Here is a 113,028-nt window from a genome sequence, read left to right on the forward strand (position 1 = left end):
GGCGAGTTGGCGAGGTCCGCGCGGCTATCCGGCGTCACCTTGCCCTTGGTGGTGAGATCGCTGAGTGCGTAGCCCACCATGATGAGGACATCGGCAGGTTCGCCGCGCTCGAGGCGAACGGGAATCGCATTCGTGGTTGTTCCCATCGACGGGCCGTAGGCAATCGTGACCTTGTGACCCGAGCGCCGCTCGAATTCCGGCACCAGGGATTTGAACGCAGCGGTCATGCCGCCGGAGATCATGACGTGGACTTCTGCGGCTTGGGCCGCGGTGGTCAGGAGGAACGCGGCCGAAGCGGCGAGACCGATGGTGCGGAGATGGGTCGAGAGGATCATGGCAGGCTCCGAGGCGAACGGCTGGAGGCCGGGGCGCCTTGGATAGCCCGACTGTGTCGGGAAGGCCAGCGCTCCACAGGGCCGGCCATCCCTCTGCAATGCGTCGCGCTTGCGGCGTCACTGTGTCTGCAGCGCGGCGAGACTGTTCGCCGCCACCTCAGCCGGCCTGATAGGCCGGCGCGGATGCGAGGAAGTCGTTATACGCGTCCGCATCGGGCGGCGTGAACATCTCGGCGAATGGATTGCGCCGTCGGCGCTGAGCGCCGATGTCGGCAAGCAGTTCATCGAAATGCTTGAAGTGGTAGGGCGCGACGCAAAGTCCGCCATACACGCCCGCGGCAGGGCGCTCGATCCGCTTGAAATGCAGCATCATCTCGATGTTGTCGCGCATCTCGCGCTCGCTCGGTTGATGCGCCAGCTGTTTGTCGGCATACCGCACCAGCCAGTTGGCGGCCATGTCCGCACAGAGCACGGTGCAGAAGCTCGAATTGAAGCCGACGAATCCCATGTCGGGAAGATCGGGATTGGCGATCAGCCGATAGAGCCGGTACTGCCCGTCCGGATCGACCAGTCTGGCGCGGTCGGCATCCGACAGAAACGGGACCCCGAGCTTGTAGCCGATGGCGAGGATCGCGACGTCGGCCGGAATTCGTTCGCCGCCGCTGGTCACGATGGTGTTCGGCTCGTAATGGCCGAAGGTGCCGTAGACGGCCTTGATCCGGCCGTCTGCGACCATCGGGAAGAAGTCGGGCGTCGCGATCGGGACTGAGCAGTTCACGCCGTCCTCGATCCTGCCCTTCGGCACCATGTTGCATTTGGCGAGCTTCAACTGCATCTTGAGCAGGCTTTCCAGGCCGCGCCAATTGGCCCAGACGAGCGGCTTGGCCAGCAGATGGGCAAGGCGCGAGAGCGGGCCCATGCCCCAGCTTGGGAACATCTGCTCCTGGGCGCGGATATAGAGGATGCGCTTGAAGTTGATCAGACCGCCGATGAAGTAGGGAATGCGCCACACCGCTTCACGAAGCACGATCGTGACCGAGCGCGCGCCGGAGCGCACGGCGTTGACCGCGATGTCGGTTGCCGATTTCGAGCCGCCGAGGACCACCACGTCGCGCCCCTTCGTGAGCGCGGCATCGTTGTATTTCGAGGAATGCAGGATCAAGCCGCCGGCGGCCGCGAATTGATCTTCGCCGCCAAGCGACAACGTCTGCGGCTCGTTGAACTGACCGGTGCAGACGGCGACGAAATCGAAATCCTCCCGGCGCGTCCGGTCTCCTGTTTTGAGGTCGAGGCTCCATCCAGGCTTGCCGTCACTGCGGCGCTGCATCGCAAGCACGGTCGTGTTCAACCGCATCAGGCGGATGAGGTCGTGGGATTTCGCGTAGTCGGCAAGATAGGCATGGACCTGCGGTCCCTTCGGCCATTCGGGGTAGTGATCCGGCATCGCCTTGTCGGTGTAGCGATAGAGCTCCTTGGGGCTCTGCGTCTGCACGTCGGGATAGGACCGCGCGGGCTCCCAGACGCCGCCGAGATCGACGCTCCGCTCGACGATGGTGACGTCGTGCCCGCGGGCGGTGAATGCTTTGGCTGCAGCCAGGCCGGAGACGCCGGCGCCGATCACACAGACATTCTTTCGGCTGATCATGGGACCTCCTTGTTGTCGAGCGCGCAGCCGCGTTCGGGCGGCATTCGCCCGCCGCGCTGCAGAAGCCCGCGAGAGTTTGATGGTGACGAAGGTCGCCCGGCGCGACCGAGGCGTGCGATGCCGACGGATGGGGCAGCATCGAAATCAGGGCGAGAAGGATCTCGCCGATCGCATCTCGTTCGAGCGCAGCCGCTGCTCATGCCGCAGGCGCACGGAGCCGATAGCGATGATCGCGCGCCGTTCGTACCGCAACAAAAGGGCGGGGGCGCCCGCTGGGGCCCGCGCTGCCGCCTAGTCGTTGGCCTCCGGGGGCAGGAAGTCGACCTCGTGTTCCGCCGAGATCCGCACCACTTCGGCTGGGTCGGCGAGATTGTCGAGCATGTTGAACAGCGCTTCCAGCTTCTGCATCGGGGAGACCCAGAACAGCGCGCGCGCCGGCTTGTCGGATTTGTTGAAGTAGCCATGCGGAATGCCGCGCGGCATGCGCACGAGGTCGCCGGCATTCGCCTTGACCCAGACGCCGTCGAGCTTGAGGTCGAGGACGCCTTCCTGCACCAGGATGAACTCGTCCTGGGTGGGATGAACGTGAACCGGCACGAACTGCCCGGGCTCGCTGTTGGTCTCGAAGGCGAACGTGGAGTCGGTGACGGCTTTCGGATAATAGAGCTGACCCAGGATATTCCAGGTCTTGCCGGCATAGCCGGTACCTGCGCGCGTGATGCCTTTTTCGAGTGTGATCATGGCGGATCTCCTTGCTGCACGCGTGGGAGGATCAAGCCGGGGCGACGCCGAGTCTATCCAGAAAACGAATCCCTCGACGTCAGTTGCTAATTATTATAGGTTTCAAACGATCTCGACGGGCGACGTAGGCCATGACTGCAGATGCAGCCGCTGATCGTAGTTGGAAGTCTCCGGCTGTGCCGCGGCTTACAGCCTATGGCCGTGTTGCAACGCACGATGTCGATGAGGCGGCTGAACAAATAGGCCGCATCTTCTGTCCGCATGGGCTGCAACCGGAGGCGGATACTGCGCGCGATTTCCTCGCTCTGCATAATTGCGCGGCATTCGATGGCTTTTCCATCAACTACGTCGCCTATGGCGGTGCGGTAACCATCGATCCGGGCTGTCTCGACCGCTTCTTTCTGCTGCAGCTCCCGCTGGCGGGGACCGCGCGGGTCTTTGCCGGGGCCGGCGAGGTCGCGACGGCGCCAGACCATGCGGCATCACTGCTGTCGCCGACATTGCCCACGCGGATGGTCTGGGACGCTTGCGCTCAGTTGATCCTGTTGCTCGACCGCCGTCTCGTGGAACAGCGCGCAGCAGCGCTGTCCGGGCGCGCGGTGCAACCGATCGAATTCGATCCCGCAATCGCGTTGTCGGGATGTCCTGGCTCGCGGCTCCGGGCTCACATGCTCGGGCTCGCGGACCTCGCCGAGCGTCTCGGCGGTGGGCGCGGCCTGCCACCGGTTGCGGCAGCCAATTGGCGCGAGACGCTGCTGGACATTCTGTTCGAGCAGCCCGGCAATGGCCTGGCGGAAGCGATCAGGCTGCATTCCGGCCGGGTCGAGACATTGCCGCAGGCCGTCCGCCGGGCGCGTGATCTTCTGGCAGCGCACGCAGCCGAACCGCTCGATCTGGCGCAACTTGCGGCGTCGTCAGGCGTGGGGATCCGGGCGCTGCAGGGCGGCTTTCGCCGCCATTTCGGGATGTCGATCTCCGACATGCTGCTCGACATCCGGCTGGCGCGGCTCAATGCGCAATTGATGGCGGCTCCACCGGAGGCGCGGATCATCGACATCGCCTTCGACCTTGGCTTCACCCATCTCGGGCGGATGGCGGGGGCCTATCGCAACAAGTTCGGGGAGGCGCCGTCGGCCACGCTGCAACGCGTGCAGCGCGGTCGCTTCACGAATTGACGTGCACGAAATCCCGCAGCAGCGGATAGATCTCGTTATTCCACTTCTTGCCGCTGAACACGCCGTAATGGCCGACGCCGGCCTGCATGTGATGGACGCGGCGATAGGCGCGCACATTGGTGCAGATGTCCTGCGCCGAGAGCGTCTGGCCGATCGAGCAGATGTCGTCACGCTCGCCCTCGACCGTCATCAGGCCGATGCGCCGGACTGCCTTCGGGTCGACGGGACGGCCGCGATGCATCAGTCTGCCTTGCGGCAGCAGATGCTCTTGGAAAACGTCGCGCACCGTCTCGATGTAGAACTCCGCCGGCAGATCCATCACCGCGAAGTACTCGTCGTAGAAGGTCTTGATCGTTTCGGCCTTCTCGACCTCGCCTTTGGCGAGATGGTTGGCGAGATCCATGTGCTGCTTGACGTGGCGCTCGAGATTCATCGAGACGAAGGCCGTGAGCTGCACGAAGCCCGGATAGACCTTTCGGAAGGCGCCCCTGCATTGAAAGGGCACGTAGTGGATCAGGTTGTCCTCGAACCAGTCGATCGGCTTGCTCTTGGCGAACTCGTTGACCTTGGTCGGCTGGATCCGCGTGTCGATCGGTCCGGCCATCAAGGTCAAGGTGGCGGGGCGCGACGGATGGTCGTCCTCGCACATCACGGCGGTGGCCGCGAGTGCCGACACCGACGGTTGGCAGATCGCGACCATGTGCGGCCGCGGACCGAGCTGGCTGAGAAAACTGATGAGATGATCGGTGTAATCTTCCAGACCGAAGCGGCCGTGATCGCGCGGGATGTCTCGCGGATTGTGCCAGTCTGTGATATAGACGTCGTGATCCTGCAGTAGCGTCTTCACGGTGCCGCGCAGCAGGGTGGCGAAATGGCCGGACATTGGCGCGACAAGCAGCACCTTGGGCTGCTCCGGCGCAGCGTCCTTCTTGAAGTGCAGGAGCGAGCCGAACGGCGTCTTGAACGTGACCTCTTCGGTGACGGCGAGTTCGCGGTTGCCGACCATTACGCTATCGATGCCATACGCCGGGCGGGCGTAGGTCAAGGCTGAGCGGGAGATCAGCTCGAGCGCGGCGGACAGACGCCGCATGGCGCGGCTGGATAGCCCTGATGGGATCAGGTTGAGATAGCGCATGGCGGCTGCCGCGCTCTGGCGCCACGGCTCGGTCAGGTCCATGTGGTTCTGATAGGCTTGGTACAGCAGCGCCATCGCGTCCGATCCATTACATGCATTGCTGTATGCAATATCGGAGCCAGAACGGCCGAGTCTTGCCTGAAAAACTGGCATGTCGCTTGCTCGATGATATCTCCGACGTATCCGGCTCCGCGCATGATGCCGGTCGCACGAGCGGCACGATGGGCGAACGACAAACGACAATGCGGCAAGAGGGTAGGGCGACATGGCCAAAGCGACGTTGACCATCAGCAGCAAGAATTACTCGTCGTGGTCGCTGCGCGGCTGGCTGCTCGCCAGGTTTGCCGGACTGGATTTTGACGAGGTGATCGTCGGTCCGGACGACGCATCGGCTCGCGCCGAGATCCTGCTGCTGTCGTCCTCGATCCTGGTGCCGTGCCTGCGCCACGATGGTGCGACGATCTGGGATACGCTGGCGATCGGCGAGTACCTCAACGAGACCTTTCCGGAGGCGGGCCTGCTGCCAGCCGACCGCATCCAGCGCGCGCATTGCCGCTCGATTTCGGGCGAGATCCATTCTGGCTTCACGACCCTGCGGGCGTCGCTGCCGGTCAATCTCAAGGGCCACTTTCCGGGCTTCACGGTCTGGACGCGGGCGCAGGCCGACATCGATCGCATCTGGGCGATCTGGCGCGACTGCCTGGACATATCCGGCGGCCCATTTCTGTTCGGCCAGCGTGGCATGGCGGATGCGATGTATGCGCCGGTGGTGACGCGCTTCGTGACTTATGACGTGAAGCTCGAGCCGCGGCTCAGGGCCTATGCCGACCTGATCATGGCGATGCCGGAGATGCAGCAATGGATCGAGGCCGCCAAGGCCGAGCCCGAGGAGATCGAGGAGCTGGAGGTCGAGTACTAGGTGTTCTGCCGTCAGCGGCGCGTGCCCGCGGCCCTTTGCAGCCGCGGCTCCAGCGAGAACGGCTCACGCCGCGGGCAGCGGCTGCTCAATTTGAAGCCGGATTTGCGTCTTCTCGGCGCGTGGCGCGAGCTGTCAGCACGTCACCATTGCCGTGTGGCGTCGGCCAAAACCCGGTTGTTGGCAATCAGTTCGCCTCGCGATGCCGCCCTGGCCTACCGATCTCTGCGTTGCAGACAGAGCGTGGCGTGGTTTTCGCATGGCACAATCCGCTTTCGGACGTGGTGGCCGCTGTGGCCGATCGATGGGCCGCAACGGTCGCCGATGTCGCGATCAACCGGTGGAGGCCGTCATGAACCAGCATGCAGTGGTGACCAAGTTCTCGCACGTGAAGCCCGAGGACACCGACTACAAGGGCGGTGGGTTGCGCGACTTCTTCCTGTACCGCGATCTCGGCATCGCCGACGCCACCGGCGGCCAGGTGATCTGCCACCTCGTCAAGGCCAATCCGGATTGTCCGCCGGTGGATGGCACAGGTTGGCATCGCCATGATTGCGATTTCCAGATCGTCATCATGATGAAGGGCTGGGCCCGCTTCATGTACGAGGACAAGCCGACCCTGGTGAAGGCCGGCGACGTCGTGCACCAGCGTCCCGGCATCGTGCACTACCTCTACGATTATTCCCCTGACATGGAATATATGGAGATCGTCAGCCCGGCCGACTTCAAGACGGTCGAGATGCCGCCGGCGACCGACAACGTGCCGCCGGTCACGCCCTGGACCTGAGCGCCAGATCTCCTTCTCCGTTAGTCTTTGGCATCCGGTTGCGGCAAGCGGCCGGAGGCTTCCCCTCACGATGTGGTGGGTCGTCTCCGATGTGTCCGACATCTAGCGTGAACAGATCGCGCACCAGATGCGGCATCCGATTCGGACGCGATTCGTTCCAGCAGCGTTCCAAGGATTAAGACTGCAAGGAAGCGCCGTCGCATTTTGAAACACGGCACGCGCGCTGCCTTTTTCGCGCCTGGGTGCTCTACATTGCCCCTTGCGACCGGTCTGGCGCCGGTCCATCACCCGCGAGGGGAGCATCGATCATGACATTGACCACATTGGCTTGGCTCGCGCTCGCGGCCTACGGCGCGCATATTCTCGAGGAATACACGTTCGATTGGCGCAATTGGGCGCGGACGGTGATGAAGCTGCCGGTCGAGTGGAGCGACTTCTACGTGACGAACGCGCTGGTGGTCGTGCTCGGCGCGGTGCAGGCAGAGCTTGCCGAGACGTGGCCGCCGGCCGCGCTCACCTACGCGGCGCTGATGATCATCAACGCCGTCTTCTTCCACATCCTGCCGTTCCTGCGCAGCGGAGGCAGATTCTCGCCGGGGCTGGCGACGGCGCTGATTCTGTTCTTTCCGATTGCAATTGCGATGTGGCGGCGAGCGTGGGGTGACGGTGTGCTCGACGTTGGAACGGCTGCCCTCGCGATCGTCGCCGGCTCGCTGCTGATGGCCTATCCGGTCGTGATGCTCAATCTGCGTTCAAAACCATATTTTCGGCAAGACCGGCCCTGAGCAGAACTCAGGGCCCGGCATGATCAATAAGACGAAGCGCGATCGGCAACGAAGCTCGGCTGCGGACGGCGTCCATTGCGCTCGTCAAATCGCGCGCGCGGGAACCGCCAGCCGATGACGGTGGCTTCGAGCGCGCCGCCGGATTCCTTGTTGTGCCATTTGCCATCAATGTAGAAGCAGGGGAACGGCAGTTGATAGGTGCCGCTGTGATCCTCGCACAGCACCTCGACCGTCTGTCCGGGCGGCGGCTCACCGCTGCCGTCGAATTGCGCCAGCCGTTTTTCGCGCGTAGCCATTCTGTCCATCTCCCTAAAAACGGGTCCCAGCCGGAACTTCAATGCGCGATTGAGGTCTCAGTATGGTATCAATCAGGAAACTCCGTCAGTTCCACGCAAAATCATGTGTTGGGCAAGCCAATGAGAAAATTGTGATGCGAAAATTCATTGCCGCGCGAATGATCTTTGCCGCGAGCGCGCTCGCGACAGGTGTGAGTTCTGCCGGACATGCGCAGGATATTCCGGGCATCGAAATCTGCACTGCAGAAAAGGCGATGGATCGACGGACATCATGTCTGCAGAGCAATATCGATTTCCTGCAGAAGACGATGACCAAGCAATCGCTCGATCAGCAGCAGAAGCTCGATGCGGCGAATCGGCAGATCCAGGCGCTGAAGGCTGCGCTGATCTCGCAGCAGGGCCTGATCGACGAACTCAAGGCGTCGCAGGCGAAACTTGCGGACGAGCTGAGGAAGAAGGCCGATGCGCCGGCCGCCAAGGACGCGGCGCCGGCGAAGCCGGCCGGCAAATAGCACGGCCCGCAGCGCAACAACGATCAAGCGCATGTGGATCTCCGCGCGCAGGATCGGGCGCTTCGATAGGAGAGAGGCGTGTCCACCAACCCGGCCCAGAAAGCGCTCTGGTTCATCGAGAGCCATCTGTCGGCGCCATTGACGCTGGATGAGGTCGCGGCCATCGCCGGCGTGTCGCGCTTCCACATCGTGCGCGCGTTCGCGGCGGCGACCGGCGTCTCGGTGATGCGCTATGTCAGGCTGCGCCGTCTCAGCGAGGCGGCACGGGCTCTGGCCTCTGGCGCACCCGACATTCTCAGTCTCGCGCTCGAGGCTGACTACGGCTCCCACGAAGCGTTCACGCGCGCGTTCCGCGACCAGTTCGGCGTCACGCCGGAAGCGGTGCGCGCCCGTGCGCGCCTCGATGGCCTCGCACTGCAGGAGCCGATCCTGATGGACCAGACCCCGCTCGATGATCTCGCCGCCCCACGCTTCGTCACCGCGCAGCCGCTGCTCGTCGCCGGCCTCGGCGACCGCGTCAGCGTCGACAATGGCGCCGGCATCCCGGCCTTGTGGCGTCGCTTCAACGAGATCGTGGACGAGGTTCCGGCGCGCCGCGGCGTGGTGGCTTATGGCGTGTGCTGCAACGGCGACGATGCCGGCAATTTCGACTATATCGCGGGCGTCGAGGTGGCCGATTTTTCCGACCTGCCTCGGACCTTCAGCCGCGTGCGGGTTCCGGCGGCGACGTTCGCCGTGTTCACGCATTCCGGCCACGTCTCGTCGATCCGCCGCACTGTACACACGATCTGGAATCGCTGGTTGCCGCAGTCGGGCTATGAGGTCGCCGATGCGCCGAACTTCGAGCGCTATGATCGGCGTTTCGACCCGCTCACCGGCAATGGCGGCCTGGAAATCTGGCTGCCGGTGATCCGCTAAACATCGCGCGCGGTACCAACTTGCGTCGACACGCTGCAAGCGTCTCCCTCAGCAGGGCTGCTCTGCGGTCTCGCGCTCAGCCGCTTGCTTGGCAAGCCGTGCCGGCTTTGCGATAACTCACGCCTAACAACCATGCGCCGCAGCGCGGCGACGAAAGCGGGAGGTCGTCCGATGTCCGACATGCGCGTGCTCGCCACAGATCTGGAATTTCCGGAAGGGCCCGTGGTGATGCCCGACGGCTCGGTGGTGCTGGTCGAGATCCGCGGCAAGCGCCTGACGCGGGTGTTTCCCGACGGCCGCAAGGAGATCGTGGCGCAGATTCCGGGCGGGCCGAACGGCGCAGCCCTCGGGCCCGACGGCAAGATCTACATCTGCAACAATGGCGGCTTTTCCTGGATTCCGACCGGCAAGATGATCATGCCGGGCCCACAGCCCGAGGACTATCTCGGCGGCTCGATCCAGCGCGTCGATCTGCAGAGCGGCACGATCGAGACCGTCGTCAGCCGCTGCGGCGAGCACGCGCTGCGCGGGCCGAACGATCTGGTGTTCGACCGTCACGGCGGCCTGTGGTTCTCGGACCTCGGCAAACGCCGCGCCCGCGACATGGACGTCGGCGCGTTCTATTACCTCAAGCCCGGCATGAGCGAGATCGTCGAGGCCGTCCACGGCATTCTGCCGGCCAACGGCATCGGGCTATCGCCGGACGAGAAGACGGTCTACATCGCGGAGACGCCGACCGCGCGTCTCTGGGCCTACGATCTCGCCGAGCCCGGCACGGTGAAGCCGCGCGAGGTGATCTATCGCGGCGAGCGCGGCCGCCCGATCGCGGGGCTCGGAGGCTACCAGATGTTCGATTCGCTCGCGGTCGAGGCGAACGGCAATGTCTGCGTCGCCACGCTGGTGACCGGCTGCATCAGCGTGATCGCGCCCGACGGCACGCTGGTCGAGCAGGTGCCGACCGGTGACCGCGTCACGACGAACATCGCCTTCGGTGGTCCCGAGCTGAAGACGGCCTACATCACGCTGTCGGGCAGGGGTGAGCTGGTGGCGATGGACTGGCCACGACCGGGCCTGGCGCTGAATTTTCTGAACAAGTGACGCTCTACGTGATAGTTCCGTCATCGCGAGCGTCAGCGAAGCCATCGGGAGCGGCACATGCGACTCTGGATTGCTTCGTCGCTTGCTCTCCTCGCAATGACGGACACTGCTGATGCCCTTTCTTGAACCAGTCACCCTTCGCGGCCCGCATGCGAGCCTTGTGCCGCTGTCGGCGGACCATCACGACGCGCTGGTCGAGGCCGTCAGTGACGGCGAATTGTGGAAGCTGTGGTACACCGCAGTTCCGAAACCCGAGACCATGGCCAAGGAGATCGAGCGGAGGCTCGGCCTGTTCGCCACAGGAAGCATGCTTCCGTTCACGGTGCTCGATGCCGACGGCCGTGTCGCCGGCATGACCACCTACATGAACGTCGATGCCGCCAACCGCCGCGTCGAGATCGGCTCGACCTGGTATGCGAAACGGGTGCAGCGCAGCGCGCTCAACACGCAGTGCAAGCGGCTGCTGCTGGCGCACGCCTTCGAGGCGATGGACTGTATCGCCGTCGAGTTCCGCACCCATTTCTTCAACCACCAGAGCCGGCGCGCCATCGAGCGGCTCGGCGCCAAGCAGGACGGCATTTTGCGCAGCCACCAGATCGCGCCGAACGGCACGCTGCGGGATACCGTCGTCTACAGCATCACCGCGGCCGAATGGCCGACCGTGAAGGCGCATCTCGACTACCAATTGAATGACAAGCCGCGCTGACCGCGCTATGGCCGCTTGCCGCCTCGCGCGGCTGATGATGACGAGACCGGGACGAACGACCAGATGGATACCTTCGACTATGTGATCGTGGGCGCCGGCTCCGCCGGCTGTGTGCTGGCGAGCCGCCTCAGCGAGGACCCTGAGGTCACGGTGTGCGTGCTGGAGGCGGGGCCGCGCGACTGGCATCCCTACATCCATCTGCCCGCCGGCTTCATCAAGACCTTCTACATGAAGAGCATCAACTGGGGCTATCAGCAGGAGCCGGGGCCGTACACGGCGGGGCGCAGCATCTACGCGCCGCGCGGCAAGACGCTCGGCGGCTCCTCCTCGATCAACGGCCATGTCTACAATCGCGGCCAGCGCCAGGATTTCGACACCTGGGCGCAGATGGGCAATCGCGGCTGGAGCTATTCCGACGTGCTGCCGAATTTCAAGCGCATGGAGAAGCGCATCGGCGCCGGCGAGGACCAGTATCGCGGCCGCGACGGCAACCTCATCGTGACCACCATGGAGTGGAAGGACACGCTGTGCGAGGCTTTCATGGATGGCGCTGTCTCGCTCGGTATCCCGCGCAACCCGGACTACAACGGTGCCATCCAGGAAGGCGTCTCATACGTCCAGCGCACCATCCAGAACGGCCGCCGCGTGTCGTCGGCGACCGCTTTCCTGCGTCCGGCCAGCAAGCGGCCGAACGTCGAGGTTCGCACCCACGCCCATGCCACCGGCGTTGTGCTGGAAGGCAAACGCGCGGTCGGCGTGCGTTACAGCCGCGGCGGGCGCGGCGGGGCGCCGGTCGAGGTGCGCGCGCGAAAAGAGGTGATCCTGTCCGGTGGTGCCTACAACTCGCCGCAGCTCTTGCAGCTCTCCGGCATCGGCGCGCCCGCGCTGCTGCAGGAGCATGGCATCGAGGTGCGCCATGCGCTCAACAGCGTCGGCGAGGGCCTGCAGGACCATTACGCGCCGCGCACGGTGGCGCGTGTCAAGAACATCAAGACCGTCAACGAGCTCGCGCGCGGCCTCAATCTATGGGGCGAGGCGCTGAAATGGGCGGTGACGCGGCGCGGCATCCTGTCGCTGTCGCCGACCATGGTCTACTGCTTCTGGCATTCCGGCGAGACCGCCGAGCGCTCCGACCTGCAGCTCACCTTCACGCCGGCGAGCTACAAGGAGGGCGTGCAGGGCCAGCTCGAGGACGAGCCCGGCATGACGGTCGCTTCCTGGCAGCAGCGCCCGGAGAGCCGCGGCTACGTCCGCATCCGCTCCGCCGACCCGTTCGCGCCGCCGCTGATCCAGACCAACTATCTCACCGCCGAGCTCGACCGCCGCGTGGTCGTCGCCGGCATGAAGCTGGCGCGTCGGCTGCTGGCCTCGGCCCCGCTCGCGCCGTACTACGCCTATGAGGATTTCCCGGGACCGAAGGTGAACAGCGACGATGAGTTCCTGGCCGCGGCGACGCAGCGCGCCACCACCACCTTCCATCCCGGCTGCTCCTGCCGGATGGGCCCAGCGGACTCGACCTGGGCAACGGTCGACGACCAACTCCGCGTCCATGGTCTCGAGGGCCTGCGCGTCGCCGACGCCTCGATCATGCCGCGCATGATCTCCGCCAACCTCAACGCCGCGACCTTGATGATCGGCGACAAGGCGGCGGACCTGATTTTGGGCAAGGCGCCGGTGGCGGAGAGTTTGTCGGCGTAGTTGGGGCCGTCGCCGCTTATCGTTCGAGCCCGTGTCGTGCCGCACGACCAGTGCGCCCCCCTCCCCCTTGCGGGGAGGGGAGTGCACCGCCTGCGCGGCAGACTATGCTTCCGATCACGAGCTTGACTACTTCACCAGCCTGAATCTCCCGCCCTCGACCTTGATCAGGAACGCCGAGCGCTCGTCGTAGCCGTTGTGGTCGGTCGGGCTCATGTTGGAGAGGCCGTTGTTGAGATAGACGTCCTTGCCGCGCTCCAGTTCGTCGCGCAGTGCGGCGCGAAACTCTGCGGTGCCCGGCTTGGCCGCCTTCAATGCGCCCGGGATGGCCCGCTTGAGCAGCGTGGCGGTGTCCCACAGATGTGCGGCGAAGATGTTCGGCTTGTCACCATTGGCGGCCCGATAGGCTGAAACGAATTCGTCATTGGCGCGGCGGAACGGATCCTCCGCGGGGAGGTCGTCGGCGATCGAGAACGCTTCGCCGGCGAACGCCGCGCCCTCGACATTCTCCCTGCCGAGCTTGATGAACTCCTGTGTCGCGACGCCATGGGTCTGGAAGATCCTCCCCGCATAGCCGCGCTCGCGCAGCGCCTGTTGGGGCAGCACCGCCGGCGTGCCGGCGGAGGCGATGAACACCGCATCCGGATTGGTGGCGATCACCTTGAGCGCCTGGCCGGTGACGCTGGTGTCGCCGCGCGCATAGACCTCGTGCGTCGTCACCGTGAGCCCGAGCTTCGGCGCCAGCTTCGTCACCTCCTGATAATAGCCCTCGCCATAGCCGTCGGACACGCCGATGAAGCCGAGCGTCTTCACCCCGGTCTTGGCGATGTATTTCAGCATCGCCGCGGCCATGATGTCGTCATTGGGCACGACCTTGAATGCCCATTTGCGCTTGTCGTCCATCGGCTGCACGATCGCGGTCGAGGCCGCCAGCGACAGCAGCGGCGTCCTGCTTTCGAGCGCGACGTCGAGCATCGGCATGGTGACCGGCGTCAGCGAGGAGCCGATGATGACGTCGACACCGTCCTGGATCACCAGGCGGCGCGCGTTCTGCAGTCCCTTCACGCTGTCGGATTCGTCGTCGAGCGCGATGTAGACGATCTTCTCGCCGTCGATCTCCTTCGGCAGCGCGGCCACTGCCTTGATCTGCGGCTGCCCGAGCGCCGAGCCGGGCCCGGTTGCGGACACCACGATACCGACCTTGATGTCGGCGCGCGCGGGCGAGCCGAAAGCCATCGTTGCAGCAATTCCGATCGCCGTGAGCGCGGCCCTCATCGCATATCCTCCCCGTTGAGCGTGCTCGGCGCGTTGACTGGCCGAGACTTTGGCCGATGAGCGTAGCCGGACCGGCGGCCTCGTGTCTGTCCCCGTGGTTGGTGACGCGGGGCGGCGCTTCCAGCCAGGGCGGGTTGCTGCTAGGTTTCGGCGAACAAAGAGATCCGGGAGGAACGCATGGAGGCTCAGGAGCCTGGCATCGAGGCGGCCGGTGCCGTCGGCGCGATGGTGCTCGCGATCGGACAGCCCGAATTTCCGCAAGTCCTGATCGAGACGTTGCGCATCCTTGCCGATGTCGGCCACTGCATGGTGTTCGCCTTCGAGGACCAGCGCTCGGCGCGCTGCCTGCTCAGTACGGGGAACATCGCGATCGGGCCCGACCTCGGCGCGGCCTATTCGGAGCACTTCCACACCGCCGATCCGAACCGGGATACGATCTTTCGCGAACGCGCGGAAGCGCGCCACATCCTGCTGCCGAACTTCGCGCGCCGCATGTACCCGAAGGGCTACCGCAAGCTGTTCTTCGAGGACTCCGAGATCGTCGACAAGGCCGCAACCGCGATCTGGGTCGGCGAGCACTGCACCTACGTGAACTTCTATCGCACTGCTGCCCAAGGCGGTTTTGCGCCCCACGAGCGCCAGCGCATCGCCGCGGTCGCCCCGATCGTGGGGGCCATCGTCGCGCGTCATTGCCAGGATCGCGCTGCCGCGATGGATCCGGCCGACAGATTTGCTTCGTTGTTCGCCGCCGGCGGACCGCTGTCGGTCCTGACCGCGCGGGAGAAGGACGTCTGCCGTCGCATCCTCGAAGGCTTCACCTCCGAGGCGATCGCTGGGGCTCTCGGCATCGCCCTCAACTCCGTCTTCACCTATCGCAAGCGCGCCTATGAGAAGCTCGGCATCGCCTCGCAGAACGAGCTGTTCGCGATCGCCCTCCGCCTGATGACGACACCGCGGCCGCTGAACTGAGCGAGGGGCTCGCCTGCTGTCACCCATCGCCGGGACAGACGTTGCCGGAGCGTGCGGCTAGCCTGCGCCGTCAGAACCGGAGACCGAGAGTGAGCACAGCACCGCATTTCGACATCGATACCGCCGCGTTCTGGGCCGATCCCTATCCGGCGCTGGCTCGCATGCGCCAGGAGACGCCGATCGCCTTCGTGCCGCAGCTCGGCAGCACGCTGTTGTGCCGTCGCGACGACATCTTTGTCTCCGAGAAGCAGATCGACGTCTTCAGCTCACATCAGCCGCAGGGCCTGATGAACCGGCTGATGGGCCACAACATGATGCGCAAGGACGGCGCGGCGCATATGGCCGAGCGCCAGGCGATCGCGCCGGCGGTGTCGCCGCGCGCGGTGCGGGTGCACTGGCTGGCGCAGTTCCAGGCCCACGCCGACCGGCTGATCGACGCGCTCGATCCTGCGACGGACGTGGATCTCGTTCGCGATTTCGCGCTGCCGTTCTCGGCCGAGTGCCTGAAGCTGATCACCGGCCTCACCAACATGCGCTTCCAGGACATGAATGCGTGGTCGCAGGCCATGATCGACGGCATCGCCAACTACACCGGGGATCCCGCGGTCGAGGCGCGTTGCAACGCCGCGACATCAGGCATCGACGCTGCCATCGACGACATGCTGCCGGTGCTGGAGAAGACCCCGAACCAGAGCCTGCTTGGCGTGATGCTCGCCACGCAAATGCCGATGGAGAGCATCCGCGCCAACATCAAGCTCGCCATCTCGGGCGGCCAGAACGAACCGCGCGATGCGATCGCCGGCACGGTGTGGGCGCTGCTGACGCATCCCGAGCAGCTCGCGCTGGCCATCCATGGCGAGGTGCGCTGGCTCCAGGTGTTCGAGGAATACGCCCGCTGGATCTCGCCGATCGGCATGTCGCCCCGGCGCATCGCCAAGCCCTGGACGATTCGCGACGTCGCCTTCGAACCGGAGGAGCGCGTGTTCCTGATGTTCGGCTCGGCCAATCGCGACGAGGCGCATTTCACCGAACCCGATCGCTTCGACATCCGCCGCGACGTCTCCAAGAGCATCGCCTTTGGTGCTGGCCCGCATTTCTGTGCGGGCGCCTGGGCCTCGCGCGCGATGATCGCCGACGTCGCGCTCCCGACGCTGTTCGCGCGGCTCAAGAACCTGCGCCTGCGTGACACCGAGCCGGTGCGCATCGGCGGCTGGGCCTTTCGCGGCCTGCTCAATCTGCCGGTGACCTGGGACGCGACGCAGGATTGATCCTCGCCGCGGCCCTTGCGGGGGAGCGCCGTACTCAGGCGGCCTCTACGCCCTGCCTGCTGCGATCGCCTGCGCCTCTGCGGCTGCGCGCTGCATGCTGGACGACATCTCGCCGGTCACCGTGCTCTGCTCCTCGACGGCGGCGGCGGTCGAGGTGACGTATTCGCTGACGTTCTGGATCTCGACCTTGATCGCGTTCAGCGCATTGACGACCTCGCTGGAGATCCCGTTCAGTCCGGCGATCTCCGCGCCGATCTTGTCGGTGGCGGCCTTGGCCTGCGTGGCGAGATTCTTGACCTCCGACGCGACCACGGCAAAGCCGCGGCCGGCATCGCCGGCGCGCGCCGATTCGATCGTGGCATTGAGTGCCAGCAGGTTGATCTGCCCGGTGATGTTGCCGATCAGCTCGACGATGCCGCTCATCGCCTGCGTCGCCTCGCTCAGGCGCTTGGCCTGCGAATCGGCGGAGGCGACCCGGTCAGCCGCCCCCATCGCGGTCTCGCGGGACTTCGTCATGGCCTCGGAAATCTCGCGCACCGAGGCGTTCAATTCCTCGGCACCCGCGGCGACGGACTCCATCATGCCGCGGACGCGCTCGTTGCCCATCCGCACCAGCACCTGCTTGGTGACGTCGGTCGCGTATTTCACGACCTTGAAGGGCTTGCCGTTGAGGTCGAGGATTGGATTGTAGGAGGCCTGAATCCAGACCTCGCGACCGCCCTTTCCGATCCGCTTGTATTCCGCGGCCTGATATTCGCCGCGGTTCAGGGCGGCCCAGAAGTTGCGGTAGGCCGCACCGTCGCGCTCTGACGGATCGACGAACATCGAATGATGGCGGCCCTTGATCTCGGACAGCGTATAGCCGAGCGCCTGCAGGAAATTGTCGTTGGCGTTGATGATCGTGCCGTCCAGTTCGAACTCGATCACGGCCTGCGATTTGCTGATGGCGGCGATCTGTCCGGCGAGATCGGCATTCCGAAGCTTCTGGGCGGTCACGTCGGTGGCGAACTTGACGACCTTGAAGGGCTTTCCGTTCTGATCGAACACCGGATTATAGGACGCCTGAATCCATACCTCCTTGCCGCCCTTTCCGATCCGCTTGTATTCCGCGGCCTGATATTCGCCGCGGTTCAGGGCGGCCCAGAACTCGCGATAGGCGGCACTGTTGCGCTCCTCCGGCGAAACGAACATGCTGTGATGTTTGCCCTGGATCTCCGGAAGGCTGTAGCCCAGCGCATTCAGAAAATTGTCGTTGGCGGTGACGATGGTGCCGTCCAGGTTGAATTCGATCACGGCCTGTGATCGGCCGATGGCCGCGACCTGAGCGCTGTAGTCGAGGTTCTGCAGCCGCACGCTGGCGTCGGACCACTCGACGACCGTTCCGGCGCGGCTTCCGTCCGGGTGCTTCAAGGGCTGCGCGATCAGATCGAACGTCCACTTGCCGATCTTGATGGTGGCCCGGTGCTCGGAGGCGAGGGCCTGCAGCATGCGGCGCTGGTGGGTCGGGTCCTTGTGGAAGACGTCGATGTTGGTGCCGATGAGGCCGTCGACGCGGAAGTTCGGCAACTGCGTCTTGAGATCGGCCTCCGCCTCACGCATCAGCGCCCGTACCGCCTCGTTCATGTAGACGATGTTGAGCTTGTCGTCAGCGACCATCACCTTCGCGGTGATCGCGTTTGCGGCCAGGGCGGCCAGGGATGCGGCGTTGTTCTTGCGGCCAAACATGATGGTCTCCTGTGCAAACGATCACGCCAGCGATGTGCACATCCTCGTGATCACGCGGTAGTTGCTGTGATCCGGAGACGGCGCTGACTGCGATCATTCCTGAACTCGATGATCCCCGTAAATTCCCGGGGGGCTTTATTCAATCTAACAGCTCGTCAGTAAGATTCGGTTAGGCAGCAATCTGCAGAGATGTTCTGATTGTGCAGGAATGGCCGTGAATCTGCGGGGCGTGTTCAGGTGTCGCAGGGCCGGGATTGCCTTAGATCAAGATCGACATGATCCTCGGCGCTAGGCTCCATTCGGATTGGATGGTATCGGCTTCGACATGCCAGAGAAGGACATTGCCGAAGTCATCGCGGTGCCGAGGGTGTTTCTCGACAGCCTCGGCATCGGCATCTCGATCATCGACAGTGCAACGGGACATATCCGGTTTGCGAACGCCGAATGCTGCCGGATCGTCGGATACACGCTGGAGCAGCTCAAGACCGGTGGGCTGACCTTTGTCGATCTGACGCATCCAGAGGACCGGGAGCGCAATCGGCTGCAGCACGACAAGCTGCTTGCAGGCGAGATCGCGACCTATCAGCTCGACAAGCGCTATCTTCGGCCGGACGGAAGCGTCGTGTGGGGACGCGTGACCGTCAATCCCGTCAGGGACGCCAGGGGCCGCCTGAAGTGGTTCTGCGCCGTGGTCGAGGACATCACGACAACCAGGATCCTGGAAGAACAGCTTGCGGCCGCGGAGAAGCTCGCTGGGCTGTCGACGTTCAACCTGATCGTCGATGCAGACGATTCCAAGGGAGATTTTCCGCCGGCGTCGCCATCGTCGCTGCGCGACATGTTGTGCCACGTGCATCCCGAGGATCGGAACGGGCTCGCGCAGGTCATCCGTCGTGCGATCATGAAGCGAACCGGCTACACGCGCGACTACCGGGTGCTTGGCAAAGCCGGTGCGGTGCGCTGGGTCCGTGGCATGGCGACCTCCGTCTACAGCCCGTCCGACGGACGAACCCATCTCGTCGGCGCGACGATCGACGTCACCGCGGATCATCTCGATCGCGATCGCCAGGTGCCGGAGCCCATTCGCAGGATCCTGGAACACATTGAGACGAACTGGGATCAGAAGATATCGATCCAGCAACTCGCGGTTCGCTACGGCGTCAGCCCCCGCACGGTCTATCAGTACTTCGCGAAGAGTGGCGTGTCCTTGGCCGAGAAGATCAAGCTGACGCGAATCCAACATGCGCACCGCATGCTGTATGATGCGAAAGCGGGTGACACGGTGACGTCGATCGCCCTGCGATGTGGCTTCAGCAATCCGGGGCATTTCGCCAGGGAGTATCGAAAGATCTATGGTGAGACGCCGTCGGAAAGTCTGAGGCAGGCGTCATTGCCGCTGGCGGCGCGGGGTGAAGCCGCCGCTGCTCCGTCCGTCCGCTGATCGTCAGCCGACCTTCACGGCATCACGTCTGGATGGAGCACCGGCCAGATGTGCCCGACGAGCAATCTCCGCATGCTTCGTATGCGCGAAATGCCCGTCGAGTTAGTTTGCCGCAGCCGCGCCGGCTTGCGTCGTCGGGCAAATCAGACCGATGGTCTTGCCCATCCCGCCTCGAGCAGAGGGGCGTACGCGTCGTCACGAACGTGGAGGCGGGCTGCGATGGACGTGACGGCTGCGCTGGACGAGCGTAGTCGGCGCGGACGGCGAAGTCGTGTGGTCCTGACCTCTCGACGCTGAGGTCAAGCTCGCGAGCGTTGCTTGACGGCACGCGCGGGCGATGGGGGCAAGAGAGCCGATCCCCAGGGAGAGCACGAAGGACACCGTTAACACCGTCGCGCGGGGAAGGCCGGGTCTGTCCGGCTGTACCTGTGGTACCTGCCGCCTGCATTCTTTTGAGCAGGCGGGCCACGGGCCTCAGCCGAGGTCCGGCCTTCCTCGCGCCCTCTCGATTTTCAGGAGGGGCATGATTGCCGCATCACCTGCGCCTCATGGGCGGCGGGAAGGCGGTGTCGTGTCTTATGGGAGGCACAGTGTGATGGAAGGCGCCAACCGCAACCTCAGCCGTCGTCCCGGCCTTGCGCCGGGACCCATAACCCCAGGAAGATGTGTGAGGCACGCTGGTGGATCGATTTCGCTGCGCCACCATGGCCGGTGGCCATGGGTCCCGGCGCAAGGCCGGGACGACACCGGTCGTGACGCGCGAGTTCTGGCAAACGAGACATCGACCGGCGCCACCATCGCGGTTCGCCTTACGCTTCCAGCGCCGTCCTGATCATGCGCGCGAGGTCGGCGCTGACATACGGCTTCGCCAGCAGCAGCACGTCGGCATCGAGCCGGCCATGATGCACGATCGCGTTCTCGGTGTAGCCAGATGTGTAGAGCACCTTCAGCCCGGGGCGGCGCTTCTCGGCCTCGATGGCGAGCTGCCGGCCGTTCATGCCGCCGGGAATGATGACGTCGGTGAACAGCAGGTCGATGCGTTCCTGGCTGTCGATGATTGTCAGCCCATCGGCGGCATTGCTGGCCGACAGGGTGCGATAGCCGAGACGGCGCACCTGAGCCACGACGTAGTCGCGCACCAGCGCATCGTCCTCGACGATCAGGATGGTCTCGTCGCCGCGCGCGACCGCCGGCCGGCCGGGCTCTGCGGCCGGCGTCTCCGGCAGTCCGGCGGCGCGCGGCAGATAGAGCTTGACCGTCGTGCCGTGGCCTTCCTCGCTGTAGATCTTGACGTGGCCGTTCGATTGTTTGACGAAGCCGTAGACCATGCTCAGCCCGAGGCCCGATCCCTTGCCGACGTCCTTGGTGGTGAAGAACGGCTCGAACACCTTGTCGAGCAGTGGAGCCGGAATGCCCTGGCCGGTGTCGCTGACCGCGATCATGACGTAGCTTCCGGGCTTGGCGTCGCGGTTCAGTTGCGCGTAGTGCTCGTCGAGCGTGACGTTCTTGGTCTCCAGGGTCAGCTTGCCGCCGTCCGGCATCGCGTCGCGCGCATTGAGCGCGAGGTTGAGGATCGCGGTCGACAATTGGCTCGGATCGATCAGCGCCGGCGCGCTGTCATGGGCCAGCATCGATTCGATCTCGATCTGCTCGCCGAGCGTCGGCCGCAGCAGACGGCCGGCCTCGACGATGAGCGCATTGATGTCGGTGGCGCGCGGCTGCAGCGGCTGGCGGCGCGAGAAGGCGAGCAGGTGCCGGGTCAGATCGGCGCCGCGCTCGGCGGCGGCGCTGATCATGCCGGCGATGCCTGCGAGCTGGGGCTTGTCCTTGACCGCATCGGCAAGGATCTCGATCGTCCCGGTGATGACGGTCAGGATGTTGTTGAAGTCGTGCGCGACGCCGCCGGTGAGCTGGCCGATCGCCTCCATCTTCTGCGCCTGACGGACCTGGGCCTCGTTGGCCTCGATTTCCTGGAATCGCCGCACCATCGCTTCCGCGGCGCGGCGCTGCCGGATCTCCTCCTCGAGCTGCGCATAGGCCTTCTGCAAGGTGATGCGCGTCGGCAGCACCAGAAGCTGCGGCAGCATCTTGATCATGATGACGATGATTCCGATCGAGGTGACGCCGAGAAAGACGTTGATGACGTCCGTGATGGTCGAGGTCGGTACCCAGAGATCGACGATCGCAAGCAGGCGGGTGACCCCGACGACGGCCACGAAGGTCGCAAGCGCCCCGACGATGCCGCGGAACATGACGTCGCGCCAGCGCCGCCGCAGGAACGTGCCGACGACGAAGGCGATGGTGAAGAAGGCGCTGGCGATCAGTCCGTTGGATACGACCTGCAGCCATGCCCATACCGGCGCTCCCTGCAGACCCGCCGCTTGCACCGTCAACGTCGGCATATGCAAATCATCCTCAACAACGCAACGCGCCAAAATCCGGGGGCGGCCCGGCCTGTCGTCGTCGCAACCCGAACGGATCATTCAGCTTTTCGTCTCCGGCGCAAGGGCAATGGCGGCTTCGACGCGCATCGCGGCAGGGCGCTCTCGCCGCGAATGCCGCTCCGCCGCGCGGCGTCAAAAGCCTGCCACACATCCTTTACCGCCCGGTCACGCGGTTGTTAACGCGCCGACCTAAGCCGCTCGACACCGTCATCACCATGGGGAATGAACGAGATGTCGAACACGATCGCGCACAACCGGCGCGAGTTCCTGCGGCTGCTCGGAGCGTCGGCTGCGACCGCCGCCCTCGGCCAGAGCATCGAGCGCGCGCATGCCATTCCGGCGTTCAACCGCCACGGCAGCATCGAGGACGTCAAGCACATCGTGGTGCTGATGCAGGAGAACCGCGCCTTCGATCATTATTTCGGCGCGATGCGCGGCGTCCGCGGCTTCAACGATCCGCGCGCCGTGAAGCTGCCGAATGGCAATCCGGTGTGGCAGCAGCCGAACGGCGCGGGGGCAGTGATGCCGTTCCGCGTCGACAATGCCGGCCAGGTCTATGTCGAGGACGTCGCCCATGGCTGGAACGACGGCCAGAAGGCCTGGAACAACGGCAACTACGACAAGTGGATCGCCAACAAGGGCACCACGACCATGACCTGCTTGAACCGGCAGGATCTGCCCTGGCACTATGCGCTGGCCGACGCCTTCACGGTGTGCGATTCCTATTTCTGCTCGGTGATGGGCCCGACCGATCCGAATCGCTACTACTTGTGGACCGGTTGGGACGGCAACGACGGCAAGGGCGGCGGCCCAGTCATCACCAATGCGGAAGCCGGCTACGACTGGACCACGTTTCCGGAGCGGTTGGAGAAGGCCGGCATCTCCTGGAAGGTCTACCAGGACATCGGTCTCGGCCTGACGGCGGAAGGCTCCTGGGGCTGGACCCAGAATCCCTGGATCGGCAATTACGGCGACAACTCGCTGCTGTATTTCCACCAGTACCAGAATTCGCAAGCAGGCAGCCCGCTGTACGAGAAGGCGCTGCGCGGCAGCAACATCGCCAATGGCGGCACGTTCGAGAATCTGTTCGACGGGCTGCGCAACGACGTCCGCAACGGCACCCTGCCGCAGGTGTCGTGGATCGCAGCTCCGGAGGCGTTCAGCGAGCATCCGAACTGGCTGCCCGGGCCGGGCGCCTGGTACATCTCCAAGGTGCTCGACATCCTGACGTCGAACCCCGAGCTGTGGAGCAAGACCGCGCTGCTCATCAACTACGACGAGGGCGGCGGATTCTTCGACCATGTCGTCGGCCCGTATCCGGCGATGTCGCAGGCCTGGGGCCAGTCGACCGTCGATGTGAGCACGGACCTCTTCGCTGGCGACGGAAGCCACGTTGCCGGCCCCTACGGACTAGGCGTCCGCGTGCCGATGCTGGTGGTGTCGCCGTGGTCGCGCGGCGGCTTCGTGTGCTCGGAAGTGTTCGACCACACGTCTGTGATCCGCTTCATCGAGCGCCGCTTCCATCACAAGGCGCCCGATCTGTTCGAGAGCAACATCCCGGCGTGGCGGCGCGCGGTGTGCGGCGATCTCACCTCGGCGTTCAACTTCACTTCGCCCAACGAAGGCATGGCGCCGCTGCCGAGCACGGCCGGCTACAAGCCGCCGGCCGCCGACATCACCTCCGGTGCCCGCTTCGACGACTATCATCCGGTGCCGCCGGCCAAGCAGGCGTTGCCGCAGCAGGAGCCGGGCATTCGCCCGGCGCGCCCGCTGCCCTACGATCTCAGGGTCGATGGCGACGCCGATGCTGCGCACAAGACGTTCGCGATCCGCTTCGCCAATCCGGGGCAGGCGGGCGCCTGCTTCCACGTCCGCTCCGGCAACACCGCGACCGGCCCGTGGAGCTACACGGTCGAGGCCGGCAAGTCGCTGCACGGCGTGTGGGACCTCGCCGCCAGCGCCGGCCAGTATGATCTGTCGGTGTACGGCCCGAACGGCTTCTTCCGCCACTTCAAGGGCGGCATCGCCACCACGGCCGCGCTGGTCGACGTCGATACGGTCCATCTCTGTGATTGGGATGATGACGACGATTCGCGCAGCCTTGCGATCGCGCTCACCAACAAGGGGGCGAACTGCCTCGTGACACTGGCCGACAACTATACGGGACGCAGCGAGCGGCACCGCCTGCAGCGTGGCCAGCGGCTGGAGACGCGGGTTCGCCTGCAGCAGACCCATGGCTGGTACGACCTGACGGTCACGACGGACAGCGATGCCAACTTCAACTGGCAGCTCGCGGGTCACGTCGAGAACGGCCGGCCCAGCATCAGCGACCCGGCGATGGGCAGGATCGCCGCGACCTGATCGCGAACGATATCGGGATGCGCCCGGAGCGATTTGGGCGCATCCTCAAGATGACGAGGTGACGAGACCTTCGGGGGCTGCGTCGTCGGCATTGGGATCGCCGGGCGCCGTCGCCCAGGCAAGTTCGACCAGGGTGACGATGCGGCGGCCGGCGCCGTCGAGCTGGCACACGATGAGGCCCTGGTCCTCGATATAGGTCAGCAGGCGCTGCGCCCGGCGCAGCGAATGCGAGCCATAGGCGCGGGCGATCGCCGCATCGCTCGGGCAGGGGCGGCCGTCCTTGGCGGCGCGGGCGATCATCATGAACACGCCCTGCATGTCCTCAGGCAGCAGCGAGGCGCGCAGCGTGACGTCCTGCCAGCCGGCATCGTCGGCCGTCTCGTCGCCGCCGAGCCCGGCGCGGGCGCGGGTCAGCATGCGGCGGAACTCGTTGAGGTCGGGCACGGCCGTGCCCAGCCCCTCGATGCGGCAGCGGACGACGAATTCCTGGTAGAGCACGCCGACGGCGCGGAAGCCGGCGTCGGGCTCGGCCAAGACCGCGCGCAGCACGCGCTCGACGCGGGCTTTGCGTTCGGCGAGCTCCTCCTCGCTGACGGCGGGTGCTGGCGGTTCGGGGCGCAGCTCGAGCGCGGCGGACTTCGCCGCCATGAGCTGGTCGAGCAACTCCGGTTGCGGCTTGCGCTGCGGCCGCGCGTTGGTCTCGGGCGGCGGTGCGGCGAGAATCACCGCGCGGGCGTCCTCGAGCGAAGCCTCCGGCAGCGGCATCAGCCGCGGCGTTGCGTTGCGCGGCTTGGTATCGGTCGGGCCGATGCGCAGGCCGAGTGGACGGCGCGACAGCGCGGGCCCCAAGGCCATGAACTGGCCGCGCTCGAGGTCGCGGAACGCCTCCGCCTGGCGCCGCTCCATGCCGAGCAGGTCGGCGGCGCGGGCCATGTCGATGTCGAGGAAGGTGCGGCCCATCAGGAAGTTCGAGGCCTCGGCCGCGACATTCTTGGCGAGCTTCGCCAGTCGTTGCGTCGCGATCACGCCCGCCAGCCCGCGCTTGCGGCCGCGGCACATCAGGTTGGTCATCGCGCCGAGAGAGGCCTTGCGGGCCTCGTCGGAGACTTCGCCCGCGACGGCCGGGGCGAACAGCTGGGCTTCGTCGACCACGACCAGCATCGGGTACCAGTGGTCGCGGGAGATCTCGAACAGGCCGTTGAGAAAGGCGGCCGCGCGCCGCATCTGATTCTCGGCGTCGAGGCCTTCGAGGTTGAGCACCGTCGAGACGCGATGCATCCGCGCCCGTTCGCCGGCGACCTGCAGCGCGCGCTCGGTGTGGTCCTCGGCCGCGATCACGAGATGGCCGAATCGCTCAGCCAGCGTGACGAAGTCGCCCTCCGGATCGATGATCGTCTGCTGCACCCAGGGCGCGCTCTGCTCCAGCAGGCGACGCAGGAGATGCGACTTGCCGGAGCCGGAATTGCCCTGCACCAGGAGCCGGGTCGCCAGCAGTTCCTCGAGGTCCAGGGCCGCAGGCGATCCCGCCGCCGTCTGCCCCATCTCGATTGCAACCGTCATGTGCCCCGACTCAAGCCCGCTTCACGCAGAGGCTGGCGCTTAACAAGCGCGGGCGCGCACGTCGAGCGTTTGCAATGGACTGTCCCAGATTGCGGGATGGGCTGTGGATGGTTCGCAGATGGAACCCGATCGCGGGCTGCCCAGTTCCCTGTCGACGCGCCTCTTGCCGTGAGGGCCGGTGCTTGGCGCCCGCGCGCATTTGACGGTACTGTGCGGCGAAAAAGGGGCCAGAAGTGAACGAGCATTCGGATGCCGGTCACGCGACGTTCAAGGCGTTCGCGCGCGGAGCCGACTTCCTGCAGGGGGGCGGGGAGATGGGGGCGCTCATGCGCATCCATGATTGGTCGCGGACGCCGTTGGGGCCGCCCGAGAGCTGGCCTCAGTCCTTGCGCACTTCGATCAGCACCTGCCTGGACTGCGCGTTCCCGATCCTGATCTGGTGGGGCCCGGAGCTCGTCATGCTCTACAATGACGAGTATCGCCTGATCCTCGGCTCGCAGAAGCATCCCGCGGCGCTGGGGGCGCCAGGGCGCGCGGTATGGTCCGAGATCTGGGAGGTCATCGGCCCGATGCTGCGGCACGTCGTTGGGCTTGGCGAAGCGACCCGCTCACGCGATATGCGGCTGTTCATCGACCGCCACGGCTACTTGGAGGAGACCTATTTTTCGTTCTCCTATTCGCCGATTCGCGATGAGACCGGCGGCGTCGGCGGCGTCTTCACCCCCGTCATCGAGACGACGGCCCGGGTCGTGGGCGAGCGCCGCATGCGGACCTTGCGCGATCTCGCCGCGCGCGGCCGTGCCGACGGTCTGGCGCATGCTTGTCGCGAAGCCACCGACGTCCTCGCCGAGAATCCGCATGATGTCCCGTTTGCGCTGATCTACCAACTCAGCGAGGATCAGCGATCGGCACGGTTGTTGAGCGCCGCGGGGGGGCACCCGGACAGTGCAATCGCGCCGGCGCAGATTGCCCTCGACTGTGACGGGCTGTGGCCGATCCGGGCGGCGGCGCGCGCGGTGGCGCCGATTCGCGTCGTGCTGGATCGTGGGAAATTTGCCGGCGTGCCGACCGGCGCATGGCCCGAGCCGCCACAGCTGGCGCTGGTGCTGCCGGTTGCGACGGGCCGGGAGCAGGCGACGGCGATCCTGATCTGTGGCGTCAATCCGCGCCGCGCCCTCGATGCCGAGCACCAGGGCTTCTTCGATCTGATGGCCGCTCAGCTCGGCAGCTCCTTTGCGGAGACGCTGGCCTATGAACAGGAGCGGCGCCGCGCAGAGGCGCTCGCCGAGATCGATCGGGCCAAGACCGCGTTCTTCACCAATGTCAGCCACGAATTCCGTACGCCGCTGACGCTGATGCTCGGTCCGCTCGAAGATGTCCTGCTGCGGTCGCAGGCCTTGCCGCCTGCGGATCGCGACCGGTTGGAGATCGCCGAGCGCAATGCCTTGCGGCTGCTCAAGCTGGTCAACACGCTGCTGGATTTCTCGCGGATCGAGGCCGGCAGGATGCAGGCGGTCTACGCGCCGGTCGACCTCGCGAGCCTGACCGCGGAGATCGCCAGCACCTTCCGCTCGGCGATCGAGGCCGCCGGCCTCAGGCTGATGGTGGATTGCCCGCCGCTGCCGGAGCCGGCCTATGTCGATCCCGAAATGTGGGAGAAGATCGTCCTCAACCTGCTGTCCAACGCGTTCAAATTCACCTTTGCGGGCGACATCGAGGTCCGGCTCGTCACCTGCGATCGTCATTTCGAACTGAGCGTGAAGGACACCGGGACCGGCATCCCGCAGCACGAGCTGCCGCGGCTGTTCGAGCGTTTCCATCGCGTCGCCGGCGCGTTCGGCCGCACCCATGAAGGCTCGGGCATCGGGCTCGCGCTGGTGCATGAGCTCGCCAAGCTGCACGGCGGATCCGTCGCAGCGACCAGCGAAGCCGGGCAGGGCAGCACGTTCGCGGTCAGGATTCCCAGGGGACGAAGTCATCTGCCGTTCGACCAGGTCGACGCGGCGCCAGCGCAGGAACCGATCCTTCGCGGTGCGCGGCCCTTCATCGAGGAGGCGTTGCGCTGGCTGCCGGATCCGCCGCCGCTCGACGCGCATGCCGTTCCGGACATCGACATCACCACCCTGTCAGCCGACAGGGCCGGGCCGCGCCCCCGTATCCTGCTGGCCGACGACAATGCCGATATGCGCGACTATGTCCGCCGCCTGCTCGCCACGCGCTACGATGTCGAGACCGTCGCCGATGGTGAAGCCGCGCTCGCGGCCATCGCCCGCGACAAGCCCGACCTCGTTCTGTCTGATGTGATGATGCCGCGCATCGACGGCATGCAGTTGCTTGCGCGGCTGCGCGCCGATGAACGGGTCGGCACTATCCCGCTGATCCTGGTGTCGGCCCGGGCCGGAGAAGAGAGCCGCGTCGAAGGCATGGAGGCCGGTGCGGATGACTATCTCATCAAGCCGTTCAGTGCGCGTGAACTGCTGGCGCGCGTCGAGGCGCATCTCAAGATGGCCCGTCTGCGTGCCGAAGCGACGGAGCGGCTGCGCGCCAGCGAGGAGCGCTATCGCGCTTTCGTAACCGCGAGTTCCGACGTCATCTATCGCATGAGCCCCGACTGGCGGGAGATGCGCCAGTTGCAGGGCAAGGACTTCATCGCCGATACAATGAACCCGAGCCAAGGCTGGCTCGCGAAATACATTCATCCGGACGATCAGGCGCAGGTGACTGCGGCGATCAGCAGGGCGGTCGCGACGAAAAGCATGTTCGAGCTGGAGCACCGTGTCATCCGGATCGATGGCAGCCTCGGTTGGATCCATTCGCGCGCCATCCCCATTCTCGGGCGTGACGGCGAGATCATCGAGTGGTTCGGGACGGCGCGCGACATCTCCGAGCAGAACAAGGCCGAACGGGAGTTGCGCAAGAGCGAGGAGCGCCTGCGCAGCGCGGTCGAGGTCGGTCGGCTCGGCCTGTGGGACTGGAACGTCGCGACCGGCGAGGTCTACTGGTCGGACGAGCACTTCCGCATGGAAGGCTATGGCGTTGGCGAACTGACTCCGAGCTACGAGGCCTGGGCGGCACGCATCCATCCCGACGATCGTCCCGCAGCCGAAGCCGCGCTTCACCGCGCGATGGAGGCGCACCAAGAGTATGTCAGCGAGTTTCGCGTGGTGCATCCGGGCGGCGCAATTCGCTACCTCTACGGCCGTGGGCGCTTCTTCTATGACGACGCGGGACGACCGATCCGCATGACCGGCGCCATGGTCGACGTGACCGAGCGGCGTGAATGGGAGGAGCGGCAGAAGGTGCTGGTGGCCGAACTGCAGCATCGCACCCGCAACCTGCTGGGCGTGGTCCGCTCGATGGCCGACAAGACGGCGCGCGCCAGCACCGATCTCGGCGATTTTCGAGCTCGCTTCCGTGATCGGCTGGATACGCTGTCACGCGCCCAGGGCCTGCTGTCCCGCCTCAAGGAGCATGATCGCGTCACCTTCGACGATCTGATCCGTAGCGAGCTGTGGGCTGTCGCCGGCGGTTCGGAGCGCATCGGGCTGTCGGGGCCGTCCGGCGTAAGGCTGCGGTCGTCGACCGTTCAGACCCTTGCCATGGCGCTGCACGAGCTCGCCACCAACGCGGTCAAGTATGGCGCGCTGGCGCAGCCGTCGGGCCGGCTCTGCGTGGTCTGGTCGCTCGAGCGCGAAGGCGCGGAGGGACAGCCCTGGCTGCATATCGAGTGGCGCGAAAGCGGCGTCGACATGCCGCCGCCAGCCACGATGCCCAGCGGCACGGGGCAAGGGCGCGAGCTGATCGAACAGGCCTTGCCCTATCAGCTCAGCGCGAGGACCTCGTACGCCTTCGAATCCGACGGTGTCCGTTGCACGATATCGATTCCCGTTTCGCTCACCACACTGGAGCTCGAGGATCATGCCTGAACGCTCGCTTCGCGACCGTCATATCCTCATCGTCGAGGACGAGTACATGCTTGCCGACGAGCTGCGCTGCGCCTTCGGCGACGCCGGCGGCACGATCCTGGGCCCGGTCGGAACCGTCCCCGACGCGCTCGCCTTGATCAAACGCGAGGGGCGGATCGAAGGCGCCGTTCTCGACGTGAATCTGCGCGGCGACATGGCGTTTCCGGTTGCCGATCTGCTGGTCGAACGCGGCGTGCCCTTCGTCTTCACCACCGGCTATGACGAATCGGTTATTCCGGACCGCTTCTCGAAGATCCTCCGCTGCGAGAAGCCGATTGCCGTCGATGGGATCATGCGCGCGCTCGGACGCCTGATCAAGAAGACGGCGCCGCAATGACGCGCCGGTCGGATGGAGCTGGGCGCCTCACACCTCGCGCCGGCTGAGGAAGGCGAGCCGCTCGAACAGGTGGACGTCCTGCTCGTTCTTGAGCAGCGCACCGTGCAGCGGCGGGATCAGCTTCCGCGGGTCGCGCTCGCGCAGCTGCTCAGGACCGATGTCCTCGTTGAGCAGCAGCTTGAGCCAGTCGAGCAGCTCGGAGGTCGACGGCTTCTTCTTCAGGCCGGGCACGTCGCGGACCTCGAAGAAGATGCGCAGGGCCTCCTCGACCAGTCGCTTCTTGATGTTCGGGAAGTGCACGTCGACGATGCGGCCCATCGTATCCGGATCGGGGAACTTGATGTAGTGGAAGAAGCAGCGGCGCAGGAACGCATCCGGCAACTCCTTCTCGTTGTTGGACGTGATGATGACGATCGGGCGCAGCTTCGCCTTGATGGTCTCGTTGGTCTCGTAGACGTGGAATTCCATCCGGTCGAGCTCGAGCAGCAGGTCGTTCGGAAACTCGATGTCGGCCTTGTCGATCTCGTCGATCAAGAGCACCGGTCGCTGCTCGGCCGTGAAGGCCTCCCACAGCTTGCCGCGCTTGATGTAGTTCTTGATGTCGGACACCCTGGAGTCGCCGAGCTGGCTGTCGCGTAGCCGCGAGACGGCGTCGTATTCGTAAAGGCCCTGCTGCGCCTTGGTGGTCGACTTGATGTGCCAGGTGAGCAGCGGCGCGTTGACGGCCTTGGCGACTTCCTCGGCCAGCACGGTCTTGCCCGTCCCCGGCTCGCCCTTCACCAGCAGCGGGCGCTCGAGCACGATCGCCGCATTGACGGCCACTTTGAGGTCGTCGGTGGCGACGTAGTCCTGGGTGCCGGTAAATTTCATTGCGTCTCGCTCATCGTTCGAACTTGTGTTGAGTGGCTACAGAGCGGCAGCGCCGCTGCGGCCTTAAGATGATGGCTGCCATCGGAAGCAGAAATAATCAAGCGCGCCTGATCAATGAGAGGATCACGAGCACGATGACGGCGCCGATCGTGGCGTCCAGGATCGCCCCCAGCGTGCCGCTGGCGAGCGCAATGTGCAGCGCCGGCAGCACGTAGCTTGCGACCAGCGCGCCGATGATGCCGATGACCATGTTGCCGATCAGGCCGAAACCTGCGCCGCGCACGATCAGCCCCGCCAGCCAGCCCGCGACGGCGCCGATGATCAGTGCTGCAATAATACCCATCAAAGCCCCCATTCCACCTGTTGTTCCAGGGATTGTAGAGCAAAATGCCGGCGGGTCCAGCGTGGGGCGTGGAGCGGCCCTTGACGCGCCCTCCCAGCCGCGCGATCTAATGGGCATGTTCCTGCAATTCTTCACAGCACTGCGCGATGCGCAGGTCCCGGTCTCCTTGCGTGAATATCTCACGCTGATGGAGGCGGTCGACGCCGACCTCGCCGAGCATTCGGTCGAGAACTTCTACTATCTCTCGCGCACCGCGCTGGTGAAGGACGAGCGCAATCTCGACAAGTTCGATCGCGTATTCGGCACCGTGTTCAAGGGGCTGGAGAACCTGCTCGACGCGATGGAGAAGGCCGAGATTCCCGAGGAATGGCTGAGGAAGCTGGCCGAGAAATACCTCACCGAGGAGGAGAAGAAAGAGATCGAGGCCATGGGCTGGGACAAGCTCATGGAGACCTTGAAGAAGCGCCTGGAGGAGCAGAAGGGCCGTCATCAGGGCGGCAACAAGTGGATCGGCACCGCCGGCACCTCGCCGTTCGGCGCCTATGGCTACAACCCCGAAGGCGTCCGCATCGGCCAGGAGAAGAACCGCAACAACCGCGCCGTGAAGGTGTGGGACCGGCGCGAGTTCAAGGATCTCGACGGCAATGTCGAGCTGGGCATCCGCAACATCAAGGTGGCGCTGCGCCGGCTGCGCAAGTTCGCCCGCACCGGTGCGCCCGACGAGCTCGATCTGGACACCACGATCCGCGAAACCGCCAACCACGGCTATCTCGACGTGCACATGCGTCCCGAGCGGCGCAATGCGGTGAAGGTGCTGGTGTTCTTCGACATCGGCGGCTCGATGGATTCCCACGTCGCGCAGGTCGAGGAGCTGTTCTCGGCCGCCAAGAGCGAATTCAAGCACATGGAATATTTCTACTTCCACAACTGCCTCTACGAGGGCGTGTGGAAGCAGAACAAGCGGCGTTTCACCGACCGCACGCCGACCTGGGACGTGCTGCACAAGTACCCGCACGACTACAAGGTCGTATTCGTCGGCGACGCCTCGATGTCGCCTTATGAGATCATGGTGCCCGGCGGTTCGGTCGAGCACGTCAACGAAGAGCCGGGGTCGGTGTGGCTCGACCGCGTCATCCGCACCTATCCACACGCGGTGTGGCTCAATCCGGTGGCGCAGAAGCACTGGGACTATTCTGAGTCCACCACCATCATTCGCCGCATCTTCTCCGAGCGCATGTATCCGATCACGATTGAGGGATTGGAAGCGGCGATGAAGGAGCTGGTCCGGTAGGCAGTCCCGTCATTCCGGGCGGTTCGGTCCTGACCGACCACCCCGAATGACGAGGTCGAAACGGCGCCGCGCGACGGCTGGACACGACGAAGGAAGAAGGCATGCCCCAGACCATCACGCGCGGCATCAAGGCGCTGCTCGATGAAGCCAACGCCGAGATCGAGACGCTCTCGGCGGCTGAGGCGATCGCGGCGGCGAAGCGCGACGATGTCGTGATCGTCGATATCAGGGATCCCCGGGAGATCGAGCGCGAGGGCAGGATTCCCGGCGCGTTCTCGTGCACCCGCGGCATGCTGGAGTTCTGGATCGACCCGCAGAGCCCCTACGCCAAGCCGATCTTTCAGCAGGACAAGACGTTCATCTTTCATTGCGCCGGCGGCCTGCGCTCGGCGCTCGCGGCCAAGACCGCACAGGACATGGGTCTGACGCCGGTCGCCCATATCGGCGGCGGCTTCGCGGCGTGGCGCGACGCCGGCGGGCCGGTCGAGGCCTGGGCGCCGAAGAAGAAGGATTGATCGCTGCCCATCCCGCGCGGACTTGACCCGCGTGTCCATCGCTTCGACAAGGTGGATCGCCGGATCTCAAGTCCGGCGATGACGACTGAATGTGAAGTCCGGAGCTCTTGCGCATGACCGCCCACGACGACCCTCTCGTCTCCACCGACTGGCTCGCTGCGCATCTGGGCGATCCCAAGGTGAAGGTGCTCGACGCGACCTTCAAGATGCCGGGTGTGCTGCCGCTGCCGAAGGACGATTATCTGAAGGCGCACATCCCCGGCGCCGTGTTCTTCGACGTCGACGAGGTCTCCGACCATTCGAATCCGCTGCCGCACATGTATCCGAGCGCCGAGCAGTTCGGCCGCGACGCGGGCCGGCTCGGCGTCAGCAATGGCGATACGGTCGTGGTCTATGATTCCGGCGGCTGGGTCGCCGCGCCGCGCGCCTGGTGGATGTTCCTGTCATTCGGCCACACGGATGTGCGCGTGCTCGACGGCGGGCTGAAGAAGTGGATGGCGGAGGGGCGCCCGGTCGAGAGCGGACAGGTCACGCCGGCGCTCGGCACGTTCAGCGCGAAGTTCGATGCCGCGCGCGTGCGCCGGATCGAGCAGATGGTTGCCAATCTCGCCGGCAATGCCGAGCAGGTGATCGATGCACGGCAGGCGCCGCGCTTCGCGGGCGAGGTCGCCGAGCCGCGGCCCGGCCTCCGATCCGGCCATATCCCCGGCAGCCGAAATCTGCCTTATGCGGAGCTGTTTGACGCGGCGACCGGCGTGATGAAGCCGCTCGACCGGTTGCGCGAGGCATTCGGCGCCGCTGGCGTCGATCTCGCCAAGCCGATCGTCACCTCCTGCGGCTCCGGAGTGTCGGCGGCCGTGCTGACGCTGGCGCTCTATCGTCTCGGCATCCGCGACACCGCGCTCTACGACGGCTCGTGGTCGGAGTGGGGCATCGAGAACGGTCCGCCGGTTGCGACGGGGCCGGCCTGATCGGCTGGCTCCGCCTATCGCGTGCGCGGCCCGGCAGCCTGCTGGCCGACCGCCTGCGGTTGACCAAACGGCTGCTGTCCGAATGGATCGGGGAAGGCAGTCTGTTGCTGCTGGGCGGCAGCGGCTTGCCGAGCCGACCGGAGCCGCTGGGCGATGCGCCGCTGCTTGGCGCGGCGCGCAGCGATCTGCTTCTCCCGGGCCTGGCGCTTCTTGAGGATGCTCCGGCGCAACTGAACGCTCGCGACCTTCACCGAGGCACGATGCTCGCTGGCGGCAGGCCGCTCCTGATGAGCCGGCTGTTCGGCCAGCGCGGCGAGCTTGGCCGCGATCGGATCGAGCACCGCCGGAACGGGCGCGAGCGCGGTTGAAGCGACGGCTGCGGTCGTCATCATCGGATCGGCGCTGGCGATGACCTGAGGAACTGGCGGCGGTGGTGCGACCACGGCGGCCGCCGTTTCGCTCGACGCCCGCGGCGGGGCCGGCGCTGCAGTCTCGGGCGAGCTGTCCATGCTCGGCCTGTCGGACGCTTTTTCGACCGGAGCGACGATCGAAGCGGTCGTGTCCGGAATGGGGCGCTCCGGCTTGGTGCTCTCGATCCGGTCGTTCGTCGCGGACGCGGTCGCGACAATGGCGGAGGTGCGGGACGTGTCGACCGTTTCCGCGGGCAGCGAGGGCGTCGGCACGTCGGTAGCCACCGCAACGGGTGTCACTTCGGGCGCTTCTGTGAGCGGCGCCGCCGTCGACGGCGCGCTCGGCTGTTCGGACGTTGCCGGGGCAGCATCGGCCACGACCGGCGGCGGCGTCACCGGCGGTGTCGGAATCGAATCCACCCGCAGCACTGCGAGCACCGGCGTGGGCTCGGCCGGCGGTAGGAACGTCGTGAAGCCCGACGCCTGAGTCGTGCGCCAGGACGCGTTGCTGGCGAACTGCTCGTGGGCGGCGCGCAACAGGGCCGCGGCGCCCATGCCGAAGATGGTGAGAGAGATGGAACAGACGATCGCGGCGACCAGAAAACGAAAGCCGGGAAGCATTGACGGTAACTCTCGCCACGGCAGCGGGGACTGCCGAGACATTCGAGCCAGTAGGGAACGCGGTGATCACAGGGAATAGCCGCGTTCGCGACGAGGCCGGCTTCTGCCGTGCATCGCGAATCAGGCTCAGGTCAGAATACCGGAAGTGTTCCCGCCCGCTCGGCAAATCACGGCATCGATAGGGCCTGCGGGGGCTTCGCCGCACTTTTTCGGCGGCGTGAGACTTCCGTGCAACGACGGAGACATGATCACAAATTGCCGAAGTCGGGCCGCTCTGGCCGGAATTGTCTTGAATGCGCCGCTATCTTCGGCCATCTGGCACAGCAAAGGTCCCAATCGGCGGCTTGGGGATACTGCAAGGGCGATGATGATCAGACAAATCCTGACGGTTTGCGCGGTCGCGGCAGCGGGCGTGACGGCAACTTCGTTTGCCGAGGCACAGCAGGTCTATCAGACCGCGCCTGGAGCGTATTCACCGGCGCCGACGCCCTACCCGGCCGACGCGCGCGGGCAGGGGCAGGATTTTGACGCGCTCGACGATGAGGATGCGCCCGGCAATTCCGCGGCGTTGCCGCCACCCGGCCCGGTGATCTCGCCGGACGATCCGCGCTACGGTCGTCCAGCCAATGCGCCGGTTTATGGTGCTGCGGCTCCGACCGGTCCCATCCTTTCTCCCGACGATCCCCGATATGGACGTCCGGCCGGTGCGACGGTCTATGGGGCCGCTCCGACCGGCCCGGTGATGTCCCCGGATGATCCGCGGTATGGCCGCCCGGCTGGTCCGCCCCCGGTGATCTACGGTGATCGTCCCGCCTCCAGCCAACAGGCCTATGGTGGCGCCTATGGCAACAGCGCGCCCGGTGGCGACGCAGGCGCGCCGCGGCCGCCCGGCGCCGTCGGTGGCGCTCCCGCCGTCGCGGGCGCGGCGCAGGCCCCGTCCGCCGGAGATCGTCCGATGACGGTAGCAGCTCTGCCGCCTGAGGAACAACCCGACGCGGCGCCAGCGCCGCTGCCGGCGAACCTGCGCCGCCAGGAGGTCGACTTCGTCACCAAGGAGCCGCCGGGAACGATCGTCGTCGATACGCCCAACACCTACCTCTATCTGGTGCTCGGCAACGGCCGGGCGATGCGCTACGGCGTCCGCGTCGGCCGCGAAGGCTTCACCTGGACCGGCGTGCAGAAGATCACCAAGAAGACCGAGTGGCCGGACTGGTATCCGCCGAGCGAGATGATCGAGCGGCAGCCCTATCTGCCGCGCTTCATGGCCGGCGGGCCGGGCAATCCGCTCGGTGCCCGCGCGATGTATCTCGGCTCGACCGTGTACCGCATCCACGGCACCAACCAGCCGTCGACGATCGGCAAGTTCGTGTCCTCCGGCTGCATCGGCATGCTGAACGACGACGTCGCCGACCTGTTCGACCGGGTCAAGGTCGGCACCCGCGTGGTCGTGATGCCGGGCGGTGCGCCTCCGGGTTCCGGCAAGAACATGGCTGCTGCCGCGGCCTCTCCGGCTCCGGCGCCCGTCCAGGCCCAGGCGACTGTGCCGGCGGCTGGCCAGCCCGCCAACATGCAGCCGCTGCCGCCGCCGGTGACGATCCGCTGAGGCGGGCGTGGTGCGCGCTGATTACGTTGAAAACACCCTCCTCGCGGAGGGTGTTTTGCTGTGAGGGCCGCGCTCGCCTGCTTCAAGCCAGCCGGCGCGGCGGCTCGGCTCCTGCGAGCCAGGTGGCGATACAATCGACCATCTGGCCGTAATGGGCGCGAAAACTCTCCTCGGTGACGTAGCCGAGATGCGGCGTGAGCACGACATTGCCGAGCTGGCGCAGCGGATGGGCGACGGGCAGCGGTTCCACCGAGAACACGTCAAGGCCGGCGCCGGCGATGCGCTTGTCGCGCAGCGCCTGCAGCAGTGCGGCCTCGTCGACGATCGGCGCGCGCGAGGTGTTGACGAGATAGGCGGTGGCCTTCATGCGCGCGATGTCGGCCGCGCCCACCAGCCCGCGTGAGCGGTCGCTGAGCACGACGTGGACGGTGATGACGTCGGCGGCGGTGAACAGCTCCTCCTTGGTCGCGTAGCCTACTCCTGCCGCCTTGCAGCGTTCGGGGGTCAGGTTGGGGCTCCAGGCGATCACGTTCATGCCGAACGCCTTGCCGAGCTCTGCGACCTTGGTGCCGAGCTTGCCCAGCCCGATCACGCCCAGCGTCTTGCCCTCGATCTCCACGCCGCCCAGCGTCTGCCAGGGCTGCCCGGCATGCATGAGAGCATTCTCCTGGCCGATCCTGCGGGTCAGCTCCAGGATCAGGCCCATGGTGAGCGCTGCGGTGGGGTCACGGCCATATTGCGTGCCGCAGACCATGATGCCGCGCGCCTTGGCGGCCTCCAGGTCGATGGCGGCGTTGCGCATGCCGGAGGTGATCAGGAGCTTCAGCTTCGGCAACCGCTCGATCAGGGAGCGCGGCAATGGCGTCCGCTCGCGCATCGCACAGATGATGTCGGCATCGGTGAGCGCGCCGGCGGCCGCTTCCTCGTTGCCGAACGGCTGTGTGAAAGCCGTCACATCCACTCTGTCGGCCAGCCGGGGCCAGTCGGCCAATGAGAGGGCCGTATCGTAATAGTCGTCGAGGATCGCACAGCGCAGCCGTGTCATCGGCAGGGTCCATTCATCGGGGGACGGCGGCAATGGTGAATGCCGTCAGGAATGGAGCCATGCTTGCGCGCAACGCGGTGGTTGCGCAAGGCATCGTCACGCTCTCACGCGGAACCAGGAGACATCAGTCGAGGCGGGTCTTCAGCCTGAACGCGGCGTCATGGCCGTACTTGGCGCGCCAGGCGGGGCCGGGGCCGCGCATGTAGTGCAATTCTGGCCGGTACGGGTTGAAGGCGCGCGCGACGAATTCGCGCCAGAAGCCGCGGATGTCGTCCGCGATCCCAGATCGGTCTTTGCGGTGTGCCGCCGGAGCGGGCAGGGAGGCTGAGGTGAAGGCTGCCATGACGGGCTCTCGCTGTTGTCGGTCGCGGCTTTTGCCGCTTGGGCGCGCGGGGTCTTGCGGGCCGAGACCGAGTGTCCCGCCGAATTAATTAAAAGATGGTTGCAATTGTCGTGATCCGCCACACACAAGGTGATGGACCCGTATTCGTCCGTGGGCGGCAGGCCGGGCCGGCGCAGGAACGACCGTGATTCTCCCGGCATTTGTTCCCGCCGAGACCGGCTCGCCGGTTGCCCTTTGGGGACCGCGCGGTTACATCAGCGGCAACCATTTTCCGAAAATTCCGGCAGGCTTCAAGGGACACGCGATGGCGCGCCAGTTCGTCTATTTCATGCAGGGTCTGTCCAAGACCTACCCGACCCGCAAGGTGCTCGATAACATTCACCTGTCGTTCTATCCGGACGCCAAGATCGGCGTGCTCGGTGTCAACGGCTCGGGCAAGTCGACCCTGCTCAAGATCATGGCCGGTATCGACAAGGACTATACCGGCGAGGCCTGGGTGGCCGAGGGTGCCCGCGTCGGCTATCTCGAGCAGGAGCCGCAGCTCGATCCGAAGCTCACAGTGCGCGAGAACGTCATGCTCGGCGTCGGCAAGCAGAAGGCGATCCTCGATCGCTACAACGAGCTGGCGATGAACTACTCGGAAGAGACCGCCGACGAGATGACCAAGCTGCAGGACGAGATCGAGGCGCAGGGCCTTTGGGATCTCGACAGCAAGGTCGACCAGGCGATGGATGCGCTGCGCTGTCCGCCCGACGATGCCGACGTCACCAAGCTGTCCGGTGGTGAGCGCCGCCGCGTCGCGTTGTGCAAGCTGCTGCTCGACCAGCCCGAGCTGTTGCTGCTGGACGAGCCGACCAACCATCTCGACGCCGAATCGGTGTCCTGGCTCGAAGGTCACCTGCGCAATTATCCGGGCGCGATCCTGATCGTGACCCACGATCGCTACTTCCTCGACAACGTCACCAGCTGGATCCTGGAGCTCGATCGCGGCAAGGGCATCCCCTACGAGGGCAATTATTCCTCCTGGCTGCAGCAGAAGCAGAAGCGGCTGGAGCAGGAGGGCCGCGAGGATGCCGCGCATCAGCGCACTTTGGCGCGCGAGCAGGAGTGGATCGCGGCCTCGCCGAAGGCCCGCCAGGCCAAGTCCAAGGCGCGCTACCAGCGCTATGAGGAGCTGCTCAAGAAGGCCAGCGAGAAGCAGACCCAGACCGCCCAGATCATCATTCCGGTCGCCGAGCGGCTCGGCCAGAACGTCGTCGATTTCGACGGATTGTCCAAGAGCTTCGGCGACCGCCTGCTGATCGACAATCTCACCTTCAAGTTGCCGCCGGGCGGCATCGTCGGCGTGATCGGTCCGAACGGCGCCGGCAAGACCACACTGTTCCGCATGATCACCGGGCAGGAAAAGCCGGACGCTGGCACCATCACCATCGGTGAGACCGTGCATCTCGGCTATGTCGACCAGTCGCGCGACGCGCTCGATGGCAACAAGACCGTGTGGGAGGAGATCTCCGGCGGCAACGAGCTGATCCTGCTCGGCAAGAAGGAAGTGAACTCGCGCGGCTATTGCTCGGCGTTCAACTTCAAGGGCGCCGACCAGCAGAAGAAGGTCGGGGCGCTGTCCGGCGGCGAGCGCAATCGCGTGCATCTCGCCAAGATGTTGAAGTCGGGCGCCAACGTGCTGCTGCTCGACGAGCCGACCAACGATCTCGACGTCGACACCCTGCGTGCGCTCGAAGAGGCGCTGGAGGATTTCGCCGGCTGCGCCGTCATCATCAGCCACGATCGCTGGTTCCTCGACCGCATCGCGACCCACATGCTGGCCTTCGAGGGCGACAGCCATGTCGAATGGTTCGAAGGAAACTTCCAGGACTACGAGAAGGACAAGATGCGCCGGCTCGGCCAGGACAGCGTGATTCCGCACCGGGTCAAGTACAAGAAGCTGACGCGCTGATCCCTGATCTCGCGAGGCGCGACGCGGTCTCTGTTCCGAGACAAAGCGTCGCGCCCCGGCTGCGGCCAGTTGTCGCTTTTCCGCGTGCTGCGATTGCGTAGATACATGATCCGCAATCCCTCCCAGCCGCGAGATTCTTCACATGTCTTCCTCCGACGCGACCCTGTCCTCCAAGGGCGGAGCGCTGCGCCCCATTCCCATGCTGATCTTCGGCTCGCGCTGGCTGCAGCTGCCGCTCTATGTCGGGCTGATCATCGCGCAGGGCGTCTATGTCGTGCTGTTCCTGAAGGAGCTCTGGCACCTGTTCGCGCACGCGTTCGATTTCTCCGAGCAGCAGATCATGCTCGCCGTGCTCGGACTGATCGACGTGGTCATGATCTCGAACCTGCTCGTGATGGTGATCGTCGGCGGCTACGAAACATTCGTGTCGCGGCTCAATCTGCAGGGCCATCCCGACGAGCCGGAATGGCTCAGCCACGTCAATGCCAGCGTGCTGAAGATCAAGCTGGCGATGGCCATCATCGGCATCTCGTCGATCCACCTGCTGCGCACCTTCATCGAGGCCGGCGCGCTTTCGTCGGGCAAGTCGAACTACACCGAGACCGGCGTGATGTGGCAGACGATCATCCACACGGTCTTCATCCTCTCCGCGATCGGCATCGCCGTGGTCGACAAATTGTCGAATGCCGCGATCGAAGAGGCGAAGCAGGCGGGGCATTGAGCGGCAGCCTCGGGTTCCGTCGGTGGCCTGCTGACGTTCACAAGTGCCGCGGGCTATGGTAGCCCTGAGGCATGGTTCGGCAGCTGCTACTCCGTTTGCGCAGGCTCGTTCTCGTCGGTCTGGCGCTCTGCATGTTCGGCGATGGCCAAGCGAGCGCGGCTGACGCCGCCTTCACGCAGTTCATCAACTCGCTCTGGCCCGAAGCCAAGGAGCAGGGCGTCTCCCGCGCGACGTTCGAGGCGGAGACGCGCGGGTTGGAGCCTGACTACAAGCTTCCCGATCTGCTGCTGCCCGGCCGGCCCGTGACGGGGGCGCCGGCGCAGGCCGAGTTCGTGCAGGTGCCAGCCGACTACATCAAGGAAGCGTCGATCGCGCGGCTGGCCGCGCACGGCGAGAAGCTGATCCAGCAATATCGTCCGGCGCTCGCCGAGATCGAGCGCCGCTTCGGCGTGCCGGGGCCGGTCGTGCTTGCGATCTGGGGCCGGGAGACCGATTTCGGCCGCTATGCGCTGCCCTACGATGCGCTGCGCGTGCTGGCGACGCAGGCCTATGTCGGCCGCCGCAAGGACCAGTACCGCACCGAGTTCATCATGGCGCTGAAGATGCTGAGCGACGGCGTGGTGTCGCGCCGCGATCTCAGGGCGTCATGGGGCGGGGCGGTCGGGCTCACCCAGTTCCTGCCGTCGGAGTACTACAAGCACGGTGTCGATCTCGATGGCGACGGCAAGGTCGATCTCTGGCATTCGGTGCCGGACGCGCTGGGCTCGGCGGCGCTGCAGCTTGCCAACAAGGGGTGGCAGCGCGGCCTGCGCTGGGCCTACGAGGTCAAGCCGCCGGCGACTGTCGACTGCGCGATCGGCGTGCCGGAGGTGAAGAAGCCGATCGGCGAATGGCTGCGCGCCGGCTTTGTCCCGGTACGCGGCCAGCGGCTCAGCGCAGCCGAGCAGCAGCAGCCCGCGTCGCTGCTGCAGCCTGAGGGCATCTATGGTCCGGCGTTCCTGACGACGGCGAACTACTTCGTCATCAAGGAATACAATTTTTCCGATCTCTATGTGCTGTTCGTCGGTCACCTCGCGGACCGTATGACGAGCCCGGCTCCGTTCGCGACACCATGGTCGGCGTCAAAGCAGCTTCGGAGCAAGGACGTCGAGGCGATGCAGAAGGGCCTGACGCGGCTCGGTCTCTACGGCGACAAGCTCGACGGCAAGGCCGGCATGCAGACCCGCGCCGCGCTCGGCGCATTTCAGAAGAAGGCGGGCCTGAAGGTCGACTGCTGGCCGAGCGAATCGGTGCTGCAGGCGATCAACGCCGCGCGCTGAGCGGCCGATTCGGTGCGAAGGCCGGAGCCGGCAGTAAAAAGCCCGGCCGCAAGGCCGGGCTTTTCGCATCGAGATGTATCGTCAGGATCAGTAGCAGACGCGAACCGGGCGGGACACCCAGCCATAGCCGTCCCAATAGCGCTCACGGCGCCACACGCACGGCGGCGGGCCCGGCGGAGGGGCTTCGACGTAGACCGGACCGCCATAGGCCGGACGGCTGGACGCGATCGCGCCGCCGAGCAGGGCGCCGCCGATCAGGCCGGCTGCCACGCCGGCACCCACGTCGCCAGCCTTTGCGGCCGGTGCCGTCACGCTCAGCGAACCGGCGATGGTCGCAACCGCAAGCACTGCGGTCAGGATCTTCTTCATGTTCCGAGATCTCCTGGAAGGCGCCCTCGCAGGCGCCGGGTTGGTGATTCACGCACGATCTGGGCCGTCAGCATCGTGAGAAAACACGACAATCCGTCAACCCTTCGTAAACTCTGTTCGACCTGATGCGACGGAAAAACGGTTTTTTCTGGCCGTGCCGGCCACCGCTCTCGAAATTCCGGTGCAAGGTCATGGAATTAATGAAGGTGAACGATCACTCGCAAACCCGGACGCGGCGAATCCGCCAGCCGTAGCCGTCCCAGAAGCGCTGGCGCTGCCAATAGCAGGCGTAGCCAGGATCGGCGACGTAGGCAGGCCCGCCGTAATAGGAGTAGCCCGGTTCGTAAGAATATCCGGGCCCATAATAATAGGGATTGCTGCCCGCAGCGATGGCGCCACCGATGAGGGCACCCCCGAGCAGGCCGGCAGCGACACCGGCGGCGACACGACCATTGCGCGCTTCAGCAGGAGCAGGGGCCAGCGCTGCAGTCGACAGCGTTGCGACGGCGGCCAGGGCCGCAATAGTCTTCTTCATGACCTTAACCTCTCTCACTCCAGGTCGGCGGATCGCGTATCAAGCGATACGGCAGGTTCACACATCCCGCTTGAATGATCAATGAACGGGGGCGTCCCATTGGACGACCCAAGTCCAGGATACGTTCAATGCTGCATTGCACAAAATTCACTACCGCATTGGAGCTGGCATGACCCCCACAATGGCGATGGTCGTGGCGATCGGATTGACGTCGGCCGTCTGCTACGCGCTGTTGGTTCGTGCCGACCGCAGGCCCAACCGCCGTCGTTCGTCCGCGGACAGTACCAGCGTCGACTCCGACGGGGGGTCCAGCTCCAGTCAGGGCGGCGGTCTCGCAAGTTGGTTTTCCAATACCTCGCCGGACGTCATGGGAAACCCGATCGACGGCGGAGGTGACAGTGGCGACGGTGGTGGAGGGGACGGTGGTGGTGGCGACTGAGTTGCGCCTGCTCGATCGCCGCCCACCATTGTTATTCGGCGGTAACTTTGATCTGCGGCAAGCTCGTACAGTTGGAGGCATTCTAGATTGATCGGGAAATTGGAATAGCTTCAAAAGCGCCGTTTTCCCTTTGCGCGGGTAGCTGCGGATGACTATCGATACCTGACCAAGGACGATTGGCCGGTTTCTCATGATTGTTTGTTCCTGCAACGTCATCAGCGATCACGATATCCGCAACGCGGTGAAGTCCGCGGACGAACTGCCGCGGAACCCCAAGCAGGTCTACGGTTGCCTGGGGTGCAGCGCGGAATGCGGCCGCTGTGCGCGCACGATCAAGACGATCATCGACGAGGCGCTGGGTCCCTGTGCTCGCGCCTGCCAGGCCGGCTGTCAGCACGGCCACCACCATGGGACGACACCGGTGAAGGCGATCGATGACGACCTTCAGAGCCGTTTCGCGCTCGCTGCCTGCTGACAGGCATTGCCGTCAGTCGCATCGTTCTCCGCCCGAAAAATGCACATGAACGGGGGTCGTCTCCGCACTTCGAACCTGTTATTGAGCGCCTGCGGCCTCTAACTTTTTCGGAGCTTATCCATGCAGGGCGACCCCAAGGTCATCGAATATCTCAACAAGGGATTGCGCAGCGAGCTGACTGCCATCAACCAATATTGGCTGCACTATCGTCTGTTGAACAATTGGGGCCTTCTCGACATGGCGAAGGTCTGGCGCAAGGAATCCATCGAGGAGATGGAGCACGCCGACAAGTTCACCGACCGCATTCTCTTCCTCGACGGCTTCCCCAACATGCAGGTGCTCGATCCCCTGCGCATCGGCCAGAACGTCAAGGAGATCATCGAATGCGATCTCGCCGCCGAGATCGGTGCGCGGACGCTGTATCAGGAAGCCGCAACCTATTGTCATGGCGTCAAGGACTATGTGTCGCGCGACCTGTTCGAGCAGCTGATGAAGGACGAGGAGCATCACATCGACTTCCTCGAGACCCAGCTCGACCTCATCAACCGCATCGGTCTCGAACTCTACACGCAGAAGCACGTCGGCGGCCTCGAGAGCGAGCACTGACGGCGTCGGCGAGGCGGCAGTCCGCTTCGGAACGGGTGGCGATTCAGGGCTGGTGTTTCAAGCCTTGAATCGACCGCCCCTGACGTCGAACCCGCTCACGCGATGATGCCGAAGGCAGTGACGGGTACGACCCAATAGACGAGTTGCGTTCCCGCAAACGCGCTTCTGAGCCGCTCGAGAAGCCGCTCGAGATCCTCTTCCGCCAACACGATCCGCACGACGACCTCGTCGGCATGTCCTTTCACCCGCTCTGCAGCGCTCCGCAGCCGGACGCGCGCACCGTGTCCGGCTGCTTCCGAGGCGGTGAAGCCCGTCACGAGATCGGTCTGCTCGCTCAGATGGTCGAGCACCTCGCTGTGAAGCGCATCCGGCACGATCAGGGTCAGGCAGACGGCTTGGCTGCTCATGTGGCTTCCTTCGCAGTAGCGCCGTAGCGGCGATACAGGATCGGCAACAGGATCAGCGTCAGCAGCGTGGACGACAGCAGGCCGCCGATCACGACGATCGCGAGCGGACGCTGGACCTCCGATCCGGGCCCCGATGCAAACAGCAGCGGGATCAAACCCAGCGCCGTGATGCTCGCCGTCATCAGCACAGGCCGCAGCCTGCGCTTGGCGCCTTCGACCACGATGCGCTGCTCGGGGACCCCGTGAGCGCGCAACTGGTTGAAATAAGACACCAGCACGACACCATTGAGCACGGCGATTCCGAGCAGTGCGATGAAGCCGACGGAGGCTGGAACGGAGAGGTATTCACCGCTCGAGACCAGCGCGAACACGCCGCCGATCAGCGCAAACGGAATGTTGACGAGGACGAGCAGGGCCTGGCGCACCGAGCCGAACGTGGTGAAGAGCAGCACGAAGATCAAGCCGATCGCGACCGGCACCACGACCGATAGACGCGCGGCCGCACGTTGCTGGTTCTCGAACTGCCCGCCCCATGTCAGCCGATAGCCGGACGGCAGCGGCAGCTCGGCTGCGACCCTTTGCTGAGCCGCCTGGACGAAACCGACCATGTCGCGGCCGCGGACATTGCTGCGAACCACGCTCATGCGGTTGCCGTCCTCACGATCGATCTTCACCGGGCCATCGACCCGCTGGATGCGTGCGACCTGCGAGAGCGCAACATGCTGGCCGGACGCAAGCGTCAGCGGCAGCGCCGCCAGCATCGTCGGCGCCTGCCGCGTGGCCTCGCCGCCGCGGACCAGGATCGGCGTCCGGCGTCCCTCCTCGAGCGCGGTGCCGATCGTTCGGCCTTCGATCTGCGTGCGCAGGGAGGCCGAGATCGAGTCCACCGTGAGCCCGAGCCTGCCCGCCTCCATCCGGTTGACGACGATCGTGTAGTACTGCGCGCCTTCGTTAAGGGTCGTGTAGACGTCCTGGGCTCCATCGATATCGGATAGAATCGCCGACAGTTTCGCTGCGATCTCGTTGAGCTTGGTGATGTCCGGGCCGAAGATCTTGACCGCGACGTCGCCGCGGACGCCGCTGATCATCTCCTGCACGCGCATGTCGATGGGCTGCGTGAAGCTGAGCGAGACACCGGGGAAGCCGGTCAGAACCTCGCGAAGCGTCTCGAGCAGGACATCCCGGTCGCTGGTCTGCCGCTGGTCTGCCGGCTTGAGCACCAAGAACGTGTCGGTCTGATTGGGTCCCATCGGATCGAGCCCGAGCTCGTCCGAGCCGGTGCGCGCGATGATGCCGGCGACGTCTGGCACCTTCATCAACGCCATCTGCAGCCGGGCATTGATGGCGAGGGACTCGTCGAGATTGACGGACGGCAGCGTCTCCACGCTGACGATGACGTCGCCTTCGTCCATCGTCGGCATGAAGGTCTTGCCCAGCCGGGTGTAGCCATATCCCGCGGCAACGAGGCAGACCAGCGCCGCGATGATCACCTTGCGCTCGTTGCCGAGCGCCCAGTCGAGCGCGGGCGCATAGACGCGCTGTGCTGCGCGGATCAGCAATGGATCGTCATGCGACGCGGATGTGAGCACGAAGGATGTTGCGACCGGAAGCACCGTCAGCGCCAGCAGCAGCGACGCGGCCAGGGCGAAGATGATCGCCAGCGCGACCGGAATGAAGAGCTTGCCCTCCAGCCCCTGCAAGGTCAGCAGCGGAACGAACACGATGATGATGATCAGGACGCCCGAGGCGACCGGCTGCAGAACCTCGCAGACCGAGCGGTAGACGATGTGGATCAGCGGCGTGGTGCTTGCGTGATCGTGCTTTGCGAGATTGCCGACGATGTTCTCGACCACCACGACCAGCGCGTCGATCAGCATGCCGATGGCGATCGCAAGGCCGCCGAGACTCATCAGGTTGGCGGACATGCCGACAGCCCGCATCACGATCAGCGCCATCACGATCGCGAGCGGCAGGCTGAGCGCAATCACCAGCGAGGCGCGCCAATTGCCGAGGAACAGCAGCAGCAGCACCACGACGAGCACCGTGGCTTCGCCAAGCGCCCGCACCACCGTGCCGACGGCGCGGTTGACCAGCCGGCTGCGGTCGTAGAACACGTTGATGGTGACGCTGCTCGGTAGCGACGGCTTCAGCTCATCCAGCCGCGCCCGAACGTCGCGCACCAATTGTCCGGCGTTGGCCCCGCGCAAGCCGAGCACGAGCCCCTCGACCGTCTCGCCCTTGCCGTCTTTCGTGACGGCGCCATAGCGGGTGAGGGCGCCGATCTTGACCCGGGCGACGTCGCTGACCCGGATCGGGATTCCGTCGCGGGTGTCGACGATGATCGCGCGGATGTCGTCGATGCCGCGGATGCTGCCCTCGATGCGGACCAGCGCGCTGTCCTCGCCCTGGTTGACCCGCCCGGCACCGTCGTTGCGGCTGTTGGCCTCGATGGCTTTGCGAAACAGCTCGGACGAGATGCCGCGCGCCGCCAGCGCATCGTTCCGCGGCACGATTTCGAAGGCGCGAACATAGCCGCCGAGCGCGTTGACGTCGGCAACCCCGGGCACGGTGCGCAGGGCCGGGCGGATGACCCAGTCGAGCAAGGTCCGGCGCTCGGCCAGCGACAGATCGGGACTGTCGATCGTGAACATGAACATCTCGCCGAGCGGACTCGTGATCGGCGCAAGGCCGCCGCTCACGCCCTCGGGGAAGTCGCGCGAAATGTTGGAGAGCCGCTCCGAGACCTGATTGCGGGCCCAGTAGATGTCGGTGCCGTCCTCGAAGTCGACGGTGATGTCGGCCAGCGCATATTTCGTCGCCGAGCGCAGGATCTTCTTGTTCGGCAATCCGAGCAGCTCCAGCTCGATCGGGACCGTGATGCGCTGCTCGACCTCTTCCGGCGTCAGACCGGGGGCCTTCATGATGATCTTCACCTGGACCGGCGAGACGTCCGGAAAGGCATCGATCGGCAGGCTCGGCAGGACGACGGCGCCAGCGCCGATCACCAGCAGTGTGCTCAGGATGACGAAGAGCCGCTGCGACAGCGCGAATGCGACAAGCCGCTGTAGCATCTACTGCCCCAGTCGCGAGAGGATGCCGCGCAGCGCCGAGATGCCGCCGATGGCGATCTCGTCCTTGTCCGTGAGGGGGCCGGCGATGACGACGTGATCCTGATCCTCCGCGAGCAGCGTCACGGGGACGAGCCGGAAACCGCCTTCCGTGGCGACGAACACCGAGGTCTGCTCGCCGCGACGGACGAGGCCGCTATAGGGAATCTCCCATGCGCTTTCGCCTGCCGAGATGAAGCCGATGCGAGCGGCCGCCATCTGTCCGGAATGCAGCTCACCGTTGTTTGGAATCTCGGCGCGGACGAGAATGGTCTGCGTGGCGGCATCTGTCGTCTCGGACACCAGGATGACCTGGCCCGGTGTCGCATAGCCTTCGATGTCGACCTTGGCGCCGGTCTTGATGGCGCCGATGTTGGTCGCGGGGATCGCGATCTCGGCCCATAGCGGCGACAGCCGCGCAAGCTTTACCAGGGACGCGGCCTGCTCAAGGCGCTGGCCCGGCGATACCGCGATCTCGACCACGGACGCGGCGCGTGGCGCCGTCACGGTGAGTGTCGCGCTGATCGCCGCCTCATTGCTGAGCCGGGCGATGGCTTCGTCCGACAGCCCGCTGATGTGCAGCATCTGCCGTCGTTCGGCGACGACGATGCTGGCCTGGCGCGCTTCGGCCTGGCTCGACTCCAGCACGCGTTGCGGGATGGCTTTGCCTTCGAACAGGTCGGCGTTGCGCTTCAACTGCTGAGCCGCGAGTCCCTCCTGTGCCAGCGCGTGCAGGTAATCGCGCTGGAGCGAGACGAAGCTCGGACTCTCCAGCGTGAGCAGCGGCTGTCCGACGGTCACGCGATCGCCGCGGGCAACAGCGAGGTTGGTGATCATCCCCGCGACCGGCGCGCTGACGACCCATAGTTGAGGCGTGGGAATGACGATCTGCGCGGGATAAGGCAGCGTCCTGTCCATCCGGCTGGAGATCGGATGCGTCACGCGCACGCCGAGGTTCTGCGCCTGGCTTGGCGTGAGCTTCAGCTCATCATCGGCCAACGCAGCGCAGGACGCGACGACGAGAGCCAGCGCGAGAGACGCGCGGGCCAGACGGCCTGCGGACCGGAAAAACAATCGCTTGAGCATTTCGATCAGGAATCTTCGCGTTCATGCATGACGCATTCTGCACACTATTTCGGCCAATTTCCGTATTTGTTGACCTGCGTCAACAGGGTCCGGTCACGAGCCCGCGAGCCGAGCTGAAAATCTCGCTTGAGACCTGTCTTGTCGCTAACGACTCGCAGCAGTCGCAGTCAGATGGCGCACATCATACCGCATCGGCGGGAACGAAACAGCTGATGATGATGTCGCCGCGGTGATGGACGTACCACACCACGGCTTCGCCGATCGGGTTGCCGCGGTCGCGGATGATGGCGCGTTCCGGCACTGGCATCCACCGGCCTTCGATCGGTACCCAATAGGTGCCGTCACGGACGTCATAGGTGGTGCGGTGGCCGTCGGAGACATCGCAGCATGGCACGCCGTTCGGCGCGATCACGCTCTTGAACCACGCGCGGATGTCGGGCGGGACGTTGTCGAACTGCCCGTTGTCGAAGGCGGCCGCGACGGTCGCGCAGGCGAACGAGCCGATCGTGACAGCGGCCAGCATCGTCCTGCGCATTCGTTTGCTCCCTCCGCCGATCTACATGCCGCGCTGCGGCGCCGTCGCCAGCAAGTCGCGCAGCGGCTCGGCGTAGAACTTCGCATTTCCGGTGGTCAGGTGGCCGCGCGTTTCGGCCGAGGTCGGGATGAGGAAGAGCTTGCCGTTGGCGACGCGCTTCATCGCGTCGACCGTGACGCCGGTCTCCGGCGGATTGCGCTCGTCGTCGGCCGAGTTGATCAGCATCACGGTTGCCTTGATCTTGTCGAGATCGGCGGACGGATTGTAGTCGTGCGAGGAGTCCCACTGATAGATGAAGTCGTTGGCGTCGGTGGGGATCGGCGTGGCGAGCCGCTCCTCGACCAGCTTGTCGGCCTTGGCGGCGGTCGGTGCCGTGAGCTGGTAGGCGATGGTGCCGCCGGCCGAGGCGGTGGCGTAGGCCGTGACGGCGTATTTCATCATGCGCGGCTGCGCGGTGTAGTTGCCGCCGTTGTAGTCGGGATCGTTGCGGATCGTCTCCAGCATCAGCCGGCGCAGCATCCAGTTGCGGGCCGCCATTTCGGTCGGCTGCGAGGCCATCGGCACCGCGACGTCCATGAAGTCCGGATAGCGCGTGGCCCACACCCAGCTGTGCATGCCGCCCATCGAATTGCCGATCACGAGCCGCAGGTGCTTGATGCCGAGCCCCTCGGTCAGCAGGCGGTGCTGCGCGTCGACCATGTCGGCATAGTCATAGGCGGGAAATTTCGTCTTCAGCCCGTCGGAGGGTTTGGACGATTTGCCGTGGCCGATGCTGTCGGGGATGATGATGTAGTATTTGCTCGCATCGAGCGGCTGCTCCTTGCCGAACAATTCGCCGGCGAAGGTCGGCACCAGCATGCTTCCGCCTGAGCCGCCGGTGCCATGCAGCACCAGCACCGGCTGCCCGGTCGGCTCGCCGACGGTCGTATAGTGCAGCCTCAGCTCCGGCAGCGTCTCGCCGGTGTGAAACTTGAAATCCTTGACGACGAAGTCGCCCTGCTTCGGGGCGGGATAGTCGGCGGCGCGGGCCGGCGCGCAAACAACGACGACGGCGGCAAGAACGGCGGCAAGCGGTCGAAACATGGACTCCCCCTGATCATGCGCGACTCTTCCGGCCGCGTCGGAGGCATGATAGCACGGTCTGCGACCTGGTTCAGTACCGGATTGATGGGACTCATCATGTGCCGCAACATCAAGACGCTGTTCAATTTCGAGCCGCCGGCGACGGAGGCTGAAATTCAGGCCTCGGCCCTGCAATTCGTGCGCAAGCTGTCCGGCTTCAACGCGCCCTCGCAGGCCAACGAGGCCGCCTTCGCCCGCGCGGTCGAGGAGGTGGCCGACGCCGCGCGACGGCTCCTGACCTCGCTGCAGACCCAGGCGCCGCCGCGCGACCGCGAGATCGAGGCGGCCAAGGCGCGGGAACGCTCGGCGGCCCGGTTCGGCCCGCGCTGACTCTGACGGAGGGCGAAGCTCAGAACCCCTCGTCGTCGTGGTCGCCGCGCCCCTGGGCGTGCTTGTCGTGCTTCTTCTTTTTCTTGCCCTTCTTCTTTTTCTTCTTCTTCGGGAGGTCGATGTCGTGCGGATCGTCGTCCTCGAAGGCCTCGTCCAGTGCATCGTCATGCGTGGTGGCGGCGAAGATGTCGCGCACCGCGACCAGCTCGGCCTCGCGCTCATGCGCCTCGCGATCGCGGTTGCGCTTGTAGTCGTCATAGGCGGCGAAGATCTGCTCCAGCCAGGGCATCAGCTGATCGATCGTCGGCAGAGTGCCTGGCGCTCCCGGCTCGCCCTGCGGACCTTGCGGTCCGGCAGGTCCCGGCTTGCCTGGCGGACCGGCCTCGCCGCGGGGCCCCTGCGGACCGGGCCTGCCTTGCGGACCCGCCTTGCCGTCGGGACCGGGCTTGCCGCGCTGACCATCCGGTCCGCGCCGCCCGGGCTGCCCTTGCGGGCCACGTGGACCCACCGGGCCCTGCAGGCCGCGTCCGGCCGGATTCCTTGCCACTACCGCAACTCCGCTACACGTCTTTGATTCGCAGCGAAGCCTAACAGAGCCGCGACGACGGCAGCAATTGCAGCAGGGCTGCGAGGCCGATTGATCAACATCAATCGGCGCCGCATCCTGATGAGTTCCACGCGATGGGATATCGCGTGGCCGCCGTCGGATCAGGCCGAATAGGCCGGCACCGCGATGCCGTCGGCCGTGTAGATGCGGATCTTGTTGCGCAAGGTACGCACGGGCATGCCGAGCAGCCTTGCGGCGTGGGTACGATTGCCGTTGCAGCGCGCCAGGGTCTGCACGATCAGCTCGCGCTCGATCTCGGACAAGGGCGTGCCGATCAACAGCGGCAGGACCTCCGCCGCGGAGCGCGACGGTGGCATGGCAAGCGGCACGAGTGACGGACTTGCGGCTTCGGATGACAACTCTTGCGACATAACTCCTCCCGATCAACGCCCGCGCCGCCACTGAAACGACGCGTAAACATCGAGACCAACTAAACATCCAGCCCGTAAATCACCGTGGTCGGACAAGGTTAATGGGGCCTTAACGCCGGCGTCCGGCCGCCTCCAGCGCGCCAAATACCCCGAAATCGCCTTGGTTCTGCGCGGGTCTCGACCCATTTCGCCGGCGGCCGGCGGCACATCACGGCCCGCCCGGTCGGCATGCCCTCCGACAGCCATCGTCAATGTCGGCGGCGGGCCGTTTGCATTGCCAAATTCCTGCGGTGAGAGCGCGTCATTTCGAACACACCGGCGGCGGCGCATGCGTGGTGCCGCGCAAAGGGCTAAATTCGGCCCGATCGATTCGCTTGGTGGGGCACGATCGTCACACACGGCCATCGAATGACCTCAAGCCCAAATTCACTTCGCTGGAGACTTCATCCATGACAATTGCATCCTCGCTTCGCGGTCTGCTGGTGGCACTGACGGCTGCTTGCGGCGCCGTCATTCCGGCCACGGCGCACGCGGATGGCGGCTTCATCACGCTGACCATCTACAAGGCGGGGTGGATCATCGGCGGCTCCGGCGGCAGCGGCGTGTTGAACTTCCACGGCCGCGCCTATCCGCTGTCGACCGGCGGCCTCGACTGGGGCCTGGTGTTCGGCGGCTCGCGCACGGTGCTGCGCGGCCGCGTCAGCAACATCTGGCGTCCGTCCGACGTCGAGGGCGTCTACGGCGCCGCCGGCGCGGGCCTCGCCGTCGGCCGCGGCGTGCGCGGCATCGTGCTGACCAACCAGAAGGGCGCGGTGCTGGAACTCGCGGGTGAACAGATCGGCCTCTTGGCGAACGTCGATCTGTCCGGGCTCGCGATCACGATCAGGTAGTTGCGTCATCGTCGTCGTCATCGTGGCTGCGTAGCAACTCACAACAGGTGTCATCGCCCGCCTGCGCGGGCGAGGACCGTCGTTGCGTGCTGAGCACTGCCAACACCATCTCCCTCCCTCGCTCCTGCTCATAAGTCCGCGTTCTCGCCGCACCGCGTGCGCGAGGGATGCATCGTGCGAGCCCCATCGAAAATTGAGAGGGGCAGGGAAGGCCGGGAGCTCGCCGCTCCCATGGTCCGCGTGCAACAGATAAGCACGCGGCAGAACCACAGGTTCGGCGGAGACATCCCGGCCTTCCCTGCGCGCATGGTCTGACGGCTTATACGTGGTCTCCCTGGCGCGCCGGCTTGTTGGCCGCCATTGCACGCGTCACGCTTCCGCATGAGCACGCACGTGATACCAGCTTCGGGGTATCAGGACATCACGACTTCACCGTACGTGACAGCCGCGCTCGTCGGGCGCAGCGATCACGTCCACCGCGGCCCACCTCCACGTATCGTGACGACGCGTACGTCCCTCTGCATGAGGCGGGTTGAGCGGAAACATCGTCCTGATTTGCCCGACATGGCAAGCGCGCGGACGTGCGACAAACTAACACGACGGGCAGTTGGTGCATGGCGGGGATGCGGAGATTGCCCGTCGGGTAAGGGTCGAAAATGATAGGGCCGTTCTGAGATCGGGGCACATCAGTCGTTTGCGCTCGAGCGTTGCGCTGTACAACACAGCGCCATCGCCCCTTGTGGGAGAGGGTATCGCCGGCCCACCAACGTAATCGGTTGGGTGAGGGGGGCTCCTCCGCAAGTTGAACTCGTCGAGGTAAACCCCTCACCCAAGCGAGTTTGCCGCTCTGTCCTACATGCCCTCTCCCACAAGGGGCGAGGGCGCAGTCATTGGCACTGCGCGGAGGTCGCCAGTAGTTTGCTCGCAGTGATGATGATGTTACTCATCATCATGGGATCTGAGGTCATCATGGGATCTGAGGCAAAATCGCTTGCCTCAGATCTTTGCCACATGCGCCGCCAGCTCCAGCCACGGCTGCTCCGTCCACGCACCCGACGCCGCGCCGGACGGTGAGGCGAGGACGAACACGGTCGGGAAATCATCCTGCTCCCGCTCCGGCTGCCGCCCCAGCGCAATCGTGCCGGTCGGCTTGCCATAAAACAGGCTCGCGGCCTTCTTGCTGGTGAAGGCGACGGTTGCCGGGCGATGGTGTCGGATCTTTGCGGCGAAACCGGCGACGTCGACGCCGGCCTTCAGCGCGACATGGTCCATGCCCGCGCCCAGCTTGCACAGATCGGTGAAGCCGATGCCGAGCGACAGCAGCGCCGGAAATTCCTGCGGCTGGTACAGCCGCGGTGTCAGGCCGACCGCGAACAGCGTGCGCCAGAAACGGTTGCCGGGATGGGCGTAGTAGTGCCCGGTCGCCGCCGAGCGTTCGCTCGCGGCGGTGCCGACGAAGACGAGGCGCAGGCCGGGCTGGAGCTGGTCGGGCAGGCGGTCCATGGCTGGCGTTGTCGCATTGTTGCAGCCGCTGCAACAGCCTGTTGCAGGGAGGCCGCATTGTTGCTGCGGCGTCCCTGGTCTAGGTGACGCGGAGCCACGGGAGCACCTGATGTCGCAACGTCGTCTGTACCATTTCGCCCTCTCCGGCCACGCGCATCGCGCGCGGCTGATGCTGAGCCTGCTCGGCCTGCCTTGCGAGCTCGTCGAGGTCGACCTCAAGGGCGGCGCGCACAAGCGGCCGGACTTCCTCGCGCTCAATCCGTTCGGCCAGGTGCCGGTGCTGGTCGACGGCGATGCCGTGATCCCCGATTCCAATGCGATCCTGGTCTATCTCGCCGGCCGCTATGACGGCTCCGGCACGTGGCTGTCGCGCGATCCGCTCGGCCAGGCCCAGGTCCAGCGCTGGCTGTCGGCCGCGGCCGGTCCGCTCGCGTTCGGCCCGGCGGCGGCGCGGGTTGCGACCTTGTTCGGCGTGCCGCTGGACATGGCGCGAGCGCACCAGCTCGCCAACAGCCTGTTCGGGGTGATGGAATGCGAACTTGCCGCGCGACCCTATCTGACCGGCGCGACGCCGACCATCGCCGACGTCGCGCTCTATAGTTACACCGCGCATGCGCCCGAAGGCGGCGTATCGCTGACGCCGTACCCCAACGTGCAAGCATGGCTGGCGCGGATCGCCGATCTGCCCGGCTTCGTGCCGATGCAGGCGAGCGCAGTCAGCGCAGCTTGACCGCCGCCATGTACGACTGCGTGCGAACGCCGCTTACAGGAAGCAGCGGCGCTCGTCGCGCAGCTTGAGCTGGATGTTGGTCGCCTCGACGAAGGTCGGCACCGGCTTGGACACGATCTTGTAGGTCGACGGCCACTCCACCGGCTTCGACTGCAGCTCGGTGTTCCAGATCTGGCAGATGCCGGTGTTGTCCCAGCGGATCACGTAGTAGCCGGACTTGGGCGCAGGCGCGGCGAAGGCGGTGGGCACGATCGAGGCGGCTGCAATGGCCGCGGCGGCGGCGAGCGTGGTCAGGCGACGCATCATCAATCTCCTCAAACAAAACAACGACAATCGCCCGCCCGCGCGGGCCACCGGCCTTGCGGCCGGACCAAGGCCAAAGTGGTGCGACAAAAGCGCGCGCAACGCAAGCCGCGCGTGCCGTCATTCACAGCGATGTCCGGGATGTGAAACGACGACTTGCCGCCGTCACGTGATGCCATAAGGCGCGCGCGGGCTCACAGCGTGCAGCGGCCCTGCTGGCGCAGCCTGATCTGCCGGGTCACGGCGTCGTTAAACGTCGGCACCGGCCGGCTGATGACCTGATAGCTCGACGGCCATGCGACCGGCTTGAAGGCGAAGGCCTCGCTCCAGACCTGGCAGATGCCGGTGTTGTCCCAGCGGATGATGTAGTAGCCGGCCTGGGCGGGCGCGGCGGCGAGCAGCGCGGCCGCGAGAGATGCAGCAAAAAAGATTGTGGTGAAACGAGGCATCGTCAACTCCGGCAACGAACTGGCCCGGCCAGCGGGTGGCCCTATGTCGGAGCGGTCTCGTTCATTTTGAAGGCAAGTCTGCAGAACGTGTGCGTCAAAAGCGCGCGATCGTGGTCACCTGATCACTCCTGATGATCCCGGCGGAAGGGGAGGCGGGTTTGCAGGCTCGGCGCGTCGACTTGATTGCGGGGCAGGCGCGGTCGTTTCGGCGACCTCGGCGCACGGCTCAGGGGCGGACGCCTTCGGTGCTCGCATGCGACGAGAAGCGGAGATCCGCGCCAAAGCTCGCTGCCGGAACCAGCACCGGAGACGCGCCCGTGACGATCGGCGGCGAGGTGACCGGCTGCGCGCGCCGGCGCAGGAAGTGGCGCTCGAGATAGGCGTAGGACAGCGTCGCCGCCACGATCGACAGCGGCAGCCCGATCGCGAGCCGCAGCGGCCACCAGACGCCGTAGCTGTCGAGGAAGTTCAGGATCGGCAGATGCCAGAGATAGATGCCGTAGAAGATCCGGCCGAGGAAGATCGCCACCGGCCATTCGAAGATGCGATGGCAGATCGTGCCGTGGCTCCGCCCCAGCATGGTCAGCGCGAGGGTGCCCGGAAGCACGCCGCACACCATGCTGCCGAACAGATAGTAGTTCATGCTCGGCCCGTCCGCCGGCCAGAACAGGAAGGTGACCGTGATCCAGTAGATCAACAGCGGCCATGCGAGCTTCGGCCACAGACGATCGAGCGCGGGATAGGCGCCTTGCGGCACCAGCCTGAGCACGACGGCCATGGCGCAGCCTGCCATCAGCGCATCGGCGCGGGTATCGAACGCGGTGTAGAGCCGACGCCACTCCGCGCCATCCATCACCAGCGCCACGCGCCAGGCCCAGATTGCGGCCGCGATGGCGCAGATGGCGCCGACCAGCCGCCAGGTCACGCCGAACCGCTTCACCAGGAACGCGAAGGTCAGCGGCCACAGCAGATAGAACTGCTCCTCGGTCGACAGGGTCCAGGTGTGGCCGATGTCCTCGATCGTCTTCGGATCGAGCACGTACCAGTAGTTGGCAATGTAGGAGAGCGCGATCGCCGCGCGCTCGACCGCCGGCAGCAATGGCGGCCGCAGCAGCCAGGTGAACAGCAGATAGGCCGCGAGCATCAGGAGCAGCGGCGGCACGATCCGGGCGAAGCGCCGGGCGTAGAACTGACGGAACCTGACGGTGCCGTGCTTGTCGATGTCCCGCAGCAGCAGGCCGGTGATGTAATAGGCGCTGGCGACGAAGAACAGGTCGATATAGAGCACCGCGCCCGGCACGAGGCTGTGGGAGACATGCGCCGTGACGACGCCCAGCGTCATCAGCCCGCGCATGCCGTCATGCGAGGGAACGTAGCCGAGCGGATAGACCTGGGCCTGGAAGGCCTCCCGGATCGCCTCCCGCAACGGCGCCGTGGCGGTGCCTGCGAGGCGCAACAGGGCATGGATCGGCAATGAATAAAACATCTATCGTGAAATTTTCGGAGATAATGTTTCGGACTATTAAATCTTATTTAAAATTTAAATCGACCGCAAGAGACGAAATAGCAGGACGGGGGCCATCACGACGCAGGGTTGCGGCGGAATGAGGCAGGCCGCCGCGGTGGCGGCAAACGGCGGCGTCAGTGCAGGTGATGCGAAGGGAAACTCGCGGTGCTGCTGCGGAGCGCAACGGCGTGTTGCTCGACCGGCATCTTCCGCTCCTCGAGGTCGCGTGAACGGCAGAGCGGCGTCCGCTGATCGGCAGCACGATCGCTGGACGACGATCATAGTCATTGACCGTCGCCTCATCGGCAAAACCGTAGGGTGGGCGAAGCGACGTCTCGCTGCATCGCCGCGCGTCGGCTGACGCGTGCCCACCATGCCCTCCGCGGTGGGCGCGCCTCCGCCGCCGCTCTGCGAGCGCCGACGGCGGCTTTGCCCACCCTGCGGTGTCGCGGCCGCCGCGACGCCCTCGATCAGCATCTTCTGGAGTGGGGGCGCTAGACGGGTGAATGCGCGTCCACGACGGTGTCGGTGTCACCAACACGGAGTGACAATCATTGGTTGTAAATCGCGGAATTGAAGTCTAAAATCCGCGATTGTTTGAGCGCGGCCAATTTTTGAGTTTCATTTCAACGGAGCTTGTCATGGAAGAAGCGCATATCAAGTCATTCGAGGCTCTGCCTCAGTCCACCTCATGCAGGATCATCACGTTCGACAGCGCGACCGTGGTGCCTGGCATCGTTCCGAACACCTACTTCCTGATCGTCACCGGCACCAAGCCCTGGGTCACGATGAAGGTCGAATTGCATCCGCTGATCTATATCCGGCAACCCGAATATTGGGGCATCGAGGTGGTCGGCTGCCAAAGCGGCATCGGCTTGCCGCAGACCGCGCCGTATCACGTTGTCCTCGACATCACACACGTGCGCGGCAAGAAGGGGATCGAAGTGATCGGCGCCACGAGCAGGAAGCAGATCAACGTGCCGTAGGTCGGTCGACGGTCGGGTGGGGGGCATTCGCGCGCGCCGAAGCGGATCGCGCAACGCCCTCGGCCTGACCAGCTCACGTTACGACGAGCGCCGCGACACCCTCGATCTCGATCAGCATCTTCGGATCGGGCAGAACGTAGGGCGGGTTAGCGCCCGCGGGACGATTTCACCGCGGAGGGAATGTTTGCCAGGGCGCGTAACCCGCCGCCTGGAATGGTGGGTTACGCGAACGGCGTTCAGCCATGTGCGAGCGTGGAGAGATCGTCGGTTGCCGTCCGCTAACCCACCCTACCGTTTCACGACCGCCGCGACGCCCTCGATCTCGATCAGCATCTTCGAATCAGGCAGCGCTGCGACCACGCAGGTGGTGCGGCGGGGTAGGGTGCCGGCCCGAACGCCTCGGCATAGAGCCGGTTCATGGTCGCGACGTCAGCGGCTCGCGTCAGCAGCACGTTGACCTTGACCAACTCGCGGATGGTCGCGCCGCCTTCGGTCAGGACGCGGGTGAAGTTGGTCACGACATTGGCGAACTGCGCGTCGAACTCGGCGGGCAGGTTGCCGTGGGCATCGAAGCCGGGAATGCCGGAGATGAAGAGGAGGTCGCCGATCCGGGTGCCAAACGACAGCGGCGGGGCTTTGATGTGGGGTGGGGCGAGGATGTGGTGGATGGGCATGGGACGTCCATTTCGATCTCGTAACTATTCACAAGAGGCGCAAAGCACGCGCTAGGACCTGGGCAGTGGATTTCGGCAGGCTACCGAAAATTCCTACTAGTGCAAAGGCGACCGGCCACAGGCAGGCGGCTAGACCGAACAACCAGTGCTGCTTTGGCTCGCGGGAAGACCGTCCGGACATCAGATTCTCCTGCTTCTTTCGCCGCGAAGGTGATGTCCTTTCCTACAAAGTACAATGATGAAATAACTTAGTTGGCGGTCGGTTTAACGGGCCACTAAACCGAAATTGACCTAATCCCTTGGATTTACTTACTCGCGTTCCTTGCGGATAGTTGTGGATTGGGAACGTGAAGGAGGCTGTTTCTGCATTCGTCGACCGTTCCTTGTCGCTGAAATTGAGAAGGCGGACATCAGCGAGCTTCCGTCATTGTCGCAACAAGCGGCAACCAACGCATCAATTGCGAAATCGAAGGACCGAGCAGATCTCAAACAAGAAAGCCGGGCTTGCGCCCGGCTTCGATGGGTGGCCGGGTCAAGCCCGGCCATGACGACGGAGAGAGTGGAACTGAGCGGGCTTCAGGACAACGCCTTGTTGCTCTCCTTCACCTTCTCCGCATCCAGATACACGCTGCCGCCCATTTCCTTGAACTTGGCGCTCATCTGGGCCATGCCGTCCTCGATGGTGCCGCTGATGGTCATGCCGACGGTGGCTGGATCATTCAGCGTCGCGGCGTAGTCGCGGACGTCCTGGGTGATCTTCATCGAGCAGAATTTCGGGCCGCACATCGAGCAGAAATGCGCGACCTTGTGGGCTTCCTTCGGCAAGGTCTCGTCGTGGAAGCTCTTGGCCGTGTCCGGGTCGAGGCCGAGGTTGAACTGGTCGGTCCAGCGGAACTCGAAGCGGGCGCGGGAGAGGGCGTCGTCGCGCAGTTGCGCTGCGGGATGGCCCTTGGCGAGATCGGCGGCGTGGGCGGCGATCTTGTAGGTGATGACGCCGGTCTTGACGTCGTTGCGATCGGGCAGGCCGAGATGCTCCTTCGGCGTCACGTAGCACAGCATGGCGCAGCCGAACCAGCCGATCATGGCTGCACCGATGCCTGACGTGATGTGGTCGTAGCCCGGCGCGATGTCGGTGGTCAGCGGCCCCAGCGTATAGAACGGCGCCTCGCCGCACTCCTTGAGCTGCTTGTCCATGTTGATCTTGATCTTGTGCATCGGCACGTGGCCGGGGCCCTCGATCATGACCTGGCAGCCCTTGTCCCAGGCGATCTTGGTCAGCTCGCCGAGGGTTTCCAATTCGGCGAACTGGGCGCGGTCGTTGGCATCCGCGATCGAGCCGGGACGCAGGCCGTCGCCGAGCGAGAACGAGACGTCATACTTGCGCATGATGTCGCAGATCTCCTCGAAATGCGTATAGAGGAAGCTCTCCTTGTGATGCGCGAGGCACCACTTCGCCATGATCGAGCCGCCGCGCGAGACGATGCCAGTGACGCGGCTCGCGGTGAGGTGGATGTAGGCGAGACGCACGCCGGCGTGGATGGTGAAGTAGTCGACGCCCTGCTCGCACTGCTCGATCAGGGTGTCCTTGTAGAGCTCCCAGGTCAGCGCGACCGGATCGCCGTTGCACTTCTCCAGCGCCTGGTAGATCGGCACGGTGCCGATCGGCACCGGCGAGTTGCGCAGGATCCATTCGCGGGTGGTGTGGATGTTGCGGCCCGTCGAGAGGTCCATCACGGTGTCGGCGCCCCAGCGGATCGCCCACACCATCTTGTCCACTTCCTCTTCAACGGAAGATGTCACCGCCGAGTTGCCGATATTGGCGTTGATCTTGGTCAGGAAGTTGCGGCCGATGATCATCGGCTCCAACTCGGCATGGTTGATGTTGCAGGGAATGATGGCGCGGCCACGCGCGATCTCGTCGCGCACGAACTCCGGGGTGATGAAGGCGGGCACGGATGCGCCAAAACTCTCGCCGTCGGCAAGCGCAGCTTCGGCGCGCTCGAGCTGGGTCTTGCGGCCGAGATTCTCGCGCTCGGCGACGTAGATCATCTCCTTGGTGACGATGCCGGCGCGGGCGAATTCGAGCTGGGTGATCTTGTGGCCGTCGAGGCCGCGCAGCGGCTTGTGATGCGCGGTGAACGACTTTGCGGCCTTGTCGGCGCCGACATTGCCGTTGTCCTCGGGCTTGATGTCGCGGCCTTCGTACTCCTCGACGCCGCCACGCTCGCGCACCCAGGCGGTGCGGGCGCGCGACAGGCCGGCGTTGACGTCGATCGTCACGGTCGGATCGGTGTAGGGACCGGAGGTGTCGTAGACCGGCAGGTTCGGCTCGGAGGCCGCTTCCGAGAGGATGATCTCGCGCAGCGGCACGCGCAGGTCGGGCGCGGAGTCCGGCGTTGCGTAGATCTTGCGCGAGGACGGCAGCGGGCCGGTGGTGACGGCGGGCAGGGTGGTGTCGGGATTGGAGCGGATGTTCATGGGATCCTCCTTCTCAATTGTTGTTATTCCGGCCAAAGCGCCCGGCGTTCAGAGGCGATGTGTTGGCGGGAGGTCTTGCGGCGAGTGCAGTGCGCCCCCCTCCCCCTTGCGGGGAGGGGTTGGGGGTGGGGGTGCCCGGAATGCGATGCTGATGAGTGGGCGATTCCTTAGAGCTGCAGCGTGCCGGACGTGACGTCACATGGAGAGCTGTGCGCGTGGACCCCCACCCCCGACCCCTCCCCGCAAGGGGGAGGGGGGCACACCGCGTTCGCGGAGGTGATCTCCTGCAACAATTCTCAGACGCATTCGCAAAATCCGCGCGCATCATGCCGGCTCCTTGGTCGCATCGAGCCACGCGCGGACGCGGGCGTCGGGGTCGGGGTTCTGCGTCACGTCGCTGACGACGGCGATGGAGTCGGCGCCGGCGGCGAAGATCTCCGCGGCCTGCTCCAGCTTGATGCCGCCGATCGCGACCAGCGGGATGGTGCCGACACGCTTCTTCCACTCGCCGATCTTCGCGATGCCCTGCGGGGCGAAGCGCATCGCCTTCAGCGTCGTCGGGAAGATCGGCCCCAACGCGACATAGTCGGGCTTGGCGGCGAGCGCGGTCTCCAGCTCGGCATCGTCATGCGTCGAGAGGCCGAGCGTCAGGCCGGCCTCCTTGATCGCGGCGACGTCGGCGTCGGCGAGGTCCTCCTGGCCGAGATGGAGGTGCTGCGCGCCGGCAACGATCGCGGCGCGCCAGTAGTCGTTGACGATCAGCTTCGTCGCCGTGCCCTTGGTGATCGCCAGCGCGTCGGTGACGATCTGCAGCGCCTCGCCGTCGTTGAGGTCCTTCGCGCGCAGCTGCACGGTGCCGACGCCGAGCCTGGTCAGGCGCTCGACCCAGGCGAGGCTGTCGACGACGGGATAGAAGCGATCAGGATACGGCATGCCAGAACGGTGTCCCAACGACAGGGGTGGAGGGCGAGGCGAAATCGCGGGCGTCCATCAGCCCGGCCTCGTAGGCGGTGCGGCCGGCTTCGACCCCGAGCCGGAAGGCGCGCGCCATCGCCACCGGGTCGGCAGCCTTGGCAATCGCCGTGTTGAGCAGCACGGCGTCGTAGCCGAGCTCGAGTGCTTCCGCCGCGTGGCTCGGCGCGCCCAGGCCGGCGTCGACCACCAGGGTGATATCGGGCAGGCGGTCGCGCAGCAGCTTCAGCGCGTCGCGGTTGATGATGCCCTTGGCCGAGCCGATCGGCGCCGCCCAGGGCATCACGACCTTGCAGCCGGCATCGACCAGCCGCATCGCGACCGTGAGATCCTCGGTGCAGTAGGGGAACACCTCGAAACCGTCCTTGATCAGGATATCAGCGGCTTCGACGAGACCAACCACGTCGGGCTGCAGGGTGTCGTTGTCGCCGATCACTTCGAGCTTGATCCAGCTCGTGCCGAACAATTCGCGCGCGAGCTTCGCCGTCGTCACCGCCTCGCGCACGCTGCGGCAGCCGGCGGTGTTCGGCAGCACGGTGACATCGAGCGCGTTGATCAGCTTCCAGAACGCATCGCCGGTCTTGCCGCCGGCCGACTCGCGCCGCAGCGACACGGTGACGATCTGCGCGCCCGAGGCGCGGATCGCATCCTGCATGATCGCAGGCGATGGGTAGAGCGCGGTGCCGATCAGCAGGCGGGAGGCGAAAGTCTTGTCGTAGAAGGTGGGCATCAATGGTCTCCGTCATGTCGGACGGTGGTCGCCGCAACGAAGCCTGTCATCCCCGCGAAAGCGGGCGATGACAGTGGTGGTTGTGGCGCGAGCTCCATGAGCATCACCCTCCCTGCCGGGGGGTGATGATCTCGATCTCGTCGCCGGTCTTGAGCTGCGTCTCGGCCCAGCGGCTCTTCGGCACCACGTCGTAGTTCAGCGCGATCGCGAAATGGGTGCCTTCGTAGTCGAGCTCGGAGAGCAGCGCGGCGACGCTGGTCGCGCTGATGTCGCGGGCCTCGCCGTTGACGGTCACGCGCATCGCATCACCTCGTTGTCGATCTGGCCGTGCGCGAGATAGTTCAAGGTCGCCTGCGCCAGCGCCGGCGCGATCAGGAAGCCGTGGCGGTAGAGGCCGTTGACGCGGATCTCGCGCTCGCCCTTGATGGTGATGCGCGGCAGATTGTCGGGATAGGCCGGCCTGAGCCCCGAGCCGAATTCGAGGATGCGCGCCTCGCCGAACGCCGGATGCACCGAGTAGGCGGCACCGAGCAATTCCAGCGCCGAGCGCAGGCTGACGCCGGTGTCCTCGGCCTCGAGCGAAGTCGCCCCCAGCATGAACAGGTTGTCCTCGCGCGGGATCAGATAGAGCGGGAAGCGCGGATGCATCAGCCGCACGGGCCGCGCGAGCTGCACCTCGGCGGTCTCGATCAGGATCATCTCGCCCTTGACGCCGCGCAGCTCGGGCTCGGCGTCGCGCGCCTCCAGCCCGCGGCAGTCGATCACGAGGCCGTCGAGATCATCAGCCGTGACGTCGCTGTTGAACAGCACGCGGCCGCCAGCCTCGACGATGCGCTGATGCAGCTTCGGCAGCACGCGGCGTGGCTCGACATGGCCCTCGGTCGGATAGAACAGGCCCTCGCGGAAGCGGCCCTCCAGCGACGGCTCCAACGCCGCAAGCTGCTGCGCGTCGAGCCGCTGATAGCCGGAGGTGCGGCGGGCGAAGCGGTCGTAGTCGGCGCGGTCGCGGGCATGCGCGATCACCAGCGAACCGTTGAACGGCGTGTCCGGCAGCTCGCGCCGCCAGATGTCGAGCGAGGCGAGCCCGAGCCGGCTGATGATCGGCTCGGCGACCTCGCTCTCGCAATAAGGCGCCAGCATGCCGCCGGCCCAATGGCTGGTGGAGAGCATCAGATCGGCGTCGCTGCGCTCGTGCAGCGTGACCTCGCGGCCCGCGCGCGCGAGCAGCAAGGCTTGCCAGGCACCCGCGATGCCCGCACCGATGATGGAAACGGGGACATCCCCGCGCGTGGTTGTCTGCTGCATCCCTGTCCCTTCGCCGGCATGACCCGGATCAGGTTCAAAGGGTCACCGCATCACGCTGCGGTATCTCAGCTCCCCTCGGAGCTCCCCTCGGAACGCACTTAAAATAGACCGATATCCCCCCGTGTCAACGGAGTGTCACGGAAAGACAAAGCCGGTGTCCCTTGGAACCAATGGCGATCAGTGCGCCCGCGCGTGGCGGCCGGTTGCAATCTTCGGGGTGATGTCGAGCGGGCCGCTCGTCCGCTCGGAGCGGCCGGCGGGCCGCGCGTCGGCCAGGCGCTGCCGCTTGGCCTCCTCGTAGTAGCCCCTGGCGAAGTAGAGCACGGCGCGGTCGTGATCGCCGCGGGCGGCACGATAGGCGCCGGCGAGATAGCGCACGCCATAGGTGAGATTGGTGTTCGGATCGTGCAGGCCCTGTGCGTCGCCGGTGTAGCCCAGGCCGCGCGCGGTGCCGAGCTTGATCTGCATCAGGCCGATGCAGCCGCAGCGGCCGACCAGGTCCTTCTGGTATTTGCTCTCGCGCACGATGACGCGGTGGATCAGCGATTCCGGAATGTTGTTGGCGGCGGCGTGCACCGCCACCAGCGCGTCGATGTGCGGATGGCCGGTGTCGATGTGGCGCGGCTTGGCCTCGGCCGCCCTGCGCTCGGCCTCGCGGGGCTCGGCCGCAGCGGCCGGGATGGCGTCGGTGTCGGCGGACGCTGAGGCATTGGCGTCCATCGGCGGCGACGTGTCGGCGCTGCTGACGGCCTCGATCGCCTCGACCTCGCGCGCGGCCTTCGTCACCGCGCTGCGTGCCGCCAGCTCCCTGGTGCCGTCAGAGCGGACATGGGCGAGCTTGACCTTGCCGGCCTTCGGTTTGGCTGCACTGTCCGATGCGGTGCTCGCATCATCGGCAGCCATTGCGAACGGCACGGGACCAGCCATTGCGAAGCCTGCGATGCAGGCCGTCAGCACAAGACGTCTCATGTGTCAGGATCCCCCGGGAACCACACGCATGCCGAGTAGCCCCCCAGCACGCGCTTTACACTTTGCACACCGTAATTGGCGCGAACGCCGGGCGATAATGTGGCAACAATGGGGCGAAGACGCCGGGTCGGGTCCGGATGCGCCGGCGGTTTACCGCGAATTATGCCGTGCATGCTTGGCTGGGCGGAGCAATTCCGCCAACGGGGCCATGCCGCGATGACGCTGTCCGTTACCCACACCGAAGCGACCGCCGGGCGCGCGCAGGCGCTGCTGCCACTATGGGTCGGCGCCGGCGTCTATGCGCTGCTGCTGATCTCCGGCAACCGGCTGCTCAACGATCCCGACACGCTGTGGCAGATCACGGTGGGGCAGTGGATCATCGATCATCGCGCGGTCCCGGAGGTCGATGTCTATTCCTTCACCCTGCGCGGCGCGCCCTGGATCTCCACGCAGTGGCTGGCGCAGGTCGCCTATGCCGCCGCTTACACGTTCGCCGGCTGGACCGGGCCGGTGGTGCTGGCGGCCTCGGCGACCGCGCTGTCCTTCGCGCTGTTCGCGCGCGCCCTCGGTCGGCATCTGCGCGACGCCACGACATTGGTGTTCGTGGTCGCGGCGTTCCTGCTCTGCCTGCCGCATCTGCTGGCGCGGCCGCATGTGCTGGCGTTTCCGATCCTGGTCGCCTGGATCGCCGGACTTGTCGATGCGGCCGATCGCAGGGCTGCGCCGCCATGGCAGCTGGTGCCGCTGATCGCGCTGTGGGCCAATCTGCATGGCGGATTCGTGTTCGGCCTGTTCTTCATCGCGCCCGCCGCGCTCGACGCGCTGGTGAATGCCGATCGCTCGGTCCGCTCCGGCCTGGCGCTGCGCTGGGCCGGGTTTGCGGCGCTCGCGCTGGCGGCGAGCTGCTGCACGCCCTATGGCTGGAATGCGCTGCTGGCGTCGCAGAAGATCCTCTCGCTGGGCCAGGCGCTGCCGCTGATCGTGGAATGGAAGGCGACCGACTTCCAGGGGCTCGGTCCGTTCGAGATTTGCCTGCTGATCGCCATCGGGGTCGCGCTGTTCCATGGTCTCAGGCTGCCTCCGGTGCGGATCCTGATGCTGCTCGGCCTGCTGCACATGGCGCTGGCGCAGGCGCGCGCGGCGGAGATCCTGGCGTTGGTCGGCCCGCTGGTGCTCGCCGCACCGCTGGCGCGGCAGGCGGGTGCGTCGCCCGTGCTGCCGCGGGGGCGCGCGTCGGGAGCGGCGCTGACGGCGGCAGTGATGCTCGCGCTCGGCGCCGGCACGGTCGCCTCGGCTTCGATCCTGAACTACACGCCAAACATGCGCGGCACCCCGGTCGCGGCCGTGACCGAGCTGAAGAAGCTCAACCTCACGCGGGTTCTCAATGACTATGATTTCGGCGGCTACCTGATCTCAGCCGGTGTCGCGCCGTTCATCGACGGCCGCACCGAGCTCTATGGCGAAAAGTTCTTCGTCGATCACAACGCCGCGTCCGGCCTGATGGAGCCGAACAATCTGTTCCGTCTGCTCAAGGACTACGACATCGAGGCGACCCTGCTGCGGACGCAGAGTGCTGCGACCAAGCTGCTCGATCACGTCGACGGCTGGCAGAAGGTTTATGCCGACGACATCGCCACCATCCATCTGCGCAAGGCGGGTGCCCGTCATGTCGCGGAACCGGCGGTCTCTCCGGCGGCAATTGAATCAAACGCGTTGATCCCATCTCCGTGAGGTCGGATGTCGCGCGGCATCCCGGCGCGTGCAAAACAACCGCCGCGCGGCTAAGATCAGGGCCGTCAGTTCGACAGCATGCCTGACTCATTCAAGAAGACTGAACAGAGAGGGAGCGCGTCATGGCCGTGAAGGCAGCCGACGATCATTCACCCAGCATCGACCATTCATTCGATATCGACGCGATGCCATCCACGGTTCGCGTCGTGGATCTGCCGCGCAACAATCCCTGCGCCCAATGTGGCGAGGCGATCGCATTGCCGTCCTGGGTCGAAAAGGATGGCCGCCGCACCGCCTATCTCTGGCACTGCCGCCTCTGCGACTATCGCTACGAAACCATCGCCTTCTATGCCGAGTCCGTCGACGAGAACGGCGCGATGGCGGCGTAGGCTCGATTGACTATTGCGGGTCGTTGCAGCGCTGACGGTCGGCTCCCTCTCCCCGTTCTTACGGGGGCGCGACGAGCTTCGCTCGCGCTGAGAGGGTTGGGGGGAGGGCAGACCCACGGGAAGCCCGATGGGGAGATCTGTACCCTCTTACCCGGATCGCAACTGGCGATGCAATCCGATCTCACCCCGCAGGCGGGGGAGAGGTGAAACCGAGCTAGCAGCAATAGGCTTACACCAGCTCCAGCCAATGTAGACCTGTTAGTCGGGCTCCCGTGCTAGGCGCGGCGGTGCGGCTTGGCGATGTGAGCGACGTCACCCGGATCCCCCGAACGTCACAAAGTGACACTGCCGCGGCGCACTGAGGCTGCTTGTCGCGCAGCATGACGAAATCGTGGTTCCCGCGGAACGCCGACTGTCCATTGCCGTTCTCTCGTCACCATCCACCTAGAGGAGACACCACATGATGATGAAGACTGTTGCGGCCGGCCTCGCCGGTTCCCTGCTGCTCGCGACCGCCGCCTTTGCTGCGGAGAGCACCACCACCACAACCAACACCACGATCAAGAGCGACACCACCGTCGCGTCCTATCAGGGCGACTGGCGCAGCTCCAAGCTCGTCGGCGTGAAGGTCTACAACAACAACAACGAGAATGTCGGCTCGATCGACGATCTGCTGATCGACAAGAGCGGCGCAGTCAAGGGCGTCGTGATCGGCGTCGGCGGCTTCCTCGGCATGGGTGAGCACCTCGTCGCTGTCTCGTTCGATCAGGTCAAGTTCTCGGACCAGCCGGTTCAGGCCAACACCGCCTCCAACGCTCCGGCCTCGGGCAAGGCGACCACGCCGCCGGCCACGACGACCGGCGCCGCCACCGGCACTTCGTCATCCTCGTCGATGAGCTCCTCGAAGAATCGCTGGTATCCCGACCATGCGATGATCAACGCCACCAAGGACCAGCTGAAGTCGATGCCCGAGTTCAAGTACTCGGAGTAAACGGCGTCACTGACGTCTAGCTGACTGCCCAAGCGGCGCGCCCGGATCCGTCCGGGCGCGTTCGCGCGTCATGCTGCGGGGCGCAAGGTGGTCTGGCCGAGCGGCAGCTCGATGCGGGCGATCAGTCCGCTTGGCTTGCGATCGTGCAATGACAGCTCGCCGCCATGCGCCTGGACGATCGCCTTCGCGATCGAGAGGCCCAGGCCGAACCCGGTGGCCTCGTCCATGTTGCGGGCATCGTCGCCGCGCACGAAGGGCTCCAGCATGTCGGGCTTGCGCGCATCGGCGATCCCGGGTCCATCATCCTCCACGTCGATCGTCAGGCACTTCCCCGACGCCACCAGTCTGATGACGGTTTCCTTGCCGTACTTCACGGCGTTCTCGACCAGGTTGGTGACCGAACGCATCAGGTCGTCGGGACGCACCGTCGCCATCGCGTGCGCCGGGCCGATATAGGTGACGCTGTGGCCGACATCGGCGAATTGGTCGGCGACGAGCTGCAGGATGCTCGCGATATCGACCAGCGTCATCGGCTCGAGCTTGCGGCCGTTGCGCAGGAATGACAGCACCGAGCCCAGCATCGCATGCATCTGATCGAGATCGGCCAGCATGCGATTGCGCTGCAGCTCGTCCTCGACGAACTCACAGCGCAGCCGCATGCGGGTCAGCGGTGTCCGCAGATCGTGGCTGATGGCCGCCAGCATCTTGGTCCGGTCGTTCATCAGCGCCGTGATGCGTTGGCGCATACGGTTCAGGGCGCGCGCGAGCGACCGGATCTCTTCCGGTCCGCGCTCGGGCAGGGCAGTGGCATCGCCGTCGAGGCTGAAGCTCTCGGCAGCCTTGGCGAAGCTCGACAGCGGTGAGGTCAGCGCGCGGGCCGCCCACAGGCCGAGCAGTGTCGTGCTGATCAGCGCGAACATGATCGTCGTCAGCCATGGGGCGCCCCAGAACGGTGGCCGGTGCGGCCGGTCGGCCATTCGAGCCGAAACCATGTTGCCATCGGGCAGAGCGAAGATGACGGTGCGCGTCTGGGAGCCGGGCGGCGGCATGAAGACGCGATAGCCTGGGCCAAGGCCACGAAAGCCGCCTGGACCGTGAGGCCGTCCGTCGGCGAGCTCCGGAGGGGCCGGGCGGCGCTCGTCGCCACCGGTCCCGGCCTCGACGTCGGGGCCGGCCGGCTCGCGCCGGCGGCCGGAATCACCCGGCAGAGGCCCCACGTGAGGCTTGAGCTCGAACTCAGGATAGGCGCGGGCAATGTCGGAGATCAGTCGAGGCCGTTCGGCAGCGGGCGCGCGTCCAAGAATGCGGATGGCGGTCGCGAGCTGAAGTGGCCCGACTTCGTTTTCGGGGTCGGGCTGCTCGGCGCGATAGATCAGGAACGTCGCCGTGATGATGGCATGGAGCGCCACGATCGAAATGGCGACCAGCGCCGTGATCTGGCCGCGGATTCCCTTGAGGTTGAGAAAGCCGAACGACATCATGACATCGCCATTCGATCGGGCCGGTCAATGGCTTTGCGGGCCAGTCACCACCTCGACGACGGGTGTGAACATGTAGCCACCGGAGCGCACGGTCTTGATCATGGTGGCCTCCTGCGGGTCCGGCTCGATCTTGCGGCGGATGCGGCTGACCAGCACGTCGATCGAGCGCTCGAACGAGCCGGCGCTGCGGCCCTGCGTCAGGTCGAGCAGGCTGTCGCGCGACAGCACGCGGCCCGGCCGCTCGCAGAAGGTGCGGAGCAGATCGAACTCGGCGCTCGTCATCGCAACGCGCGCGCCTTCGGGATTGCGTAGTTCGCGCAGCCGGAAGTCGATCGTCCAGCCGAGGAAGCTCAGCGCCGTCGCGCCTTCGGTTGCGCTCGCCGTCATCGCGGCCGCCTGCCGGCGCAGCACCGCGTTGATGCGGGCGAGCAGCTCGCGCGGATTGAACGGCTTTGGCAGATAGTCGTCGGCGCCCATCTCCAGTCCGAGGATGCGGTCGACGTCCTCGCCGCGCGCGGTGAGCATGATGATCGGCACCTGCGATTCCGCGCGCAGCTTGCGGCACAAGGTCAGGCCGTCCTCGCCGGGCAGCATGACGTCGAGGATCAGGAGATCGACACGGTGGTCGCCCATGATGCGGGTCATCTCGCGGCCGTCGGTCGCGGTGGTCACGTTGCAGGCATTGTTGCGCAGATATTTCGCGATCAGCGTCCGCGTCTCGCGGTCGTCCTCGACGACAAGAATGTGTGGTTGTGTCTGGGCCATACCGACAAGTGACCTAGAATCGCGGCGTTTTGCGAAGAATTTTGTTACGGAATGTTTCCTGCGACGGGCGCGCGGAAAGGGCCCGACAACGTCTCTCTGCGCCGTGTTGCGGAATTCGTGAGGGCGCGTCAAGCCTCGCGAAACGTATGGCCTCGGGGCCGCCGCACGCTCGCGCGATGCGGCTGCATCCGGCTACCGGAAACGGCGCGGACATTCGTGAGTGTCGCCAGACCAGGTCAGGCCCGATTGAATCATTGCCGGTCGTTGCACGGTCCGCAAACGCGTGCAGCGACGGGATGCGACGTTCCGAAACGGGCCGTCACAGTCCTGGCAATGTATTGACTCGAACCGACATCGTGCCCTCCGCCGAGGCGATCACGCGCAGCACGGTGGCGTCGAAGGCGATGTCGGTCAAAGCGAGGTTGTTGATGTCGGTGTCGACGCGGATGCCGTTCTCGTTCTTCTGCAGTTCGGCGACCGCGGTCGCGATCTTGTCGCGGACATTGTCGGCGAACGGCTTGAGATCGACCACCGACCGCTCCAGCAGCGCGCGTTGCAGATGTGGCACCACGGCGCGCGCGGCGGCGCCGAGCAGGCCGAACGCCGCGTCGGATTCGACGGCGAGCTGCAGGTCGGACAGCCGCAGGATCTGCTGCGCCTGATCGACCATCGGCCGTCCCCAGATGTGCACCGTCGCGTCGGCGCCGAGGCCGAAGAAGCTCTCCTTCTCTTTTCCCTTCACCTGCAGCGAGATCAGCAGCCGGTTGCCGGAGGGCACGACGGTCGCATGCTTCACCGTCACCGCGACCGGGCCGGAGCCGTCCTCGGGGAACGTCCGCCCGGCGAGCTGCGAGTCGACGAGCTTGCTGAGCTCGGTGAATGGGACATCGATCGGAACCGCGACGTTGACGGTGCCCGCGGTGGGCGGAACGATCGTGATCTTGTCCGGGAACGGGCACTCCGGCTTGGTCTCGGCTGCCGTGACCCGGGTCTCCGCCTCGATCCCCATGGTGACGCTGACGACGTTCGCATCGATCGCGGGCTGCGCGGCCAGCGCCCGTGTCGGCTTGATCTCGAGCCAGACGGCGGGCAGTCCCGGCGTGGTGCCCTGAAGCGGCACCGAGCGGCAGGCGCGGGCCCACTGCGCCTGCGCCACGCGCCGCATGGTCGGGTCCTTGCGCAGCCTGTCGCTGAGCGCGCTGAGCTGGTCGTTGACGGTCTTGTCTATGACCGGCTTCATCTGCGCGGGCACGTTGACGCGGGCGCCGGCGACGGTCAGCGCGGTGTCGCCGAGATTGACCTGGGCGGTGAAGTTCGGCTCGACATACCAGGAGGCGGCCAGCCGTGGCCGCATCGCGATCAGGACGTTGCCCTTGATGTCGGCGGTGGCGTTCAGGTTCTTGATGTTGATGCCGCCAATCTGCTTGGCGGCATCCGCACCGAGCAGGCCGCCGATGGCGTCGCCGAGCGCGCCGGTCGCTTTGGCGGACAGCGATCCGGTGACGTTCAGCCGGCCCGAGAGCGGCGTCGCCAGCGACAAAGTGTCCTGGGTGCCGGTGGCGGCGATGGCGCCGCGGGTGACCGTCCAGCCGATGTCGGCATTCTGCAGGATCTGGTTGACGGGGTTGTCGGCCTTGCCGGAGAAATTGCGCGGCGTGGCCTTTTCGGCGGCGTCACGAATCGCGCCGAGCGAGATCGAGACCGGCGTCATGATGATCGAGTTGCGCGTGGCCGGCGGCAGCGGCGGCAGTTGGGTCAGCTGCGGCGCCGGCGTGCTGCCCGAGAACAGAAACACCTCCACGATGATGATGCCGATCAGCACGACGGCGGCAAGGCCGGCGGCGCCGATCAGGATCAGCCGCAGCCGGGGCGGCGAGCGCCGCGGCGGCCGCTGCGTTTTCGGGGCGAGCGGATGCGGCCTGCTCTGCCAATCCGGTCGCGGTGTCGGAAGGTTCATGTCGGATCCACGGACTCCAACTGCCGCGCCGGCCCATGCCGGAAGCGGCGAGATCGCGGTTAATACAAGATTGCCGAGCTTACAGGGCCGGACGGAGGCGCGCCAGGGCAGCCCGTGACGCGGACCATCATCAATCGGCCGTGATGGTGAACGGCGGCATGCGCGCAAAGAAATGACCGCCGCGGCTTTCGGGCCTCGGCGGTCCAGTCAGGGAGGATCCGGGAGAAGGAACGAGCGGTGCGGCCCGCGCAGGTCAGCGGGTCATGCGGCCGAGATCGGCGCGGCGCTCCATCGGCAGCACGATCACCTTGGCGCCGACGCTGACGCGGGCATAGAGGTCGATCACGTCCTGATTGGTCAGGCGGATGCAGCCCGACGACACATGCGTGCCGATCGTCTCGGGCGCGTTGGTGCCGTGAATGCGGTAGACGGTGCCGCCGAGATACATCGCGCGGGCGCCGAGCGGATTGCCGGGACCGCCGGCCATATGACGCGGCAGATAAGGCTGGCGCGCGATCATCTCCGGCGGCGGCGTCCAGTCCGGCCATTCCGCCTTCCTGGTCACCGACTGCACGCCGGACCAGGTAAAGCCGTCGCGGCCCACGCCGATGCCGTAGCGCATCGCCTGGCCGCTGCCGAGCACGTAGTACAAATACTTGTTTGGTGTGTCGATGATGATCGTGCCGGGTGCCTCGCGGGTGGCGTAGCTCACGACCTGGCGGCGCAGGCGCGCGGGCATCTCATAAGCGGTCGCCTCGTCCTCGCGCGGCGTGATCAGTTGCGGCGTCGTTGCCGGCGGCTCGTAGGTCGCCATCGGCGGCGGCAGCAGGAAAGGGAACGGGAGCGGGGCCGGAGGCGCGGCTTGCGTCGGCGTTGCCGCAGCGAACGTACCGACGATCAGCGCAGCGAACAGGATGCGGGATCGCGAACCGACTGTGCCTGACGTGAACATATGGACGTCCCCTCGTTTGATCGCTTGGTGCGCGCCGTGCTTGTCTCGACCGGCGTCGTCAAAATCAGTTGCCTGTCATCATTCTCTGCGGCGCATTGACCCGCGCCCGATGCTGCAACTCATAGGGGAGAAAAGTTTCGTTGCGTTTGCGCGCTGCGCGCAAAAAGGTTTCGTCGGCTTAACCGTTTGTTTCATGACGGTTTCACGACAGCAGCCGCGCGGGACAGCCACAGATCGCGGGGAAAACAGCAGTTGGCGGGCAAAAAGACCCTTCGACAGTTCGATGACGTCACACGCCTGAAATAACAATGTCGGAATTTGCGGCTGTTCAGAATCGCTGCAACTTTCCGGATCGCCTTATGCGGATCTTAATCGCAACCGACGCCTGGCACCCGCAGGTCAACGGCGTGGTGCGCACGCTCACCTCGCTGGCTCGCGCGGCCGCCGGCCTCGGCGCCGACATCACCTTCCTCACGCCGGAAGGCTTTCCGTCGTTCGGCGTGCCGACCTATCCGGGCCTGCGGCTCGCCGTGACCAACGGCCGCGAGATCGCCCGGCGCATCGAGGCGGCGGCGCCGGATGCGATCCATATTGCCACCGAAGGCACGATCGGCTGGGCGGTGCGCCGCTACTGCCTGCGCCATGGCCTGCCGTTCACGACGTCCTACACGACGCGCTTTCCGGAGTACGTCGCTGTGCGCACCGGCATTCCCGATGCCGTCGGCTATTGGGTGATGCGCCGCTTCCACGACGCCGCCGCGATGACCATGGTCGCGACAAATTCGCTGAAGCAGGACCTCGCGTCGCGCGGCTTCAAGCGGCTCGGCTTCTGGACCCGGGGCGTCGATACGAAGCTGTTCAATCCGGACGCGCCGGTCGCGCTGGATCTGCCGCGTCCGGTGTTCATGACCGTCGGCCGCGTCGCGGTCGAGAAGAACCTGGAAGCCTTCCTGTCGCTCGACCTGCCGGGCTCGAAGGTGGTGATCGGTAACGGCCCGCAGAAGGCGGAGCTCGAGCGTCGCTTCCCGGCGGCGCATTTCCTCGGCGAGAAGACCGGCAACGATCTGACCGCGCACATGGCGGCCGCCGACGTCTTCGTGTTTCCGAGCCTGACCGATACGTTCGGCGTCGTGCAGCTGGAGTCGCTGGCCTGCGGCACGCCGGTCGCGGCCTTCCCCGTCACCGGTCCGCTCGACGTCATCGCCGATCATCCGATCGGGGCGATCGACTGGGACCTGCGCGCCGCCTGCCTGAAGGCGCTGACCATGTCGCGCGAGACCTGCCGGGCATTTGCGCTCGACCGCTCCTGGGAGAACAGCGCGCGCCAGTTCATCGGCAATCTCGCCGTGCTGCAGCCGTCCCGCGTCGTGCGTCCGACCCCGGTGCTGGCCGGTCAGAGCGCCGTCCGCGGCTGACGGCGAACTTTGCGTCACTCCATCAATTCCAAACCCAAGTGAGATGTAACGATGGCAGAAACCATGAAGCTCGGCGGCGCGCGGGAGCTCGACTTCGATCGCGAGCAGGTCGAGCAGGCCTATGACCGCTGGGCACCGATCTACGACCTCGTGTTCGGCGGCGTGTTCGAGAAGGGCCGCAAGGCCGCGATATCAGCCACGAACAAGCTCGGCGGGCGCGTGCTCGAGGTCGGCGTCGGCACCGGCATCTCGCTGCCGCTCTATGCGCCGCATGTCCGCGTCTTCGGCACCGACATCTCCGAGGCGATGCTCGGCAAGGCGATGCGGCGCGTCGCCGACCAGCGGCTGAAGAACGTCGAGGGTCTCGCGGTGATGGACGCCGAGCAGCTCGACTTTGCCGACGATTCGTTCGATGTCGTGATGGCGCAATATGTCGTCACCGCCGTGCCGAACCCGGAAGTCGCGCTCGACGAGTTCGCGCGCGTGCTGCGCCCGGGCGGCGAACTGATCATCCTGACCCGCGTCAGCGCCGATGACGGCCTGCGCCGGGTGATCGAGCAGGCGCTGCAGCCGGTGGTGCGCCGGCTCGGTTTCCGTACCGCCGAGTTCGGCTGGTCGCGCTACCTGCGCTGGCTCGCCGGCGCCGAGCGCATGGAGCTGGTCGAGCGCCGCCTGATCCCGCCGCTCGGCCATTTCTCGCTGGTCCGCTTCCGCAAGCTGGAGCGTGCCGCCGCGGCCTGAAGCCGCGGCCGCCCTCTATCGCCCTGCGACGTTCTACGTCGTCCGAAACGTTTCGCTGCGTCCGATCGCATGACATCTTGATGATGTCATGCGATCTACACCGAATCCCTGTAAACGACCTGCAACTCATTCTTCGGAGCAACCATGATCAAGCATTTCCTGGAACAGCTGCGGATCCAGCGCTGGGACGACCATCGCTACTATCATCACAGCCGTATCAACCAGAGCCTCCACTTCGTCAGCGCGCTCAGCTTCATGATCGCCTACGTGATGATGGTGTTCGATCCGCTGGTCTCGGCGCTGATCGGCTGGCTGGTGTCGATGACCTCGCGCCAGGCGGGCCACTTCTTCTTCGAGCCGAAGGGCTACGACCACGTCAACCAGGCGACCCACGAGCACAAGGAAGAGATCAAGGTCGGCTACAACCTGCAGCGCAAGGTCGTGCTGATGTCGATCTGGGCCGCGGCCCCCGTGGTGCTCTATCTGCAGCCGACCCTGTTCGGCCTGCTGCCGCCCTGGACCTCGGCGATGGACTTCGTGCGCGAGACTGCCAAGCTCTGGCTCGTGATCGGCATCGGCGGCTTGCTGTTCCGCACCATCCATTTGTTCTTCATCCGCGACGTCGAGACCGGTCTCGTCTGGATGACCAAGATCATCACCGACCCGTTCAACGATTTCATGCAGTACCGCTCGGCTCCGCTGGCGCTGCTGCGCGGCGAGCTGATCGACCCCGGCCTGCACCTGATGAACGAAGGCCTCGAAGAGCAGCACGCCTGAGCCGGCCGCTGCGTCAGAGTTGCGCGATGCCCGGGCCGGTCCCGGGCATCGGTATTTGTGGGGGGCTGTGAGGTGAAATCGAGCGAGCTTGCAGCCATGCGGCACGTGCCACCCTCCCCTGGAGGGGGAGGGTCGACGCGTGCGAAGCGCGCGTCGGGGTGGGGTGATGCCTCCACCGGCACTGAACTGTGTGGAGGGATCACCCCACCCCGCCTCACGCGCCGCTGCGCGTCCCGTGAGGCGACCCTCCCCCTCCAGGGGAGGGTGGCAGCGAGCTCAGCGCTTGACCACGGCGCCGAGCATCTCTTTCAGAATCTGCCGCTTGATCGCCTTGTTGGTGAGCGTGCCGTCGTTCCACCACCAGCCGTCCTGCTTCATCTTCTCGGCCGCCGAGACGAAGCGCTTCGTCACCTCGGCAAAATCGGCGTCGGTGTAGTTCAGGCTGAAGATCAAGCGACCGGTGCCGACCCAGCTCAGCGCCAGGCCCTCGGCACGCAGGTAGTATTGCAGCATCCAATTGTAGCGCGACGGCACGGTGTATTCGACCAGCCAGATCGAATGCATATTGGAGACGCGCACCGGCATGTCGTGCTCGGCCAGCGCGGTGTTGAGCTGCGCGGCGCGGCCGTTCCAGGTTTCATCCAGGCCGTCGTAGATGGCGCGGAAGTTCGGGCTGTCGAGCCGGCTCAGGAATTCGTCCATCGCCGCCATCACATAAGGATGGGAGTTGAAGGTGCCACGGGCGAAGCAGATGTCGGCCGGGCGGTCGTCGCGGAAGCGGCGCATCAGCTCGCGCTTGCCGCAGACAACGCCGATCGGCAGGCCGCCGCCGAGGCTCTTGCCGTAGGTCACCATGTCGGCCTTGACGCCGAAATACTCCTGGGCGCCGCCCGGCGCGAGCCGGAAGCCGAGGAACACCTCGTCGAACAGCAGCACGATGCCGCGTTCCGTGCAGACCTCGCGCAGTTGCTTCAGCCAGGCGGTGTAGGCTTCGCGGTCGTAGCGACCCTTGCGCGAGGAATCGACCAGCGCCGAGTCGCCGGGCGCATTGCCGTTCGGATGCAGCGCCTGCAGCGGATTGACCAGCACGCAGGCGATGTCGCGCCGCGTGCGCAGGACGTGCAGCGTGCGCTCGGACATCTCGGCCAAGGTGTAGGTCTCGTGCGGCGCGATCGGGTTGCCGACGCCGGGCTGTACGTCGCCCCACCAGCCGTGATAGGCGCCGGCGAACCGGACCAGATGCGTGCGGCCGGTGTGGTAGCGGGCGAGCCGCACCGCCTGCATCACCGCCTCGGTGCCGGACATGTGGAACGAGACCTCGTCCATGCCGGACAGCTCGGTCAGGCGCTTCACGTTGTCAGCGACGACCGGGTGATAGAGCCCGAGCACCGGGCCGAGCGCGCTCGCGCGCCGCTCGGCAGCCGCGATGCACTCCTTGTAGAAGTCATAGCCGAAGATGTTGACGCCGTAGGAGCCGGTGAGATCGTAGAACCGGTTGCCGTCGAGATCGGTCAGGGTCACGCCGGAGGAAACCTGCATGAACGAGCCGGCGCCGAGCTGCTCCTTGACCAGACGGCTGTACTGGAACGGGACCCGGTAGCTCTGGGTGAACTGCAGGTCGGAGATGCGGCTTGCGGCTTCCGCCGTCAGCGCGCGGCTCTTGGCGAACTTCTCCTGGAACAGCGCGCCGAGCCGGAAGAAGCCGTCCTGCCGCTGGGTCGCGACATCCGGCGGTGCGCCGTCGGAGCGGAAGAAGTCGTCGATCTCGAACTCATAGCGCGGGATCAGCCTGGAGATCCGGCGCGACATCTTGGAATGGCCGGCCAGCGAGCGGTGCTTGGCGCGCGACAGTTCGATGCGGGCCTTGACCTTCGGGGCCATGGCGGCCGTCACGGCAGCGCCAACGGCGAGCGATACATAAGGAATCGAGTTTTCCATCATGTCCAAAAGCGCTAACCCCTCCTGCTGACAGATTCATGACAGTCAAAAGCCTGATCGCCTCCGTCACCCAACAGGAAGACCTCAACTTCCTGCTCACCAACCGCGTGCCGCGCGCCGCGCTGACCCGCTTCATGGGCTGGTTCTCCAAGATCGAGAACCCGCTCGTCCGGGACGCGTCGATCGCGCTGTGGAAGCTGTTCTCCGACCTCGATCTCTCCGAGGCCAAGGAGAGCCGCTTCAAGAGCCTGCACGCCTGCTTCACGCGCGAGCTGAAGCCCGGCCTGCGGCCGTTCGATCCCGATCCCGCCATCGTCACCAGCCCGTCCGACGGCATCATCGGCGCCCACGGCCTGATCCGCGACGGCGAGCTCTACCAGATCAAGGGCGCGCCCTATTCGCTGCGCGAGCTCGTCGCGGATCCGGCCGTGGTCGAGACCCATCGCAACGGCAGCTTCGTCACCTTGCGTCTGACCTCGAGCATGTATCACCGCTTCCACGCGCCGGCCGACATGACGATCGAGCATGTCAGCCTGATCCATGGCGACGTCTGGAACGTCAATCCGATCGCGCTGAAGCGGGTCGAGCGGCTGTTCTGCAAGAACGAGCGCGCGGTGATCCGCACGCATCTTACCTCCGGCGAGCCGTTCACGATCGTGCCGGTGGCGGCGATCCTGGTGGCGAGTATCCGCCTGCATGCGCTCGACCGCGTATTGAACGCGCAGACCGAGCGACCGCTCGCCTATGCCTGTAACAACAATGTGCGCAAGGGGGACGAGCTCGGCTGGTTCGAGCACGGCTCCACCATCATCCTGCTCGCGCCCGGCGACTTCACATTCTGCCCCGATGTGGCGGAAGGCGCCCGCATCCGGGCCGGACAGCCACTGTGGCGCAGGCGCGTCGCCGCCGGATGAATGTCAGGTCCACGCTTGCGGAATCTCGATTTCGGCGTTGCGCAGTCCTATATCGGAGCGTTCAACTGACGAATCAGACCGCGGGAGTTGCGGTCGTTGCGGCTCGGGAGAGGCGATGGCGAGAGCGCCGATCATGGCGGCAGGGGGCATCGTGCTGCGGCGGGAACAGCCGCCGCGCATCGCGGTCGTGCGCCTGCGCAAGCGCGACGAATGGGTGCTGCCGAAGGGCAAGCTCGACGACGGCGAGACGCCGCGCGACGCCGCCAGGCGCGAGGTGCTGGAGGAGACCGGCCACAAGGTCACCGTGCATGAATTCCTCGGCACCCTGGTCTACGATACCGGCACGCGTGCCAAGGTCGTGCACTACTGGCGCATGGAAGCGGCCGACGAGCCGTCGCAGCCGCTGATGGACGATGTCCGCGCCGTCGACTGGCTGCCGCTCGATGCGGCGGTGGGGCGGCTGTCGCGCGATCATGAGAAGACGTTCCTGGAGACCGTCGGGCCGTACGCGCTCGCAGGCCTGATCCGCAAGACCAAGGCGAAGTCCGCGCCCGAGGTGGTGGCGAAGACCGCCGCTGACAAGAAGCCGGTCGAGAAGGTCGCAGCGGAGACGGCGGCGGTCGCGGCAAAGCCTGCAACCGCCAGGAAGCGCCGCAGCCGGGTCGTGGAGCCCGCCCCAGCGCCGGCTCCGGAGATCGCCGACTTCGCGATCGCAGTGCCGGGCGAGCAGCCCGCCGAAGCCGTGCTTGCGGCTGCGGCGCCCGACCTCGGTCAATCCGAACCGACTGCTTCGGATCCGGCAGCAGTGCCGGCGGAGGCCCACCCGGTCCCGATGGCGGCCGAACCCGCTGCAAGCGCGCGTGAGCCGGCGGACCTCGAGCGTATCGAGGCCGTGGCCGCAGCGATCAAGTCGCTCGTGCCGAGCAAGGCCGCGCCGGATGCCGAAAGCAGCCCGAGTAAGGACAGGCCGTCGGACGTGCCGAATGCCGGCGCAGAAGCCGCCGCGCCGCGCGAAGACGTGGCCGCCGCGGATGCGGAGGCGCTGGATGGTGCGCCACGCCGCAGCCTGGCCCAGAAGATGCGGGCGTGGCTCGGCCGCGCCGCCTGAGTCTGGTTGACGAAACGATTGATCGGCAAGCGGTTCTGCCGTGCACATTCTGCGCGTGCCGGCTGAGCAATTCCTGCTGTCCGCTGCTCGAAGATTGCCAAGAACCATTCGCGCCATCGCGGGTTGATGCGGGTCCGTCAACGGAGACCCCGCATGAGCCCGTCGCCACCGCGCCAGAGCGCCGCGTCCACCGCAAAGCCTGCCCCTCTGTCCGTCACGCTTCAGATCAATGGCCAGTCGCACACGCTGTCGGTGGCACCCTGGACCACGCTGCTCGATCTCCTGCGCAATCATCTCGACCTCACCGGCACCAAGAAGGGCTGCGATCACGGCCAATGCGGCGCTTGCACCGTGCTGATCGACGGCCGCCGCGTGCTCTCCTGCCTGACGCTCGCGGTCATGAAAGACGGCGCCGAGATCACGACCATCGAGGGACTCGCCAAGGGTGATGAGCTGCACCCGCTGCAGCAGGCCTTCATCGATCACGATGCCTTCCAATGCGGCTATTGCACGCCGGGCCAGATCTGCTCGGCCGCCGGCCTGATCGCCGAGGGCAGGGCGAAGACGAAGGACGAGATCCGCGAGCTGATGAGCGGCAACATCTGTCGTTGCGGCGCCTATCCGAACATCGTCGGCGCCATCGAGCAGGCGATGGGAGGCAGCCGATGAACAATTTCGACTACGCGCGCGCCAGCGATGTCGCCGAGGCCGTCAGGCTGAAGGCGGCGACGCCGGAGGCCAAGTTCATCGCCGGCGGCACCAACCTGATCGACCTGATGAAGTATCACGTCGAGCAGCCGCGTCAGCTGATCGACATCAGCCACCTGCCGCTGACGAATGTGGAGGAGACGAGCGCCGGCGGCGTCAGGATCGGCGCGCTGGTCCCGAACAACACGCTCGCCTATCACCCCCTCATCGAGAGCCGCTATCCGCTGCTGGCGAGCGCGATCCTCGCCGGCGCCTCGGCGCAGCTGCGCAACATGGCCTCGACCGGCGGCAATCTGCTGCAGCGGACGCGCTGCGCCTACTTCTACGACGTCGCCACGCCCTGCAACAAGCGCACGCCCGGCGCCGGCTGCTCGGCGGTCGACGGTCTCAACCGCGGCCATGCCATCCTCGGCGCCAGCGCCGATTGCATCGCGACCCACCCCTCCGACATGTGCGTGGCGCTCGCCGCGCTCGACGCCAAGGTGCAGGTCGCGGGCTCCTCGGGCGAGCGCGTCATCGCCCTTGCGGACTTCCATCGGCTGCCCGGCGACCGGCCGGATCTCGACAACACGCTGCGCGTCGACGAGATCATCACCGCGATCGAGCTGCCCCCGCAGGGCTTCGCCGCGAATCACAGCTATCTGAAGATCCGCGATCGCCTGTCCTACGCATTCGCGCTGGTCTCGGTCGCCGCTGCGCTCGAGCTCGACGGCGGCCGCATCGGCGAGGCGCGCCTGGCGCTCGGCGGCGTCGCCCACAAGCCGTGGCGCAATGAGGCGGCCGAAGCCGCGCTGCGCGGGCAGGCGCCGGATCCCCAGGCGTTCGGCCGCGCTGCGAACATCCTGCTGAGCGATGCGAAAGCCGCCACGCACAACGCCTTCAAGATCCCGTTGGCGCGCCGCGCCATCGTGCGCACCCTGACCCAGGCCGCGAACGCAACGCCCCAGATTCAAGCCATCAAGACCATCCGGTGATGTCATGACAGCTCGCATCGGCACAGCCACCTCCCGCATCGACGGCCGCGCCAAGGTCACCGGTGTCGCCAAATATGCCGCCGAGTTCACCGCGCCCGATCTCGCCTTCGGCGTCGTGGTCAATTCCACCATTCCGAAGGGGCGGGTCGTGCGCATCGATACCGGCCGCGCCCTGGCCGTCGACGGCGTCCTCGACGTGCTGACCCACGCCAACCGGGTCAGGATGGCGGACAACGATGACGCATTTCGCGACGAGGTCGCGCCGGAGGACGGCTCGCCCTATCGTCCGCTCTATGACGACCGGGTGCATTTCAACTACCAGCCGGTGGCGCTGGTCGTCGCCGAGGACGAGGACACCGCGCGTTTCGCGGCGACGCTGGTCGCGGTAGAGTATCTGGCCGAGAGCTTCGCGACCGACCTCCATGCGCGGCGCGAGCAGGCTTTCAAGGTCGACAAGCCGCTCAAGCCGCGCGGCGACGCGACAAAGGCGCTTGCCGGCGCAGCCGTGCGTCACGATGCCGACTATGGCGTCCCGATCGAATATCACAACCCGATGGAGCTCTACGCGTCGACGGTGCTCTGGCGCGAGGGCGGCAAGCTCGTGGTCTACGACAAGACCCAGGGCGTGCAGAATGTGCAGCGCTACGTCTGCAGCGTGTTCCAGCTGACGGAGGACGACGTCCAGGTGATGTCGCCGTTCGTCGGCGGCGCGTTCGGCTCCGGGCTGCGGCCGCAATACCAAGTGGTGCTCGCCGCCATGGCCGCGCTGAAGCTGAAGCGCGCGGTGCGCGTCGTGCTCAGCCGCGCCCAGATGTATGGCCTGTGCTATCGCCCTGCGACGATCGAGCGGCTGGCGCTCGGCGCCCGTGAGGACGGTACGCTGGCGGCGCTGACGCACGAGGCCGTGGCGATGACCTCGCAGCACGAGACATTCTCGCGCAACGACATCGGCTGGGGCGATGTGCTCTACACCTCCGCCACTTCGCGCGCGACGCACCGCCTCGCCAAGCTCGACGTGCCGACGCCCGGCGACATGCGCGCGCCCGGCGCCGCCAGTGGCGTCTACGGACTGGAATGCGCGATGGACGAGCTCGCCGTCGCGCTGAAGATGGATCCTCTCGAATTGCGCCTGCGCTGCTATTCCGATCGGGATCAGGACAAGGATCTGCCGTTCTCCAGCAAGCGGCTGAAGGAGTGCTATCAGCAGGGCGCTGAGGCGTTCGGCTGGTTGAAGCGCAATCCCGAGCCACGGTCGATGCGTGACGGCCGAGAACTCGTCGGCTGGGGCATGGCGAGCGGCGCCTGGGAGGCACTGCAGATGCCGTTCGCGACGCGGATCGTGATGACGGCGAATGGACATGTCGAGGTGGCGAGCGCGACCTCCGATATCGGCACCGGCACCTACACGATCATGGCGCAGGTCGCCGCCGACATGCTCGGCGTGCCGCTCGACAGCATCAATGTGAAGCTGGGCGACTCCACGCTGCCCAAGGCGCCGGTGGAGGGAGGTTCGTGGACCGCAGCCTCGATCTCGCATGCGATCGTCAACGCCGCCGATGATATCCGGGCGGAGCTGCTGAAGATCGCGCACACCATCCCGGGCTCGCCGTTGCAGGGGCTCACCGCCGACGAAGTGACGCTCGCCGATGGCGCCATCGTCGCCATTTCCGATCGCAGCCGGTCGTTGGCGATGTCGGACGTGATGCGTCACGGTGGCAAGGACCGCATCGAGAAGGAGCGCGGCTCGGAGTTCGAGGACGACGACAAGCACGCCCACAACACCCACTCGGCGGTTTTCGCCGAAGCGAAGGTTGATGAGGAGCTCGGCGTCGTCAGGGTGACGCGTATCGTCAATGCCGTCGCCGCCGGGCGCATCCTCAACACCAAGACGGCTTCGAGCCAGATCATGGGCGGGGTCGTCATGGGCATCGGCATGGCGTTGCACGAAGAAGCCCAGATCGACCAGCGGTTCGGGCGCATCATGAACGCCAACATCGCCGAGTATCACATGCCGGTGAATGCTGACGTTCACGATATCAAGGTGATCTTCGTCGACGAAGAGGATCGCATCATCAACAAGATGGGCATCAAGGGCGTCGGCGAGATCGGCATCGTCGGCGTCGCCGCGGCGATCGCCAACGCGGTCTATCACGCCACCGGAAGGCGCATACGGGATTTGCCGATCACATTGGACAAGCTGGTGGGGTGAACCGTCTTCTCTCGGCCATAATGGCGCCGGAGCGAGCCGCGCTCGCCACACCGTCTCCCTTGTTGGTGCCGTTTCGAAACATCTCTCCATGCTTCCGCCCCACGCCGTCCGAAATCTCGGAGAAGGATGCGCCGCCCGCGAGAGGGCGATCATCGTGGGCGTGAGGCGGGAGAAGCATGGTCGAGATCGACGTCGCGGCTTTCGTGAGATCCTGTACCCCCGCCATCCGCCTGATGATGCTGTGCGCGGCGCTCGGCCTGTCGGGCTGCGCCACGGCGCAGATGACGCAGAGCGGCGCGCTCGCATCCTATCAGTCGCTGGCGGAATCGAACGGTCTGCTCGCCAAGTCGCAGCTCAACGTCGACAAGGACAATGTGCTCGCGGCCCAGACCGTGCGTATCATGCCGACATCCTTCTCGGGCCAGGCCGGCGCGGTGCTGACGGACCAGCAGCGGCAGCTCGTCGCCAATGCCGTCGACCGCGCGCTGTGTCTCAACCTGAGCGAACGCTTCACGGTCGTGGCGCCCAATCAGAGGGCCGATCTGACGACGCGCACCTTCATCACCCAGGCGACGCCGACCGATCCGGTCGCCGCCGGTGCGTCGAAGGTCGTGTCGGCCGTGCCGGGCGCGCTCGGCGTTCCCGTTCCGGTGCCGCGGCTGCCGATCGGGCTCGGCAGTCTCACGATCGAGGCTGAGGCACTCGACCGCAAGGGCCGGCAGCAGGCCGCAATGGTATGGGCGCGCGGCGCCAATTCGTTCACCAACTCGCCGGTGCTGTCGCAGGCCGGCGATGCCTATGATTTGGCAGGTTCGTTCAGCGCCGATTTCGGCCAGATGCTGGTGACCGGCGAGACGCCGTTCGGCAAGGTGCCGAAGCTGCCGTCGATCGAACGGATCGGCGCGGCGCTTGGCGGCAAGCCGAAGAACGCGGCGTGCGAGGCGTTCGGCAGGGATCCCGGGGTCATCGGCATGGTCGCCAACCGTCTGGGCGCACCGCCGGAATGGGTCGACAAGGGCGCTGTGCCAAGAGACGCACAGGCGAGCACGCAGATCGCGAAACAGTAGCGGCCGTATGTATCCACATGCCGCCATGGGAATGCGAGACGCGGCCGCGTCGGAAAGCATAAACGCGCTGCGGGTGCTGGCACACCTCGGAGCGGGGCGGCGGCCGGTGTGCGCTACTCCGCCGCCTCGCTCTTGCCCTCGATCAGCAGCACGTCGAGGCTCTCGATCTCCTGCATCGCGCGGCCGGCGATGCCCTGCAGGTCGCCATACAGGCCCGCCGTCGAATCCAGCACGCTGCGCAGTTGCTCCTCGCGCTTGGCCCACAGCCGCATCATGGTCTTGCGCTCGCGGTCGAGATCCGACTGCATCTCGGTGAAGCGCTCGACGATGGCGTCGATGCGGTGGCGGAAGCGGGGCCCCGTGAGATAGGCGTAGACCATCTCCATCTTGGTCTGCTGGCCCTCCTGCGCGAGCTTGCTGCAGGCGACGTCGATCAGCGACTGCCGCAGTGCCAGCGACAGTGGCAGCGCGAAGCGCGGCTCGGCGACCCAGACGCCGTCGATCAGGTCGAAGCCGTCGACGCCCTTGGGCAGCGCGCTCGAGACAATCAGCGCGATGTCGGCCTTGGCGGCGCGCAGGTCGTCGCGCAGCTTGACCAGCCAGCCATCGCTCCAGTTCTTGGTGCGCTTGGATTCCCACAGGATCGCGCCGCAGACCTGGCCGCTGGGGGCCACGACGCGATGGATCACGTCGCCGCCGAACTCGCCCTTCGGAACCGGCTCGACCAGGTCGCGGGGAAAGCGCGCACGCAACTGCGATTCCAGCTCGATCTCCAGTGCCTCGCCCTGCAGCTGCTGCGAGCCCTGCTCGGCCTTGCGGCGGAGTTCCTCGATCTGGCGCTGCATGCCGGCGATCTGGGTTTCCTTCTCGGCGACCTTGGCCTTCAGCGACTCCTCGGCCTCCAGCCGCGCCTTGTCGCGCACGGCAACAAGGCTCTCCTGCACCTTGGTCTCGATGGTGAGATCGAGCTCGCGGCGGGCCTCGTCGAGTTCGCGCTGCTTGCGCATCATCTCGGCCTGCGCCTTCTGGGCGTCGGCGAGCTTGGCGTCCTTGTTGAGGATGGTCTCGTGCAACTCGGCGAGCTGGCGATCGCGATTGCCCATCTCATCCGCGACGGCCTGGCGCGCCTTCTCGGCTTCGGCTTGCGCGATCGCAGCGCGCTCGGCCTTCAGCTTGGCGGCGACCTGCTGATCGATCGCGGCCCTGGCCTGCGCGATCTGCTCCTGCGCGGCCTTGAGCTGCGCCTCGCGGCGGCCGAAATCGGCTTCTTTCGCCTGGAGCTGCCTCTCGAACTGCCGGCGCGTCTCCGCGATCAGGGGCGCTGCGAGCTGCTCGGTCAGCTTGATCTCGGTGCGGCAGGAGGGGCAGACGATCTGAGGATCGGTCATGATTCGCTTCCTTCCATGAAAGCCGAATCTAACCGGCCACCGCGTGGCGTTTAACCCACGCGAACGGCTTATCCCACGCAATTATCCGCGATTCACGCCCCGTGCGGCGTGGCCTCGGACGCCGCCGTCGTGTTCGGCGCCTTGATGCGGAACCAGGCGACGTAGAGCGCCGGCAGGAACAGCAAGGTCAGCACCGTGCCGACGATGATGCCGCCCATCATCGCATAGGCCATCGGACCCCAGAACACTTCGCGCGCGATCGGGATCAGCGCCAGCGAGGCCGCGGCCGCCGTCAGCATGATCGGCCGCATGCGGTGCTCGGTCGCCTCCATCACGGCCTCCCACGGCGGCCGTCCTTCTTCGCGCAGATGCTCGATCTGCACGATCAGGATCACCGAGTTTCTGATCAGGATGCCGATCAGCGCGAGCACGCCGAGGATGGCGACGAAGCCCAGCGGCGCGCCGCTCGGCAGCAGTGCTGCGACGACGCCGATCAAGGCCAGCGGGGCCACCGCGAACACCAGGAACAGCCGCTGGAAGCTCTGCAGTTGCAGCATCAGGATGGTGGCCATGGTGAACAGCATGATCGGGACGACCGCGATGATCGGCGCTTGGCTCTTGGCGCTCTCCTCGACGCTGCCGCCGGTGACGACCTTGTAGCCGGCCGGAAGCTTGGCGTCGAAGGCCGTGATCGCCGGCTTGAGCTGATCGACCACCGTGTTCGGCTGCACCTGATCGATCACGCTGGCCTTCAAGGTCAGCGTCGGCTGGCGCGAGCGGCGCCAGATCTCCGGCTGCTCGATCTGGTAGCGCAGGGTCGCGAGCGCCGCGAGCGGGATCGACTGGCCGTTGGATCCGGAGAGCTGCAGGTCGCGCAAGGTCTCCAGCGACTGCCGTTCCTTGGCCTGGGCGCGGCCGCGTACGTCGATCAGATAGATGTCGTCGCGCACCTGGGTGATCGAGGTGCCGTCGAGCACGCTGTTCAGCGCATTCGCGATGTCCTCCGAGGTGACGCCGAGCTGGCGCGCCTTGTCCTGCAGCACGTCGACCTTCACGACGCGCGCCGGCTCCATCCAGTCGAAGATGACCGCCCCGAGATGGCTGTTGCCGCGCAGGACGCCGGCCAATTCCTGCGCGATCTCGCGCACCTTGGCGACATCGGGCCCGCTGACGCGATACTGCACCGGGCGGCCGACCGGCGGGCCGATGTCGAGCAGATGCACATAGGCGTCGGTGCCGGGGAACGTCTTGGTCAGATAGGCCTGCAGTTTGGCGCGGGCGCGGTCGCGCGCCTCGAGGCTCCTGGTGACGATGATGATCTGGCCGAACGACACGTCGGCCGGCTGCACGTCGAACGACAGCACGAAGCGCTGGGCGCCGGAGCCGACATAGGTCGACCAATGGTCGATGTCGGGATTGCCCTTCAGCGCCTCCTGCTCGAACTGCGCCATCTGCGCGTTGGTCTCGGCGATCGAGGAGTTCTGCGGCAGGTTGAAGTCGATCACCAACTCGGTACGGTCGGAGGAGGGGAAGAACTGCTGCTGCACGAAGCGCATGCCGAACACCGACAGCCCGAAGATCAGGACCGTGGCGACGATCGTGGTCCAGCGGTTCCGCATGCAGGCATTGAGCATGGCGCGGAAGATCCGCGTCAGCCGGCCGCCCTCGGCATGGTGACTCGGCAAGGTCGCGGGCAGGATGGTGACGCCGAGCAGCGGCGCGAACAGCACGGCGACGATCCAGGACACGACCAGCGACACCGCGATCACGACGAACAGCGTGAAGGTGAACTCGCCGGCGGCGCTGTTGTTGAGGCCAATCGGAATGAAGCCCGCGACCGTCACCAGCGTTCCCGTCAGCATGGGGAAGGCGGTCGAGGTGTAGACGTAGGTTGCAGCCTTGCGCAAGGAGTCGCCGACCTCGAGCCGCGCCACCATCATCTCGACCGCGATCATGGCGTCGTCGACCAAAAGGCCGAGCGCGATGATCAGCGCGCCCAGCGAGATGCGCTGCAGCGAAATGCCGGTATAGGCCATGAACAGGAAGGTGATGGCGAGCACCAGCGGGATCGAGATCGCGACCACGAGGCCGGCGCGCACGCCAAGGCTGACGAAGCTGATCGCGAGCACGATGATCACGGCCTCATACAGCGCCTTGGTGAAGCCGCCGACGGCTTCCTCGACGATCTTGGGCTGGTCCGAGACGAGATGCACGCCGACGCCGACCGGCAGGTCGGCGACGACCTTCGCCATCTCCTCCTTCAGCGCCTCGCCGAAATCGAGCAGATTGGCGCCGGCCTTCATGCCGATGGCAAGTCCGATCGCCGGCTGGCCGTTGAAGCGGAACAGCGACGTCGGCGGGTCCTCATAGCCGCGGGTGATGGTGGCGACGTCGGTGAGCGGGAAGAAGCGGTCGTTGATGCGCAGGTTGATGGCCTTGAGGCTCTCCTCGGAGGTGAACTGGCCGGAGACGCGTACGGCGACGCGCTCGGGGCCGGCCTGCAGCACGCCGGACGGCGACACCGCGTTCTGCGCCTGCAACGCGTTGAGGATGGTGCGCTGGTCGATGCCGAGCGCGGCCACCTTGCGCGGCGAGAATTCGAGATAGATCACCTCGTTCTGCGCGCCGACGATGTCGACGCGGCCGACATTGGGCACGGTCAGCACCTTGGCGCGGACCTCCTCGACGCGGTCGCGCAGCTGGCGCTGGCTGAGGCCGTCGCTGGTGAAGGCGTAGATGTTGCCGAACACGTCACCGAAGCGGTCATTGAATCCCGGCCCGACGACGCCGGACGGGAAGTCGCCCCTGATGTCGTTGATCAGGTTGCGCACCTGCAGCCAGGTCGGGACGACGTCTCGTGCCTTGGTGGTGTCGCGCAGATTGACGAACACGGTGGTCTGGCCGGGCACCGTCAGGCTCTTGGTGTAGTCGAGCGCCGGCAGTTCCTCCAGCTTCTTCTCGATGCGGTCGGTGACTTGCCGCGTCATCTCCTCGGCGGAGGCGCCGGGCCATTTGGCCTGGATCAGCATCGTCTTGATCGTGAAGGACGGATCCTCCTCGCGGCCGAGATGCACGTAGGAGAAGAGGCCCGCAGCCATGAAGGCGATCATGAAATACCAGACGAGCGAGCGGTGCTCGAGCGCCCAGTCGGAGAGGTTGAAGGACTTCACGGCTGAGATTCCTGATCGATGCGGACGGACTGGCCATCCTTGAGACTGTGCACGCCGGCGGTGACGACGCGCTGCCCGGCTTCGAGGCCGCCGGTGACGCGGACGCTGCCGTCCTCGTTGCGGGCGATCGTGATTTCCTGTCGCTTCACCGTCTTGCTGGTAGCGTCGACCAGCCAGACGAAGCTCTTGTCGTTCTGCTCGAGCACAGCCGAGCGCGGCAGCCGGATGACGGTCTTCTGCTCGATATCGAGCGAGGCGGTCACCGTGGTGCCGAGCCGCATGATCTCGGGCGGATTGTCGAGCGTGATGCGGATGCGGCGCGTGCGCGTGGTGGCGTCGGCGCGCGGCGCGATCTCGCGCACCTTGCCGGCGGCGCTGACGCTGGGATCGACCTGTAGCCGCACGGTGAACGGCGTGCCGGCCTGCAAGGCCCCGGCAATGTCGTCGCCGACATCGATCACGGCCTCGCGGATGTCGGGCCGCGCCACCGTGACGACGCTCTGTCCCGGCGAGACGACCTGGCCGACCTCCGCGCCGACGGCGGTGACGATGCCGGCGAAATCCGCCTTGAGCTGGGCGTAGCCGAGCTGCTCACGCGCCTTGGCGAGATTGGACTGCGCCTTGACGACGGAGGCCTGGGCGGCCGCGCGCGACTGCTCGGCGCTCTCCAAGGTCGCCTTGGTGGTGGCGTCGGTTTCCAGCAGGGTGCGCTGCCGGCCCTCGGTGCCGGTCGCATTGGTCAGTTGTGCCTGGCTGCGCGAGACCTCGGCGGCCGAGGCACGCACGGCGAGCTCGAGCGCGGCGGGATCGATCGCCGCGACGACCTGGTCCTGCTTGACCATGTCGCCGACATAGACGGGCCGGGCGATCAGCCGTCCGAGCACGCGGAAACTGAGATCGGCCTTGTAGCGCGGCTCGATCGTGCCGGTGACGGCCGAGCCGTTGGCCGCCTGCGGCTCGATCTTCATCGACAGCACCGGCCGGACCGGCTCGGGAGCGGCGGCCTTTTCGTTGCAGCCGGCGAGCAGAGCGAGCGCGCCGAGCGGAAGAACACAACGCATGGGCGTCATCACGACCGCTTCTCCTCGTTGAATACGATCTGTTGGCCGACGCTGAGCAGCTTGCCGCCATCGGTTACGACGCGGTCACCCGGTTGCAGCCCGGCCGACACCACGATCGCGCCGGTCTCGTAGTCCTCGATCGTGATCGGCTTCAGCGACACGGTCTTGTCGGCGGCATCGACCAGCCACACCGCCGGCGTCTTGCCGGCCGCGGTGAGCGCGCTCCAGGGCAGCACAATGCGTTGCTCCGGCTTGATGAAGCCGGTGACGCTGACAGCGCTGCCGAGGATCATCTCGGGCGGCGGATTTTCGATTGCCATCTTGACACGGACGGTCCCGGATTTGGGATCGATGGTCGGCGAGACTTCGCGCACTTGACCCTTGGCCGTCACCGAGGGATCCGAGAGCAGCGCAATCGCGGCCTTGGTGCCGTCGAACTTCAACGACAGCGCCGCCTCGTAGACGTCGACCACGGCATCGCGATCGCCGTCACGCGCGAGCGTGAACACGGACTGCGCCGCCTGCGCCACCTGGCCGACCTCGATATTGCGCGCGGTGATCGTGCCGTCGGCGTCGGCGCGCAACTCGGTGAAGGTCAGCGCGTCCTTGGCGGTGTCGCGCTGGGCCTTGGCGGATTCCAGCGAGCCTTCCGCCGTCCGCAGAGTCTCCTGGGCCTGGTCGAAGGTCGCGCGCGTCGTGAAGCCGCTGGAGAGCAGCGTCTGCTGCCGATTGAAGTTGGAGGTCGCGACCTTCACCTGCGACTCCGCGGCGGTCACGGCGGCCTCGGCGGAATCCAGGTCGGCCTGCTGCTCGGCCGGATCGATCCTGGCGAGCAACTGTCCGGCCTTGACGTGCGCGCCGACCTCGACGAGCCGCTCCGTGACGCGGCCGCTGACCCTGAACGACAGGTCGGCGAGCACGCGCGCCTGGACGTCGCCGGTCAGCGTGATCGATTGCCGGCGCTCCGACAGCTTGACCACCTCGGTTCGCACCAGCCGGGACGGCGGTGCGGTTGCGGCCGTTTTCTGCTCGCAGCCGGCCAGCAGCAGGCCGACGGCAGCACAGCCGGCCGCGGTCAGCAGGCGTGAGCCCGGCGCCCGAAGGAAGGGGAATCCTGTGATTGGAGACATGGTCGTATCTTCGGCCCGGTTGGGTGGTGGCGATCATTCCCGTCCTGCCGCGCAAGCACGCAAGGACCGGAAAGCGCCTGTTGGTCGTCAGCAGCGCGCAGAACCCGCGCAGCCGCCCGCCGTTGCAGGCAAGGTTCACGCGAAAGTTGAACACCATCCTCTTGACAGTGCGTGAATTAGACAATCAAATCTAGAATAATTCGTCTAGTAACATTCTCGTGGCGGTTTCGAATTCCCCCTGTGCGGGTTGCCGGGCGCTCCCGTTGGGACATCGGCCATCGCTGCCGCCGCGGTGAGCCAAGGCATGACGCGAACGTGCGACGCAAAGCTGCGACTGACCTGAATGACCCCGCGCGCACGACATCACGTGCGCCGCGCCAGGCGCGGGGCCGTGAGCGGCGCGAGCAGCTGCTCGACGCCGCAGCCGCCATCATCGCCGAGTCCGGGATTGGTGCCGTCAGCATGCATGCCGCGGCCCAGCGCGCCGGCGCCTCGATTGGCTCGGTCTATCATTTCTTCCGTGACAAGGATCAGATGCTGGATGCGCTCGCCGAACGTCACGATGCCGAGCTGCAGCCGGCATTCGATCGCGTGCTGCAGCGGAGCGATGCGGAATGGGCAGCGTTGGCGCCCGCCGAGGTCATCGAGCAACTGATCGGCTGGGCGATCCGCTACTTCGTCCGCAATCCCGATGCGCTGGCGACGCTCGATCTGCACGACCAGACCGTGCATGCCGAGTTCAGGGCCGTCATCGACCGCGTCATGCGCGCCAGGCTTGGCGACGAACTGGGCAAACAGGCGGCCACTACGCTCGATGCCGTCGTGCTCGGCACCCTGCTGTTCACGCGCGAGCAGGATCCGCGCAGTCGCGACATCGTGGTCGCCGCGTTGCCGGAGATGATGGCTACCTATCTGAACGCTCTCGAGGCGAAGCGGAAGCGGACGAAGGCATGAGGTACAGGCGGCGTATCGATGCGATCAGGGCAGCTATTTGAACGGCCACGCGCTGCTCTTCCGATGCATCGCCACTGTGCGCGGCGTCGCCGTGTCCGCGATCGGCTGGGCCGGAAGGACGATCTGGTCGTCGACGTTCCAACGATCGAGCTCGTAGCGCCATTTGCCATTCTCCGATGTGCGATAATCGCAGTCCTTCAGCGCGCGATCGCGAGACGGTGGATCGATGACCGTAGACGTCGTTCGGCGCTGGCGACGATGCTGACGATCAGGCGGAACGACGAGGCCGGCGCGGACGTACGCATCCCGCTCATCGCACGGGGCCCGCCGGCGACGGCGTGTCGACATGATCCATCGTCGTCATCGACACCGGCTGCGGCTCGTCGATGAGAGCGGAGCGATCGCGACGACGTGCCAGACGCCGCTCGCTGCTCCGGTCGCGCCTGATGGCGATCCCTTCGACCAGCCGGGCCACGACGCCGACCACGGCAAAGCTCAAGAGCAGCGAGATGCACAGCAGCCCCAGATAGAGCTTCAGCACCGAGCTTGCGAAGCAGGCAAGCGCGATGAGCGCGACAATGGCCAGCCGGCCTTTGACGGAGATCGACATGATGGGGCGTTTCGCTGGTAGCTGATTGTGGGCGCCACTCTAACGCCATGTTTTCTGCCGCCAAGCCGCGTCCCAATGGGTGGTAAATTTTGCCGCAAGGTCATGACGACAATCGGATGTGCTCCAGCTCAATCGTCGTCGCACGCGTCGCAGTTCAACTCCGCGTTGCGAAGATCCGGTTGTCCTTGTGCCGGCTTCTCGCATTCGTCGTGGGGAACCGAAGCGAGCATCCATCGTCGCCGGGGTCCGGTCTTCCCTGCGCCCTCTCGTTACGATGAGGGCCGAGATATCGCACGATCCGGGCGCATCGCGTCGCGGCAACGCGAAGCCGCGTCATCTCTCCGAGTAACGGATCAAATGCGTTTCTGCGCATCAGTACCCGACGAGACCGGCTGTTTGAGATGGCCAGCAAGACGATCGGCAGACGTGCTGCTACTGCGCGCTGGCCCACGCCGCAAGCACGGCGCGCTCCTCGCCGGTGATCTCGGTGATGTTGCCGGGCGGCATCGCGTTGGACCAGGCGGCGTTGCGCGCGATCAGCCGCGCATTGCGCTGGATGTGCTCGGCGGTGTCGAGCCGCACGCCCCGGGGCGCGCTGACGATGCCGTCCCACACCGGCTCGGCGGCATGGCACATGCTGCAGCGGGAGGTCACGATCTCCTCGACCTGCGCGAAACTCGGCTGTGCCGTTGCGGCGACCTTGGCGTCGCGTGGGCCGGCCGCGGACAGCAGCAGGATGCCGATCATGCCGGCGGCGGCCACGCCCCACACCCACCATGGCGACGGGTTGCCCTTGTGACGCTCGTTGAAGAAATGCCGGATGACCGGCCCGAGCGCGAGCACGATGGCGACGATCACCCAATTGTAGCGGGTGCCGAACAAGAGCGGATAGTGATTGCTGATCATCAGCACCACCACCGGCAGGGTCAGATAGTTGTTGTGGACCGAGCGCTCCTTGCCGGCCTTGCCAAGCTTGGGATCCGGCGCCTCGCCGGCGAGCAGCGCGGCGACGATCTTCTTCTGGTTGGGGATGATCACCGCGAACACGTTGGCGACCATGATGGTGCCGATGATGGCGCCGATCTGGTTGAAGGCGCCGCGGCCGCTCAGCACGTGGGTGAAGGCGTAGGTGAGCGCGACGAGGAAGATGTAGCCGCCGATCGCGAATGGCAGTTCGTGCCGGGCAAGGCCGCTGCGGCAGGCGGCCTCGTAGAGCAGCCACGCCAGCGCCAGCGAGCCGAAGCTGAACAGGCCGGCCTGAAGGGGCGTGAGATCGAGGATCGACTTGTCCACCAGGAACAGGTCGGCGTTGAGATAGTACACCACGATCATCAGCACGAAGCCGGACAGCCAGGTGGTGTAGGCCTCCCATTTGAACCAGGTCAGCTCGCTCGGCATCTGCGCCGGCGCCACCAGATATTTGACGATGTGGTAGAAGCCGCCGCCATGCACCTGCCAGGCCTCGCCCATCACGCCGGTCGGCAGGCCCTCGCGCGGTCTCAGGCCGAGGTCGAGCGCGATGAAGTAGAACGAGCTGCCGATCCAGGCGACGGCGGCGATCACGTGCAGCCAGCGGAAGATCAGGCTCAGCCATTCCGATATGATCGAAGCCCACATCGTGCGCTCATCTCCTTCGACAGGGCAAGTCCAGAGCCGAGTGCCGGCGTCTCATCTGTGGCATCGATCGCATCTGATTTCCAGCGCGTCGCTGTGGCAGTCAGTGCACAACAGATTAGCTGTCATGCGCGCGTGATGCGGTGGACTCCGGCGGCGCGATTGCGTTCAATGTTCCGGTCTGACAAGCGGGACGGGCGGAATGACGAGACTGGTTCTGATCATGCTGGTGCTGGGACAGTTCGCTAGTGTGCCTCTGGCGGCGGCGCAGACCGCACCCAAGCAGAGCACGGCCAAGCGCGCCGATGCCTGCGCGCCGATCGGACGAACCGAGGACGGCAAGCTGGTCTATGCGATGAAATGCGAGAGCATCCCCAAGCCGGTCGCTCCCGCCGCCCCGCCACAGGCGGCCGCCCAGCCGTCGGAGCCGGCTGCGGAACCGGAGCCCGAGACCCAGCGGAGCGGCGTGTTCGGTTGGTCGTACGATCGCCGACCCAAGCGATAGCGCAGCCGTTTCCCCAGACCGGCTCATTCGCCGAATTTCTCCTGCAACTGCGGAAGCAGCCGGTCCGGCTTGAACGGCACGGCCGCGAAGCGGATGCCGGTCGCAGCGCGCAGCGCGTTGCCGAGCGCGGCGGCGACCGGATTATAGGGGCTCTCGCTCATCGACTTCGCCCCCAATGGGCCGATCGTGTCGTGGGTGTCGGCAAACAGCACCTCGGTGCGCGGCACGTCGGCATAGGACGGCACATGGTAGTCGCGGAAGCGCGGATTGATCAGGCGGCCCGTGTCGTCGATCACGATCTCCTCGTACAGCGCGGCGCCGAGCGCTTGGGCCACGCCGCCCTCGACCTGGCCGCGGCACTGCATCGGATTGGCGACCCGGCCGGCATCCGCGGCCTGCACGCTCTTGAGGATCCTGATCTCGCCGGTCCCCTTGTTCACAGCGACGCGAAAGCCCTGGACGTTGAACGCGACCGAGCGCGGCGTGCCCTGCGAACTGCCGCTCGCGGTGAGCGGCGATCCGCTGGCGTTCGCGAGCTCGGCGAAAGCGAGACGGTGCGCGCCGCAGGTGATTGCATCATCGGCGATCACGCAGGCGCCGGGAGCGACGTTCCACCTGTCGGCAGCGAACCGCTTGATCGTCTCGGCCAGCGCCTCGGCCGCAGCCTGGGTCGCGCGTCCCGCGACGAAGGTGCCTGTCGAGCCATAGGCGCCGGTGTCGTGGCCGCCATGCGCCGTGTCGGACTGCTTCAGCGTGATGCGATCGACGGTGGTGCCGAGCACGGTCGCGGCGATCTGGCGATGGACGGTGCTGGTGCCGTTGCCGAATTCGGCGGTGCCGACGGTGAGCACGAAGCCGCCGTCGTCGCGCAGGCTGACGGTGGCATCGGCGATATGTCCATCGGGCGGCACGGTGTCGATCATCGTCAGCGCGATGCCATCGCCCTTCAGCCACTCGGCCGCCAGCTCCGGCGTCGGCGTGGCCTCGGCCATCGCGCGCTCGACCAGATCAAGGCACTGGTCGAGCCCGTAGGAGCCGTACAGCACGTCGCTGGGCTCCGATGCCGGCGGCGCCAGCATGGCATCGCCCGGCCTGACGATGTTGCGGCGTCGCATCTCGAAAGCGTCGATGCCGAGCTGCCGCGCGAGCTCGTCGATCGCGGCTTCGACCGCGAAGGTGGTTTGCGGCAGGCCGTAGCCCCGATAGGCGCCGGCCGGCACCGTGTTGGTGTAGACGGCGAGGCCGTCGACCTTCTTGTTGGGACAATTGTAGACCGAGATCGACTCGGCGCAGGCATGGAACAGCACGGGCCCGGCATGATTGCCGTAGGCGCCGGTGTTGGAAAGAACATCGAGCTGCAGCGCGGTCAGCTTGCCATCCTTGTCGGCGCCGGCCTTGACCGTGACGCGCATCGGATGCCGCGTCGAGGTCGCGATGAACTGCTCCTCTCTGGTGAATTCGAGCTTCACGGGGCGCTTTGTCTTCAGCGCGGCGAGCGCGAGGATGTCCTCGACGAACATCTCCTGCTTGCCGCCGAAGCCGCCGCCGACGCGCTCGCAGAACACGCGGACATTATCGGGCGCGAGGTCGAAGATCTCGCACAGCGCCCGTTTCGTCAGGAACGGCACCTGCGTGCTGGAACGGACGGTGAGCACGCCCTTCTCGTCGAGCCAAGCGAGACCGCCGTGCGTTTCCAGCGCCGCATGCTGCACGCGCTGGGTGGTGAAGGTGCCTTCATAGGTCGCGGCGGCGGACGCGAGCGCGGCGGCGACGTCGCCGAACTCGCCATGGGTCTCGGCGACGATGTTGCGGGCGACGTCCGCGATGCGATGCGCGCTGCCACGGCCGGCGTGAATGACCGGCGCGCCGGGCTCGATCGCGTCAGCGGGATCGACCACGGCAGGCAGGATCTCGTAGTCGACGACGAGACACCGACAGGCCTTTTCGGCCGCTGCCTCGGTCTCGGCGACGACGGCCGCGACCTTCTGGCCGATGAAGCGCACGAGATCGTCGAGCACGCGGGTGTCGGCCGGATCCATCCACGCCTGCTCATGGCGCGCGGTGGAGAACAGCGCCGCCGGCGCATCCTCGTGCGTCAGCACCGCATGCACGCCGGGCACGGCCAGCGCAGCCCTCTTGTCGATGCCGACGATGCGCGCATGCGCGTGCGGCGAGCGCGCGAGCTTGACGTGCAGCAGGCCTTCGACCGTCGTGTCGAAGGTATAGCGCGCCCGGCCGCGTACGACGTCGGGGCCGGCGGGGGCGGGCAGGCTGCGTCCGAAGGCTTCGCCGGCTGTGACCTGCTCGACATGAACGTGGCCGAGCAGCGCGTCCTCGATGGCGCGATAGCCGGTGCAGCGGCATAGATTGCCCTTCAGCGCCGCGCCGAGATCCTTCTTCTGCGCCTGGTTCAACGAGGCGCAGGTGACGATCATGCCGGCGGTGCAGAAGCCGCATTGGAACGCCTGCGCATCGAGGAAGGCCTGCTGCATCGGATGCAGGCCGTCATCGGTCGCGAGGCCTTCGACAGTCGTGACCGCCTTGCCATCGGCACGAAAGGCAGGGATCAGGCAGCTATGCACCGGTTCGCCGTCGAGCAGCACAGTGCAGGCACCGCAATCGCCGGCGTCGCAGCCCTTCTTGACGCCGAAATGGCCGGTGTCGCGCAGAAAGGTCCGCAGGCATTGCCCGGGGCGCGGGGCAGCATCGACCTCCTTGCCATCCACGATCACGCTCATGGCCTGAAGCCCGCGAACTCGGCGCGGATCTCCTCGGCGAGGCGCAGAGTCATCGCCTTGCGCCAGGCGGGCTTGCCATGAACATCATCATGATACGACGCGTCTGGGATGCTGCCGAGAATGCCGGCGCGCAATTCGGTTGGGTCGGGCATCGTGGCGAAGCGCAGCTGCTGCGGCTTGATCGTCGATCCGGTTACCGTGAGCAGCAGGTCGCCGCTGCGGCCCGAGGTGCCGATCAGCAGCGCGCCGGAGCGTCCGACCGGTGTGAGGGCGATCTGGCGGAAGGCAGTGCGGCGCTTGAGCGCGGCCAGCGGAACGTCGATCTGGCGCAGCAGATCTCCAGGCGCGAGCACGTTGCTGTTGTTTCCGGTGACGAAGTCGGTGACCTGGATGCGCTGCTCGCTGCCGTCGTTCTTCCAGATCGTGCAGACGCCCTCGAGCGCGGCGAGCAGCGAGATCATCGGCCCGGCCGGCAGCGACATGCAGAGATTGCCGCCCACGGTCGCCGTCTTCCAGATCTTGAACGAAGCGAGGAACGCGCGGCAGCATCGATCGATCAGCGGCGCCGCGATCCACTCGGCCGGGCAGGGCAGCGCGTCCAGATCGGCGACGCTGCAGGTCGCGGCGATGCACAGGCCCTGATCGCTGATGCTGAGAGACGGCCAGGCGAGATCGCTGAGATCGATCAGCCGCGACAGGCGCGGCTGCGGTTCCGAGAAAAGCCACGTGCCGCCGGCCAGCCAGGCATCGCCTGCCTGCCAGCTGGGCAGTTCGGCCCGCGTCCTCGGGCGCACGACCGCCGTGATGGTGTTCAGATCCATGGTGAAGCCAGCTCGTGGGCGCAGCCTATCGCGGGTGGAATCCTTGCAAGACCAGCGCCAACTGGCAATAGGATGACGCTGGCCTTCCGCTTGCAAGTTACCGGCACATGCAAACGCCCAATCACCGAGACGAGGCAGCCATGAGCACGACGCCGATCTGGATCAAGGACCCGCTCGCCATTCTCGCCGAGGGTGCTGCGCGCGGTGTCGTCGTCAAGGACGGCCGCATCGCCGAGCTGGTGCCTGCCGGGGCCGAGCCGGCCACCGCTGATGCGGCGATCTATGATGCCAGCGGGCATGTCGTGATCCCCGGGCTGATCAACACCCATCATCACTTCTACCAGACGCTGACGCGCGCGCTGCCGGCTGCGATGGACCGCGAGCTGTTCCCCTGGCTGAAGGCGCTCTATCCGATCTGGGCGAAGCTGACGCCGGAGGCACTGGATGCGGCGGTCACGGTTGCGATGGCCGAGCTGATGCTGTCCGGCTGCACGACGACGACCGATCATCACTACGTGTTTCCGGCCGGCCTCGAGGACGCGGTCGGCATCGAGGTGGCGGCTGCGAAGCGGCTGGGCATTCGAGTGCTATTGACCCGCGGCTCGATGAACCTGTCCGAGCGCGACGGCGGACTGCCGCCGGACAGTGTGGTGCAGGACGAGGATACGATCCTCGCCGACAGCGAGCGCGTGGTCGCGACCTATCACGAGCGCGGGCCGGATGCGATGGTGCAGATCGCGCTGGCGCCATGCTCGCCGTTTTCGGTCACGGGATCGCTGATGCAGAAGACGGCCGATCTCGCCGACAAGCTCGACGTGCGGCTGCATACCCATCTCGCGGAGACCGAGGACGAGAACCGCTTCTGCGAGGCGATGTTCGGCTGCCGTCCGCTCGACTATCTGGAGAAGCATGGCTGGCTCGGACCGCGAACCTGGCTGGCGCACGGCATCTTCTTCAATGCCGAGGAGATGAAACGGCTCGGCAAGGCCAAGACCGCGATCACTCACTGCGCCTGCTCGAACCAGTTGCTCGCATCCGGCTGCTGCCCGGTGTGCGAGATGGAGGAGGCGGGCGTCGGGATCGGCCTCGGCGTCGACGGCTCGGCGTCGAACGACGGCTCAAACCTGATGCAGGAGGTGCGTGCCGCGTTCCTGCTGCAGCGGGCGCGCTACGGCGTTGGCCGGATCAGCCACAAGGATGCGCTGCGCTGGGCGACGAAGGGCTCGGCCGCCTGCGTCGGCCGGCCGGAGCTCGGCGAGATCGCGGTCGGCAAGGCCGCCGACCTCGCGCTGTTCAAGCTCGACGAGCTGCGCTTCTCGGGTTCAGGGGATCCGATCGCGGCGCTGGTGCTGTGCGGTGCGCATCGCGCCGATCGCGTGATGGTCGGCGGAAGATGGACCGTGATCGACGGTGCCATTCCGGGGCTGGACGTCGGCGGGCTGATCGATCGGCACAGCGCGGCCGCCAAGGCCATGCGGGGAGGGTGAAGCGCGCAGCGTTGGAAAATATCCGCTTGAGAACTCCCCCCGACGTGTGGGGGGAGTTCTTGCCGGGTGCTGCGTCTACTTGCCCGGCACCTTGTCGTCGACGCCCTTGACGTAGAAGTTCATGCCGAGGATCTGGCCGTCGGCGAGATGGTCGCCGCCCTTGCACTCGATCTCCTTGCCGTCCTGGCCGAGCACCGGGCACTTGAACGGGTGCAGCTTGCCGGCGGTGATCGCGGCCTGGGTCTCCTCGGCCAGCTTCTTCACGTCATCGGGCATGTTGGTATAGGGCGCCATCTCGAACATCTTGGAATCGAGGCCGCCCCAGGTGTCCTCCGACTTCCAGGTGCCGTCGAGCTCGGCCTTGACGCGCGCGATGTAGTAGGGGCCCCAGGTGTCGAGGATCGAGGTGAGCTGCGCCTTGGGGCCGAACTTGATCATTTCGGAGTCCTGGCCGAAGGCGAGCTTGCCGCGCTCGGCTGCGATCTGCATGGCAGCCGGGCTGTCGGTGTGCTGCATGATGATGTCGGCGCCCTGGTCGATCAGTGCCTTGGCGGCGTCGGCTTCCTTGCCCGGGTCGAACCAGGTGTTGGCCCAGATGATCTTGACCTTGATGTTCGGATTGACCGTCTGCGCGCCGATGATGGTGGCGTTGATGCCCGAAATGACCTCCGGGATCGGGAACGAGCCGATATAGCCGAGCACGCCGGCCTTCGACATCTTGCCGGCGATGATGCCCTGGATGTAGCGGCCCTGATACCAGCGCGCCGAATAGGTCGACATGTTCTTGTCGCGCTTGTAGCCCGTGGCGTGCTCGAAATGCACGTTGGGATACTTCTTGGCGACCTTCAGGGTCGGATCCATGTAGCCGAACGAGGTCGTGAAGATCAGCTTGTTGCCGGCGCGGACCAACTGCTCGATGGCGCGCTCGGCGTCCGGGCCTTCCGGTACGTTCTCCAGATAGGTCGTCTCGATCTTGTCACCGAGCTCCTTCACCAACGCCTGGCGCGCGAGCTCATGCTGATAGGTCCAGCCGAGGTCACCGATCGGCCCGAGATAGATGAAGCCGACCTTCAGCTTGTCGGCGGCGTGCGCCACGCCGGCGACGCTTCCCGCCAGCACCAGCGCGGCGGCAGCCCCCAGAAGCCTTTTCATCATCGTCCATGCCTCCAAACAATCCGGGGAAAACCTCGTGAGCCAGAGCGCAGCGCCCCATCGCTGGCGCTCCGGATGATTGGTTCAGCGATCCGGCACGAACACCGTCCCCAGCGCTGCCGGCGCGGTGGAGCCGCCGGTGCGGGCGCGCGACAGCAGCACCAGGACGATCACGGTGGCGAGGTACGGCAGCGCCGACATGAACTGCGAGGGGATGCCGACGCCGGCGCCCTGCGCATGCAGCTGCAGGATCGTCACCGCACCGAACAGGTAGGCGCCGATGACAAGGCGGCCCGGTCGCCAGGATGCGAACACGACCAGCGCCAGCGCGATCCAGCCGCGCCCCGCGGTCATGCCGGGGATGAAGAACGGCGTATAAGCCAGCGGCAGATAGGCGCCGGCGAGCCCGGCGCAGCCGCCGCCGAATAGCACCGCGAGCAAACGGATGCGCAGCACGGGATAGCCGAGCGCGTGGGCGGAGACATGGTTGTCGCCGCAGGCGCGCAGCACCAGGCCGGCACGGGTGCGGTACAGGAACCACCAGACGGCGATGATCAAGACGAGCGACAGATAGACGAACGCATCCTCGCCGAACGCGATACGGCCGACCAGCGGGATGTCGCTGAGGCCGGGAATGGAAAGGTGCGGCGCGGTGCTGATGCGTTCGCCGACAAAGCGCGCGCCGATCAGGCCGGACAGACCGGTGCCGAGAATGGTCAGCGCGAGGCCCGTCGCCACCTGGTTCACGGCGAGGCCGAGGGTCATGAACGCGAAGATCAGCGACATCAGCATGCCGGCGACGATGCCGCACAGCGCGCCGACGATGATCGAGCCGGACAGCCAGGCCCCGCCGAAGCCGCAGGCCGCGCCGACGATCATCATGCCCTCGACGCCGAGGTTGAGGACGCCCGAGCGCTCGGTGACCAGCTCGCCGGTGGCCGCCAGCAGCAGCGGCGTCGATGCTGCGAGCACCGACAGGATGATTGCTTCAACCAGCACCACTTTGCACCTGCCGCGCGGCGAAGACGAGCTTGAAACGGTAGAGGATGAGCGAATCGCAGGCGAGCACGTAGAACAGCAGGATGCCCTGGAACACCTTGGTCACATCGAGCGGAATCTTCATCGTGATCTGGGCCTGCTCGCCGCCAATGAACGTCAATGAGAGAAAAAGCCCTGCAATCAATATTCCAACCGGATTGAGCCGTCCGAGGAAGGCCACGATGATCGCGGTGAAGCCATAGCCCGGCGAGATGCCAGGCTGCAGATGTCCGATGGGTCCCGCCACCTCGATGATCCCTGCGAGACCGGCCAATGCGCCCGACACGGCGAACGTCAGAAGGATGAGCTGGTTCGCATTGAAGCCGCCGAAGCGCGCCGCACGCGGCGCCACGCCCACGACTCGGATCTCGAACCCCTTGATGGTGCGCTCGAGCAGCACGAAGGCGCCGGCAACGACAATCAGCGCGATGATGCTGCCGAGATGCAGGCGTCCGCCCTCGATCAGCACCGGCACGGTGGCGACCGGATCGAACTCCGCCGTGGTGGGGAAGTTGAAGCCGGCGGGATCGCGCCAGGGGCCGCGAACGAGATAGTCGAGCAGGAGATCGGCGACATAGACCAGCATCAGGCTAATGAGGATCTCGCTGGCGCCGAACTTGACGCGGCACAGCGCGGGGATCAGCGCATAGAGCGCGCCGGCTGCGGCGCCCGCGACCAGCATCGCCGGCAGCACCCAGTGTCCCGCTTCGGTGCCTTGCGTCTTCACCGCGATCCAGCTGCCGGCAACGGCCCCGATCAGGAACTGGCCCTCGGCACCGATGTTCCAGGCGTTGGCGAGGTAGCACAGCGACAAGCCGATCGCGATCATGACCAGCGGCGTGGCCTTCACGGCGATCTCCTGTAGCGAATAGCCGTCGGTGAGCGGCGCGATGAAGTAGACGCCGAGCGCGGTGATCGGGTTCTTGCCGAGCACGGCGAACAGCACGCTCATGGTCACCAGCGTCAGTCCGATCGCGATCAGCGGCGAAACCAGCGCGATGGTGCGCGAACGCTCGGCGCGCTTCTCAAGCACGAGCTGCATGCGCCGCCTCCTTCTCGAGGCTGGCGCCGCCCATCAACAGGCCTAGCCTTTCCCGGGTCGCCTCCGCGCGTGGCAGCGCCTCCGACAAGTGTCCGTGAAACATCACCGCGATGCGGTCGGCGATCTCGAGCAGTTCGTCAAGGTCCTGGCTGGTGACGAGGACGGCAGCGCCCGCGCTGGCGAGATCGATCAGCGCCTGGCGGATGATCGCGGCGGCGCCTGCGTCGACGCCCCAGGTCGGCTGGTTGACGACCAGCACCGCCGGCGTGCGCAGGATCTCGCGGCCGACGACGAACTTCTGCAGATTCCCGCCGGACAGGCTCGCCGCTTCCGGATCGCGCTTGGCCTTGCGGACATCGAACGTCTCGGTCGTCAGATCGACCGTCCGCAATGTCGCTGCGGCGTTGATGAAGCCGTGCCGGACCATGTCGCCCGCGGCGTGTCCGGTCAGCAGCGCATTCTCGGACAACCTCATCCGCGGCGCGGTGCCATGCCCCAGCCGCTCCTCCGGCACGAACGCCGCGCCCATCTTGCGGCGCTCGGTGATCGAGAGATTGCCGCAGGCGAGGCCGTCGATGATGATCGCGCCGGGCTCTTTGACGAGGCGTTCGCCGGACAACGCAGCAAACAGCTCGTCCTGGCCGTTGCCGGCGACACCGGCGATGCCGAGGATCTCGCCGCCCTTCAGCTCGAGGGAAATGTTCTTGAGGCCCACGCCATGCGGCTCGCTGGGGGCGAGGGTGAGATCATTGACGACCAGACGCGGCACGGTGGCGTGCCGCTCGGCCGGCGGCTTCACGTCCTTGATCTCGGTCCCCACCATCATGCGGGCCAGCGAGGCAGCCGTCTCCAGCTTCGGATTGCAGGTCGCGACCTTCCTGCCGCCGCGCAGGATGGTGGCGGTGTCGCACAGCCGCTTCACCTCCTCGAGCTTGTGGCTGATGTAGAGGATGGCGCGGCCTTCCGCTTTCAGTCGCTCCAGCACGACGAACAACTGGTCGGCCTCCTGCGGCGTCAGCACGGCGGTGGGCTCGTCCAGGACGAGGAATTTCGGATTCTGCATCAGCGCGCGCACGATCTCGATGCGCTGCCGCTCGCCCACCGACAATTGCCAGACTTCGCGCTTCGGATCGAGCGGCAGTCCGTAGTCACGCGCGACGTCCGCGAGCCGCGCCGACATGGCCTTGAATGGCTCCTTGCCATCGAGCCCGAGCGCCACGTTCTCAGCCACGGTGAGGTTGTCGAACAGGGAGAAATGCTGAAACACCATGCCGATGCCGAGGGATCGCGCTTCCGCGGGACCGGACAGCCTGATGGGCACACCCTGCCAGCGCAGCTCACCGGCGCTCGGCTGCACCAGTCCGTAGACCGTCTTCACCAGCGTCGACTTCCCGGCGCCGTTCTCGCCGAGCAAGGCGTGAATCTCGCGTGGCCGGATCTCGATGTCGATCTTGTCGTTGGCAACGAAGTCGCCATAGCGCTTGGTCAATCCGATCGTCTGCAGGAGCGGAGGCGTAGGGGTCGGATCGGCCGGCGCGAGGTCAGGCATTTGCTGCGTCATGGGGCAGGGGAATGAAGCTGCCTCAATTGTGATCTAATTTGCCGCGGCGCGTAAGAGGCGAAAAGCGCCATCCTCTGCCCAACTCTTGTCCAAGCGTCCATCGCGCCGCGATCGGCGAATGCCGTGCGCCAGTGGTTGCAGGCATCACGTCCCGCAATCGGTCGAGCGGAGCGAACGATAAAGTTCTGTGGCAGTTTTGAGACACCGGCCGGAAATCGATCCGCCGCAGCACGTTGCCCGTTGGATGAGCAGCGTCATCCCATGCGCGTCCAGGGGCGCGCTTGCGCTCGCGCGTTGCCGCGAACGCGCGCGGAAGGGCAGGCGGGGCTCTTCGGAAAAACTTCAGCAATGTGAAGCCGCAAGATCGGAGTCTGGGAGCATCGTGGCCGCGGCCAATCGTCCCATGCCCAAGCTCGCGACCGATGTCGTCGCCGCTGCAATACGACGGAACCTTGATCAAACTGCGGGCAAGTCCTGGAGAAAGTTGAGGCTTCTCCCACCCGTGGAACGGCGCAACTGTGCATGCAAGTCGGGAATCGGCGCTTGTCAACTGGGGGTGTTCTGAATGTCGTTACGTCAAACAATCGCGGCGGTCGTCGCACTGGGCGCGGCAGCGCTGACGTCGGTCGGTGCAGCGGGGGCCGCTGACCTGCCCGCCAAGGCGATCGCGAAGAAGGCGCCGGCCGAGGTGCCGTTCTTCCTCGTCGTCGACAATCGCGTCAGCTACTCCTATATCTTCGATGCCAGCCAGCCTGGTGCATGGAGTGTCAACGGCAACGGCACATTCAACGCCAAGACCGCCAAGCAGGTCTACTCGTTCACCCATTTCGACGTCTGGGGTTACGGCACCAACTTCTTCACGATCTCGCTGTTCAAGTCGGACCACAACGACCCGGCTGGGCCGTGCACGCAGACCGGCGGGATCGTGTCGCCCAACGCAGGTTTCGCCTTCACGCCGGCGAGCTGTGCCGGTGCGACCGAAATCTACGGACTGTTCCGCTCGACCTTCGGCTGGAACCAGATCTTCAACACCAAGGCCTTCACGATGGGCCCGCTGCAGAACATTTCGTTCGAAGTGGGCATGGATGCCAATACCGAGAACCGCTATTTCGGCGCCGCCAAACGCGACGTGGTTGCCGGCCTGCAGTTCGCGTTCAACCTGCCCTACAAGGGCTATTTCAACGTCGCTCCCCTGATGTATTGGGAGTTCGCCAACCACAATTCGTTCTCGCAGTGCGGGGCCGGCTGGTCGAACCCCTGCATCAATGACGGCAATACCTCGTTCAAGCCGACCTGGGCCGTCGAGACCAACTACTACATGGATCTCGGCTTCCTGCCGGAGAGCATGCAGTTCTTCTCGATCTCGGGCCGCGCCGGCTGGTACGGCAAGAAGGGCACCGACACCGAGCCGCTCCCGGCGAGCGTCGCGAACGGCGTCTATCCGACCAAGATCGAGTTCAATTCCGAGCCGATCCGCCTGACCTTCGATGCGTCGAAGGCGATGTGGGGTGAGAAGCAGAGCCACCTGATCGACGTCTGGGTGGCCTATCGCTACTGGCAGAACAAGTTCGGCCTCGACCACAACAACGCGGTCGGCTGTTCCGTCGCCGGTGTCGGCGGCACCCGTGTCGCCACGGGCGCCTGCACCGAGTCGTCGCTGTATTCGGGCGTGACCGTGAAGTTCTGATATCGATCGAGCCACGCAAGCGGGCGCCGCGCCTCCGGTCGCGGCGCCTGCTTCATTTGTCCCAGGCTCCCTCATGCAGCGTCGCGGCTTCCTCCTCCAGCAGGGGGCCGACGATTTCGGTCGCACGCTGGCCGCTCGCGAACACGTCGCGGCACGGCAGATCGAGCGTCGGGTTCTCCGGATGGTTGCCGGTGAGGTCGCGCAGTCGCCGCTCGCTGAGGCCGTACACCACGCGCCCGATGCCGGCCCAGTAGATGGCGCCCGCGCACATCGCGCACGGCTCTGCCGATGAATACAGCGTGGCCGCCGCCCTGATCTCGGGCGCTATCGAAACGCAGGCCTGGGTCGCGACCAGCCGCTCGGCATGGGCCGTGGCGTCATGAGCTGGCATGTAGCCGTTCTCGGCCTCGATCAGAACGCGGCCGTCGGCAGCGATCAGCACCGCTCCGAATGGATGATTGCCGTTGGATGTCGCGCGGCGGGCGATGGCGAAGCTGTGGCGCAGGAAGTGTGTGTCCCGGTCTTGGGCGCCGGCTTGCCTCTGTCCGTCTCTCGCCTCATCTCTCGGCGCCATCGTCACTCTGCTCCGTTGCGGATCGGGCGATCCTGCTCCGGCGCGGCGACGTCCGCAAGCGCGCCAAGGGAACCGATGCTCCGCAGCTCGCGTTGCCCGGCGCACGAGCGCAGGGAACAGGCAGGCGACATGGCGGCAAACGCGGATTCCAAGGTTGCCGTCTATGCCGCGCTTGCCGGCAATCTGCTTGTGGCCTGCACCAAGACCGCCGCGGCGGTGTGGACCGGCAGCTCGGCCATGATGAGCGAGGCGATCCACTCCGCCGTCGACACCTCGAACGAACTGCTGCTGCTCTACGGCTTTCATCGCGCAAGCCGTCCGCCCGACCAGCGGCATCCGCTCGGCCATGGCCGTGAGCTCTATTTCTGGAGCTTCATCGTTGCGCTGCTGCTGTTCGCGCTGGGCGCCGGCGTCTCGCTGTACGAAGGCGTGGCGCACCTGATGCATCCGCTGCCGATCGAAGACCCGACGGTGAACTACGTCGTGCTCGGGCTCTCCTTCGTGTTCGAGGCAGGCTCCTGGTGGGTGGCGGTGCGGCGGTTTCGCGCGGCTGCGCCGGGTCTCTCCTATCTTGAGGCGTTCAGGCGCAGCAAGGACCCGCCGGCCTTCATGGTCGTGTTCGAGGACAGCGCGGCACTGATCGGCATCGTGATTGCTGCTGCCGCGATGGCTGCGGCCGTCGCCTTCGATGAGCCGGCATGGGACGGCATCGGATCGATCCTGATCGGTGTGCTGCTTGCGGCGACCTCGATGGTGCTCGCGCGGGAGAGCAAGAGTCTCCTGATCGGCGAGCCGGCGGACCCGGAGCTGGCGCGTTCGATCCTCGACATCGCGCGCAAGAGGAAGGGCGTCAAGTCAGCCAATGGCCTGCTCACGGTGCAGCTGTCACCGCAGCATGTCGTTGTCGCGCTGAGCATCGAGTTTGCGGACGATCAGCGTGCCGACGACATTGAGCGCGCCGTGGTTGCGATCGAGAGCGAGCTGAGGGCGCGGCATCCGATCGTCGCGGCGCTGTTCGTCAAGCCGCAGACCGGTGCGCGCTATCAGGAAATGCGCGAGAGCGTGCTCCAAGATGGTTCGACTCAGGCGTGAGATCGGCAGCTCAGCGATAGACGACGTCGCTTCGTGCAGACGAATGGCCGAGGCATGAGATGCCGGGTCAAACCGGAGCGGCGCGCCTCGTTCCTAAGGCTGCGTGCTCGCGGCCAACGGCGCACTCAGCAGCACGATGACGAGCAGTGCGGCCAACATCCAGAATGCGGCCGGCAGGCTGGTGGCTGCGGCGATGAAGCCGATGCCTGCGGGGCCCAGCAGCACGCCTGAGTAGCCTGCGGTGGTGACGGCCGCGACGGCCAGCCCGACCGGCATGGCGGTCTGCGCCCCGGCTCGGCGGAACAGCACCGGGACCAGGTTCGACGCGCCGAGGCCGATCAGCGCAAAGCCCGCCATGGCAGCAGCAACCCACGGAGCCGTGAGCAGCAGGACGAAGCCCGCGATGGCGGTGGCGCTGCCCCCGAGCAACGTTGCGCGATCACCGATCCGTGCAACCACCGCGTCACCGACGAGGCGCCCTGCGGTCATTGCGATCGAGAACATGATGTACCCCAGTCCGGCCTGCGCGGCCGGCAGGCGGCCGGAACCGGCGAGCAGCAGCGCGCTCCAGTCGAGCATCGCGCCCTCGACCAGGAACATGATTGCGGCGAGTGCCGCCAGCAGCAGCACCGCGCCGTGCGGAAGCACGAGCAGAGGCCCCGATTGCGCGGGTTTGCTCGCCATCAGTCGCGGGGCAGCCACGATCATCGCGGCCAGGGCGAGGGCACAGCAGGCGAGCGTGCCGAGCAGCGGCGCGACGTCGAACGCGAGCAGCGCGGTCATGACGCCGGAGCCCGCGAAGCCGCCGATGCTGAACTGGGCATGGAAACCCGACATCAGCGGACGCTCGCTCAGCCGCTCGACGTCGATCGCCTGGATGTTCACCGCGACGTCGAGCGAGCCCAGCGCCGCACCGAAGGCGAACAATGCGAGTGCGAGAGTCGCTGGCGTTGCTGCGATCGCCAGCAGCGGCAGGAACAGCGCGAGAGCGATGCCGCTGACGATGACGACCGGCTTGCTGCCATAATGGGCGCTCAGCAGTCCGGCGGCCAGCATCGATGCGACCGAGCCCACGCCGAGCGAGAGCAGTAGCAGCCCGAGCGTCGCATCATCGACGCCGAGCCGCTGTTTGGCAAACGGCACCAGCGGTGCCCAGCAGGCGATGCCGAAGCCGGCGACGAAGAAGGCCAGGCGGGTCGCGAGCCGCGCCGCGCTGTGATCAGAACTCATTTGGAAGATTCCTGACTTTCTGAAGGGCGCTGTCAGACCGGCGGGGCGGCCGTCATGATGGTGGCTCCCGCCCGTTTGAGCAGGGCGAGCCGGGCCGCCGGCGCATCATGCTCGACGGTGAGCTGGCTGATGGTCTTGGCGCCGGCGATACGGTGGGGGGCTCGGGTCTCGAGCTTCTCGTTGGTGACCATTGCGACGCTTACGCGGCTCAGCGACAGCAGCGTCCGCTTGAATGCTGCGTCAGTCGGATCAACCGCGCTGATGCCGCCTTGCGCCGATACAGCGCAGGCGCCGATGAAGCAGCGGTCGATGTTCAAGCGCTGCACCTGCATGAGCGCGTCGGCGTCGACACAGCCGCCGACTGCGGGATGAACGGAGCCGCCGATCATGATCAGCTGCAGGTCCTGCCGGTGCAGCACGGTTGCGGCAATGTCGATGGCGTTGGTTGCGACGGTGAGATCGAAATCATCGGGCAGGACTTCAGCGAGGGCGAGATTGGTGCTGCCACTATCGAGGAAGAGAAATTCGCCACGCGCGATGCCGCGGGCGGCCGTCCGGGCGAGCGCCAGCTTGCGTTCGCGATCTTGCCCGATCCGCGCCGCCATCGGTGTCATGCCGCCGGCGATCGGCAATGCGCCGCCATACACCCGGCGGCAGCGTCCTTCGGCGGCAAGCGCACGAAGATCGCGCCGGATGGCATCCTCGGAGACGCCGAATTCGTGGGCCAGGGCGGCCGCGACGACCGCGTGCCCCGCCGAGAGGCGGCCGGCGATCTGGTCGCGGCGCGCCAGTGGAAGGTCTGACATGCCGTCCTCATATCAGGCATAAACAAGAATAACAACGTGCATAATCGTGCACCGCTCAATTTGTTGTTTGCGCGGCCCGCGCGGCATGGCATTGCCAGATGTCGAAGTGATCGGGAGCAGGGTGTGACCGCCGTCTATTCGTCAGCAACGCCGGCCCTTGTCGCCGTCGACTGGGGGACATCCAGCTTCCGCGCCTGGCTGATGGCCGGAGATGGGACGGAGCTGGCCGAGAGCCGCGGTAGCGAGGGCATGCTGCATTGCGCGACATCTGGCTTCGCGCCGGTGCTGCGCGACCATCTGGCGAAGCTCGGCGCGCCGGCCGATGTTCCGGTGCTGATCTGCGGCATGGCCGGCGCGCGGCAAGGCTGGGTCGAGGCGCCTTATCTGCACACGCCCACCCGGCTGGAGGCGCTGCATGCCGGCGCGATTGGCGTCGACACGGATGGCGACGTCAGGATTCTGCCGGGATTGGCGCAGGCGCGGGCGGATCAGCCGGACGTGATGCGCGGCGAGGAAACCCAGCTGCTCGGCGTCACCGAGCCGGACTTCACCGGGATCGTCTGCATTCCGGGCACCCACAGCAAATGGATCCGGATCGATGCCGGCGCTGTGATCGACTTTGCCACCTACATGACCGGCGAGCTGTTCGCGGTCGTCTCTCAACATAGCATTTTGATGCACGCCGTCGAACCGGAGGCCTCGGCCGTCGAGCACGACGCGGCGTTCCGCGAGAGCTTCGCAGCGTCGCTTGCCGCGCCGACGGCACTGATCAATGCGCTGTTCCGGCTGCGCGCAGCCCAGCTCCTCGGTTTTGAGCAGCGGTCCGATGGGGCTGCGAGGCTCTCCGGGCTTCTGATCGGCAGTGAGATCGCCGACGCTCGGGCGCGGTTTGGCGCCGAGCTTCCACTCCGGTTGATCGGAGCGGGCCGGCTCGGCCGGCTCTATCGCGCGGCGCTGACCGCTGCTGGTTTCGACGTGAACGAATGTGATGCCGAGCAGGCGTCCCGGCGCGGCCTGGTCAAGGCCGCGCGGCAGATCTGGGGAGCGCGTTTCCGACCATGACAAAGTCCGTTGCCTGGCCGCATGTGAAGCGGTCGCTCGTTGCGATCCTGCGCGGTATCAAACCCGACGAGTCCGAGGCCATCGTCGATGTCCTGATCGAAGCCGGTTTCGAGCTGATCGAGGTTCCTCTCAACTCGCCGGAACCGTTCGTCTCGATCGAGCGTCTCGCCGCCCGGTTCGGCAAGGACTGCCTGATCGGTGCAGGGACGGTCGTCAATGCCGCAGATTGCGTGCGTGTCGCGGAGGCCGGCGGGCGTCTGATGGTCAGCCCCAACGTCGATGTCGAAGTGCTGGCGACGGCGCAGGCCTACGACATGGTCACCATGCCCGGGGTCTTCACGCCGACGGAGGCCTTTCTTGCTTTGCGTTGCGGCGCCTCGGCCCTGAAATACTTTCCGGCGTCGGTGCTCGGTCCGTCGGGGATTGCAGCGCAACTTGCCGTCCTGCCGAAAGGCGTCGTGGTCGGCGCCGTCGGCGGTGTGTCGGACAAGACGCTCGCCTCCTACGTCGCCGTCGGCGTGCGCGCCTTCGGTCTCGGCTCGAGCCTGTACAAGCCGGGCATGAGCGCGAGCGATGTGCGGGAGACAGCTCGCGCCTCGGTCAAGGCGT

At 66.0% G+C, this 113,028-nt stretch carries 101 protein-coding genes, 1 pseudogene and 1 riboswitch (2 of these 103 cut by a window edge); of the genes and pseudogenes, 47 read left to right on the forward strand and 55 right to left on the reverse strand.

The window, feature by feature from the left end:
- The 3 genes from ACQR03_RS10725 to ACQR03_RS10735 form a co-directional block, all read right to left on the reverse strand.
- On the reverse strand, positions 1–335 hold the beginning of the coding sequence (locus ACQR03_RS10725) for a substrate-binding domain-containing protein (protein ID WP_315718045.1). It extends 460 nt beyond the left edge of the window; only the first 335 of its 795 coding nucleotides appear in the window; its start codon is at positions 333–335; its stop codon lies beyond the left edge, outside the window.
- Positions 336–492: 157 nt separating this feature from the next.
- Positions 493–1,980, reverse strand: coding sequence for a flavin-containing monooxygenase (locus ACQR03_RS10730; protein ID WP_434841303.1), 1,488 nt, complete (start codon positions 1,978–1,980; stop codon positions 493–495).
- Positions 1,981–2,271: 291 nt separating this feature from the next.
- Positions 2,272–2,721 (reverse strand): cupin domain-containing protein, encoded by a 450-nt coding sequence (locus ACQR03_RS10735; protein ID WP_315718048.1) that lies wholly within the window; start codon positions 2,719–2,721, stop codon positions 2,272–2,274.
- Between the two features lie 131 nt (positions 2,722–2,852).
- On the opposite strand from ACQR03_RS10735, the gene ACQR03_RS10740 reads away from it, so the two are divergent.
- Positions 2,853–3,896 (forward strand): AraC family transcriptional regulator, encoded by a 1,044-nt coding sequence (locus ACQR03_RS10740; protein WP_315718049.1) that lies wholly within the window; start codon positions 2,853–2,855, stop codon positions 3,894–3,896.
- Here ACQR03_RS10740 and ACQR03_RS10745 read toward each other — a convergent pair.
- Positions 3,886–5,106 (reverse strand): polyhydroxyalkanoate depolymerase, encoded by a 1,221-nt coding sequence (locus ACQR03_RS10745; RefSeq protein ID WP_316169159.1) that lies wholly within the window; start codon positions 5,104–5,106, stop codon positions 3,886–3,888. The two genes, ACQR03_RS10740 and ACQR03_RS10745, sit on opposite strands and share 11 nt — an antisense overlap.
- A 190-nt stretch (positions 5,107–5,296) precedes the next feature.
- On the opposite strand from ACQR03_RS10745, the gene ACQR03_RS10750 reads away from it, so the two are divergent.
- From ACQR03_RS10750 to ACQR03_RS10760, 3 genes are all read left to right on the forward strand, one after another.
- On the forward strand, positions 5,297–5,950 hold the full coding sequence (locus ACQR03_RS10750; protein ID WP_434841302.1) for a glutathione S-transferase family protein: 654 nt from the start codon (positions 5,297–5,299) through the stop codon (positions 5,948–5,950).
- A gap of 349 nt (positions 5,951–6,299) precedes the next feature.
- Positions 6,300–6,734: a cupin domain-containing protein gene (locus ACQR03_RS10755; protein ID WP_315718052.1), complete on the forward strand. Its 435-nt coding sequence runs from the start codon at positions 6,300–6,302 to the stop codon at positions 6,732–6,734.
- A 308-nt stretch (positions 6,735–7,042) separates the two neighbouring features.
- Positions 7,043–7,519 (forward strand): HXXEE domain-containing protein, encoded by a 477-nt coding sequence (locus ACQR03_RS10760; RefSeq protein ID WP_315718053.1) that lies wholly within the window; start codon positions 7,043–7,045, stop codon positions 7,517–7,519.
- A gap of 23 nt (positions 7,520–7,542) precedes the next feature.
- On the opposite strand, the gene ACQR03_RS10765 is transcribed toward ACQR03_RS10760, so the two are convergent.
- Positions 7,543–7,815 carry a hypothetical protein gene (locus tag ACQR03_RS10765; RefSeq protein ID WP_315718054.1) on the reverse strand — a complete coding sequence of 91 codons (273 nt, stop codon included), beginning with the start codon at positions 7,813–7,815 and terminating at the stop codon, positions 7,543–7,545.
- A gap of 134 nt (positions 7,816–7,949) precedes the next feature.
- Here ACQR03_RS10765 and ACQR03_RS10770 point away from each other — a divergent pair, with 134 nt between their 5' ends.
- The 5 genes from ACQR03_RS10770 (at position 7,950) to ACQR03_RS10790 (ending at position 12,747) form a co-directional block, all read left to right on the forward strand.
- Positions 7,950–8,327, forward strand: coding sequence for a hypothetical protein (locus ACQR03_RS10770; RefSeq protein WP_434841301.1), 378 nt, complete (start codon positions 7,950–7,952; stop codon positions 8,325–8,327).
- A 78-nt stretch (positions 8,328–8,405) separates the two neighbouring features.
- Complete coding sequence (locus ACQR03_RS10775; RefSeq protein ID WP_316169158.1) at positions 8,406–9,245, forward strand: AraC family transcriptional regulator; 840 nt, start codon at positions 8,406–8,408, stop codon at positions 9,243–9,245.
- A 171-nt stretch (positions 9,246–9,416) separates the two neighbouring features.
- Positions 9,417–10,343 (forward strand): SMP-30/gluconolactonase/LRE family protein, encoded by a 927-nt coding sequence (locus ACQR03_RS10780; protein ID WP_315718056.1) that lies wholly within the window; start codon positions 9,417–9,419, stop codon positions 10,341–10,343.
- 112 nt (positions 10,344–10,455) lie between these two features.
- Positions 10,456–11,049, forward strand: coding sequence for a GNAT family N-acetyltransferase (locus ACQR03_RS10785; RefSeq protein ID WP_316186792.1), 594 nt, complete (start codon positions 10,456–10,458; stop codon positions 11,047–11,049).
- Between the two features lie 63 nt (positions 11,050–11,112).
- Positions 11,113–12,747, forward strand: coding sequence for a GMC family oxidoreductase (locus tag ACQR03_RS10790; RefSeq protein WP_316167553.1), 1,635 nt, complete (start codon positions 11,113–11,115; stop codon positions 12,745–12,747).
- Positions 12,748–12,873: 126 nt separating this feature from the next.
- On the opposite strand, the gene ACQR03_RS10795 is transcribed toward ACQR03_RS10790, so the two are convergent.
- On the reverse strand, positions 12,874–14,019 hold the full coding sequence (locus ACQR03_RS10795) for an ABC transporter substrate-binding protein (RefSeq protein ID WP_316191921.1): 1,146 nt from the start codon (positions 14,017–14,019) through the stop codon (positions 12,874–12,876).
- Positions 14,020–14,196: 177 nt separating this feature from the next.
- Between ACQR03_RS10795 and ACQR03_RS10800 the strand changes: the two genes are divergently transcribed.
- Entirely contained in the window at positions 14,197–14,988 is a 792-nt protein-coding gene (locus ACQR03_RS10800; protein ID WP_316167556.1) for a helix-turn-helix transcriptional regulator, read from the forward strand.
- An 89-nt stretch (positions 14,989–15,077) separates the two neighbouring features.
- Positions 15,078–16,256: a cytochrome P450 gene (locus tag ACQR03_RS10805; protein WP_316167558.1), complete on the forward strand. Its 1,179-nt coding sequence runs from the start codon at positions 15,078–15,080 to the stop codon at positions 16,254–16,256.
- Positions 16,257–16,301: 45 nt separating this feature from the next.
- Here the strand turns inward: ACQR03_RS10805 and ACQR03_RS10810 are convergent, their stop codons facing one another.
- Positions 16,302–17,981, reverse strand: coding sequence for a methyl-accepting chemotaxis protein (locus ACQR03_RS10810; RefSeq protein ID WP_315750233.1), 1,680 nt, complete (start codon positions 17,979–17,981; stop codon positions 16,302–16,304).
- Positions 17,982–18,306: 325 nt separating this feature from the next.
- On the opposite strand from ACQR03_RS10810, the gene ACQR03_RS10815 reads away from it, so the two are divergent.
- Complete coding sequence (locus ACQR03_RS10815) at positions 18,307–19,422, forward strand: helix-turn-helix transcriptional regulator (RefSeq protein ID WP_316167560.1); 1,116 nt, start codon at positions 18,307–18,309, stop codon at positions 19,420–19,422.
- A gap of 809 nt (positions 19,423–20,231) precedes the next feature.
- Here ACQR03_RS10815 and ACQR03_RS10820 read toward each other — a convergent pair.
- Positions 20,232–21,824: an ATP-binding protein gene (locus tag ACQR03_RS10820; RefSeq protein ID WP_315717857.1), complete on the reverse strand. Its 1,593-nt coding sequence runs from the start codon at positions 21,822–21,824 to the stop codon at positions 20,232–20,234.
- Positions 21,825–22,097: 273 nt separating this feature from the next.
- On the opposite strand from ACQR03_RS10820, the gene ACQR03_RS10825 reads away from it, so the two are divergent.
- Positions 22,098–24,227 carry a phosphocholine-specific phospholipase C gene (locus tag ACQR03_RS10825; protein WP_434841300.1) on the forward strand — a complete coding sequence of 710 codons (2,130 nt, stop codon included), beginning with the start codon at positions 22,098–22,100 and terminating at the stop codon, positions 24,225–24,227.
- Between the two features lie 45 nt (positions 24,228–24,272).
- Here the strand turns inward: ACQR03_RS10825 and ACQR03_RS10830 are convergent, their stop codons facing one another.
- Entirely contained in the window at positions 24,273–25,787 is a 1,515-nt protein-coding gene (locus ACQR03_RS10830) for an ATP-binding protein (protein WP_315750236.1), read from the reverse strand.
- A 233-nt stretch (positions 25,788–26,020) separates the two neighbouring features.
- Here ACQR03_RS10830 and ACQR03_RS10835 point away from each other — a divergent pair, with 233 nt between their 5' ends.
- Positions 26,021–29,713 (forward strand): PAS domain-containing protein, encoded by a 3,693-nt coding sequence (locus ACQR03_RS10835; protein WP_315827125.1) that lies wholly within the window; start codon positions 26,021–26,023, stop codon positions 29,711–29,713.
- Complete coding sequence (locus ACQR03_RS10840; protein WP_315717853.1) at positions 29,706–30,089, forward strand: response regulator; 384 nt, start codon at positions 29,706–29,708, stop codon at positions 30,087–30,089. The genes ACQR03_RS10835 and ACQR03_RS10840 overlap by 8 nt, the downstream gene beginning before the upstream one ends.
- 27 nt (positions 30,090–30,116) lie before the next feature.
- Here the strand turns inward: ACQR03_RS10840 and ACQR03_RS10845 are convergent, their stop codons facing one another.
- Both ACQR03_RS10845 and ACQR03_RS10850 read right to left on the reverse strand, forming a co-directional pair.
- The gene (locus ACQR03_RS10845; RefSeq protein WP_315717852.1) at positions 30,117–30,959 is read right to left on the reverse strand and encodes an AAA family ATPase; all 843 of its coding nucleotides are present in this window, start codon (positions 30,957–30,959) and stop codon (positions 30,117–30,119) included.
- 97 nt (positions 30,960–31,056) lie between these two features.
- A complete protein-coding gene (locus tag ACQR03_RS10850; RefSeq protein WP_315717851.1) occupies positions 31,057–31,302 on the reverse strand; it encodes a GlsB/YeaQ/YmgE family stress response membrane protein in 246 nt (81 codons plus the stop codon).
- 115 nt (positions 31,303–31,417) lie between these two features.
- On the opposite strand from ACQR03_RS10850, the gene ACQR03_RS10855 reads away from it, so the two are divergent.
- The 3 genes from ACQR03_RS10855 (at position 31,418) to sseA (ending at position 34,079) form a co-directional block, all read left to right on the forward strand.
- Positions 31,418–32,593 (forward strand): vWA domain-containing protein, encoded by a 1,176-nt coding sequence (locus ACQR03_RS10855; protein WP_315827124.1) that lies wholly within the window; start codon positions 31,418–31,420, stop codon positions 32,591–32,593.
- Between the two features lie 101 nt (positions 32,594–32,694).
- A complete protein-coding gene (locus tag ACQR03_RS10860; protein ID WP_315717849.1) occupies positions 32,695–33,108 on the forward strand; it encodes a rhodanese-like domain-containing protein in 414 nt (137 codons plus the stop codon).
- Between the two features lie 113 nt (positions 33,109–33,221).
- Positions 33,222–34,079 carry a 3-mercaptopyruvate sulfurtransferase gene (sseA, locus tag ACQR03_RS10865; protein WP_434841299.1) on the forward strand — a complete coding sequence of 286 codons (858 nt, stop codon included), beginning with the start codon at positions 33,222–33,224 and terminating at the stop codon, positions 34,077–34,079.
- Positions 34,080–34,093: 14 nt separating this feature from the next.
- On the opposite strand, the gene ACQR03_RS10870 is transcribed toward sseA, so the two are convergent.
- Positions 34,094–35,110: a hypothetical protein gene (locus ACQR03_RS10870; RefSeq protein WP_316159415.1), complete on the reverse strand. Its 1,017-nt coding sequence runs from the start codon at positions 35,108–35,110 to the stop codon at positions 34,094–34,096.
- A gap of 364 nt (positions 35,111–35,474) precedes the next feature.
- Between ACQR03_RS10870 and ACQR03_RS10875 the strand changes: the two genes are divergently transcribed.
- Complete coding sequence (locus ACQR03_RS10875; RefSeq protein ID WP_315717846.1) at positions 35,475–36,713, forward strand: L,D-transpeptidase; 1,239 nt, start codon at positions 35,475–35,477, stop codon at positions 36,711–36,713.
- 82 nt (positions 36,714–36,795) lie between these two features.
- Here ACQR03_RS10875 and ACQR03_RS10880 read toward each other — a convergent pair whose 3' ends face one another.
- The gene (locus tag ACQR03_RS10880; protein ID WP_434841298.1) at positions 36,796–37,758 is read right to left on the reverse strand and encodes a D-2-hydroxyacid dehydrogenase family protein; all 963 of its coding nucleotides are present in this window, start codon (positions 37,756–37,758) and stop codon (positions 36,796–36,798) included.
- Positions 37,759–37,882: 124 nt separating this feature from the next.
- Positions 37,883–38,101: a hypothetical protein gene (locus ACQR03_RS10885; protein ID WP_315717844.1), complete on the reverse strand. Its 219-nt coding sequence runs from the start codon at positions 38,099–38,101 to the stop codon at positions 37,883–37,885.
- Between the two features lie 304 nt (positions 38,102–38,405).
- On the opposite strand from ACQR03_RS10885, the gene ettA reads away from it, so the two are divergent.
- The 3 genes from ettA to ACQR03_RS10900 all read left to right on the forward strand — a co-directional run bounded on the left by ettA (position 38,406) and on the right by ACQR03_RS10900 (position 42,095).
- Positions 38,406–40,055, forward strand: coding sequence for an energy-dependent translational throttle protein EttA (gene ettA / locus ACQR03_RS10890; RefSeq protein ID WP_315717864.1), 1,650 nt, complete (start codon positions 38,406–38,408; stop codon positions 40,053–40,055).
- A 142-nt stretch (positions 40,056–40,197) separates the two neighbouring features.
- A complete protein-coding gene (locus ACQR03_RS10895) occupies positions 40,198–40,776 on the forward strand; it encodes a TIGR00645 family protein (RefSeq protein WP_315750243.1) in 579 nt (192 codons plus the stop codon).
- A gap of 131 nt (positions 40,777–40,907) precedes the next feature.
- A complete protein-coding gene (locus tag ACQR03_RS10900) occupies positions 40,908–42,095 on the forward strand; it encodes a lytic murein transglycosylase (protein WP_316173042.1) in 1,188 nt (395 codons plus the stop codon).
- 87 nt (positions 42,096–42,182) lie between these two features.
- Here ACQR03_RS10900 and ACQR03_RS10905 read toward each other — a convergent pair whose 3' ends face one another.
- Together ACQR03_RS10905 and ACQR03_RS10910 are read right to left on the reverse strand one after the other, a co-directional pair.
- On the reverse strand, positions 42,183–42,464 hold the full coding sequence (locus ACQR03_RS10905) for a hypothetical protein (protein WP_257169446.1): 282 nt from the start codon (positions 42,462–42,464) through the stop codon (positions 42,183–42,185).
- A 214-nt stretch (positions 42,465–42,678) separates the two neighbouring features.
- Positions 42,679–42,999, reverse strand: a complete 321-nt coding sequence (locus ACQR03_RS10910) for a hypothetical protein (RefSeq protein WP_316173030.1) — start codon at positions 42,997–42,999, stop codon at positions 42,679–42,681.
- Between the two features lie 629 nt (positions 43,000–43,628).
- Between ACQR03_RS10910 and ACQR03_RS10915 the strand changes: the two genes are divergently transcribed.
- Positions 43,629–43,913, forward strand: a complete 285-nt coding sequence (locus tag ACQR03_RS10915) for a (2Fe-2S)-binding protein (protein ID WP_315717838.1) — start codon at positions 43,629–43,631, stop codon at positions 43,911–43,913.
- Positions 43,914–44,033: 120 nt separating this feature from the next.
- The gene (gene bfr / locus ACQR03_RS10920) at positions 44,034–44,519 is read left to right on the forward strand and encodes a bacterioferritin (RefSeq protein WP_315717837.1); all 486 of its coding nucleotides are present in this window, start codon (positions 44,034–44,036) and stop codon (positions 44,517–44,519) included.
- A 95-nt stretch (positions 44,520–44,614) separates the two neighbouring features.
- On the opposite strand, the gene ACQR03_RS10925 is transcribed toward bfr, so the two are convergent.
- From ACQR03_RS10925 to ACQR03_RS10945, 5 genes are all read right to left on the reverse strand, one after another.
- Complete coding sequence (locus ACQR03_RS10925) at positions 44,615–44,926, reverse strand: DUF3240 family protein (RefSeq protein WP_316173032.1); 312 nt, start codon at positions 44,924–44,926, stop codon at positions 44,615–44,617.
- Positions 44,923–47,997, reverse strand: a complete 3,075-nt coding sequence (locus ACQR03_RS10930) for an efflux RND transporter permease subunit (RefSeq protein ID WP_434841297.1) — start codon at positions 47,995–47,997, stop codon at positions 44,923–44,925. Before ACQR03_RS10930 ends, ACQR03_RS10925 begins: the two co-directional genes overlap by 4 nt.
- Complete coding sequence (locus ACQR03_RS10935) at positions 47,998–49,119, reverse strand: efflux RND transporter periplasmic adaptor subunit (RefSeq protein WP_315717834.1); 1,122 nt, start codon at positions 49,117–49,119, stop codon at positions 47,998–48,000. It lies immediately after the preceding gene.
- A 181-nt stretch (positions 49,120–49,300) separates the two neighbouring features.
- Entirely contained in the window at positions 49,301–49,654 is a 354-nt protein-coding gene (locus ACQR03_RS10940) for a hypothetical protein (RefSeq protein WP_409977983.1), read from the reverse strand.
- 21 nt (positions 49,655–49,675) lie between these two features.
- Positions 49,676–50,737, reverse strand: a complete 1,062-nt coding sequence (locus ACQR03_RS10945; RefSeq protein ID WP_434841296.1) for an alpha/beta fold hydrolase — start codon at positions 50,735–50,737, stop codon at positions 49,676–49,678.
- A gap of 96 nt (positions 50,738–50,833) precedes the next feature.
- On the opposite strand from ACQR03_RS10945, the gene ACQR03_RS10950 reads away from it, so the two are divergent.
- Positions 50,834–51,106 carry a DUF2277 domain-containing protein gene (locus ACQR03_RS10950; protein ID WP_315717862.1) on the forward strand — a complete coding sequence of 91 codons (273 nt, stop codon included), beginning with the start codon at positions 50,834–50,836 and terminating at the stop codon, positions 51,104–51,106.
- Between the two features lie 19 nt (positions 51,107–51,125).
- Here ACQR03_RS10950 and ACQR03_RS10955 read toward each other — a convergent pair whose 3' ends face one another.
- Both ACQR03_RS10955 and ACQR03_RS10960 read right to left on the reverse strand, forming a co-directional pair.
- A complete protein-coding gene (locus ACQR03_RS10955) occupies positions 51,126–51,653 on the reverse strand; it encodes a collagen-like protein (RefSeq protein ID WP_315827118.1) in 528 nt (175 codons plus the stop codon).
- 161 nt (positions 51,654–51,814) lie between these two features.
- Positions 51,815–52,084 carry a helix-turn-helix domain-containing protein gene (locus ACQR03_RS10960; protein WP_315717831.1) on the reverse strand — a complete coding sequence of 90 codons (270 nt, stop codon included), beginning with the start codon at positions 52,082–52,084 and terminating at the stop codon, positions 51,815–51,817.
- 449 nt (positions 52,085–52,533) lie between these two features.
- Between ACQR03_RS10960 and ACQR03_RS10965 the strand changes: the two genes are divergently transcribed.
- Positions 52,534–52,974 carry a hypothetical protein gene (locus ACQR03_RS10965; RefSeq protein ID WP_316194330.1) on the forward strand — a complete coding sequence of 147 codons (441 nt, stop codon included), beginning with the start codon at positions 52,534–52,536 and terminating at the stop codon, positions 52,972–52,974.
- A 996-nt stretch (positions 52,975–53,970) separates the two neighbouring features.
- Here ACQR03_RS10965 and ACQR03_RS10970 read toward each other — a convergent pair.
- Positions 53,971–54,477, reverse strand: coding sequence for a mismatch-specific DNA-glycosylase (locus ACQR03_RS10970; protein WP_434841295.1), 507 nt, complete (start codon positions 54,475–54,477; stop codon positions 53,971–53,973).
- 109 nt (positions 54,478–54,586) lie between these two features.
- On the opposite strand from ACQR03_RS10970, the gene ACQR03_RS10975 reads away from it, so the two are divergent.
- Positions 54,587–55,207, forward strand: coding sequence for a glutathione S-transferase family protein (locus ACQR03_RS10975; RefSeq protein ID WP_434841294.1), 621 nt, complete (start codon positions 54,587–54,589; stop codon positions 55,205–55,207).
- Positions 55,208–55,240: 33 nt separating this feature from the next.
- Here the strand turns inward: ACQR03_RS10975 and ACQR03_RS10980 are convergent, their stop codons facing one another.
- From ACQR03_RS10980 to ACQR03_RS10990, 3 genes are all read right to left on the reverse strand, one after another.
- Complete coding sequence (locus ACQR03_RS10980) at positions 55,241–55,510, reverse strand: hypothetical protein (protein WP_315827115.1); 270 nt, start codon at positions 55,508–55,510, stop codon at positions 55,241–55,243.
- Between the two features lie 194 nt (positions 55,511–55,704).
- On the reverse strand, positions 55,705–55,959 hold the full coding sequence (locus ACQR03_RS10985; RefSeq protein ID WP_315717825.1) for a hypothetical protein: 255 nt from the start codon (positions 55,957–55,959) through the stop codon (positions 55,705–55,707).
- Positions 55,960–56,185: 226 nt separating this feature from the next.
- Positions 56,186–57,445 (reverse strand): acyltransferase family protein, encoded by a 1,260-nt coding sequence (locus tag ACQR03_RS10990; RefSeq protein WP_434841293.1) that lies wholly within the window; start codon positions 57,443–57,445, stop codon positions 56,186–56,188.
- A gap of 662 nt (positions 57,446–58,107) precedes the next feature.
- Between ACQR03_RS10990 and ACQR03_RS10995 the strand changes: the two genes are divergently transcribed.
- A complete protein-coding gene (locus tag ACQR03_RS10995) occupies positions 58,108–58,452 on the forward strand; it encodes a hypothetical protein (protein ID WP_315827112.1) in 345 nt (114 codons plus the stop codon).
- A gap of 288 nt (positions 58,453–58,740) precedes the next feature.
- Here the strand turns inward: ACQR03_RS10995 and ACQR03_RS11000 are convergent.
- From ACQR03_RS11000 to ACQR03_RS11030, 7 genes and pseudogenes are all read right to left on the reverse strand, one after another.
- Positions 58,741–59,126: pseudogene (locus ACQR03_RS11000) on the reverse strand (RidA family protein).
- Between the two features lie 576 nt (positions 59,127–59,702).
- The gene (gene thiC / locus ACQR03_RS11005) at positions 59,703–61,604 is read right to left on the reverse strand and encodes a phosphomethylpyrimidine synthase ThiC (RefSeq protein WP_316193141.1); all 1,902 of its coding nucleotides are present in this window, start codon (positions 61,602–61,604) and stop codon (positions 59,703–59,705) included.
- A gap of 324 nt (positions 61,605–61,928) precedes the next feature.
- Positions 61,929–62,537 carry a thiamine phosphate synthase gene (locus ACQR03_RS11010; RefSeq protein ID WP_315717820.1) on the reverse strand — a complete coding sequence of 203 codons (609 nt, stop codon included), beginning with the start codon at positions 62,535–62,537 and terminating at the stop codon, positions 61,929–61,931.
- Complete coding sequence (locus ACQR03_RS11015) at positions 62,524–63,306, reverse strand: thiazole synthase (RefSeq protein ID WP_316191907.1); 783 nt, start codon at positions 63,304–63,306, stop codon at positions 62,524–62,526. Before ACQR03_RS11015 ends, ACQR03_RS11010 begins: the two co-directional genes overlap by 14 nt.
- A 103-nt stretch (positions 63,307–63,409) precedes the next feature.
- Complete coding sequence (thiS, locus tag ACQR03_RS11020; RefSeq protein ID WP_315750253.1) at positions 63,410–63,607, reverse strand: sulfur carrier protein ThiS; 198 nt, start codon at positions 63,605–63,607, stop codon at positions 63,410–63,412.
- Entirely contained in the window at positions 63,598–64,611 is a 1,014-nt protein-coding gene (locus ACQR03_RS11025; protein WP_315717817.1) for an FAD-dependent oxidoreductase, read from the reverse strand. The genes thiS and ACQR03_RS11025 overlap by 10 nt, the downstream gene beginning before the upstream one ends.
- Positions 64,599–64,709: riboswitch (TPP riboswitch) on the reverse strand. (Overlaps the previous gene by 13 nt.)
- Before the next feature lie 79 nt (positions 64,710–64,788).
- Positions 64,789–65,580: a lytic transglycosylase domain-containing protein gene (locus ACQR03_RS11030; protein WP_316193140.1), complete on the reverse strand. Its 792-nt coding sequence runs from the start codon at positions 65,578–65,580 to the stop codon at positions 64,789–64,791.
- Positions 65,581–65,796: 216 nt separating this feature from the next.
- Here ACQR03_RS11030 and ACQR03_RS11035 point away from each other — a divergent pair, with 216 nt between their 5' ends.
- The 3 genes from ACQR03_RS11035 (at position 65,797) to ACQR03_RS11045 (ending at position 68,691) form a co-directional block, all read left to right on the forward strand.
- Positions 65,797–67,311 carry a hypothetical protein gene (locus ACQR03_RS11035; RefSeq protein ID WP_434841292.1) on the forward strand — a complete coding sequence of 505 codons (1,515 nt, stop codon included), beginning with the start codon at positions 65,797–65,799 and terminating at the stop codon, positions 67,309–67,311.
- Positions 67,312–67,433: 122 nt separating this feature from the next.
- Complete coding sequence (locus ACQR03_RS11040; protein WP_315717814.1) at positions 67,434–67,700, forward strand: hypothetical protein; 267 nt, start codon at positions 67,434–67,436, stop codon at positions 67,698–67,700.
- A 460-nt stretch (positions 67,701–68,160) separates the two neighbouring features.
- On the forward strand, positions 68,161–68,691 hold the full coding sequence (locus ACQR03_RS11045) for a PRC-barrel domain-containing protein (RefSeq protein ID WP_315750256.1): 531 nt from the start codon (positions 68,161–68,163) through the stop codon (positions 68,689–68,691).
- A 68-nt stretch (positions 68,692–68,759) separates the two neighbouring features.
- Here the strand turns inward: ACQR03_RS11045 and ACQR03_RS11050 are convergent, their stop codons facing one another.
- The 4 genes from ACQR03_RS11050 to ACQR03_RS11065 all read right to left on the reverse strand — a co-directional run bounded on the left by ACQR03_RS11050 (position 68,760) and on the right by ACQR03_RS11065 (position 73,846).
- Positions 68,760–70,172, reverse strand: a complete 1,413-nt coding sequence (locus ACQR03_RS11050) for an ATP-binding protein (protein WP_434841291.1) — start codon at positions 70,170–70,172, stop codon at positions 68,760–68,762.
- A gap of 24 nt (positions 70,173–70,196) precedes the next feature.
- On the reverse strand, positions 70,197–70,937 hold the full coding sequence (locus ACQR03_RS11055; protein ID WP_315717811.1) for a response regulator: 741 nt from the start codon (positions 70,935–70,937) through the stop codon (positions 70,197–70,199).
- A 319-nt stretch (positions 70,938–71,256) separates the two neighbouring features.
- Positions 71,257–72,894: a DUF4403 family protein gene (locus ACQR03_RS11060; protein ID WP_316171691.1), complete on the reverse strand. Its 1,638-nt coding sequence runs from the start codon at positions 72,892–72,894 to the stop codon at positions 71,257–71,259.
- A 253-nt stretch (positions 72,895–73,147) separates the two neighbouring features.
- The gene (locus ACQR03_RS11065) at positions 73,148–73,846 is read right to left on the reverse strand and encodes a L,D-transpeptidase (RefSeq protein ID WP_315717809.1); all 699 of its coding nucleotides are present in this window, start codon (positions 73,844–73,846) and stop codon (positions 73,148–73,150) included.
- Between the two features lie 359 nt (positions 73,847–74,205).
- Here ACQR03_RS11065 and ACQR03_RS11070 point away from each other — a divergent pair, with 359 nt between their 5' ends.
- The 3 genes from ACQR03_RS11070 to ACQR03_RS11080 all read left to right on the forward strand — a co-directional run bounded on the left by ACQR03_RS11070 (position 74,206) and on the right by ACQR03_RS11080 (position 76,779).
- Positions 74,206–75,261 (forward strand): glycosyltransferase family 4 protein, encoded by a 1,056-nt coding sequence (locus tag ACQR03_RS11070; RefSeq protein ID WP_315717808.1) that lies wholly within the window; start codon positions 74,206–74,208, stop codon positions 75,259–75,261.
- 51 nt (positions 75,262–75,312) lie between these two features.
- On the forward strand, positions 75,313–76,002 hold the full coding sequence (locus tag ACQR03_RS11075; protein ID WP_434841290.1) for a class I SAM-dependent methyltransferase: 690 nt from the start codon (positions 75,313–75,315) through the stop codon (positions 76,000–76,002).
- 144 nt (positions 76,003–76,146) lie between these two features.
- A complete protein-coding gene (locus ACQR03_RS11080; protein WP_316174830.1) occupies positions 76,147–76,779 on the forward strand; it encodes a hypothetical protein in 633 nt (210 codons plus the stop codon).
- Positions 76,780–77,055: 276 nt separating this feature from the next.
- On the opposite strand, the gene ACQR03_RS11085 is transcribed toward ACQR03_RS11080, so the two are convergent.
- Positions 77,056–78,720, reverse strand: coding sequence for an aminotransferase class III-fold pyridoxal phosphate-dependent enzyme (locus ACQR03_RS11085; protein WP_434841289.1), 1,665 nt, complete (start codon positions 78,718–78,720; stop codon positions 77,056–77,058).
- 35 nt (positions 78,721–78,755) lie between these two features.
- Between ACQR03_RS11085 and asd the strand changes: the two genes are divergently transcribed.
- From asd to ACQR03_RS11115, 6 genes are all read left to right on the forward strand, one after another.
- The gene (gene asd / locus ACQR03_RS11090) at positions 78,756–79,631 is read left to right on the forward strand and encodes an archaetidylserine decarboxylase (RefSeq protein WP_315750259.1); all 876 of its coding nucleotides are present in this window, start codon (positions 78,756–78,758) and stop codon (positions 79,629–79,631) included.
- A 115-nt stretch (positions 79,632–79,746) separates the two neighbouring features.
- Entirely contained in the window at positions 79,747–80,739 is a 993-nt protein-coding gene (locus ACQR03_RS11095; RefSeq protein WP_315750260.1) for an NUDIX domain-containing protein, read from the forward strand.
- Between the two features lie 153 nt (positions 80,740–80,892).
- Positions 80,893–81,408, forward strand: a complete 516-nt coding sequence (locus ACQR03_RS11100) for a (2Fe-2S)-binding protein (protein WP_315750261.1) — start codon at positions 80,893–80,895, stop codon at positions 81,406–81,408.
- Complete coding sequence (locus ACQR03_RS11105) at positions 81,405–82,421, forward strand: FAD binding domain-containing protein (RefSeq protein WP_315750262.1); 1,017 nt, start codon at positions 81,405–81,407, stop codon at positions 82,419–82,421. Before ACQR03_RS11100 ends, ACQR03_RS11105 begins: the two co-directional genes overlap by 4 nt.
- A gap of 4 nt (positions 82,422–82,425) precedes the next feature.
- A complete protein-coding gene (locus tag ACQR03_RS11110) occupies positions 82,426–84,630 on the forward strand; it encodes a xanthine dehydrogenase family protein molybdopterin-binding subunit (RefSeq protein WP_434841288.1) in 2,205 nt (734 codons plus the stop codon).
- Between the two features lie 176 nt (positions 84,631–84,806).
- Positions 84,807–85,697, forward strand: a complete 891-nt coding sequence (locus tag ACQR03_RS11115) for a DUF3313 domain-containing protein (RefSeq protein WP_434841287.1) — start codon at positions 84,807–84,809, stop codon at positions 85,695–85,697.
- 113 nt (positions 85,698–85,810) lie between these two features.
- Here ACQR03_RS11115 and ACQR03_RS11120 read toward each other — a convergent pair whose 3' ends face one another.
- The 4 genes from ACQR03_RS11120 to ACQR03_RS11135 all read right to left on the reverse strand — a co-directional run bounded on the left by ACQR03_RS11120 (position 85,811) and on the right by ACQR03_RS11135 (position 92,446).
- Positions 85,811–87,085 (reverse strand): DUF2130 domain-containing protein, encoded by a 1,275-nt coding sequence (locus ACQR03_RS11120; RefSeq protein WP_434841286.1) that lies wholly within the window; start codon positions 87,083–87,085, stop codon positions 85,811–85,813.
- A gap of 92 nt (positions 87,086–87,177) precedes the next feature.
- Positions 87,178–90,255, reverse strand: a complete 3,078-nt coding sequence (locus ACQR03_RS11125) for an efflux RND transporter permease subunit (RefSeq protein WP_434841285.1) — start codon at positions 90,253–90,255, stop codon at positions 87,178–87,180.
- Positions 90,252–91,328, reverse strand: a complete 1,077-nt coding sequence (locus ACQR03_RS11130) for an efflux RND transporter periplasmic adaptor subunit (protein ID WP_315769637.1) — start codon at positions 91,326–91,328, stop codon at positions 90,252–90,254. The genes ACQR03_RS11125 and ACQR03_RS11130 overlap by 4 nt, the downstream gene beginning before the upstream one ends.
- Positions 91,325–92,446, reverse strand: a complete 1,122-nt coding sequence (locus ACQR03_RS11135; RefSeq protein WP_434841284.1) for an efflux RND transporter periplasmic adaptor subunit — start codon at positions 92,444–92,446, stop codon at positions 91,325–91,327. The genes ACQR03_RS11130 and ACQR03_RS11135 overlap by 4 nt, the downstream gene beginning before the upstream one ends.
- A gap of 315 nt (positions 92,447–92,761) precedes the next feature.
- Here ACQR03_RS11135 and ACQR03_RS11140 point away from each other — a divergent pair, with 315 nt between their 5' ends.
- Positions 92,762–93,400, forward strand: a complete 639-nt coding sequence (locus tag ACQR03_RS11140; RefSeq protein WP_316174820.1) for a TetR/AcrR family transcriptional regulator — start codon at positions 92,762–92,764, stop codon at positions 93,398–93,400.
- 33 nt (positions 93,401–93,433) lie between these two features.
- On the opposite strand, the gene ACQR03_RS11145 is transcribed toward ACQR03_RS11140, so the two are convergent.
- The 3 genes from ACQR03_RS11145 to ACQR03_RS11155 all read right to left on the reverse strand — a co-directional run bounded on the left by ACQR03_RS11145 (position 93,434) and on the right by ACQR03_RS11155 (position 95,627).
- Positions 93,434–93,748 carry a hypothetical protein gene (locus tag ACQR03_RS11145; protein WP_434841283.1) on the reverse strand — a complete coding sequence of 105 codons (315 nt, stop codon included), beginning with the start codon at positions 93,746–93,748 and terminating at the stop codon, positions 93,434–93,436.
- Positions 93,711–94,010, reverse strand: a complete 300-nt coding sequence (locus tag ACQR03_RS11150; protein ID WP_315717796.1) for a hypothetical protein — start codon at positions 94,008–94,010, stop codon at positions 93,711–93,713. Before ACQR03_RS11150 ends, ACQR03_RS11145 begins: the two co-directional genes overlap by 38 nt.
- Positions 94,011–94,442: 432 nt before the next feature.
- Positions 94,443–95,627 carry a urate hydroxylase PuuD gene (locus ACQR03_RS11155; RefSeq protein WP_315717795.1) on the reverse strand — a complete coding sequence of 395 codons (1,185 nt, stop codon included), beginning with the start codon at positions 95,625–95,627 and terminating at the stop codon, positions 94,443–94,445.
- 199 nt (positions 95,628–95,826) lie between these two features.
- On the opposite strand from ACQR03_RS11155, the gene ACQR03_RS11160 reads away from it, so the two are divergent.
- On the forward strand, positions 95,827–96,129 hold the full coding sequence (locus ACQR03_RS11160) for a hypothetical protein (protein WP_434841282.1): 303 nt from the start codon (positions 95,827–95,829) through the stop codon (positions 96,127–96,129).
- A gap of 23 nt (positions 96,130–96,152) precedes the next feature.
- Here ACQR03_RS11160 and ACQR03_RS11165 read toward each other — a convergent pair whose 3' ends face one another.
- A complete protein-coding gene (locus tag ACQR03_RS11165; protein ID WP_434841281.1) occupies positions 96,153–98,867 on the reverse strand; it encodes a molybdopterin-dependent oxidoreductase in 2,715 nt (904 codons plus the stop codon).
- Positions 98,864–99,688: an FAD binding domain-containing protein gene (locus tag ACQR03_RS11170; RefSeq protein WP_316171706.1), complete on the reverse strand. Its 825-nt coding sequence runs from the start codon at positions 99,686–99,688 to the stop codon at positions 98,864–98,866. Before ACQR03_RS11170 ends, ACQR03_RS11165 begins: the two co-directional genes overlap by 4 nt.
- Before the next feature lie 140 nt (positions 99,689–99,828).
- On the opposite strand from ACQR03_RS11170, the gene ACQR03_RS11175 reads away from it, so the two are divergent.
- The gene (locus ACQR03_RS11175; protein ID WP_315717791.1) at positions 99,829–101,175 is read left to right on the forward strand and encodes an 8-oxoguanine deaminase; all 1,347 of its coding nucleotides are present in this window, start codon (positions 99,829–99,831) and stop codon (positions 101,173–101,175) included.
- A 75-nt stretch (positions 101,176–101,250) separates the two neighbouring features.
- Here the strand turns inward: ACQR03_RS11175 and ACQR03_RS11180 are convergent, their stop codons facing one another.
- The 4 genes from ACQR03_RS11180 to ACQR03_RS11195 form a co-directional block, all read right to left on the reverse strand.
- A complete protein-coding gene (locus tag ACQR03_RS11180) occupies positions 101,251–102,330 on the reverse strand; it encodes a BMP family ABC transporter substrate-binding protein (protein WP_316171707.1) in 1,080 nt (359 codons plus the stop codon).
- An 81-nt stretch (positions 102,331–102,411) separates the two neighbouring features.
- Positions 102,412–103,329, reverse strand: coding sequence for an ABC transporter permease (locus ACQR03_RS11185; protein ID WP_315717789.1), 918 nt, complete (start codon positions 103,327–103,329; stop codon positions 102,412–102,414).
- A complete protein-coding gene (locus ACQR03_RS11190; protein ID WP_316193135.1) occupies positions 103,316–104,407 on the reverse strand; it encodes an ABC transporter permease in 1,092 nt (363 codons plus the stop codon). The genes ACQR03_RS11185 and ACQR03_RS11190 overlap by 14 nt, the downstream gene beginning before the upstream one ends.
- Positions 104,391–105,956 (reverse strand): ABC transporter ATP-binding protein, encoded by a 1,566-nt coding sequence (locus ACQR03_RS11195; protein WP_316193134.1) that lies wholly within the window; start codon positions 105,954–105,956, stop codon positions 104,391–104,393. The genes ACQR03_RS11190 and ACQR03_RS11195 overlap by 17 nt, the downstream gene beginning before the upstream one ends.
- A gap of 577 nt (positions 105,957–106,533) precedes the next feature.
- Between ACQR03_RS11195 and ACQR03_RS11200 the strand changes: the two genes are divergently transcribed.
- The gene (locus tag ACQR03_RS11200; RefSeq protein ID WP_316187224.1) at positions 106,534–107,655 is read left to right on the forward strand and encodes a hypothetical protein; all 1,122 of its coding nucleotides are present in this window, start codon (positions 106,534–106,536) and stop codon (positions 107,653–107,655) included.
- Between the two features lie 52 nt (positions 107,656–107,707).
- Here the strand turns inward: ACQR03_RS11200 and ACQR03_RS11205 are convergent, their stop codons facing one another.
- Positions 107,708–108,229: a nucleoside deaminase gene (locus ACQR03_RS11205; RefSeq protein WP_434841280.1), complete on the reverse strand. Its 522-nt coding sequence runs from the start codon at positions 108,227–108,229 to the stop codon at positions 107,708–107,710.
- A gap of 129 nt (positions 108,230–108,358) precedes the next feature.
- Here ACQR03_RS11205 and ACQR03_RS11210 point away from each other — a divergent pair, with 129 nt between their 5' ends.
- On the forward strand, positions 108,359–109,321 hold the full coding sequence (locus ACQR03_RS11210) for a cation diffusion facilitator family transporter (RefSeq protein ID WP_434841279.1): 963 nt from the start codon (positions 108,359–108,361) through the stop codon (positions 109,319–109,321).
- Between the two features lie 93 nt (positions 109,322–109,414).
- Here the strand turns inward: ACQR03_RS11210 and ACQR03_RS11215 are convergent, their stop codons facing one another.
- Together ACQR03_RS11215 and ACQR03_RS11220 are read right to left on the reverse strand one after the other, a co-directional pair.
- Entirely contained in the window at positions 109,415–110,551 is a 1,137-nt protein-coding gene (locus tag ACQR03_RS11215; protein WP_434841278.1) for an MFS transporter, read from the reverse strand.
- A gap of 32 nt (positions 110,552–110,583) precedes the next feature.
- The gene (locus ACQR03_RS11220) at positions 110,584–111,357 is read right to left on the reverse strand and encodes a DeoR/GlpR family DNA-binding transcription regulator (protein WP_434841277.1); all 774 of its coding nucleotides are present in this window, start codon (positions 111,355–111,357) and stop codon (positions 110,584–110,586) included.
- A gap of 123 nt (positions 111,358–111,480) precedes the next feature.
- On the opposite strand from ACQR03_RS11220, the gene ACQR03_RS11225 reads away from it, so the two are divergent.
- Positions 111,481–112,419 carry a 2-dehydro-3-deoxygalactonokinase gene (locus ACQR03_RS11225; RefSeq protein WP_434841276.1) on the forward strand — a complete coding sequence of 313 codons (939 nt, stop codon included), beginning with the start codon at positions 111,481–111,483 and terminating at the stop codon, positions 112,417–112,419.
- Positions 112,416–113,028 carry the 5' portion of a 2-dehydro-3-deoxy-6-phosphogalactonate aldolase gene (locus tag ACQR03_RS11230; RefSeq protein WP_315750281.1) on the forward strand. The gene runs 29 nt beyond the window's last position, so 613 of the gene's 642 nt are visible here — the first part of the coding sequence; the start codon lies at positions 112,416–112,418; the stop codon falls past the right edge of the window. The genes ACQR03_RS11225 and ACQR03_RS11230 overlap by 4 nt, the downstream gene beginning before the upstream one ends.

The organism is Bradyrhizobium sp. HKCCYLS3070 (genome assembly GCF_051167575.1).
Classification (GTDB): Bacteria; Pseudomonadota; Alphaproteobacteria; order Rhizobiales; family Xanthobacteraceae; genus Bradyrhizobium.

Bases quoted from the DNA above. Each gene is read 5' to 3' on its own strand.
- ACQR03_RS10815 (WP_316167560.1), top strand. From the start codon at position 18,307: ATGCCAGAGAAGGACATTGCCGAAGTCATCGCGGTGCCGAGGGTGTTT.
- ACQR03_RS11085 (WP_434841289.1), bottom strand. From the start codon at position 78,720: ATGATGGAAAACTCGATTCCTTATGTATCGCTCGCCGTTGGCGCTGCC.
- ACQR03_RS11015 (WP_316191907.1), bottom strand. From the start codon at position 63,306: ATGCCCACCTTCTACGACAAGACTTTCGCCTCCCGCCTGCTGATCGGC.
- ACQR03_RS10870 (WP_316159415.1), bottom strand. From the start codon at position 35,110: ATGCTTCCCGGCTTTCGTTTTCTGGTCGCCGCGATCGTCTGTTCCATC.
- ACQR03_RS11100 (WP_315750261.1), top strand. From the start codon at position 80,893: ATGAGCCCGTCGCCACCGCGCCAGAGCGCCGCGTCCACCGCAAAGCCT.
- ACQR03_RS10820 (WP_315717857.1), bottom strand. From the start codon at position 21,824: ATGCCGACGTTGACGGTGCAAGCGGCGGGTCTGCAGGGAGCGCCGGTA.
- ACQR03_RS11195 (WP_316193134.1), bottom strand. From the start codon at position 105,956: ATGCCTGACCTCGCGCCGGCCGATCCGACCCCTACGCCTCCGCTCCTG.
- ACQR03_RS10740 (WP_315718049.1), top strand. From the start codon at position 2,853: ATGACTGCAGATGCAGCCGCTGATCGTAGTTGGAAGTCTCCGGCTGTG.
- ACQR03_RS10880 (WP_434841298.1), bottom strand. From the start codon at position 37,758: ATGACACGGCTGCGCTGTGCGATCCTCGACGACTATTACGATACGGCC.
- ACQR03_RS11210 (WP_434841279.1), top strand. From the start codon at position 108,359: ATGGCGGCAAACGCGGATTCCAAGGTTGCCGTCTATGCCGCGCTTGCC.
- ACQR03_RS10810 (WP_315750233.1), bottom strand. From the start codon at position 17,981: ATGTTTGGCCGCAAGAACAACGCCGCATCCCTGGCCGCCCTGGCCGCA.
- ACQR03_RS11170 (WP_316171706.1), bottom strand. From the start codon at position 99,688: ATGGATCTGAACACCATCACGGCGGTCGTGCGCCCGAGGACGCGGGCC.
- ACQR03_RS10975 (WP_434841294.1), top strand. From the start codon at position 54,587: ATGTCGCAACGTCGTCTGTACCATTTCGCCCTCTCCGGCCACGCGCAT.
- ACQR03_RS10925 (WP_316173032.1), bottom strand. From the start codon at position 44,926: ATGAGCAGCCAAGCCGTCTGCCTGACCCTGATCGTGCCGGATGCGCTT.
- ACQR03_RS10770 (WP_434841301.1), top strand. From the start codon at position 7,950: ATGCGAAAATTCATTGCCGCGCGAATGATCTTTGCCGCGAGCGCGCTC.
- ACQR03_RS11025 (WP_315717817.1), bottom strand. From the start codon at position 64,611: ATGCAGCAGACAACCACGCGCGGGGATGTCCCCGTTTCCATCATCGGT.
- ACQR03_RS10930 (WP_434841297.1), bottom strand. From the start codon at position 47,997: ATGCTACAGCGGCTTGTCGCATTCGCGCTGTCGCAGCGGCTCTTCGTC.
- ACQR03_RS10995 (WP_315827112.1), top strand. From the start codon at position 58,108: ATGGAAGAAGCGCATATCAAGTCATTCGAGGCTCTGCCTCAGTCCACC.
- ACQR03_RS10950 (WP_315717862.1), top strand. From the start codon at position 50,834: ATGTGCCGCAACATCAAGACGCTGTTCAATTTCGAGCCGCCGGCGACG.
- ACQR03_RS11155 (WP_315717795.1), bottom strand. From the start codon at position 95,627: ATGTGGGCTTCGATCATATCGGAATGGCTGAGCCTGATCTTCCGCTGG.
- ACQR03_RS11150 (WP_315717796.1), bottom strand. From the start codon at position 94,010: ATGTCGATCTCCGTCAAAGGCCGGCTGGCCATTGTCGCGCTCATCGCG.
- ACQR03_RS10980 (WP_315827115.1), bottom strand. From the start codon at position 55,510: ATGCGTCGCCTGACCACGCTCGCCGCCGCCGCGGCCATTGCAGCCGCC.
- ACQR03_RS11070 (WP_315717808.1), top strand. From the start codon at position 74,206: ATGCGGATCTTAATCGCAACCGACGCCTGGCACCCGCAGGTCAACGGC.
- ACQR03_RS10895 (WP_315750243.1), top strand. From the start codon at position 40,198: ATGTCTTCCTCCGACGCGACCCTGTCCTCCAAGGGCGGAGCGCTGCGC.
- ACQR03_RS10800 (WP_316167556.1), top strand. From the start codon at position 14,197: ATGGAGGCTCAGGAGCCTGGCATCGAGGCGGCCGGTGCCGTCGGCGCG.
- ACQR03_RS10940 (WP_409977983.1), bottom strand. From the start codon at position 49,654: ATGCGCAGGACGATGCTGGCCGCTGTCACGATCGGCTCGTTCGCCTGC.
- ACQR03_RS10765 (WP_315718054.1), bottom strand. From the start codon at position 7,815: ATGGCTACGCGCGAAAAACGGCTGGCGCAATTCGACGGCAGCGGTGAG.
- ACQR03_RS11205 (WP_434841280.1), bottom strand. From the start codon at position 108,229: ATGGCGCCGAGAGATGAGGCGAGAGACGGACAGAGGCAAGCCGGCGCC.
- ACQR03_RS10935 (WP_315717834.1), bottom strand. From the start codon at position 49,119: ATGCTCAAGCGATTGTTTTTCCGGTCCGCAGGCCGTCTGGCCCGCGCG.
- ACQR03_RS11220 (WP_434841277.1), bottom strand. From the start codon at position 111,357: ATGTCAGACCTTCCACTGGCGCGCCGCGACCAGATCGCCGGCCGCCTC.
- ACQR03_RS11040 (WP_315717814.1), top strand. From the start codon at position 67,434: ATGGCCGTGAAGGCAGCCGACGATCATTCACCCAGCATCGACCATTCA.
- ACQR03_RS10785 (WP_316186792.1), top strand. From the start codon at position 10,456: ATGCCCTTTCTTGAACCAGTCACCCTTCGCGGCCCGCATGCGAGCCTT.
- thiS (WP_315750253.1), bottom strand. From the start codon at position 63,607: ATGCGCGTGACCGTCAACGGCGAGGCCCGCGACATCAGCGCGACCAGC.
- asd (WP_315750259.1), top strand. From the start codon at position 78,756: ATGACAGTCAAAAGCCTGATCGCCTCCGTCACCCAACAGGAAGACCTC.
- ACQR03_RS11135 (WP_434841284.1), bottom strand. From the start codon at position 92,446: ATGTCTCCAATCACAGGATTCCCCTTCCTTCGGGCGCCGGGCTCACGC.
- ACQR03_RS10840 (WP_315717853.1), top strand. From the start codon at position 29,706: ATGCCTGAACGCTCGCTTCGCGACCGTCATATCCTCATCGTCGAGGAC.
- ACQR03_RS10735 (WP_315718048.1), bottom strand. From the start codon at position 2,721: ATGATCACACTCGAAAAAGGCATCACGCGCGCAGGTACCGGCTATGCC.
- ACQR03_RS10780 (WP_315718056.1), top strand. From the start codon at position 9,417: ATGTCCGACATGCGCGTGCTCGCCACAGATCTGGAATTTCCGGAAGGG.
- ettA (WP_315717864.1), top strand. From the start codon at position 38,406: ATGGCGCGCCAGTTCGTCTATTTCATGCAGGGTCTGTCCAAGACCTAC.
- ACQR03_RS10855 (WP_315827124.1), top strand. From the start codon at position 31,418: ATGTTCCTGCAATTCTTCACAGCACTGCGCGATGCGCAGGTCCCGGTC.
- ACQR03_RS10875 (WP_315717846.1), top strand. From the start codon at position 35,475: ATGATGATCAGACAAATCCTGACGGTTTGCGCGGTCGCGGCAGCGGGC.
- ACQR03_RS11050 (WP_434841291.1), bottom strand. From the start codon at position 70,172: ATGATGTCGTTCGGCTTTCTCAACCTCAAGGGAATCCGCGGCCAGATC.
- ACQR03_RS11190 (WP_316193135.1), bottom strand. From the start codon at position 104,407: ATGCAGCTCGTGCTTGAGAAGCGCGCCGAGCGTTCGCGCACCATCGCG.
- ACQR03_RS10990 (WP_434841293.1), bottom strand. From the start codon at position 57,445: ATGTTTTATTCATTGCCGATCCATGCCCTGTTGCGCCTCGCAGGCACC.
- ACQR03_RS11055 (WP_315717811.1), bottom strand. From the start codon at position 70,937: ATGGCCCAGACACAACCACACATTCTTGTCGTCGAGGACGACCGCGAG.
- ACQR03_RS11080 (WP_316174830.1), top strand. From the start codon at position 76,147: ATGATCAAGCATTTCCTGGAACAGCTGCGGATCCAGCGCTGGGACGAC.
- ACQR03_RS10900 (WP_316173042.1), top strand. From the start codon at position 40,908: ATGTTCGGCGATGGCCAAGCGAGCGCGGCTGACGCCGCCTTCACGCAG.
- ACQR03_RS10850 (WP_315717851.1), bottom strand. From the start codon at position 31,302: ATGGGTATTATTGCAGCACTGATCATCGGCGCCGTCGCGGGCTGGCTG.
- ACQR03_RS10755 (WP_315718052.1), top strand. From the start codon at position 6,300: ATGAACCAGCATGCAGTGGTGACCAAGTTCTCGCACGTGAAGCCCGAG.
- ACQR03_RS11215 (WP_434841278.1), bottom strand. From the start codon at position 110,551: ATGAGTTCTGATCACAGCGCGGCGCGGCTCGCGACCCGCCTGGCCTTC.
- ACQR03_RS10965 (WP_316194330.1), top strand. From the start codon at position 52,534: ATGACAATTGCATCCTCGCTTCGCGGTCTGCTGGTGGCACTGACGGCT.
- ACQR03_RS11095 (WP_315750260.1), top strand. From the start codon at position 79,747: ATGGCGAGAGCGCCGATCATGGCGGCAGGGGGCATCGTGCTGCGGCGG.
- ACQR03_RS11160 (WP_434841282.1), top strand. From the start codon at position 95,827: ATGACGAGACTGGTTCTGATCATGCTGGTGCTGGGACAGTTCGCTAGT.
- ACQR03_RS10985 (WP_315717825.1), bottom strand. From the start codon at position 55,959: ATGCCTCGTTTCACCACAATCTTTTTTGCTGCATCTCTCGCGGCCGCG.
- ACQR03_RS11200 (WP_316187224.1), top strand. From the start codon at position 106,534: ATGTCGTTACGTCAAACAATCGCGGCGGTCGTCGCACTGGGCGCGGCA.
- sseA (WP_434841299.1), top strand. From the start codon at position 33,222: ATGACCGCCCACGACGACCCTCTCGTCTCCACCGACTGGCTCGCTGCG.
- ACQR03_RS10910 (WP_316173030.1), bottom strand. From the start codon at position 42,999: ATGAAGAAGACTATTGCGGCCCTGGCCGCCGTCGCAACGCTGTCGACT.
- ACQR03_RS11105 (WP_315750262.1), top strand. From the start codon at position 81,405: ATGAACAATTTCGACTACGCGCGCGCCAGCGATGTCGCCGAGGCCGTC.
- ACQR03_RS11075 (WP_434841290.1), top strand. From the start codon at position 75,313: ATGGCAGAAACCATGAAGCTCGGCGGCGCGCGGGAGCTCGACTTCGAT.
- ACQR03_RS11180 (WP_316171707.1), bottom strand. From the start codon at position 102,330: ATGATGAAAAGGCTTCTGGGGGCTGCCGCCGCGCTGGTGCTGGCGGGA.
- ACQR03_RS10745 (WP_316169159.1), bottom strand. From the start codon at position 5,106: ATGGCGCTGCTGTACCAAGCCTATCAGAACCACATGGACCTGACCGAG.
- ACQR03_RS11175 (WP_315717791.1), top strand. From the start codon at position 99,829: ATGAGCACGACGCCGATCTGGATCAAGGACCCGCTCGCCATTCTCGCC.
- ACQR03_RS11120 (WP_434841286.1), bottom strand. From the start codon at position 87,085: ATGACCGATCCTCAGATCGTCTGCCCCTCCTGCCGCACCGAGATCAAG.
- ACQR03_RS11110 (WP_434841288.1), top strand. From the start codon at position 82,426: ATGACAGCTCGCATCGGCACAGCCACCTCCCGCATCGACGGCCGCGCC.
- ACQR03_RS11035 (WP_434841292.1), top strand. From the start codon at position 65,797: ATGACGCTGTCCGTTACCCACACCGAAGCGACCGCCGGGCGCGCGCAG.
- ACQR03_RS10860 (WP_315717849.1), top strand. From the start codon at position 32,695: ATGCCCCAGACCATCACGCGCGGCATCAAGGCGCTGCTCGATGAAGCC.
- ACQR03_RS10825 (WP_434841300.1), top strand. From the start codon at position 22,098: ATGTCGAACACGATCGCGCACAACCGGCGCGAGTTCCTGCGGCTGCTC.
- ACQR03_RS10790 (WP_316167553.1), top strand. From the start codon at position 11,113: ATGGATACCTTCGACTATGTGATCGTGGGCGCCGGCTCCGCCGGCTGT.
- ACQR03_RS10845 (WP_315717852.1), bottom strand. From the start codon at position 30,959: ATGAAATTTACCGGCACCCAGGACTACGTCGCCACCGACGACCTCAAA.
- ACQR03_RS10830 (WP_315750236.1), bottom strand. From the start codon at position 25,787: ATGACGGTTGCAATCGAGATGGGGCAGACGGCGGCGGGATCGCCTGCG.
- ACQR03_RS10795 (WP_316191921.1), bottom strand. From the start codon at position 14,019: ATGAGGGCCGCGCTCACGGCGATCGGAATTGCTGCAACGATGGCTTTC.
- thiC (WP_316193141.1), bottom strand. From the start codon at position 61,604: ATGAACATCCGCTCCAATCCCGACACCACCCTGCCCGCCGTCACCACC.
- ACQR03_RS11115 (WP_434841287.1), top strand. From the start codon at position 84,807: ATGGTCGAGATCGACGTCGCGGCTTTCGTGAGATCCTGTACCCCCGCC.
- bfr (WP_315717837.1), top strand. From the start codon at position 44,034: ATGCAGGGCGACCCCAAGGTCATCGAATATCTCAACAAGGGATTGCGC.
- ACQR03_RS11065 (WP_315717809.1), bottom strand. From the start codon at position 73,846: ATGTTCACGTCAGGCACAGTCGGTTCGCGATCCCGCATCCTGTTCGCT.
- ACQR03_RS11030 (WP_316193140.1), bottom strand. From the start codon at position 65,580: ATGAGACGTCTTGTGCTGACGGCCTGCATCGCAGGCTTCGCAATGGCT.
- ACQR03_RS10750 (WP_434841302.1), top strand. From the start codon at position 5,297: ATGGCCAAAGCGACGTTGACCATCAGCAGCAAGAATTACTCGTCGTGG.
- ACQR03_RS11145 (WP_434841283.1), bottom strand. From the start codon at position 93,748: ATGTCGACACGCCGTCGCCGGCGGGCCCCGTGCGATGAGCGGGATGCG.
- ACQR03_RS10885 (WP_315717844.1), bottom strand. From the start codon at position 38,101: ATGGCAGCCTTCACCTCAGCCTCCCTGCCCGCTCCGGCGGCACACCGC.
- ACQR03_RS11060 (WP_316171691.1), bottom strand. From the start codon at position 72,894: ATGAACCTTCCGACACCGCGACCGGATTGGCAGAGCAGGCCGCATCCG.
- ACQR03_RS10915 (WP_315717838.1), top strand. From the start codon at position 43,629: ATGATTGTTTGTTCCTGCAACGTCATCAGCGATCACGATATCCGCAAC.
- ACQR03_RS11165 (WP_434841281.1), bottom strand. From the start codon at position 98,867: ATGAGCGTGATCGTGGATGGCAAGGAGGTCGATGCTGCCCCGCGCCCC.
- ACQR03_RS10760 (WP_315718053.1), top strand. From the start codon at position 7,043: ATGACATTGACCACATTGGCTTGGCTCGCGCTCGCGGCCTACGGCGCG.
- ACQR03_RS10730 (WP_434841303.1), bottom strand. From the start codon at position 1,980: ATGATCAGCCGAAAGAATGTCTGTGTGATCGGCGCCGGCGTCTCCGGC.
- ACQR03_RS10905 (WP_257169446.1), bottom strand. From the start codon at position 42,464: ATGAAGAAGATCCTGACCGCAGTGCTTGCGGTTGCGACCATCGCCGGT.
- ACQR03_RS11010 (WP_315717820.1), bottom strand. From the start codon at position 62,537: ATGCCGTATCCTGATCGCTTCTATCCCGTCGTCGACAGCCTCGCCTGG.
- ACQR03_RS11045 (WP_315750256.1), top strand. From the start codon at position 68,161: ATGATGATGAAGACTGTTGCGGCCGGCCTCGCCGGTTCCCTGCTGCTC.
- ACQR03_RS10945 (WP_434841296.1), bottom strand. From the start codon at position 50,737: ATGTTTCGACCGCTTGCCGCCGTTCTTGCCGCCGTCGTCGTTGTTTGC.
- ACQR03_RS10970 (WP_434841295.1), bottom strand. From the start codon at position 54,477: ATGGACCGCCTGCCCGACCAGCTCCAGCCCGGCCTGCGCCTCGTCTTC.
- ACQR03_RS10960 (WP_315717831.1), bottom strand. From the start codon at position 52,084: ATGTCGCAAGAGTTGTCATCCGAAGCCGCAAGTCCGTCACTCGTGCCG.